The sequence below is a fragment of the Plesiomonas sp. PI-19 genome (assembly GCF_021368255.1).
Taxonomy (GTDB): domain Bacteria; phylum Pseudomonadota; class Gammaproteobacteria; order Enterobacterales; family CAMTGL01; genus Plesiomonas; species Plesiomonas shigelloides.
Genome location: NZ_JAJNMQ010000001.1, coordinates 495,344 through 610,686, shown reverse-complemented (window position 1 = coordinate 610,686; position 115,343 = coordinate 495,344). Strand labels below are relative to the sequence as shown.

At 53.2% G+C, this 115,343-nt stretch carries 105 protein-coding genes, 9 tRNA genes, 1 pseudogene and 1 other annotated feature (2 of these 116 running past the window's edge); of the genes and pseudogenes, 41 read left to right on the top strand and 74 right to left on the bottom strand.

Features of this window, described 5'->3' with window-relative positions:
- The 13 genes from leuS to lipA form a co-directional block, all read left to right on the top strand.
- Positions 1-341 carry the 3' portion of a leucine--tRNA ligase gene (gene leuS, locus LQ901_RS02800; protein ID WP_233671956.1) on the top strand. 2,245 nt of this gene lie to the left of the window's left edge, so 341 of the gene's 2,586 nt are visible here — the last part of the coding sequence; its start codon lies off the left edge, out of view; it ends in the stop codon at positions 339-341.
- Between the two features lie 15 nt (positions 342-356).
- Positions 357-923: an LPS assembly lipoprotein LptE gene (lptE, locus tag LQ901_RS02795; RefSeq protein ID WP_152145458.1), complete on the top strand. Its 567-nt coding sequence runs from the start codon at positions 357-359 to the stop codon at positions 921-923.
- A 10-nt stretch (positions 924-933) separates the two neighbouring features.
- Positions 934-1,971 (top strand): DNA polymerase III subunit delta, encoded by a 1,038-nt coding sequence (gene holA / locus LQ901_RS02790; protein WP_233671955.1) that lies wholly within the window; start codon positions 934-936, stop codon positions 1,969-1,971.
- Positions 1,968-2,645: a nicotinate-nucleotide adenylyltransferase gene (gene nadD / locus LQ901_RS02785; RefSeq protein WP_233671954.1), complete on the top strand. Its 678-nt coding sequence runs from the start codon at positions 1,968-1,970 to the stop codon at positions 2,643-2,645. Before holA ends, nadD begins: the two co-directional genes overlap by 4 nt.
- A 75-nt stretch (positions 2,646-2,720) precedes the next feature.
- Complete coding sequence (gene rsfS / locus LQ901_RS02780; RefSeq protein WP_010864269.1) at positions 2,721-3,038, top strand: ribosome silencing factor; 318 nt, start codon at positions 2,721-2,723, stop codon at positions 3,036-3,038.
- 3 nt (positions 3,039-3,041) lie between these two features.
- On the top strand, positions 3,042-3,512 hold the full coding sequence (rlmH, locus tag LQ901_RS02775; protein WP_010864270.1) for a 23S rRNA (pseudouridine(1915)-N(3))-methyltransferase RlmH: 471 nt from the start codon (positions 3,042-3,044) through the stop codon (positions 3,510-3,512).
- 41 nt (positions 3,513-3,553) lie between these two features.
- The gene (mrdA, locus tag LQ901_RS02770; RefSeq protein ID WP_233671953.1) at positions 3,554-5,455 is read left to right on the top strand and encodes a peptidoglycan DD-transpeptidase MrdA; all 1,902 of its coding nucleotides are present in this window, start codon (positions 3,554-3,556) and stop codon (positions 5,453-5,455) included.
- Positions 5,448-6,566 carry a peptidoglycan glycosyltransferase MrdB gene (gene mrdB / locus LQ901_RS02765; protein ID WP_010864272.1) on the top strand — a complete coding sequence of 373 codons (1,119 nt, stop codon included), beginning with the start codon at positions 5,448-5,450 and terminating at the stop codon, positions 6,564-6,566. The genes mrdA and mrdB overlap by 8 nt, the downstream gene beginning before the upstream one ends.
- A gap of 8 nt (positions 6,567-6,574) precedes the next feature.
- Positions 6,575-7,351, top strand: a complete 777-nt coding sequence (locus LQ901_RS02760; protein WP_233671952.1) for an SPOR domain-containing protein — start codon at positions 6,575-6,577, stop codon at positions 7,349-7,351.
- A gap of 84 nt (positions 7,352-7,435) precedes the next feature.
- Positions 7,436-8,614: a serine hydrolase gene (locus tag LQ901_RS02755; RefSeq protein ID WP_010864274.1), complete on the top strand. Its 1,179-nt coding sequence runs from the start codon at positions 7,436-7,438 to the stop codon at positions 8,612-8,614.
- A 290-nt stretch (positions 8,615-8,904) separates the two neighbouring features.
- Positions 8,905-9,171, top strand: a complete 267-nt coding sequence (gene ybeD, locus LQ901_RS02750; RefSeq protein WP_010864275.1) for a DUF493 family protein YbeD — start codon at positions 8,905-8,907, stop codon at positions 9,169-9,171.
- Between the two features lie 55 nt (positions 9,172-9,226).
- Positions 9,227-9,898, top strand: a complete 672-nt coding sequence (lipB, locus tag LQ901_RS02745; RefSeq protein ID WP_010864276.1) for a lipoyl(octanoyl) transferase LipB — start codon at positions 9,227-9,229, stop codon at positions 9,896-9,898.
- Positions 9,891-10,856, top strand: a complete 966-nt coding sequence (lipA, locus tag LQ901_RS02740; protein ID WP_010864277.1) for a lipoyl synthase — start codon at positions 9,891-9,893, stop codon at positions 10,854-10,856. Before lipB ends, lipA begins: the two co-directional genes overlap by 8 nt.
- Positions 10,857-11,053: 197 nt before the next feature.
- On the opposite strand, the gene LQ901_RS02735 is transcribed toward lipA, so the two are convergent.
- The 8 genes from LQ901_RS02735 to gpt form a co-directional block, all read right to left on the bottom strand.
- Positions 11,054-12,463, bottom strand: a complete 1,410-nt coding sequence (locus LQ901_RS02735; protein ID WP_152109421.1) for an efflux transporter outer membrane subunit — start codon at positions 12,461-12,463, stop codon at positions 11,054-11,056.
- Positions 12,460-15,684, bottom strand: coding sequence for an efflux RND transporter permease subunit (locus tag LQ901_RS02730; protein ID WP_233671951.1), 3,225 nt, complete (start codon positions 15,682-15,684; stop codon positions 12,460-12,462). Before LQ901_RS02730 ends, LQ901_RS02735 begins: the two co-directional genes overlap by 4 nt.
- A gap of 15 nt (positions 15,685-15,699) precedes the next feature.
- Positions 15,700-16,992 carry an efflux RND transporter periplasmic adaptor subunit gene (locus LQ901_RS02725; RefSeq protein ID WP_233671950.1) on the bottom strand — a complete coding sequence of 431 codons (1,293 nt, stop codon included), beginning with the start codon at positions 16,990-16,992 and terminating at the stop codon, positions 15,700-15,702.
- 166 nt (positions 16,993-17,158) lie between these two features.
- Complete coding sequence (locus LQ901_RS02720) at positions 17,159-18,424, bottom strand: glutamate-5-semialdehyde dehydrogenase (protein ID WP_064978073.1); 1,266 nt, start codon at positions 18,422-18,424, stop codon at positions 17,159-17,161.
- Between the two features lie 10 nt (positions 18,425-18,434).
- The gene (gene proB / locus LQ901_RS02715; protein WP_039045525.1) at positions 18,435-19,538 is read right to left on the bottom strand and encodes a glutamate 5-kinase; all 1,104 of its coding nucleotides are present in this window, start codon (positions 19,536-19,538) and stop codon (positions 18,435-18,437) included.
- Between the two features lie 119 nt (positions 19,539-19,657).
- On the bottom strand, positions 19,658-20,062 hold the full coding sequence (gene crl, locus LQ901_RS02710; RefSeq protein WP_010864283.1) for a sigma factor-binding protein Crl: 405 nt from the start codon (positions 20,060-20,062) through the stop codon (positions 19,658-19,660).
- 61 nt (positions 20,063-20,123) lie between these two features.
- Entirely contained in the window at positions 20,124-21,368 is a 1,245-nt protein-coding gene (frsA, locus tag LQ901_RS02705) for an esterase FrsA (RefSeq protein ID WP_233671949.1), read from the bottom strand.
- Positions 21,369-21,462: 94 nt separating this feature from the next.
- On the bottom strand, positions 21,463-21,924 hold the full coding sequence (gene gpt / locus LQ901_RS02700) for a xanthine phosphoribosyltransferase (RefSeq protein ID WP_039045523.1): 462 nt from the start codon (positions 21,922-21,924) through the stop codon (positions 21,463-21,465).
- 1,118 nt (positions 21,925-23,042) lie between these two features.
- Between gpt and LQ901_RS02695 the strand changes: the two genes are divergently transcribed.
- Positions 23,043-24,503: an aminoacyl-histidine dipeptidase gene (locus LQ901_RS02695; protein ID WP_152136401.1), complete on the top strand. Its 1,461-nt coding sequence runs from the start codon at positions 23,043-23,045 to the stop codon at positions 24,501-24,503.
- A 111-nt stretch (positions 24,504-24,614) separates the two neighbouring features.
- Here LQ901_RS02695 and dinB read toward each other — a convergent pair whose 3' ends face one another.
- From dinB to bolA, 10 genes are all read right to left on the bottom strand, one after another.
- Positions 24,615-25,670, bottom strand: a complete 1,056-nt coding sequence (gene dinB / locus LQ901_RS02690) for a DNA polymerase IV (RefSeq protein WP_010864287.1) — start codon at positions 25,668-25,670, stop codon at positions 24,615-24,617.
- A 177-nt stretch (positions 25,671-25,847) separates the two neighbouring features.
- Positions 25,848-26,069, bottom strand: coding sequence for a (Na+)-NQR maturation NqrM (nqrM, locus tag LQ901_RS02685; protein ID WP_010864288.1), 222 nt, complete (start codon positions 26,067-26,069; stop codon positions 25,848-25,850).
- A gap of 9 nt (positions 26,070-26,078) precedes the next feature.
- The gene (locus LQ901_RS02680) at positions 26,079-27,113 is read right to left on the bottom strand and encodes an FAD:protein FMN transferase (RefSeq protein WP_010864289.1); all 1,035 of its coding nucleotides are present in this window, start codon (positions 27,111-27,113) and stop codon (positions 26,079-26,081) included.
- A gap of 8 nt (positions 27,114-27,121) precedes the next feature.
- Positions 27,122-28,345, bottom strand: coding sequence for an NADH:ubiquinone reductase (Na(+)-transporting) subunit F (gene nqrF, locus LQ901_RS02675; RefSeq protein ID WP_010864290.1), 1,224 nt, complete (start codon positions 28,343-28,345; stop codon positions 27,122-27,124).
- A 22-nt stretch (positions 28,346-28,367) separates the two neighbouring features.
- Positions 28,368-28,964 carry an NADH:ubiquinone reductase (Na(+)-transporting) subunit E gene (gene nqrE / locus LQ901_RS02670; RefSeq protein ID WP_010864291.1) on the bottom strand — a complete coding sequence of 199 codons (597 nt, stop codon included), beginning with the start codon at positions 28,962-28,964 and terminating at the stop codon, positions 28,368-28,370.
- Between the two features lie 6 nt (positions 28,965-28,970).
- Positions 28,971-29,600 carry an NADH:ubiquinone reductase (Na(+)-transporting) subunit D gene (locus tag LQ901_RS02665; protein WP_010864292.1) on the bottom strand — a complete coding sequence of 210 codons (630 nt, stop codon included), beginning with the start codon at positions 29,598-29,600 and terminating at the stop codon, positions 28,971-28,973.
- Positions 29,593-30,372: a Na(+)-translocating NADH-quinone reductase subunit C gene (locus LQ901_RS02660; protein WP_010864293.1), complete on the bottom strand. Its 780-nt coding sequence runs from the start codon at positions 30,370-30,372 to the stop codon at positions 29,593-29,595. The genes LQ901_RS02665 and LQ901_RS02660 overlap by 8 nt, the downstream gene beginning before the upstream one ends.
- A complete protein-coding gene (locus LQ901_RS02655) occupies positions 30,365-31,609 on the bottom strand; it encodes an NADH:ubiquinone reductase (Na(+)-transporting) subunit B (RefSeq protein ID WP_010864294.1) in 1,245 nt (414 codons plus the stop codon). Before LQ901_RS02655 ends, LQ901_RS02660 begins: the two co-directional genes overlap by 8 nt.
- A gap of 5 nt (positions 31,610-31,614) precedes the next feature.
- Positions 31,615-32,958 carry a Na(+)-translocating NADH-quinone reductase subunit A gene (locus LQ901_RS02650; protein WP_010864295.1) on the bottom strand — a complete coding sequence of 448 codons (1,344 nt, stop codon included), beginning with the start codon at positions 32,956-32,958 and terminating at the stop codon, positions 31,615-31,617.
- Positions 32,959-33,464: 506 nt separating this feature from the next.
- Entirely contained in the window at positions 33,465-33,776 is a 312-nt protein-coding gene (gene bolA, locus LQ901_RS02645) for a transcriptional regulator BolA (RefSeq protein ID WP_010864296.1), read from the bottom strand.
- Between the two features lie 232 nt (positions 33,777-34,008).
- Between bolA and LQ901_RS02640 the strand changes: the two genes are divergently transcribed.
- The 7 genes from LQ901_RS02640 to LQ901_RS02610 all read left to right on the top strand — a co-directional run bounded on the left by LQ901_RS02640 (position 34,009) and on the right by LQ901_RS02610 (position 39,680).
- Complete coding sequence (locus tag LQ901_RS02640) at positions 34,009-34,950, top strand: sodium-dependent bicarbonate transport family permease (RefSeq protein WP_039045518.1); 942 nt, start codon at positions 34,009-34,011, stop codon at positions 34,948-34,950.
- Positions 34,951-35,088: 138 nt separating this feature from the next.
- A complete protein-coding gene (locus LQ901_RS02635) occupies positions 35,089-35,391 on the top strand; it encodes a transcriptional regulator (protein WP_152136403.1) in 303 nt (100 codons plus the stop codon).
- 266 nt (positions 35,392-35,657) lie between these two features.
- Positions 35,658-36,233 (top strand): YajG family lipoprotein, encoded by a 576-nt coding sequence (locus LQ901_RS02630; RefSeq protein ID WP_010864299.1) that lies wholly within the window; start codon positions 35,658-35,660, stop codon positions 36,231-36,233.
- Between the two features lie 9 nt (positions 36,234-36,242).
- Complete coding sequence (locus LQ901_RS02625) at positions 36,243-36,809, top strand: peptidylprolyl isomerase (protein ID WP_218572301.1); 567 nt, start codon at positions 36,243-36,245, stop codon at positions 36,807-36,809.
- Between the two features lie 114 nt (positions 36,810-36,923).
- Positions 36,924-37,256, top strand: a complete 333-nt coding sequence (locus LQ901_RS02620; RefSeq protein ID WP_010864301.1) for a hypothetical protein — start codon at positions 36,924-36,926, stop codon at positions 37,254-37,256.
- Positions 37,257-37,428: 172 nt separating this feature from the next.
- Positions 37,429-38,799 (top strand): MFS transporter, encoded by a 1,371-nt coding sequence (locus tag LQ901_RS02615; protein WP_152136405.1) that lies wholly within the window; start codon positions 37,429-37,431, stop codon positions 38,797-38,799.
- 149 nt (positions 38,800-38,948) lie between these two features.
- Complete coding sequence (locus tag LQ901_RS02610) at positions 38,949-39,680, top strand: outer membrane protein OmpK (protein WP_039045514.1); 732 nt, start codon at positions 38,949-38,951, stop codon at positions 39,678-39,680.
- 143 nt (positions 39,681-39,823) lie between these two features.
- Here LQ901_RS02610 and LQ901_RS02605 read toward each other — a convergent pair whose 3' ends face one another.
- Positions 39,824-40,315, bottom strand: a complete 492-nt coding sequence (locus LQ901_RS02605) for a YajQ family cyclic di-GMP-binding protein (RefSeq protein WP_010864304.1) — start codon at positions 40,313-40,315, stop codon at positions 39,824-39,826.
- 70 nt (positions 40,316-40,385) lie between these two features.
- Here LQ901_RS02605 and panE point away from each other — a divergent pair, with 70 nt between their 5' ends.
- Together panE and yajL are read left to right on the top strand one after the other, a co-directional pair.
- Positions 40,386-41,309: a 2-dehydropantoate 2-reductase gene (gene panE / locus LQ901_RS02600; RefSeq protein WP_230405839.1), complete on the top strand. Its 924-nt coding sequence runs from the start codon at positions 40,386-40,388 to the stop codon at positions 41,307-41,309.
- Positions 41,296-41,901, top strand: a complete 606-nt coding sequence (yajL, locus tag LQ901_RS02595; protein ID WP_010864306.1) for a protein deglycase YajL — start codon at positions 41,296-41,298, stop codon at positions 41,899-41,901. Before panE ends, yajL begins: the two co-directional genes overlap by 14 nt.
- A gap of 127 nt (positions 41,902-42,028) precedes the next feature.
- Here the strand turns inward: yajL and thiI are convergent, their stop codons facing one another.
- From thiI to pomA, 3 genes are all read right to left on the bottom strand, one after another.
- Positions 42,029-43,483: a tRNA uracil 4-sulfurtransferase ThiI gene (gene thiI / locus LQ901_RS02590; RefSeq protein ID WP_233671948.1), complete on the bottom strand. Its 1,455-nt coding sequence runs from the start codon at positions 43,481-43,483 to the stop codon at positions 42,029-42,031.
- Between the two features lie 165 nt (positions 43,484-43,648).
- A complete protein-coding gene (locus tag LQ901_RS02585; protein WP_152136406.1) occupies positions 43,649-44,683 on the bottom strand; it encodes a MotB family protein in 1,035 nt (344 codons plus the stop codon).
- On the bottom strand, positions 44,683-45,447 hold the full coding sequence (pomA, locus tag LQ901_RS02580) for a flagellar motor protein PomA (protein WP_010864309.1): 765 nt from the start codon (positions 45,445-45,447) through the stop codon (positions 44,683-44,685). Before pomA ends, LQ901_RS02585 begins: the two co-directional genes overlap by 1 nt.
- Before the next feature lie 263 nt (positions 45,448-45,710).
- Between pomA and xseB the strand changes: the two genes are divergently transcribed.
- From xseB to dxs, 3 genes are read left to right on the top strand one after another with little or no spacing between them, the layout of a single operon-like run.
- A complete protein-coding gene (gene xseB, locus LQ901_RS02575) occupies positions 45,711-45,956 on the top strand; it encodes an exodeoxyribonuclease VII small subunit (protein ID WP_233671947.1) in 246 nt (81 codons plus the stop codon).
- The gene (gene ispA / locus LQ901_RS02570; RefSeq protein ID WP_152136927.1) at positions 45,953-46,846 is read left to right on the top strand and encodes a (2E,6E)-farnesyl diphosphate synthase; all 894 of its coding nucleotides are present in this window, start codon (positions 45,953-45,955) and stop codon (positions 46,844-46,846) included. The genes xseB and ispA overlap by 4 nt, the downstream gene beginning before the upstream one ends.
- Before the next feature lie 27 nt (positions 46,847-46,873).
- Positions 46,874-48,778: a 1-deoxy-D-xylulose-5-phosphate synthase gene (gene dxs, locus LQ901_RS02565; RefSeq protein WP_010864312.1), complete on the top strand. Its 1,905-nt coding sequence runs from the start codon at positions 46,874-46,876 to the stop codon at positions 48,776-48,778.
- Between the two features lie 133 nt (positions 48,779-48,911).
- Here dxs and pgpA read toward each other — a convergent pair whose 3' ends face one another.
- From pgpA to clpB, 9 genes are all read right to left on the bottom strand, one after another.
- On the bottom strand, positions 48,912-49,397 hold the full coding sequence (pgpA, locus tag LQ901_RS02560; RefSeq protein WP_370586010.1) for a phosphatidylglycerophosphatase A: 486 nt from the start codon (positions 49,395-49,397) through the stop codon (positions 48,912-48,914).
- The gene (gene thiL, locus LQ901_RS02555; RefSeq protein ID WP_064978082.1) at positions 49,397-50,371 is read right to left on the bottom strand and encodes a thiamine-phosphate kinase; all 975 of its coding nucleotides are present in this window, start codon (positions 50,369-50,371) and stop codon (positions 49,397-49,399) included. Before thiL ends, pgpA begins: the two co-directional genes overlap by 1 nt.
- A 56-nt stretch (positions 50,372-50,427) precedes the next feature.
- Complete coding sequence (gene nusB, locus LQ901_RS02550) at positions 50,428-50,838, bottom strand: transcription antitermination factor NusB (RefSeq protein WP_010864315.1); 411 nt, start codon at positions 50,836-50,838, stop codon at positions 50,428-50,430.
- 32 nt (positions 50,839-50,870) lie between these two features.
- On the bottom strand, positions 50,871-51,335 hold the full coding sequence (gene ribE, locus LQ901_RS02545) for a 6,7-dimethyl-8-ribityllumazine synthase (protein ID WP_010864316.1): 465 nt from the start codon (positions 51,333-51,335) through the stop codon (positions 50,871-50,873).
- 137 nt (positions 51,336-51,472) lie between these two features.
- Complete coding sequence (locus LQ901_RS02540) at positions 51,473-52,141, bottom strand: riboflavin synthase (RefSeq protein WP_010864317.1); 669 nt, start codon at positions 52,139-52,141, stop codon at positions 51,473-51,475.
- An 88-nt stretch (positions 52,142-52,229) separates the two neighbouring features.
- Positions 52,230-53,339 (bottom strand): bifunctional diaminohydroxyphosphoribosylaminopyrimidine deaminase/5-amino-6-(5-phosphoribosylamino)uracil reductase RibD, encoded by a 1,110-nt coding sequence (gene ribD, locus LQ901_RS02535; protein ID WP_039045511.1) that lies wholly within the window; start codon positions 53,337-53,339, stop codon positions 52,230-52,232.
- A 254-nt stretch (positions 53,340-53,593) separates the two neighbouring features.
- Complete coding sequence (gene proP / locus LQ901_RS02530; RefSeq protein WP_010864319.1) at positions 53,594-55,090, bottom strand: glycine betaine/L-proline transporter ProP; 1,497 nt, start codon at positions 55,088-55,090, stop codon at positions 53,594-53,596.
- Positions 55,091-55,808: 718 nt separating this feature from the next.
- Positions 55,809-56,258 (bottom strand): transcriptional regulator NrdR, encoded by a 450-nt coding sequence (gene nrdR, locus LQ901_RS02525; protein WP_010864320.1) that lies wholly within the window; start codon positions 56,256-56,258, stop codon positions 55,809-55,811.
- A gap of 207 nt (positions 56,259-56,465) precedes the next feature.
- Positions 56,466-59,039, bottom strand: coding sequence for an ATP-dependent chaperone ClpB (gene clpB, locus LQ901_RS02520; protein WP_010864321.1), 2,574 nt, complete (start codon positions 59,037-59,039; stop codon positions 56,466-56,468).
- A gap of 369 nt (positions 59,040-59,408) precedes the next feature.
- On the opposite strand from clpB, the gene LQ901_RS02515 reads away from it, so the two are divergent.
- The gene (locus LQ901_RS02515; RefSeq protein ID WP_010864322.1) at positions 59,409-59,771 is read left to right on the top strand and encodes a hypothetical protein; all 363 of its coding nucleotides are present in this window, start codon (positions 59,409-59,411) and stop codon (positions 59,769-59,771) included.
- A gap of 332 nt (positions 59,772-60,103) precedes the next feature.
- Here LQ901_RS02515 and yfiH read toward each other — a convergent pair whose 3' ends face one another.
- Both yfiH and rluD read right to left on the bottom strand, forming a co-directional pair.
- Positions 60,104-60,835 (bottom strand): purine nucleoside phosphorylase YfiH, encoded by a 732-nt coding sequence (gene yfiH / locus LQ901_RS02510; RefSeq protein ID WP_047706661.1) that lies wholly within the window; start codon positions 60,833-60,835, stop codon positions 60,104-60,106.
- A complete protein-coding gene (rluD, locus tag LQ901_RS02505; RefSeq protein ID WP_064978084.1) occupies positions 60,835-61,812 on the bottom strand; it encodes a 23S rRNA pseudouridine(1911/1915/1917) synthase RluD in 978 nt (325 codons plus the stop codon). The genes yfiH and rluD overlap by 1 nt, the downstream gene beginning before the upstream one ends.
- Positions 61,813-61,957: 145 nt before the next feature.
- Between rluD and bamD the strand changes: the two genes are divergently transcribed.
- The 4 genes and pseudogenes from bamD (at position 61,958) to LQ901_RS02485 (ending at position 66,100) form a co-directional block, all read left to right on the top strand.
- The gene (gene bamD / locus LQ901_RS02500; RefSeq protein ID WP_010864325.1) at positions 61,958-62,695 is read left to right on the top strand and encodes an outer membrane protein assembly factor BamD; all 738 of its coding nucleotides are present in this window, start codon (positions 61,958-61,960) and stop codon (positions 62,693-62,695) included.
- A gap of 585 nt (positions 62,696-63,280) precedes the next feature.
- Positions 63,281-63,664 (top strand): ribosome-associated translation inhibitor RaiA, encoded by a 384-nt coding sequence (gene raiA / locus LQ901_RS02495; RefSeq protein ID WP_233671946.1) that lies wholly within the window; start codon positions 63,281-63,283, stop codon positions 63,662-63,664.
- Between the two features lie 237 nt (positions 63,665-63,901).
- Positions 63,902-64,036, top strand: a sequence feature (Phe leader region).
- A gap of 30 nt (positions 64,037-64,066) precedes the next feature.
- Positions 64,067-65,206 (top strand): annotated as a pseudogene (pheA, locus tag LQ901_RS02490) (bifunctional chorismate mutase/prephenate dehydratase); the annotation flags it as partial.
- Between the two features lie 45 nt (positions 65,207-65,251).
- Complete coding sequence (locus tag LQ901_RS02485; protein ID WP_255698510.1) at positions 65,252-66,100, top strand: hypothetical protein; 849 nt, start codon at positions 65,252-65,254, stop codon at positions 66,098-66,100.
- Between the two features lie 129 nt (positions 66,101-66,229).
- Here the strand turns inward: LQ901_RS02485 and tyrA are convergent, their stop codons facing one another.
- Positions 66,230-67,360 carry a bifunctional chorismate mutase/prephenate dehydrogenase gene (tyrA, locus tag LQ901_RS02480; RefSeq protein WP_039045506.1) on the bottom strand — a complete coding sequence of 377 codons (1,131 nt, stop codon included), beginning with the start codon at positions 67,358-67,360 and terminating at the stop codon, positions 66,230-66,232.
- Positions 67,361-67,381: 21 nt separating this feature from the next.
- The gene (locus LQ901_RS02475) at positions 67,382-68,458 is read right to left on the bottom strand and encodes a 3-deoxy-7-phosphoheptulonate synthase (RefSeq protein WP_010864329.1); all 1,077 of its coding nucleotides are present in this window, start codon (positions 68,456-68,458) and stop codon (positions 67,382-67,384) included.
- A 247-nt stretch (positions 68,459-68,705) separates the two neighbouring features.
- On the opposite strand from LQ901_RS02475, the gene LQ901_RS02470 reads away from it, so the two are divergent.
- The 6 genes from LQ901_RS02470 to LQ901_RS02445 all read left to right on the top strand — a co-directional run bounded on the left by LQ901_RS02470 (position 68,706) and on the right by LQ901_RS02445 (position 75,819).
- Positions 68,706-70,418, top strand: a complete 1,713-nt coding sequence (locus LQ901_RS02470; RefSeq protein WP_064978086.1) for a sensor histidine kinase — start codon at positions 68,706-68,708, stop codon at positions 70,416-70,418.
- Positions 70,406-71,122: a two-component system response regulator BtsR gene (btsR, locus tag LQ901_RS02465; RefSeq protein ID WP_152105398.1), complete on the top strand. Its 717-nt coding sequence runs from the start codon at positions 70,406-70,408 to the stop codon at positions 71,120-71,122. The genes LQ901_RS02470 and btsR overlap by 13 nt, the downstream gene beginning before the upstream one ends.
- 346 nt (positions 71,123-71,468) lie before the next feature.
- Positions 71,469-72,899 carry a carbon starvation protein A gene (locus LQ901_RS02460; protein WP_039045502.1) on the top strand — a complete coding sequence of 477 codons (1,431 nt, stop codon included), beginning with the start codon at positions 71,469-71,471 and terminating at the stop codon, positions 72,897-72,899.
- Positions 72,900-73,466: 567 nt separating this feature from the next.
- Positions 73,467-74,813 (top strand): anaerobic C4-dicarboxylate transporter, encoded by a 1,347-nt coding sequence (locus tag LQ901_RS02455; RefSeq protein WP_010864333.1) that lies wholly within the window; start codon positions 73,467-73,469, stop codon positions 74,811-74,813.
- A 92-nt stretch (positions 74,814-74,905) separates the two neighbouring features.
- Positions 74,906-75,295, top strand: a complete 390-nt coding sequence (locus LQ901_RS02450; RefSeq protein WP_010864334.1) for a DUF2799 domain-containing protein — start codon at positions 74,906-74,908, stop codon at positions 75,293-75,295.
- Between the two features lie 74 nt (positions 75,296-75,369).
- Positions 75,370-75,819: an N-acetyltransferase gene (locus tag LQ901_RS02445; protein WP_039045500.1), complete on the top strand. Its 450-nt coding sequence runs from the start codon at positions 75,370-75,372 to the stop codon at positions 75,817-75,819.
- Positions 75,820-75,967: 148 nt separating this feature from the next.
- On the opposite strand, the gene LQ901_RS02440 is transcribed toward LQ901_RS02445, so the two are convergent.
- The 6 genes from LQ901_RS02440 to ffh all read right to left on the bottom strand — a co-directional run bounded on the left by LQ901_RS02440 (position 75,968) and on the right by ffh (position 80,247).
- Positions 75,968-76,342, bottom strand: a complete 375-nt coding sequence (locus tag LQ901_RS02440; protein WP_139800043.1) for a hypothetical protein — start codon at positions 76,340-76,342, stop codon at positions 75,968-75,970.
- Between the two features lie 385 nt (positions 76,343-76,727).
- Entirely contained in the window at positions 76,728-77,075 is a 348-nt protein-coding gene (rplS, locus tag LQ901_RS02435; RefSeq protein ID WP_010864337.1) for a 50S ribosomal protein L19, read from the bottom strand.
- 33 nt (positions 77,076-77,108) lie between these two features.
- Positions 77,109-77,861, bottom strand: a complete 753-nt coding sequence (gene trmD / locus LQ901_RS02430; RefSeq protein WP_010864338.1) for a tRNA (guanosine(37)-N1)-methyltransferase TrmD — start codon at positions 77,859-77,861, stop codon at positions 77,109-77,111.
- Between the two features lie 64 nt (positions 77,862-77,925).
- Positions 77,926-78,456 carry a ribosome maturation factor RimM gene (gene rimM / locus LQ901_RS02425; protein WP_010864339.1) on the bottom strand — a complete coding sequence of 177 codons (531 nt, stop codon included), beginning with the start codon at positions 78,454-78,456 and terminating at the stop codon, positions 77,926-77,928.
- Positions 78,457-78,474: 18 nt separating this feature from the next.
- Complete coding sequence (gene rpsP, locus LQ901_RS02420) at positions 78,475-78,723, bottom strand: 30S ribosomal protein S16 (protein WP_010864340.1); 249 nt, start codon at positions 78,721-78,723, stop codon at positions 78,475-78,477.
- Between the two features lie 162 nt (positions 78,724-78,885).
- Complete coding sequence (gene ffh, locus LQ901_RS02415) at positions 78,886-80,247, bottom strand: signal recognition particle protein (protein ID WP_010864341.1); 1,362 nt, start codon at positions 80,245-80,247, stop codon at positions 78,886-78,888.
- 161 nt (positions 80,248-80,408) lie between these two features.
- Here ffh and LQ901_RS02410 point away from each other — a divergent pair, with 161 nt between their 5' ends.
- Positions 80,409-81,200 carry an inner membrane protein YpjD gene (locus tag LQ901_RS02410; protein WP_010864342.1) on the top strand — a complete coding sequence of 264 codons (792 nt, stop codon included), beginning with the start codon at positions 80,409-80,411 and terminating at the stop codon, positions 81,198-81,200.
- A gap of 184 nt (positions 81,201-81,384) precedes the next feature.
- Positions 81,385-82,677, top strand: a complete 1,293-nt coding sequence (locus tag LQ901_RS02405) for a CNNM domain-containing protein (RefSeq protein ID WP_010864343.1) — start codon at positions 81,385-81,387, stop codon at positions 82,675-82,677.
- Between the two features lie 117 nt (positions 82,678-82,794).
- Here LQ901_RS02405 and luxS read toward each other — a convergent pair whose 3' ends face one another.
- The 19 genes from luxS to pncC all read right to left on the bottom strand — a co-directional run bounded on the left by luxS (position 82,795) and on the right by pncC (position 94,501).
- A complete protein-coding gene (luxS, locus tag LQ901_RS02400; RefSeq protein WP_064978089.1) occupies positions 82,795-83,298 on the bottom strand; it encodes an S-ribosylhomocysteine lyase in 504 nt (167 codons plus the stop codon).
- A 236-nt stretch (positions 83,299-83,534) separates the two neighbouring features.
- The gene (gene gshA / locus LQ901_RS02395) at positions 83,535-85,091 is read right to left on the bottom strand and encodes a glutamate--cysteine ligase (RefSeq protein WP_064978090.1); all 1,557 of its coding nucleotides are present in this window, start codon (positions 85,089-85,091) and stop codon (positions 83,535-83,537) included.
- Between the two features lie 92 nt (positions 85,092-85,183).
- Positions 85,184-85,627, bottom strand: a complete 444-nt coding sequence (locus tag LQ901_RS02390; RefSeq protein WP_064978091.1) for a YqaA family protein — start codon at positions 85,625-85,627, stop codon at positions 85,184-85,186.
- Positions 85,627-86,199, bottom strand: a complete 573-nt coding sequence (gene yqaB, locus LQ901_RS02385; RefSeq protein ID WP_064978092.1) for a fructose-1-phosphate/6-phosphogluconate phosphatase — start codon at positions 86,197-86,199, stop codon at positions 85,627-85,629. The genes LQ901_RS02390 and yqaB overlap by 1 nt, the downstream gene beginning before the upstream one ends.
- Positions 86,175-87,188, bottom strand: a complete 1,014-nt coding sequence (locus tag LQ901_RS02380; RefSeq protein ID WP_064978093.1) for an NADP-dependent oxidoreductase — start codon at positions 87,186-87,188, stop codon at positions 86,175-86,177. Before LQ901_RS02380 ends, yqaB begins: the two co-directional genes overlap by 25 nt.
- A gap of 380 nt (positions 87,189-87,568) precedes the next feature.
- Positions 87,569-87,645, bottom strand: a tRNA-Arg gene (locus LQ901_RS02375).
- A gap of 75 nt (positions 87,646-87,720) precedes the next feature.
- A tRNA-Arg gene (locus LQ901_RS02370) sits at positions 87,721-87,797 on the bottom strand.
- Between the two features lie 83 nt (positions 87,798-87,880).
- Positions 87,881-87,957 (bottom strand) — tRNA-Arg (locus LQ901_RS02365).
- 79 nt (positions 87,958-88,036) lie between these two features.
- A tRNA-Arg gene (locus LQ901_RS02360) sits at positions 88,037-88,113 on the bottom strand.
- 71 nt (positions 88,114-88,184) lie between these two features.
- Positions 88,185-88,261 (bottom strand) — tRNA-Arg (locus tag LQ901_RS02355).
- Positions 88,262-88,280: 19 nt separating this feature from the next.
- Positions 88,281-88,370 (bottom strand) — tRNA-Ser (locus LQ901_RS02350).
- 43 nt (positions 88,371-88,413) lie between these two features.
- Positions 88,414-88,490, bottom strand: a tRNA-Arg gene (locus LQ901_RS02345).
- A gap of 36 nt (positions 88,491-88,526) precedes the next feature.
- A tRNA-Arg gene (locus tag LQ901_RS02340) sits at positions 88,527-88,603 on the bottom strand.
- Positions 88,604-88,617: 14 nt separating this feature from the next.
- Positions 88,618-88,707, bottom strand: a tRNA-Ser gene (locus LQ901_RS02335).
- A gap of 302 nt (positions 88,708-89,009) precedes the next feature.
- A complete protein-coding gene (csrA, locus tag LQ901_RS02330) occupies positions 89,010-89,195 on the bottom strand; it encodes a carbon storage regulator CsrA (RefSeq protein WP_010864349.1) in 186 nt (61 codons plus the stop codon).
- Between the two features lie 268 nt (positions 89,196-89,463).
- Positions 89,464-92,091 carry an alanine--tRNA ligase gene (gene alaS / locus LQ901_RS02325; protein WP_152136413.1) on the bottom strand — a complete coding sequence of 876 codons (2,628 nt, stop codon included), beginning with the start codon at positions 92,089-92,091 and terminating at the stop codon, positions 89,464-89,466.
- Between the two features lie 227 nt (positions 92,092-92,318).
- Positions 92,319-92,861, bottom strand: coding sequence for a regulatory protein RecX (locus LQ901_RS02320; RefSeq protein WP_370586127.1), 543 nt, complete (start codon positions 92,859-92,861; stop codon positions 92,319-92,321).
- Between the two features lie 8 nt (positions 92,862-92,869).
- The gene (gene recA, locus LQ901_RS02315; protein ID WP_039045158.1) at positions 92,870-93,934 is read right to left on the bottom strand and encodes a recombinase RecA; all 1,065 of its coding nucleotides are present in this window, start codon (positions 93,932-93,934) and stop codon (positions 92,870-92,872) included.
- Positions 93,935-94,012: 78 nt separating this feature from the next.
- The gene (gene pncC, locus LQ901_RS02310) at positions 94,013-94,501 is read right to left on the bottom strand and encodes a nicotinamide-nucleotide amidase (protein WP_039045159.1); all 489 of its coding nucleotides are present in this window, start codon (positions 94,499-94,501) and stop codon (positions 94,013-94,015) included.
- 303 nt (positions 94,502-94,804) lie between these two features.
- Between pncC and mutS the strand changes: the two genes are divergently transcribed.
- Positions 94,805-97,378 carry a DNA mismatch repair protein MutS gene (gene mutS / locus LQ901_RS02305; protein WP_152136415.1) on the top strand — a complete coding sequence of 858 codons (2,574 nt, stop codon included), beginning with the start codon at positions 94,805-94,807 and terminating at the stop codon, positions 97,376-97,378.
- A 258-nt stretch (positions 97,379-97,636) separates the two neighbouring features.
- On the opposite strand, the gene rpoS is transcribed toward mutS, so the two are convergent.
- From rpoS to rlmD, 14 genes are all read right to left on the bottom strand, one after another.
- Complete coding sequence (gene rpoS, locus LQ901_RS02300; RefSeq protein ID WP_010864355.1) at positions 97,637-98,620, bottom strand: RNA polymerase sigma factor RpoS; 984 nt, start codon at positions 98,618-98,620, stop codon at positions 97,637-97,639.
- 54 nt (positions 98,621-98,674) lie between these two features.
- Positions 98,675-99,610 (bottom strand): murein hydrolase activator NlpD, encoded by a 936-nt coding sequence (nlpD, locus tag LQ901_RS02295; protein ID WP_010864356.1) that lies wholly within the window; start codon positions 99,608-99,610, stop codon positions 98,675-98,677.
- 15 nt (positions 99,611-99,625) lie between these two features.
- A complete protein-coding gene (locus LQ901_RS02290) occupies positions 99,626-100,201 on the bottom strand; it encodes a YqaA family protein (protein ID WP_010864357.1) in 576 nt (191 codons plus the stop codon).
- Positions 100,198-100,827, bottom strand: a complete 630-nt coding sequence (locus LQ901_RS02285) for a protein-L-isoaspartate(D-aspartate) O-methyltransferase (RefSeq protein WP_047709004.1) — start codon at positions 100,825-100,827, stop codon at positions 100,198-100,200. The genes LQ901_RS02290 and LQ901_RS02285 overlap by 4 nt, the downstream gene beginning before the upstream one ends.
- A 2-nt stretch (positions 100,828-100,829) precedes the next feature.
- Positions 100,830-101,579, bottom strand: a complete 750-nt coding sequence (surE, locus tag LQ901_RS02280; RefSeq protein ID WP_152136416.1) for a 5'/3'-nucleotidase SurE — start codon at positions 101,577-101,579, stop codon at positions 100,830-100,832.
- The gene (gene truD, locus LQ901_RS02275; RefSeq protein ID WP_225624430.1) at positions 101,560-102,606 is read right to left on the bottom strand and encodes a tRNA pseudouridine(13) synthase TruD; all 1,047 of its coding nucleotides are present in this window, start codon (positions 102,604-102,606) and stop codon (positions 101,560-101,562) included. The genes surE and truD overlap by 20 nt, the downstream gene beginning before the upstream one ends.
- Positions 102,599-103,081 (bottom strand): 2-C-methyl-D-erythritol 2,4-cyclodiphosphate synthase, encoded by a 483-nt coding sequence (gene ispF / locus LQ901_RS02270; protein WP_010864361.1) that lies wholly within the window; start codon positions 103,079-103,081, stop codon positions 102,599-102,601. The genes truD and ispF overlap by 8 nt, the downstream gene beginning before the upstream one ends.
- A gap of 78 nt (positions 103,082-103,159) precedes the next feature.
- Positions 103,160-103,900, bottom strand: coding sequence for a 2-C-methyl-D-erythritol 4-phosphate cytidylyltransferase (ispD, locus tag LQ901_RS02265; protein ID WP_010864362.1), 741 nt, complete (start codon positions 103,898-103,900; stop codon positions 103,160-103,162).
- Positions 103,897-104,190, bottom strand: a complete 294-nt coding sequence (gene ftsB / locus LQ901_RS02260) for a cell division protein FtsB (RefSeq protein WP_010864363.1) — start codon at positions 104,188-104,190, stop codon at positions 103,897-103,899. The genes ispD and ftsB overlap by 4 nt, the downstream gene beginning before the upstream one ends.
- A gap of 360 nt (positions 104,191-104,550) precedes the next feature.
- The gene (gene eno / locus LQ901_RS02255) at positions 104,551-105,852 is read right to left on the bottom strand and encodes a phosphopyruvate hydratase (RefSeq protein WP_010864364.1); all 1,302 of its coding nucleotides are present in this window, start codon (positions 105,850-105,852) and stop codon (positions 104,551-104,553) included.
- A gap of 95 nt (positions 105,853-105,947) precedes the next feature.
- Positions 105,948-107,585 (bottom strand): glutamine hydrolyzing CTP synthase, encoded by a 1,638-nt coding sequence (gene pyrG, locus LQ901_RS02250; RefSeq protein WP_010864365.1) that lies wholly within the window; start codon positions 107,583-107,585, stop codon positions 105,948-105,950.
- 164 nt (positions 107,586-107,749) lie between these two features.
- The gene (gene mazG / locus LQ901_RS02245; RefSeq protein ID WP_152128156.1) at positions 107,750-108,649 is read right to left on the bottom strand and encodes a nucleoside triphosphate pyrophosphohydrolase; all 900 of its coding nucleotides are present in this window, start codon (positions 108,647-108,649) and stop codon (positions 107,750-107,752) included.
- A 186-nt stretch (positions 108,650-108,835) separates the two neighbouring features.
- A complete protein-coding gene (relA, locus tag LQ901_RS02240; RefSeq protein WP_010864367.1) occupies positions 108,836-111,067 on the bottom strand; it encodes a GTP diphosphokinase in 2,232 nt (743 codons plus the stop codon).
- Between the two features lie 116 nt (positions 111,068-111,183).
- A complete protein-coding gene (rlmD, locus tag LQ901_RS02235; RefSeq protein WP_233671945.1) occupies positions 111,184-112,554 on the bottom strand; it encodes a 23S rRNA (uracil(1939)-C(5))-methyltransferase RlmD in 1,371 nt (456 codons plus the stop codon).
- 64 nt (positions 112,555-112,618) lie between these two features.
- Between rlmD and barA the strand changes: the two genes are divergently transcribed.
- On the top strand, positions 112,619-115,343 hold the 5' portion of the coding sequence (barA, locus tag LQ901_RS02230; protein ID WP_233671944.1) for a two-component sensor histidine kinase BarA. It continues 113 nt past the right edge of the window; the window shows 2,725 of its 2,838 coding nt (coding positions 1-2,725); it begins with the start codon at positions 112,619-112,621; the stop codon falls past the right edge of the window.

The window sequence follows — 115,343 nt, the reverse complement described above, 5'->3', positions numbered from 1 at the left end:
CACTGCTGCAAGAAGCGCTGATGGCGGTGGTACGTATGCTGTACCCAATCACACCGCACATCTGCTTTGCTCTGTGGCAAGAGCTGGGCGGCGAAGGTGATATCGACGTTGCTCCATGGCCAGTGGCTGACGAAGCGGCAATGGTCGAAGACAGCAAGCTGGTCGTGGTACAGGTGAACGGTAAGCTGCGCGGTAAAGTGACTGTTGCGGCCGATGCCACCGAAGAGCAAGTGAAGGAAGTAGCCTTTGCTGATGCCAACATCGCCAAACACATGGAAGGCGTGAGCATCCGTAAGGTGATCTACGTACCTGGCAAACTGCTGAACGTGGTTGTCGGCTAACACAGGAGCATTTACGTGCTGAAAGCATCGCTACTCAAGCCGTTAATGACAATCCTGACCGTGGTGGCATTAGCCGCCACGGCGGGCTGCGGTTTCCATCTGCGTGGGACAACTCAAATCCCACAACCGCTACAGAAAATGAGCCTGCAAAGCTATGACCCGTACGGCCCGCTAACCCGCGCGGTACGCGAGCAGATGCAGCTCAATGACATCACCATCGTCAGTGATACCACGCCAGGTGTACACCAGTTACCGACGCTGCGTATCAACAGCTCCGGCCAAGGCGATGCGGTCGTGTCAGTTTTCCGTAACGGTATTGCCGCCGAGAAAAACATTACTCTGAACGTGAATGCCAGCGTATTGATCCCAGGTCAGGATCTCTATCCGCTGTCTGTTCAGGTAACCCGTTCTTTCTTCGATAACCCAAATACTGCACTCGCCAAAGCAGCTGAAGAAGATTTGCTGCGCGACGAGATGTATGAGGAAGCGGCCCGCCGCCTGATGCTGAAATTGCTGACTATTCAGGCCCGTACCCCAGCGGCTACGGACACCCTGCCGGCCAACTCTGCGCCGGCACAATAATCTGAACCTGATGAATAAAATTTATCCGGAACAACTTGGCGCGCAACTGCAACACGGGCTGCGCGCCTGTTACCTGCTCCTTGGTAACGAACCGCTGCTGTTGCAAGAAAGTCTCGATACCCTACGCCAGCACGCCCGTCAACACGGCTTCGAAGAGCGCCACAGTTTTACCCTTGATAATAGAACCGATTGGGATGCTATTTTTGACTGCGCCCAAGCCATGAGTCTGTTTTCCGCTCGGCAAATTATCGAGCTCACCTTGCCGGAAAGCGGCCCCGGCGCGCATAACAGCGAACCCTTGGTTACGCTGGCCGGCATGTTACATCCCGATATTTTGCTACTGATCCAAGGCGGCAAGCCAACCCGCGCGCAAGAAAACAGTAAATGGTTTAAAGCGCTGTCGCAGCAAAACGCTACCTTGGTCAGCTGCCAGACGCCGGAGTTAGCCCAGCTTCCGCGTTGGGTTAGCCAGCGTGCTCGTTCGCTGAAACTGCAACTCGATGAACCGGCGCTCAATTTGCTGTGCCATTGCTACGAAGGCAATCTGCTGGCGCTGGGTCAGGCTCTTGAGCGCCTGCGCCTGCTGTTTCCCGATGGCAAATTATCACTGCCGCGCGTCGAGTCTGCCGTTAACCAGTCCGCGCACTTTACCCCTTATCACTGGCTGGATGCGCTCCTCGAAGGCAAGACCAAACGCGCCCTGCGCATTTTGGAGCAGCTGAAAAACGAAGATGTCGAACCTGTGATCTTGTTGCGTACTCTGCAACGGGAATTACAGCTCGTGCTGCAATTTCACCAGCAGATGCAATGCGGTATACCGCTGCGCACTCTGTTCGATCAGCATAAAGTGTGGCAAAACCGTCGTCCGTTACTGACTCATGCAGTCCAGCGCCTGACCTTGCCACAGCTCACGGTCCTGTTCACGCAACTTGCCGCGCTTGAACGCAGCGTCAAACAAGATTACAGCAGCAATCCGTGGCCAGCACTGCAAACCCTCAGCTGTGGTGTGTGTGGCCATGTGTTGGATCTGGGGTCACCATCGACATGACTGAGCATGCGTTATCCCCAGCAGCCACGCTGCCAATCATCGGTCTATATGGCGGCACCTTTGATCCGCTGCATCGCGGTCATTTAGAGCCAGTACAAGCCTTAGCCCGCACCTTGCAACTGAGCCAAGTGCGGCTGATACCCAACAATGTGCCGCCACACCGGGCACAACCGGTCGCATCTGCCGCCCAGCGCGCCGAGATGGTGCGTCTCGCCTGCGCAGCTAACCCGCTGTTTGTGCCGGATTTACGCGAACTGCAACGCAGCACACCGTCCTACACCATCGAAACGCTGGAAGAAGTGCGCCGTGAGATAGGCCCGCACCAACCGTTGGCCTTTATCATCGGTCAAGATTCCCTGCTCACGTTGCCCAGCTGGTTTCGCTGGCAGGAGCTGACGGACTACGCGCACTTACTGGTATGCGCGCGCCCCGGTTATGCGCGGATGCCGGATGATGCGGCATTTCAGCGCTGGCTACAGCCGCGCTTGACCACGGATTGCAACGTGCTGCACCACCAACCGGCCGGCACGGTATTTTTGGCCGAAACACCGGAATATCCTATTTCAGCCACCGCCATCCGCCAGCGTTTGCAAAACGGACAACCGTGTGATGACTGGCTTACCTGCGAAGTGGCCACCTACATCACACAGCATGGCCTGTACTCATCACGCTAGTCGCATGCTATACTCCGCCGCCTATTTTCGGCTAACTGCATATCACCGGAACTGATTTCCGGTCAGGGGGAACCTTTGCAAGGCAAGACACTCCAAGACTTTGTTATTGATAAAATTGACGATCTGAAAGGCCAAGATATCCTGCCTTTAGATGTACGCGGCAAGTCCAGCATCACCGATTACATGGTGATCGCTACCGGTACATCAAGCCGTCATGTCTCTTCCATTGCTGACTATGTGGCTAAAGAAGCCCGTCTGGCAGGTGCGGATATGATGGGGATCGAAGGTACACAAACCGGTGAATGGGTGATCGTGGATCTGGGTGATGTGATTGTGCACATCATGCAAGAAGAGAGCCGCGCCCTGTACCAACTGGAAAAACTCTGGAGCTAAGCGGTGAAACTGCAACTGGTCGCGGTCGGCACCAAAATGCCGGCCTGGGTTGAAACGGGCTTTCAAGAATATGTGCGCCGTTTCCCCAAAGACATGCCGTTTGAACTGCTGGAAATTCCAGCCGGAAAGCGCGGCAAAAATGCCGATATCAAGCGCATTCTGGAAAAAGAAGGCGAACAAACACTGGCGGCCATCCCAAAAGGCAACCGGATTGTAACGCTGGATATTCCGGGCAAACCGTGGACGACCGAGCAATTGGCCGAACAGCTGGAGCGCTGGAAGCAAGATGGCCGCGATGTCAGCTTTTTGATTGGCGGACCGGAAGGTCTGGCGCCGTCGTGTAAAGCGGCTGCGGACCAAAGTTGGTCTTTATCTCCCCTGACCTTACCACATCCGCTGGTACGGGTCGTGGTGGCAGAAAGTTTATACCGGGCGTGGAGCATCACAGCTAACCACCCTTATCACCGGGAATAATTACGCTGTTTACAGCATTATCATTGGGATTGTTATAGCGGATGAAGCAGGATCGTACGCATTTTCGGGATCACTCGTCGGAAAGCGCGTTATTTTTTCGCCGGGCCATTGTCGCCTTTATCGGCATTCTGCTGTTAAGCGGTGTTCTGGTTGCCAATCTGTACCACCTTCAGGTGCAGAACTACGAAGACTACCAGACCCGCTCCAATGATAACCGGATCAAACTGCTGCCGATCCCGCCGAGTCGGGGTCTGATTTATGACCGCAACGGCATCTTGCTGGCGGAAAACCGCACCGTCTTCCAATTAGAGATGGTGCCGGAGAAAGTCGACAGCGTCGATAAGACGCTGGCTGCTTTGCGTCCCATTGTTGGCCTGACCGACGAAGATATCGCCAACTTCCGTAAAGAGCGCAAGCGCTCACGCCGTTTTAGCTCTATCCCAATTAAAACGCCGCTCAATGAAGAGCAGGTGGCCCGTTTTGCCATCAACCAATACCTCTTCCCCGGCGTGGAAGTGAAAGGCTACCTGAAGCGTTACTACCCGTATGGGGAGGCGCTGACGCACGTCATCGGCTATGTAGCCAAAATTAACGATAAAGACGTCGTGCGACTGGATAAAGAAGGTCGACTGGCCAACTACGCCGGTACCCACGATATCGGTAAGCTCGGCATCGAGAAATACTACGAAAATATCCTGCACGGCCAAGTGGGCTCAGAAGAAGTTGAGGTCAACAACCGCGGCAAGGTGATCCGCAAACTGCGTGAACAACCGGCTACTGCCGGTCAAAACATTACGCTGAGCTTAGATCTGGAGCTGCAGCAATATATCGAACGTATTCTGGGTAAACGCCGCGGAGCGGTCGTGGTGATGGATCCTCGCGATGGCAGCATTCTTGCGATGGTCTCCAGCCCAAGTTATGACCCGAACCTGTTCGTCAACGGTATTCCGAGCAAGACCTATAGCGCCCTGCTCAACGATCCAGATCGCCCGCTGATTAACCGGACCACCCAAGGCACCTATCCTCCGGCCTCCACCGTCAAACCATTGATTACTGTGGCGGCGCTGGAATCTGGCGCGATCACCACCAAAACCACGCTGTTTGACCCTGGTTGGTGGAAACTGCCGGGTTCCGAAAAACGCTACCGCGACTGGAAAAAGTGGGGCCACGGTCAGCTGAATATCACCAAAGCCATTGAAGAATCGGCAGATACCTTCTTCTATCAGGTTGCCTACGACATGGGCATCGATCGCCTGTCTGAGTGGATGAAAAAATTCGGCTTCGGCCAGTATACCGGCGTGGATATCTCGGAAGAGCGCTCGGGCGTCATGCCATCACGGGAATGGAAAATGGCCCGTTATCGTAAGCCGTGGTATCAGGGCGATACCATTCCGGTGGGGATCGGCCAAGGTTACTGGACCGCAACCCCATTGCAGCTAGCTAAAGCCATGACCATCTTGATCAACGATGGCGAAGTGAAACCGCCACACCTGTTAAAGAGCATTCAGGGTAACGGCATCACCATGAACTATCCGGAAGAAAATCTGCCCTCGATTGGCGTGAAAGACTCCGGCTACTGGGAAATCGCCAAAGACGGTATGTACGGCGTGAATAACCGACCAAACGGTACAGCCCGTCGCTCATTTGCTGGCACGCCGTACAAGTCCGCCGGTAAGTCGGGTACTGCGCAGGTATTTAGTCTGGCACCAAACCAGACTTACGATGCGAAGAAGCTGGCCAATTACCTGCACGACCATGCTTGGTTCACCGGTTTTGCACCGTATGACAACCCACAAGTCGTCGTCTCCATTTTGCTGGAGAACGCCGGTGGCGGCTCCACCAACGGTGCACCAATCGCACGTAAGATTTTCGACCATATTTTGCTGGGTAAGAACGATACCGATCTGCCGGCTGCGACACAGGATCATACTCCGAATGACTGATACCAATCCCAATCGCCCTCGTTCATTCTGGGATCGCATTCATATCGATCTCCCGCTGCTGACAGGGTTGTTACTGCTGCTGATGATGGGCGCGTTTGTGATGTACAGCGCCAGCGGTCAGGACATCGACATGATGGAGCGTAAAATCGCGCAGGTCAGCTTAGGTCTGCTGGCGATGTTCGGCATGGCGCAAATTCCACCGCGCGTGTATGAAAGCTGGGCACCGTACCTGTATATCGTCGGGGTGATTTTGCTGGTGCTGGTTGACCTGTTCGGTGCGATCTCCAAAGGGGCGCAGCGCTGGCTGGACTTAGGCTTCATCCGCTTTCAGCCTTCCGAGCTAATCAAACTGTCGGTACCGCTGATGGTGGCGCGTTTTATCAGCCGCGAGCCATTACCGCCCTCGTCACGTAACACGGTGATTGCGCTGATCCTGATCTTTGTCCCAACTTTACTGGTTGCAGCGCAACCGGACTTGGGGACCTCGGTGCTGGTTGCCAGCTCGGGTCTGTTCATCGTGTTCTTATCCGGCATCAGCTGGTACTTCATTTTGGGCGCGGTATTGTTGATCGCCGCCTTCGTGCCGGTGCTGTGGTTCTTCCTGATGCACGATTATCAGCGCACGCGGGTACTGACTCTGCTTAACCCAGAAAGTGATCCGCTGGGCGCCGGTTACCACATTATCCAATCCAAAATTGCCATCGGCTCAGGTGGCGTGTTCGGTAAAGGTTGGCTGCACGGTACCCAGTCCCAGCTGGAGTTTTTGCCAGAGCGCCACACGGACTTTATTTTCGCGGTGATCGCCGAAGAGCTGGGGATGATCGGCTTCTTAGTGTTGCTGGCCTTGTACCTGTTTGTTATCGCCCGTGGCCTAGTGATCGCGTCACGTGCGCAGACCGCCTTTGGCCGTCTGCTAGCTGGGGGGATCACCCTGATCTTCTTTGTGTATGTATTTGTGAATATTGGTATGGTCAGTGGTATCCTTCCGGTGGTGGGCGTACCGCTGCCACTGATCAGTCATGGTGGTACTTCCATCATTGCTCTGATGGCCGGTTTTGGTATCGTGATGTCTATCCATACCCACCGTAAAATGTTATCTAAAAACGTATGAGGGACTTCATGCGCAATTTACGCGTTTCCGCAATTGTCTTCAGTTTGCTGCTGGCAGGATGTGCCGCCCAGCAGCCAGCGCCACATCAGGATGCGGCCAATCAGCCACAAGATCAGGGTGAAGAGACACAATCTTTTGCTCTGGATATGTCGCCACAAATGGAGACGCTGGGTAGCGCCGTACCGGTTAATCACGAAGCCAGTGAGCCTGAGTATGCACAACCTGCAGCGCGCAGCGCAGAGAGCGGCGCAGACAACTCTTACGCTACAAGCAGCGATTCGGATAACAGTTATGCCAGCAGTGCCGCGCAGCCAACCCTGAGCCAGCCAGGCTCGATTGAAGATGCGCCGGCGAAGCAGCAAGCCTTGCCGATGTACAGCAACACCGATCAAAACGGTGTCACCACCATGGTCAGTACCGAAGGCAACAACACGCGCATTCACTTTGCCGCCCCTGCCGGTGAGCCCGAAGTGATCCCCGAGCCTGCCGCGGCAGCGCCGGTCGCCTCCCGCACCGCGACAACACACACTTACACACCTGCCGCCAGCAGCTCTGATGGCTACATGGTGCAAGTGGTCGCTATCAGTAATGCGGAGCGGGCCAAACAATTGCTTACTCAGCTTAAACAAAGTCACCAAGTCAGCGGTAAAATCGAACCGGCTGGTGCGTTTTACCGAGTTCAGCTAGGACCGCTGAGCTCACGTGCACAAGCTGAGGAACTCCGAGACAGTCTGAAGGTCGAAAACTATCAGCAAGCGTTTGTTTTAGCGGGCGCCGGACGCTGATAAAACCCGCCCTGTCAGTGAGGGTAGCGGATACCTTGTTCATTTAACTTTTTGTTTCACCATGGAAGAAGTCACACACAGACCATGAAATTAACTACATTTACCCAATCTATTCGGGCTCTGCTGCTCGGTACTCTATCGGTTTCCGCATGCTATGCGCAGGCAGATACCACCATTCCTGCAGCGCCTGAAATCGCGGCGAAGTCTTATATCCTGATTGATTACAACTCAGGAAAAGTACTGGCTGAGCGCGATGCCGATATGAAGGTTTTGCCGGCCAGTCTGACCAAGATGATGACCAGCTACGTTATCGGCCGCGAAATCAAAGCCGGTAAAATCTCGCCGGACGACATGGTCACCGTGAGCAAAAACGCATGGAGCAAAAACTACCCGGACTCCTCCAAGATGTTTATCGAGGTGGGTAAGCAGGTCAAAGTGGCTGACCTGAACCGCGGTATCATCATTCAATCCGGTAACGATGCGTGTGTGGCAATGGCTGAACACGTTGCCGGTAGCGAAGATTCCTTCGCCGACATGATGAACAACTATGCCAAGCAGCTGGGCATGACCAACTCCCACTTCATGAACCCACACGGTTTGGATAACCCAGATCAGTACAGTACCGCACGCGATTTGGCGACACTGGGCGCCGCGCTGATCCGTGATGTGCCGGATGAGTACGCCGTGTATAAGGAAAAATCCTTTACCTATAACGGGATCACCCAGCCAAACCGTAACTCCCTGCTGTGGGACAAGAGCATGAATGTGGACGGGATCAAAACCGGTCACACCGCCGCAGCCGGTTATAACTTGGTGACTTCCGCGACAGAAGGCCAGATGCGTCTGGTTGCCGCAGTCATTGGTGCTTCCAGTTCACAACAGCGCGCGGCAGAAAGTAAAAAACTGCTGACATGGGGCTTCCGTTTCTTTGAAACCATCGAGCCTCTGAAAGCCGATCGCGAATTTACCAAAGAGCGCGTTTGGTTCGGTGACAAGTCAGAAGTTAGCCTCGGCGTGCTGAAAAATGTTTACCTGACCGTACCACGTGGTCGCGTTAACGATCTGAAAGCGCACTTTGTGCTGGATAAAGAGCTGAAAGCACCACTTAAGCGTGGCGAAGCGGTCGGTAAAATCTACTTCCAGCTGGATGGCAAAGATATTGATACTCAGCCGCTGGTGGTATTAAATAACGTCGAAGAAGGCGGGATCTTTAGCCGTCTGATGGATTACTTCACTTTACTGTTCCACCGTTGGTTTGGCTAATTTCGCCCCCATATAGTAAACAGTAACGCGTAACAACGTTATCTCAAGGATGATCCCGGCCTCTTGCCGGGATCGTTTTTTGTTGCGGCCAATAGCGTACAACGCAAGAAGGTCAGCATACAAAGATATGCTGACAAGGCTGCAGATTCGTGCGGATAATACACACCGCCTTAGCGCGATGCGAATAACACGCATCCCATCCGGTGCTCGTATTCCTGTTAGAGAGTAGGGATACCCTTTAATTTTATCTGGCAACGGAGGCACTCACTCCCCTGATAGGAGACATGATTATGCAAAAGACCAAACTGAATGAACTGCTGGAATTCCCGTGCTCTTTCACTTACAAAGTCATGGGTCTGGCACAGCCAGAATTGGTAGACAAAGTACTGAACGTTGTGCAAAAGCATGCGCCGGGCGATTACACCCCAAGCGTTAAGCCAAGCAGCAAAGGTAACTACCACTCCGTATCTGTGACGATCACCGCAACCCATATCGATCAGGTCGAAACCCTGTACGAAGAGCTGGGTGCCATCGATATCGTACGTATGGTGCTGTAATCAGGCTTTCGCTTGTCCGGCAACACCGTATAATGCACCTGATAATCACAACTTTATGGTGATGCTTTTGCAACATCAAACTTTGATTGTACGCCGTCTGGGCATGCAGGATTACGCATCGGTCTGGCAAGCGATGCATGACTTCACTGATCAGCGCAGCGAAAATTGCGCTGATGAAGTGTGGCTGGTCGAACATCCACCGGTCTTCACCCAAGGCCAAGCAGGCAAGGCTGAGCACTTACTGGCCTGTGGTGATATTCCGGTGATCCAGTCTGATCGCGGGGGTCAGGTCACCTACCATGGTCCGGGTCAAATCGTTATGTATGTGTTGGTGGATCTGCGCCGTCGCCGTCTCGGTGTTCGCGAGTTGGTCAGCCATATCGAAAACACCGTCATCAATACACTGGCCCACTTCTCCCTGACCGCCGCAGCGCGTGCCGATGCTCCCGGCGTCTATATTGATAATAAAAAAATCTGCTCTCTGGGTCTGCGGATCCGGCGGGGCTGCTCGTTCCACGGACTGGCCCTCAATATTAATATGGATTTGTCTCCCTTCACCCGAATCAACCCTTGCGGATACGCCGGCATGGAGATGACTCAGACAAAAGATCTGGGCGGTCCTGAAACGGTGGCAGAGGTCGAGCCGGTTCTGGTGCAGGAATTTATCAAATTACTCGGTTACTCCGGTGCTGAGTATTCTAGTTGGAAACCACTGACCAATGAGTAAACCTATTCAGATTGAACGGGGCGTGAAATACCGCGATGCCGATAAAATGGCATTGATTCCGGTGAAAAACGTTGCCGCTGAACAGAGTGAGCGCCTGCGTAAGCCCGAGTGGATGAAAATCAAGCTGCCCGCTGATTCCACCCGGATCCAAGAAATCAAATCTGCCATGCGCCACAACGGTCTGCACTCGGTGTGTGAAGAAGCTTCTTGCCCGAATCTGGCTGAATGCTTTAACCACGGCACCGCGACCTTCATGATCCTCGGCGCTATCTGTACCCGTCGCTGCCCGTTCTGCGATGTGGCACATGGCCGTCCACTGCCGGTTGATCCGGAAGAAGCCGCCAAACTTGGCCGTACTATCCGTGATATGAAGCTGAAGTATGTGGTGATCACCTCGGTCGATCGCGATGACCTACGCGACGGCGGTGCGCAGCACTTTGCGGATTGCATCAGCAGTATCCGCGCCGAAAGCCCAAATATCCGCATCGAAACGCTGGTCCCCGACTTCCGTGGTCGAATGGACAAGGCACTGGATATTTTCGCGCAAACGCCACCGGATGTGTTCAACCACAATCTGGAAAACGTGCCGCGCTTGTACCGTCAAATTCGTCCGGGCGCAGACTATCAGTGGTCGCTGACCTTGCTGCAAAAATTCAAAGAACTGCATCCAGATGTGCCGACTAAGTCAGGCCTGATGATGGGGCTCGGTGAAACTAACGAAGAGATTTTGCAAGTGATGCAAGATCTGCGCGATCACGGTGTAACGATGCTGACGCTGGGCCAATATCTGCAGCCAAGCCGTCATCACCTGCCGGTACAGCGTTATGTCAGCCCAGCTGAATTTGATGACTTCAAACAAAAAGCGCTGGAAATGGGCTTTACCCATGCCGCGTGTGGTCCGTTTGTCCGCTCTTCTTATCATGCGGATCTGCAGGCCAAAGGCGAAGAAGTTAAATAAAAGCAACGCTGGTATATTGGCGCTGATAGAACGACATCGTTGTAACGGCGCTGTTATCAAGCTGCTGTTATAGCGGTGCTGCTACAAACTGCGCTATGACACACTGAACATGACACACTGAACAAACCGAAGGCCACGGAGCAGTTTTGCCACGTGGCCTTTGTTCACTCTCGCATCGTTATTAGCCTGCTGCGGATTTAACGGGTTTTCCCCTTCACCGTCATGCTGTCTGCCTGTGTTACCCAGCCACCGCCCATCGCCGCATACACATTCACGATCGACTGAATCGCCTGCCCTTGCACCTGAACTTGGTTCAATTCCGTGGTAAACAGTGTTTGCTCAGCATCCAGTACTTCCAAATAAGGCGTATTCCCGCTGTCATAGCTCAAACGCGCGAGGCGTGCATAGCTACGCAGCGAATCCACCTGTTGCTGTAACGTGTCTTGCTGCTCTTTGATTTTCACCACCGCCGATAGCGCATTGTTGGCATCGGCAAAGGCATTTTGAATCGCCTTTTGATACTCTGCTAACAACTGCTGTTGCTGCGCACTGGCTTGCTGTATCTGGCCCTCAATACTGCCTGCGGTAAAGATGGGGCCAGCCAACTCTGCGCCCAAGCTCCACAGCGCCGCGGGGCCGGTCAGCAAATCAGTCAACGCCAAGCTCAAGCTGCCCAACGCACCGGTCAACGAAATGGTCGGGAAATAAGCCAGACGCGCTGCGGCTAAATTTGCCTGCGCGGCCACCAAATTTTGCTCCGCCACGCGAATATCTGGGCGCTGCTGCAACAACGTAGACGGTAAGTCCGCCGGAATGGCTGGTAAACTCAAGCCATCCAAGGTCTGCCCACGAGGGATCGCCTGCGGATTAACCCCCAGCAATACCGACAGCGCATTTTCCTGCTGGGCTATGCTGTCTTGCAGCCGTGGCACTTCACTTTGCGCTTGGTAATACTGCGACTCCGCTTGGTTCAGCTGCAACTGTGAAATCACGCCCGCCTTGAACTGCAAACGAAAGATCTGCAGCGACTCCTGCTGCGCAGCCGCCGTGCTACGAGCAATATGTAATTGCTGATCTAAACTCAACAGTTGAATGTAGTTGTTCGCGACCTGCGTCACCAACGTCAGCAATACCGCTTGGCGCTGCTCTTCGGCACTCAACATCTGAGCCTTGCTCGCTTCTGTCGCTGCACGCAGCTGGCCAAATAAATCCAGCTGCCAACTGGCGGTCAGGCCGACTTGATAGGTCGAGGTGTAATCACCTAACCGCCGCTGCCGACTGGCGCCCGCACCATAACCGAGTTGCGGATAGAGATCAGAGCGCGTCTCTCTAAGCTTGCCGGCTGCCTCTTCAATACGCTGGGTGGCAATCACCAGATCCAAGTTCTGCTGCAAAGCGGTTTGAATCAAACGGGTCAGTACCGGATCATTAAATTGCTCCCACCAGCGCATTTGCACTTGTTTACTGGCTTGTGAATACGGCACACGCCACTCAGCGGGAGTGCTGACCTTCGGCTTTTCATACGTAAACGGAGTGATACAGCCACTGAGCAACCACGGTATTCCGGCAACTGTGAGTGTGACTGCATGGCGAATGCTGCGTCTCATGATTGCCCCTCCTGATTGCTCTGGCCGCCTTTTGTCTCTTTATCGGCATGCTGTTGCACATGGGGTGATGACTCGGCTGTCGGCGTAACCTCACCCTCGCCACTCGGAGGCGGCGATTTTTTCCCGCGCTCGGCCAAGCGCTCAAAAATGACGTAGAACATCGGGACATAAAACAGCGCCAAGGTGGTCGCGCCGATCATGCCGCCGACAATACCGGTCCCGATGGAGTGACGTGAGTTAGCCCCTGCGCCACTGGCCAGCATCAGCGGCAAGGTACCCAGAATAAAGGCCAATGATGTCATCACAATCGGGCGCAAACGCAGCTCACCGGCTTCAATCGCAGACTCAATCAAGCCTTTGCCTTTATGTCGCAGCTCCACCGCAAACTCGATGATCAGCACGGCGTTTTTAGCCGCCAGACCAATCAGCACCAGTAGCCCGATTTGGAAGTACACGTCATTTTCAAGGCCGCGAGCCATGGTGAAAATCAGCGAACCAATCAAGCCAAACGGTACCGCGGTCAATACCGCGCACGGCAAGCTCCACGACTCAAACTGCGCCGCCAAAATCAGGAACACAATCACCAAGCCCAACGCAAAGGCAACGGTGGAAGTACTACCCGCCTGTTTCTCTTCGAAGGCTTGCCCTGACCAAGCAAAGCTATAGCCTTGCGGTAAAGTCTCCTTGGCGATTTGCTCCATCAAGGCTATCGCATCACCAGAGCTATAACCGGGAGCCGCTGAGCCGTTGATTTGCGCTGCCGGAAAGCTGTTAAAGTGCGGTACTAAATCGGGACCGGCGGCATATTTGGTTTCCATCACCGCCGACAGCGGCACCATATTGCCGACATTGTTACGGGTATAGAACTGCATCAACCACGATGGATTATCGCGGAAACGATCCTCGGCCTGCAGCACAACGTTCCACACGCGGCTTTGGTCAAAGTACTGACTAACCGTGGACGACGCGAGGAAGGTCTGCAACGTACCGTAGGCCTCTTGCACCGGCACCCCAAGCAGCATGGCTTTATCACGATCAATATCCGCCTGCAATTGGGTACTGGCGGCGTTAAAGGTCGACGACAACCCTGTCAACTCAGGGCGCTGACGCGCCTTGGCCAAAAACTGATTGGTCACTTGCTGCAACTGCGCCAAAGAGCCATTGCCAATATCTTGGATCCAGAACTGGAAGCCACCGGTAGCGCCCAAGCCGGGAATCGCCGGTGGGGAGATCGGCAGAATAAAGGCGCCTTCGATACCACGCGCTTTCTTAGCGATATCTTGCAGCACCGCATCCGCCGATTGCGAAGGCTCGGTACGCTCTTCAAACGGTTTCAGGGTAACGAAGAACGTCGCGGTATTGGTTTTAAATGAACTGTCGAGCAGGTTATAGCCGGTAATCGCCGAGCGCGTATCCACTTCAGGGTTAGAGGCGAAAATCGCATCTAACTGTTCACTGATCTCTTTGGTGCGCCGGATACTGGCAGCATCCGGTAAAATCGCCCCTGCCAGCACATAGCCCTGATCTTCTTGTGGCACGAAGCTGGATGGCAAGGCGCGAAACATCATGACGATGGCGCCCATCATCACCCCCATCAGCACCAGCGCCAAGGTGGTACGCTCAATGGTCAAGCGCACCCCACGGCCATAGCGTGTGGTGAGTGAGGCAAACAGCCGGTTAAACCAACCGAAAAAGCCACTCTGCGCCATCTGCCCCGGCTTGAGGAACAAGCCACACAGCGCTGGCGTTAACGTCAGCGCTACAAACCCCGACAGCACAACCGAGATCACAATGGTCACCGCAAACTGCTTATACAGCTGGCCGGTGGTGCCGGTTAAGAAGGCTGCCGGAATAAATACCGATGACAGCACCAACACCACCGAAATCAATGCGGTGGAGATTTCATTCATTGCCGCCAGTGAAGCGTCTTTCGCCGATAAGTGCTGCTCGTGCATCAAACGCTCAACGTTTTCCACCACCACGATGGCGTCATCTACCACCAGCCCGATAGCCAAGATCATACCGAACAAGGTCAACAGGTTGATGGTAAATCCAAGTGCCAACATGCCCACGAACGTGCCGATTAACGCGACGAATACCGCAGCAATCGCAATCAAAGTCGCCCGTACGCTTTGCAAGAACAGATAGACCACCGCAATAACCAGCACAATCGCTTCTACCAGTGTGTGCAGCACATCTTCGATGGAAATCCGCACGAAATCGGTGGTGTCCAACGTGATCTTGTAATCCATTCCTTCAGGGAAAGTCGGCTTTAAGCGCTCTAAGGTATCCGCCACATTTTTGGACACTTCGAGCGCATTGGCGCCGGGAGCCAGATAGACCGCCAAGAACGTCGCCGGGACTTTATTCAGCGCTGTATCCACCAAATATTGCTTCAGCCCCAACTGCGCCTTGGCGACATCTTGTAATCGCACCAACGCCGCGCCGTTATTTTGCGCCCGTAAGATAATGCTTTCATACTCAGAAGGCTCAACATACGGGTTTTGTGTCACCACCGGATAGGTCAACTGAGTGCCCGGCGGGTTGGGCGCTTGCCCTATCTGACCGGCACTGAACAATTTGTTTTGATTAGCGACCGCTTGCTGCACATCATCGGTTGTCACCCCTAAATTGGCCATCTTTTCAGGGTTTAACCAGATGCGCATGGCCTGATCTGCCGACCCCATGACTGACGCTTGCCCCGCACCAGGGATACGTTTAATCGCATCCAGCACATAAACGTTCGCGTAATTAGCAATGTAATCGGCGTTATAGCGGTTATCCGGCGAATAGACCCCCACCAGCATCAAGATACTGGACGAGCGTTTTTGCACCTGTACGCCATTTTGCTGTACCGCTTGCGGCAGTTGAGGTAGTGCCAGACTGACGCGGTTTTGCACCTGTACCTGTGCAATATCCGGATCGGTATCTAGCGAGAAATAGACGCTGATGTTCATCTGCCCGTTCGACGAGGAGCTGGACGTCATGTACAGCATGTTATCCACGCCGTTGATTTGCGCCTCGATAGGGCCAGCCACCGACTGGGATAACGTCTGCGCATCCGCGCCCGGATACACCGCCGTGACCTGCACCTGCACTGGCGTCATCGACGGGTATTGCTCCACCGGCAGATTCATGGCCGAAATTACACCCGCCAAAACAATCACCAGCGACAACACCGTGGCAAAAATCGGTCGTTCAATAAATACACGGGAAAACATGATCCTGCCCCCTGATTATTGCGCCTGTGCTGGCTTCTGATCGGGTTTCGGTGCAGGCACCGACTCTGGTTTCGACGTTCCCGCTGATGCGGCGTCAGCCGCTTTCAAGGCCGTCGCACTCACCTCGGTAGCAACCACTGGCGTATCAGGACGCAGCATCATGCCGCCTTCTACCACCACCTGCTCGCCCGGTTGTAAACCTTGTTCGATTAACCAGTCATGCCCCACGTAGCTACCGACCGTAACCGCCCGATATTCAGCTTTATTGTCTTTGTTCACCACCCAGACAAAGTGTCCATTGGCGCCCTGCATCACCGCCGACTGCGGCACTAAAATCGCATTTGGCCGTACCGCGCCTTTCACGGTCACGCGAACAAACTGCCCTGGGCGTAATTTGCCATCGGCATTCTCGAAGCTCGCCCGCACCAAAAAAGTGCCGGTTTTCGAGTCATATTCGGCATTAGCAAAAGTGATGCGGCCGTTTTCTGGATACACCGAGTTATCCGACAGCGTCAGTTGCACATCAAACTTGCTATCGCCCGGATAGCGTAGCAGCCCTTGGCGCATCATTTCATCGCGCTTTAACGATTGGGCTTCCGAGATACTGAAATTGACCCACATAGGAGACAACGCCGCCACATAGGTCAATTTGTCGCTAGCGGTGACATAGGTGCCTTCATCAATCAAGGCTTCACCGCTGATCCCGGTTAATGGCGATTTGATGGTGGCATAGCCCAAATTTAACTGCGCCTGCACCACTTGCGCTTTGGCCATTTCGACTTGCGCTTGCGCGGATTTTTCCTGCCCTATCGCCTGATCCAGATCCTTTTGGCTTGCCGCATTTTGCGCGGCAAGTGGCTTAATACGCCGTAAGTTTTGCTGAGCGACAAGCAAATTGGCTTTTTGCTGCGACAAGGCGGCCTGCGCGGCTTGTAACTGCGCTTGGAATGGTTTGGCATCCACTAAAAACAAGGTCTGCCCCTGCTTTACCATGGCGCCATCTTGATACACCTGCTTATCCAGAAAACCATTTACACGCGACACAATGTTGACCTGTTGCGAGCTCTTGGTCAGGCCGACAAAGGAGAAATCCTCTGGCACTTCTTGGCCTTGTAAGCGTAAGGTTTTGACCGGTATGGCCGCAGGCGAGGCGCCACTTTCGGCTGCGGTCTTATCACCATCGCAGCCTGTGAGCCACAGCAAGGAGAAGCACAGCGTCAGCAACGCAGCAAAGCGGCGAGACGCACCAGCGTGGGGCAAAGAAGAAACATGCGGAAGCTGAGCATTCCTGAATAAGAAAAGGCACATAATCGTGTTCCTTGCTGCATTTCTGGTTATGACATACAGATGCCTTTAATCAGCATAGAAGAGCGCCGTTTTTTTGCGGTCAAAAATGTCAGTTTGGCGAAAATAAAAACGCCGCCCGGCATAACCGGACGGCGTCAATAATAAGCTTGCTAATTAAAACAAGGGGTTATTTTCTGGTTAGATTATCCCCGTAGCCAATCCACTTATAGGTGGTCAGGGCTTCTAAACCCATCGGCCCACGCGCATGCAGTTTTTGTGTACTGACCGCCACTTCGGCGCCTAAACCAAATTGGCCACCGTCAGTAAAACGGGTGCTAGCGTTAACATATACCGCCGCGGCATCTACTTCTAAGGTAAAGCGATCTGCGTGCGCCAGCGTCTGAGTCAGAATGCTTTCACTATGGCCGCTACCGTGGTGGTTGATATGACTAATCGCTTCATCCAGATCCCCCACAATTTTGACGTTCAAGTCCAGCGACAACCACTCATCCACATAATCCTCAGCCTGCACCGGGATCACCTGCGCACGTGTACCGGCCGCCTGCAGCAACGCCAAACTTTCTGGGCAAGCATGTAAAGTCACACCCAAACTGTGCAAATAATTGGCCAATTCCGGCAAAAAATCTGCCGCAATATGGCGATGCACCAACAGGGTTTCCAAGGCGTTACACACGCTCGGACGTTGCACTTTGGCGTTTTCAATCACACTCACGGCGCCAATCAAATCGGCACTGGCATCCACAAACATATGACACACGCCAATACCGCCGGTAATCACGGGGATGGTGGCTTGTTCACGGCACAAGGCCTGCAACCCTGAACCACCGCGTGGGATAATCATGTCGACATACTTATCCAGTGTCAGCAATTCGGTCACCAACGCCCGATCCGGATCGTCAATCGACTGCACCGCAGCTGCCGGTAAATTGCATTCTGCCAACGCATGCTGAATAACAGCTACCATCGCCTGATTGGTATGCACAGTTTCCTTACCACCGCGTAAAATCACCGCATTCCCGGTTTTCAGGCATAAACTCGCCACATCAATGGTCACATTCGGGCGCGCCTCATAAATGGTGCCTATCACCCCAAGCGGAACGCGGCGGCGCACCAGATCCAGCCCATTATCCAAACGACTACCGTCTATCACTTCGCCGACCGGATCATGCAAGCGACTAACCTGACGCACATCGCTGGCAATTCCTTGTAGACGTTCAGGCGTCAGACACAGGCGGTCGAGCATCGCACTGCTCAAACCGGCCGCTTCGGCGGCAAACAAATCACGGGCATTCGCCGCCAGAATTTCAGCTTCCCGCGCCATCAGCTCATCGGCAATCAGATGTAAGGCCTGATTCTTTTGGGCTGAACTTAAGATAGCTAAACGGTATGACGCCTGTTTGGCGGCATACCCCATATCCGTTAAACGATTCATTGTCTTACCCTTAAATCAGAATCAGATCATCGCGGTGGATCACCACCCGTCCGTATTCGTAGCCCAAAATGTCGGCAATTTCTTGCGACTGGTGTCCGGCAATCAAACTGAGCGCATCACTGTTGTAACGGCTCATGCCACGGGCAATCTCTTTACCATTCGGTGCCCGCACGCGCAGCACTTCACCGCGCGAGAAGGTACCGCTTACGCTGACCACGCCACTTGGCAATAAAGAGCTGCCACGCTGTAAAATGGCTTGCGCCGCGCCATCATCTACCTGCAGTTCACCCGCCGGTGGTGGCCCGAAAATCCAGCGTTTACGGTTTTCTAATGGCGTGGTTTGTGGATGAAAACGGGTGCCCACGGAATGATTGGCAACCACATCGGCAATCACATGCGCTCGGCTCCCCGCTGCAATCACCACTTCGATACCGGCGCGATTGGCCACATCGGCCGCTTGTAGCTTGGTGCTCATGCCGCCAGTACCTAAACCGGATACGCTGTCACCGGCCAGTGCACGCAAAGTATCATCCACGGCGTGGACTTCGCGAATGAGCTCGGCCTCAGGGTGTTTGCGAGGGTCTGCGGTAAATAAGCCTGCTTGGTCAGTGAGCAAAATCAGTTTGTCGGCTTCGGCCAAAATCGCCGCCAACGCAGACAAATTATCGTTATCGCCCACTTTGATTTCAGTGGTGGCTACGGCATCGTTTTCGTTGATGACCGGCACAATATTCTGATCGAGTAAGGCACGCAGCATATCACGGGCGTTCAGAAAACGCTCGCGATCCTCCAAGTCAGCACGGGTCAGTAACATCTGCCCGATGTTGAGGCCGTAAATTGAGAACAGCTGCTCCCAAAGCTGGATCAGGCATGTTTGCCCCACCGCGGCCAGCAGTTGTTTCGACGCCATCGTGGGAGGGAGATCGGGGTAGCCCAAGTGTTCACGACCGGCAGCAATAGCACCGGACGTTACGATCACCATACGGTGGCCGGCTTGCTGCATCTGTGCACACTGTCGGACGAGCTCCACCATGTGTGCGCGGTTCAACTTCCGTGAACCGCCTGTCAGCACACTGGTACCCAATTTCACAACGATGGTTTGACAACTGCTCATGGGATAATGCCTGAATCCTGCTTTGGCTGAAAAAAAGTGAATCTTTGTTGTAGCAGCTTGCAGCGGCGCTGCCAACTGACTGCGCAAAAATTTTCACGATTCAGCACGCCGTTGCAGGTTCAGGCCGCCGTATTGAGATCTATGCCACATACGCCGGGCGCAGGCTGCAGTTCAATCTCCAAACTGTGTAGTAATTGGCGTAATCGCGGATAGAACACCCGTAGGGTATTGTGAACTTCATCAGCAATGGTTTTATCCGGTAACGGTTTTTCCAACCAATCACCGTTCTTATCGTAAAAACCAAAGCGATACTGATAGGTTAGCGCCTGACGATCCGCATCAGCCTGTAACTCCAGCCACCAGCCCCAAAACTCTCGTTTTTCGGTGGGTAGACGTGGATTGGCGCAAACGGCCAGACAATCGAAGAAAAACTGCTGCTCCAGACACTGGCTTTCACGCAGGTAAGGGCCAAGAGCAGTCAGTTTTCTGATCAGCTTAGAGCGGGGTTGCCCGAGAACCAGCATATGCACCTCCTTGGTGATTTGCCTATTCTTGCAGCAAATACCGGAGAGCTGGCAAGCTGTTTTATATTAGTTTTTGTTCTATCCAATCAGCAATCTGTTCCATAGCCCGTTGGAAGCCGGTTGGCAGAGGGCTGGACGGAATTTTTAAGCGTCGTCCTTCTACCGAAGACATCGCGATAAAGCGGTTTTCTTCTTCTGGGCAGAACGGATCGCCCTCAATTCCCGCCGCCAATACCGGCACCTGACAACGACGCCCCAATAGCCCTTGGTTTTTCAGCGAGTAACTTTGCAGTTCGGCGCGCAATAACCCTTCCTCCGAGGCATCGATGCCCAAGCGGCTCGCCAGCATATCCACATACATCTGCGGCACTTGGTCAAACTGACGTGGGCTACACAGCAGATGGTGCACCACGGCGCCCAGACAAGCGACGCCACGCAAACGCTGCGGCTCTAAAAACGCCAGTCGGAGCGCGGCATTGGCACCAAACCGGATCCCTAAAATCACCACTTTATGATGATCGACCCACGGCTCTTGCTCCAGATGGTGCAGCAATACCTGATGCAAACAGCTGGTGTCTTGGGTTAGTGTCCAGCGTGAAGAGGCGCCGACCGATGGCATATCCATGGTCACCATGGCAATACCACGCGGGGCCAGATATTCGCGGAACAAGCGATACGAGTCGCTATGCAGGCTATCAAGACCACCACACAGCATCACGACCGGATAAGGGCCTTCATCGCCCGGCAGGTGCAAATACGCCTGCAGCGGATGTCCTTCATGGCGCAATGACAGTTCGCGTACCTTGTAACCCAAGCAATGCGCAGCTTCTTTGTAAGCGCGGTTAGCCAGCACTTCGACTTGCTCGGCCAAATGGTCACCGCGCAGATGCGGATAACTGGCCACGCTGTAATGCAATGCAGCCTGTAGCCAATGTTCACCGGCCTGCGACTGATCGCCGGCATCCAGCGCTTTTTGCTGCCACTGCATGGCCTGATTGGCCCATTCGTAAATCCAGTTACCGCTGCGATAGCCAATCACGGTATCAAGCAAATGAGGCTGAGTGCGCTCTGCATCGCTGACCGCAATGCGCGCCAGTGTGGCTTCTAAATCAATAGGATTGATACCGCGCCAAATCCATTGCGGACGGTTCAAGACCCGATACCAGCTAGGCTCAGTTCGACCATCTAAAGAAGAGTTAATTTGTGGGTTGGCAATACGCGGTTGGCGACGGGCAATCGTCGAGGTTTCCTGCTGATTAACCTGCGGCTTAAACAGACTTTGCGAGCGGTTGATAGGTTCACTCATTGACGTACAACACTCCTGTCATCCGATGATGTTGTCGAGTTTACGCCACAGCATAAGAAAACGCCCCGCAAGATGCGAGGCGTTTAGTCAATATTTAGTCACGTCCGGCAACTGGCGGGACGAAAGTGATACCCATATCCCACGGCTGTTCAATCCAAGTCTCTTGTGGAATATCAATCACATAGTCATCAACCAGTGGGCGACCGGCCGGCTTAGCGAACATTGTCACAAAGTGCGCTTTCGGATACATCTCGCGCAGCACCTTAGCGGTACCACCGGTATCCACCAGATCGTCAACCAGCAGGAAGCCTTCGCCATCCCCTTCAGCACGCTTAAGCACCGTCAGGGCGCGCTGATGATCGTGGTCATAGCTAGAGATACACACGGTATCTACATGACGAATGCCCAGTTCACGAGCCAGCAAGGCTGCCGGTACCAGACCACCGCGGCTAACCGCGATAATGCCTTTCCACTGCTCGGCTGGCAGCAAACGGTGAGCCAATTTACGGGCGTGGATCTGCAGCATGTCCCAGCTGACGATATATTTTTCTGTCATGGCGATAACCCCGATCGCAACCCGTACTCAGCGGCATTGCGTTTCAATTTTGTTGGACGTAACACGTTATCAAGAATAAAAACGATTTCAGTAGAATGCCAGATAACCCGACAGCCTAGTGAAATCGGTCTTGGTATGCATGCAGTGGCAAACGTTTGCCAATTTACCTAAAAAAGAGCTAAAAACTGTTGGGGCGCGATTATAGAGACAACACCAGACAAAAACCAGTGATTCAGGCAGAGAATCTGCGATATATGCAATCTTTTGAAGGATTGTGCGGCCAACTGCTGCTTTTTACAGCACTGGTAAATTGCAGGCAAAAAAAACCACCTTCGCTGGAAGGTGGTAAAAATACCTAGGAATCAGGTGTGGGCCATCATAATTCACTGATAGACCAATAGGGATGAACAAAATCGTTCAATGTTGCCATCATTACCGGGCAGTGAAACCGGTAATCAGAAAATTCGGTAGCCGAACTCGCGTGGATAAACAAACTGTTGTCCGGTATAGACACCACGACGGTTCCAGAACAAATCGCAATAAATACCTTGCATAAATCACCTCATTAACAAGTGTTACTAAAGACCAATGCGGCGCCTTTAACTTGTTCTCAGTTCCTTGGAGGCGTGAGACACGGGCTTAATCCTTAAGCTTTCTAAAGTTGCGTTGCATGTTGTTGTGTTGCTTTTCTCAACGCTCAAAATAATACCACTTCGGAATTTAATTACAAGAAAAAGTGATATGTATCACGCAAAAACCTTTCAGCACTTAAACACTCCATCATTCTTGATCTAAAAATTACAGACAGAGCGCAACAATTCAGCGTTTGCAACTCATTGTCTTATCATTGGAATGGCATGTGCCGCGTGGGTCACCTCTTTTACGGCCTGTCATGTGGGTAAAATCTATCGCAGAAAACGGCAGATCATTTTTTGCTTCTGCAATGGCAGTGGTATGCTGTGACTCATAAACCTGCATTTGCCAAATAACACGCTGTTTTATTTGACAACGTAGTTATAAATAGCGCAGGGTTGATTCCACTATTACTGACAATACGGGGCCACACAGCAGTATCCCTTCATTGCTGTTTTGTCAGGCACCCGAAAGGAGTTCACGCCGTGTCTCAATTGGGCCATCTGTCACCACAACCTTTGTGGCAATTTTTCGAAAAGATCTGCTCTATTCCACACCCATCGCATCACGAAGAAGCGCTGGCAAACTACATTGTGGAGTGGGCGCGTAGCCAAAATCTGCACGTTGAGCGTGATCAGGTCGGCAACATTCTGATCCGTAAGCCAGCAACGCCAGGCATGGAAAACCGTAAACCGGTGGTGCTGCAAGCGCATTTGGACATGGTGCCGCAAAAGAACAACGACACTGAGCATGACTTCACCCGTGATCCGATCCGTCCTTATATTGATGGTGAGTGGGTAAAAGCCCAAGGCACTACACTGGGCGCGGACAACGGTATCGGTATGGCTTCTGCGCTGGCGGTGGTCGCATCGTCTGATCTGGAGCACGGCCCACTGGAAGTGCTGCTGACTATCGATGAAGAAAGCGGAATGACCGGTGCATTTGGTCTGCAACCAAACTGGCTGCAAGGCGAAATCCTGATCAACACCGACTCGGAAGAAGAAGGTGAGATTTACATGGGTTGCGCCGGTGGTATCGATGCCACTTTGACCCTGCCAGTGAGCCGCGAAGCGACACCTCCGGGCATGCACGCCTTCACCCTGACCGTAAAAGGTCTGAAAGGCGGCCACTCCGGCGGTGATATCCACCTGTATCTGGGCAACGCTAACAAGATACTGGGCCGTTTCCTGTTCGGTCACGCTGAAGAGCTGGGTCTGCGTCTGTCTGACATTCACGGTGGTACCCTGCGTAACGCAATTCCTCGTGAAGGTGCTGCGACCTTTGTGCTGCCACAAGCCAACGTAGAGCGTCTGCAAGCACTGGTAAGCAAATTCACTGAAATTCAGAAAAACGAGCTGGGCGCGATCGAGCCAAACCTGACTATCCTGCTGGATAACGCCGCGCAATCGGCTCAAGTTTTCGCCCACGATGCACAGCAACGTCTGCTGGCGCTGCTGCACAGCTGCCCGAACGGCGTGATGCGTATGAGCGATGCCGTGCCAGGCGTGGTGGAAACCTCGTTGAACGTCGGTGTCGTTACCACCTCTGACAGCGAAGTGAAAATTGTCTGCCTGATCCGTTCTCTGATCGACAGCGGCCGTTGTGGCGTGCAAAACATGCTCAAAGCGCTGGCTCAGCTGGCAGGCGCAAACGCTGAGTTCACCGGCGGCTACCCAGGCTGGAAACCAGACAGCAGCTCACCAATCATGCAAGTGGTGCGTGAAACCTACCAAGACATGTTCGGCAAAACCCCGAACATCATGGTGATCCACGCCGGTCTGGAATGTGGCCTGTTTAAAGAGCCATACCCACAAATGGATATGGTGTCTGTCGGCCCAACCATTCGTGGCCCACACTCACCAGATGAGCGCGTACACATTGCTAGCGTCGATAAATACTGGCAATTACTGACCATGCTGCTGAAAAACATTCCTGCGCGTGGTTAATCACCGGTAAGGCTATCTGGCCGATTATCCATGACAAAAGGGTTGTCCATAGGACAACCCTTTTTTATGCCGCTAATTTATTTCGCGAAGTACGTGATGCGCAGTCTACCGCTAGCTCCACGGCAAAGCCAATTGCCGAATCAATTGTGGGTCAAGCAAGGTTACATGTAAGCCCACTAATCGCACCCCACGCCCTTCGCAGCGCTGCCAAACCGACTCGGCCAGTTGCAACAAATCATCGAGGCACAACACCGGATAGACATGCTCTTGGGTGGTTAGCTGAAAATCGGAAAACTTAAGCTTCACCCCTTGCCGCGCAATTGCCAAAGACGGACTCACCCGCTGCAAGCGACGCTCTAATTCGGGATACAACTCCGTCACCAACCGGCGGCACTCGTCGAGCGAGTTAATATCTTCGGCTAAGGTGCGCTCTACCCCAACCGATTTGCGCTGTCGATCAGGGTTAACTTCCCGCTCATCAATCCCCTGACTGCGTTGCCACAGCATATGTCCTTGCTTGCCAAACTTGTCGGCTAACGTTTTCAGCTCCACACGATGAACATCGGCGCAGGTATACAGCCCCATATCAGCCAGTTTTTGCGCTGATACTTTGCCAATACCGGGGATTTTATTGAGCGGCAATGCGGCGACAAAATCCGGCATTTGCTCTGGGCGAATAACATACAGCCCATCGGGCTTATTCATGTCGGAGGCGATTTTGGCCAGAAACTTTACCGGCGCAACACCCGCGGAAGCTGTGAGTTGTAACTCTTCGCGGATAGCACGCCGGATATCCTCGGCAATCCAGGTCGCCGAGCCGTGGAATAAGCTGCACTCGGTGACATCTAAATAGGCTTCATCCAATGACAGAGGTTCAATACGCGGGGTATAGCGGCGGAAAATGGCATGTAGCTGTTGTGAAACCCGTTTGTACACATCCATCCGCCCAGGTAATAGCGTCAGATGCGGACACAGCTTAAAGGCTTGCGCGGTAGGCATGGCACTGTGCACACCAAAACGGCGCGCCACATAATTACAGGTGCTGATCACCCCGCGCCGCTCACTTCGCCCGCCGATAGCCAACGGTACATGGCGCAATTTGGGGTTGTCGCGCATTTCGACTGCTGCATAAAAGCAGTCCATATCAATATGAATAATCTTCCGCATACCCGCCTCGCATCACTGTATAAATATACATGCAGTGATAGCTGAATGACAATCCAGCAGGCAGAAAAAAGCCCCTGTCGTGACAGGGGCCAATATCAGTACCATCGAGCATCACTCCCGCGTTTACGCGCAGTTCACACAACGCGGGTGAGAGCAGGCAAATAGTGCGAGCAAGCATCAGATGATGCGATTTTCCTGCAGCTTGGCCAAACGGGCCTCTTCCGCCATTTTAGCTTTACGCTTATCGCACGGCTCAGGGCAGTTACAGACCTTTTCCAGACCTAAGCTGGCAATTCCGCCACAGCTGCCATGAATGCTTTTCTTCTGCACAATATAGCCAATTGCCATACCGGCAATGACCAACACAAATACCGCAAACGTAGCAATAAATACGGTCATCGAAGCTCCTTACGGTTGCTTTTGCAGATAGGGTTTAAACGCCTCGGTGGCCACTTCTTTGAAGCCATCGGCAGTTTTGATGATCATAAAGGCCGCAATGTTGTGAGCGTTAGCCACTTTGAGCGCTTCTTCCTCGCCCAAGACATTCAGACCGGTCGACAGACCATCAGCTTCCATACACGTTGGTGCCAGCACGGTGATAGACACCATCTTGTGCTGAATCGGCTCGCCAGTGCGCGGGTCAATGGTGTGCGAATAACGCTTCCCATCTTGCTCAAAGTAATTGCGGTAATCACCAGAGGTAGCAATCGCCATATTTCCCGGCGCGATAATTTCCTGCGCGGTTTGGTCTACACCCGCAACCGGCTTTTCAATGGCGATACGCCACGGGTTACCCTGTGCGTTATGACCGTGCAGACGCACTTCGCCGCCAATCTCCACCATGTAGTTTTGGATCCCAAGCGACGCTAAATACTCGGCCACCTGATCGACACCAAACCCTTTGGCAATCGATGACAAATCGACATACAGCTCAGGGATCGCTTTCACCAGCGCATCACCCTGTACCGACAAATGACGAATACCGACGCGCGCTTTGCGCTCCGCCAGCGCTTCAGGCGTTGGCACTTTGTCTGGGCGACCTTCTGGACCAAAGCCCCACAGGTTCACCAGCGGCCCCACGGTCACATCCAGTGCTCCGTGCGTCACTTGATTGATGCGCAAAGCTTCACGCACCACTTTGGCAGTATCGGCAGACACGGCAAATGGCGTGTTAACGGCGGTACTGCTGTTAAAGCGGCTCAGCTCGGATTTCGGTCGATAGGTCGACATCTGGTCATTGACCAGTTCGAGACGCTTATCGATTTCGGTTTTCACCTGCTCCGGCGCTGGCAAATTATCTTGGTTAATGTACTTGATGGAGTAATAGGTCCCCATCGTTTGGCCTTGCAGGGCAATCTGTTCGTTTGACGAACTGTCATTACACCCACTTAGAAAAAAGGCCAGCCCGACCAGGGCTAGCCATTGCTTAGTTTTTACAAACATGCGGGATATCAACCACCAAAGTCATCCAGCAGAATGTTTTCATCTTCAACGCCCAGATCTTTGAGCATCTTAATGACCGCGGCGTTCATCATTGGAGGACCACACATGTAGAATTCGCAGTCTTCCGGCGCCTCGTGATCACGCAGATAGTTCTCGTAAATCACGTTGTGGATGAAGCCGGTGTAACCGGTCCAGTTGTCTTCCGGTAACGGATCAGACAACGCCACATTCCACGTAAAGTTCGGGTTCTCAGCTGCCAGCATATCGAAATCTTCTACATAGAACATTTCGCGCTTAGAACGAGCACCATACCAGAAGCTCATCTTACGCTTGGAGTGCAGACGCTTCAACTGGTCGAAAATGTGGGAACGCATTGGCGCCATACCCGCACCACCACCGATGAACACCATTTCGTTGTCGGTGTCTTTGGCGAAGAACTCACCAAATGGACCAGAAATGGTCACCTTGTCACCCTTCTTCAGAGACCAGATGAAAGAAGACATCTGACCTGGAGGAGCATCTGGGTTGCTTGGTGGCGGCGTAGCGATACGCACGTTCAGCATAATGATGCTCTTCTCTTCCGGATAGCTCGCCATGGAGTATGCACGGATGATTGGCTCATTAACCACTGACTCATAACGGAACAGGTTGTACTTGTCCCAATCTTCACGATATTCCTCAGGAACATCGAAGTCAGAGTATTTAATGTGGTGCGCTGGCGCTTCGATCTGGATATAACCACCGGCACGGAATGGCACTTCTTCGCCTTCCGGAATTGCCAGTACCAGTTCTTTAATGAAGGTGGCAACGTTATCGTTAGAGATAACTTCACATTCCCACTTCTTCACGCCGAAGATCTCTTCTGGCAGCTCGATCTTCATGTTTTCTTTCACGTTCACCTGGCAAGCCAGACGGCAACCTTCTGCCGCTTCGCGCTTGGTGATGTGAGACAGTTCGGTCGGCAGTACATCACCGCCGCCTTCCAGCACTTTGGCATGGCACTGACCACAAGAGCCACCGCCACCACAGGCTGAAGAAACGAAAATCCCGTTGGCTGCCAAAGCACCCAGCAGCTTACCGCCAGCCTGAGTCGTGATGGTCAGGTTAGGATCGCCGTTGATTTCAATCGTAATGTCACCGGAACTTACCAGCTTGGATTTGGCAAACAGAATTACCAAAACCAATGCCAGCAGGATCAGGGTGAACATTACTACGCCAAGAATAATTTCCATTGAATGTTCCTATACGCCCTGATTACAACTGGATACCGGAGAAGGACATGAAGCCCAGCGCCATCAGACCTACAGTGATAAAGGTAATACCCAGACCACGCAGACCTTTCGGTACGTCGGAATACTTCATCTTCTCACGCAGACCGGCCAGAGCCACAATCGCCAGCATCCAACCGATACCGGAGCCGATACCGTATACGATGGATTCGCTGAAGTTGTAGTCACGCTGCACCATGAAAGATACGCCGCCGAAGATCGCACAGTTTACGGTGATCAGCGGCAGGAAGATGCCCAGCGCGTTGTACAGTGGTGGGAAGAACTTATCCAGCACCATTTCCAGGATCTGTACCAGAGCTGCGATTACACCGATAAAGGTGATGAAGCTCAGGAAGCTCAGATCAACGCCAGCAACCAGTGCGCCATCTTTCAGGATCAGGTTGAACACCAGGTTGTTAACTGGAACAGCAATACCCAGAACGACGGTTACTGCGATACCCAGACCAAACGAGGTCGCCACTTTCTTGGACACTGCCAGGAAAGTACACATCCCCAGGAAGAAGCCCAGCGCCATATTTTCAATGAAAATAGAGCGGACAAACAGACTGATATAATGTTCCATCTGCCGTTAATCCTTCTCGTTTTGTTCAGGCTTGTAAGTACGGATAGCCCAAATCAGACCACCAATGATAAAGAATGCGCTTGGTGCCAGCAGGAACAGACCGTTGCTCTGATACCAGCCACCATCCTGTACCAGAGGCAGAATGGACACGCCGAACAGTTTGCCGGAACCGATCAGTTCACGCAGGAACGCAACGGCCAGCAGGATCGCACCGTAGCCCAGACCGTTACCGATACCGTCCAAGAAGCTCTCTTTTGGAGGCGACTTCATTGCATAGGCTTCCGCACGGCCCATTACGATACAGTTGGTGATGATCAGACCCACGAATACCGACAGCTGCTTGGAGATCTCATAGGCATACGCCTTCAGCACCTGGTCTACCACGATTACCAGCGAGGCGATGATCGCCATCTGCACGATAATACGTACACTGTTCGGAATATGGTTACGAATCAGTGAGATAAACAAGTTGGAGAACGCGGTTACCACAGTTACCGCCAGCGTCATTACAAACGCGGTTTCCATCTTGGTGGTCACGGCCAGTGCCGAACAGATACCCAGAATCTGCAGTGCAATCGGGTTGTTATCCAGTACCGGGCCGACCAACAGTTTTTTCATTTCTTTACGATCAACCATTGTTCAACTCTCCAGCACGCACCTTGGCCAGGAATGGACCAAAGCCATTCTCGCTCAGCCAGTAGTCAAAGGTGTTCTGTACGCCGTTACCGGTCAGAGTTGCACCTGACAGACCATCGATCGCATACGGATCGTTTGGCAGTGCGGTTCCTTTCACGATATGAATTGCCGGCTTACCGTCGACATCAAACAGCTTCTTGCCAACCCACAGCTTACGCCAGTTCGGGTTTTCAATTTCGCCGCCCAGACCCGGGGTTTCACCCTGATCGTAGTAAGTGATGCCTTTTACGGTGTTGCCATCAATGTCTACCGCCAGGAAGGCGTACATCATGGACCACAGACCGGTACCGTGTACTGGCAGGATCACTTGCGTTACCTTGCCTTCGGTATCACGTACCAGATACACCGCCGACACTTTCGCGCGACGCTTGATCTTCGCTACGTCCTGATCAGCAGGGATGCTGATGCTCAGCGCTGGGTCTTTATCCGCAGCACGCTGGTCGTAGTGAGCGGCATCACCTTCAACGAAGTTGCCGGTCGCCAGATCCACCAGACGTGGTTCGATGAACTTGCTGAATGTCTCTTTAACATTGACATTCGGCTGCAATAAGCCCGCAACAGACAGAATGTTACGCTGCTTATCCAGCTGCTTTTGTTCAATCTGGGTAGACTTCAGACCCACCGCAGCACCGGCTACGATGATGGAGCACACCAGACTGAGGGAAATTACCACCAGCAGCGTTTTGGCGATGCTATCGTTACTCTTAGCCATTACGCGCATTCCTCCGCTTGATGTTTGCCTGTACCACCAGATAGTCGAAAATCGGGGCAAACAGGTTAGCAAACAGAATTGCCAGCATCATACCTTCCGGATACGCCGGGTTAACCACACGAACCAGTACTGCCATCACGCCGATCAGCGCACCGTACCACCACTTACCTTTATTGGTAAAAGAGGCTGATACTGGGTCAGTCGCCATGAACGCCATACCGAACGCAAAACCACCCAGCACCAAATGCCAGTACCAAGGCATGGCAAACATCGGGTTAGTTGCAGAGCCGATCAGGTTAAACAGCGTAGAGGTCACCACCATACCGATCATGACACCGGCAATGATGCGCCAAGAGGCAACACGGATGTACACCAGGAATGCCGCACCCAGCAGGATCATCAGGGTAGACACTTCACCGATGGAGCCTGGAATGTTACCCAGGAATGCGTCGAACCACGTGATTGCTTGACCGGTTGCATTGTGCACCAGACCTGCTTGACCTTGAGTTGCCCACTGGGACAGCGCGGTCGCACCAGAGAAACCGTCAGCAGCGGTCCATACCAGATCGCCGGAGATTTGTGCTGGGTAAGCAAAGAACAGGAATGCACGACCAGCCAGAGCAGGGTTCAGGAAGTTACGGCCAGTACCACCAAAGATCTCTTTAGCGACAACAACACCGAAACTGATACCCAGCGCGGCTTGCCACAATGGCAGAGTCGGCGGAACAATCAGGGCAAACAGAATAGAGGTTACGAAGAAACCTTCGTTAACTTCATGGCCGCGCACGATAGCAAACAGCACTTCCCATGTCGCACCTACCGCAAATACCACGGCAAAGATTGGCAGGAAGTAGGTTGCACCCAGCAGCATTTTACTGCCCCAGCCAGCGTCAGCCGCGGTCATCGAACCACCCAGCGCTTCAACCAGAGAGTAGTGCCAGTCACCGGCAACGATCTGAGCCAGTTGCTCAGCACCGTACATGTGGTTCAGGGCAATAATGGCCTGTGCACCGGTATTGTACAGACCCCAAAACAGGGCTGGGAATACGGCGATCCACACCATGATCATCATACGCTTAAGGTCTATCCCGTCACGAACGTGGGCAGACGTACGGGTAACAGTACCCGGCGTATAGAAAATGGTAGCCACGGCTTCGTATACGGCATAGAACTTCTCGTACTTGCCGCCTGGCTCGAAATGATGTTCGAGCTTTTCAAGAGCGTGTTTCAAACCCATCTCGATTAACCTTCTTTCTCAATCTTGGTCAGGACATCACGCAAGATTGGGGCATACTCATACTTGCCTGGGCACACAAAGGTACACAGCGCCAAGTCTTCTTCATCCAGTTCCAGACAACCTAATGTCTGCGCACCGTCAGTATCACCCACAATCAGATCACGCAGCAGCAGCGTTGGCAGAATATCCAGCGGCATAACACGCTCATAGCTGCCGATAGGCACCATGGCACGCTCACTGCCCTGAGTTGCGGTAGTAAATTTGAACAGATGCTTCTTAAACAGGTGCGCCAGTGTGGTGCGAGTCAGAGAGTATTTGTTTACGCCCGGCACCAGCCAGCCCATAAACTCTTTCTCACGACCTTCCAGCAGCACAGAAATCTGGTTGTGGAAACGACCCAGGAATGCATGGCTGTCAGCAGCGATAGTCCCGTTCAGTACAGAACCGGAAATCACACGGTTTTCACCGTCTTTCAGCTCACCGGCTACCAGCTGCTCGGTGCTGGCACCCAGACGGGTACGGATCAGACGCGGATTGTTCACCTGTGGGCCACCCAGCGCGATCACGCGATCGGTGTACAGCTCACCGGTAGTAAACAGTTTACCGACCGCAATCACGTCCTGATAACCAATATGCCAAACGATCTTGTTCAGGCTAACTGGCTCCAAGAAATGGATGTGCGTGCCCGCCAGACCTGCAGGATGCGGACCGGCAAACTCGGTGATCACCACTTGTGCATCGGTGGTGAATGGGATCTTCGCGCCCGGCGCTTTACACAGGTGCACTTTGCCGTCAGTCAGACGAGTCAGTACATTCAGACCCTGTACGAAAGCATCAGCCTGCTCGTTGATCACCACTTCCGGATTCGCTGCCAATGGATTGGTATCCATCGCCGTAACGAAAATGGCCACTGGCTCACTGTCTACGGCTGGCGCTTTACTGAACGGACGGGTACGGAACGCAGTCCACAGGCCGGACTCGATAAGATTGTCTTTAACTTGCTGACGATCCAGCGTCGTTAATTCGTCTGCACTGTATTGCTTGAAGGTAATTTGTTCGTCACCTTCAACGGCAATCACAACAGATTGCAACACACGCTTGGCACCTCGGTTGATTGCTACAACCTTTCCACTGGCAGGTGCAGTGAATTTCACGCCTGGGTTCTTTTTGTCTTCAAACAGAACCTGGCCTTTTTTCACCACATCCCCTTCATGCACATGCATGGTAGGGCGCATACCAATGTACTCTTCGCCTAGCGTAGCGACTTGGTTGATGGTCGGACCATCATGGATTACTTGCGTCGGCACACCCGCAATAGGGAGATCCAGACCCTTTGTAATTGTAATCATATTCACTTGCACTACTTTATCGGGAAGGAAAGAAAGATTTGTCCGAGCAAGAAACGACATCCTGACGCCTTTACCCGAGCCTGTGGAGAATGTGATTTATCGAACCTGTAGGCAAAAATCGTCCTGTCATTTCGCCGCCGGCTCACCGCCATTCCCGCTGTTAAACTCTTAAAACTTTCGCTACAGCCGTAACAGATGTAAACCCATTACAAGATGCATATTTTAGCATTTTTGTCTTCTTTGATGCCATTCTCAAAGCGGTTCTCTCTGACACAAAGCACACAAAATTGAGGTAAAAACGCAGGCTTAAACGAGCCAATATTCAATAATGTGATCAGTGCCTCACACTCAGAAAAACGTGACGGTTGATTTATTATCACACAAAAAATAAAAACAGAAACATTTGGCAACACCAACTGCACCACATGTCATTAACACAAATAAAAAAACCGGGTCACCCCGGTTTTGTGGTTAATTATCTGTTTACATCAGGGTTACTGTGCTACTTAGCGCTTATTGCCACCCAGACACTGCGGTGAATCAGGGAAATCGCCCTGAATCGCGGCCCACTCTTCCGGCGTGTAAGTATGCAGCGCCAATGCATGAATATGATGCGCAAGTTCCTCAGCTAACGCGGCGTTTACCGCGCGATGGCGCGCTAACAGGCGCTGCCCACAAAACGCATCACTCACCAGTACGACTTTGAAATGACTTTCCGAACCAGCCGGTACATTGTGGCGATGGCTTTCATTAATGACGTCCAGATGCAACGGCGCAAAGGCGGCCTGCAACTTAGCGATGATCTGTTCTTGTATCATAGACTTCCCTCTATTGATGACCGTGCACGTGCCGCTTCTTTATTATCCGATATGCTGCGAGATGCTTATTGACCAAGGTTATTTCTGCTCCATGGCCAACCGCGGCAATACGCTAAAGCGGCATGCTAATACCTTATTGTTTTTAAGCGTTTTTTTTGTTGAACCATTGTAGTAGATTCGTTCTATTGCGCCAAATTATCTCCCTTCTGGTATCAAAGGAGTCAGCACACCGATGGATCCGGTTGTTTTATTCTTCCTGCTCGGGCTGCTGGCCGGTTTAGCCCGCTCAGACTTGAAATTGCCCCCGTCTTTATACGATACGCTGTCCGTATTTTTGCTGCTGGCGATCGGCATTAAAGGTGGGCTAGAGCTGGCCAAGCAACCCCTGTTGCAGGTGTTACCGCAAACCTTGTGGGTACTGCTGATGGGCGTGGTGATCCCGCTGCTGGTTTATCCTTTACTGCGTTTCGCGGCCCTCCCCCGCCCTGATGCGGCCAGCTTGGCGGCGCACTATGGTTCGGTCTCGGTGGTGACTTTCGCCGTTGGAGTGGCGTTTTTAAGCCGCCATCAGATTGCCTATGAATCACAAACCACGCTGTTCTTGGTGTTGCTGGAAATGCCTGCGCTGGTGATTGGGGTGATCTTGGCACGCCGCGGCAGCCGCGATGACGAAAAACCGCGAGGTCATGGCTGGGGGAAATTGCTGCATGAGGTGCTATTAGGCAAAAGTATCGTACTGTTGCTCGGCGGGATGCTCATCGGTGTGCTCGCGGGCCCCGAGGGGATCAAGCCACTGGACAAACTCTATCTCGACTTGTTCAAGCCGGTGCTGACGTTGTTCTTATTAGAGATGGGTCTGGTGGTGGCGGGCAAATTCAGTTCACTGCGCCAACATGGTCTCACACTACTCTTAATGGGATTGGGGCTACCGGTACTGCTGAGCTGGGTGGGGATTGGCTTTGCCCTGCTGATGGGATTATCTGTCGGCGGCATGACCTTAATGGCTCTGCTCGCCGCTTCAGCTAGCTATATCGCCGCCCCTGCCGCCATGCGGATGGCGATCCCGCAGGCTAATCCGGCCATTTCACTGGGCGCGGCCTTGGGGATCACGTTTCCGTTTAACGTACTGCTGGGCGTTCCGCTGTATTACCAATTTGCCCAGTGGGCGGCGTAGGCCCGCACGGTAGTATCTTAGATGAGCAATCTGTACCTGATGGCATAAGCCTGATGAAAGGCATCGGATGGAATAATGCAATCAGCGCTAGCCCATACGCTGCCCCATATAAGCTACGCCCATATAAAAGGAGTACACATGCAGTTTCATACCCGCACCTTACTGACCATCGTGACCGAGGCCATCTTGGAAAACGATCTGGTCGATCTGTTTAACCGCCGCCAGATCCGCGGGTGGACCATTGTGGCGGCGCGCGGTAAAGGCGATCACGGTGAAAAACGCGGCAGCTTTGATGCCAACGAGAACATTCAGCTTGAATTGATCACCACCACCGCTACCGCAGAAGCACTAGCCACGGAGATCATGCAAGAGTTCGGGCAAGATTACGCCTTGGTGCAGTGGCTATCTGAGGTACGCGTGTTACGCGCCGACAAGTTCTAACGTGCCTTGTGCACGTGCTATATCTTCCGATTTTTTACGCCCTTTACATTGCGCAAATGGCGGCGCGCCTCGCCCATCAGATGACACGCGTTTCATGGTAAGAGTGAAACTGGCCGCAGACCGTCATGCGACTTGCGGCTGGAGCGGAAAATATTGCCGTTTTGCTCTTTTACCCCGATCGCGGGTTGTTTATTATGCTGCCTCTTAAAGCATCAACGTCTCGACACGTTTATATAAAGTTTTTAGGCTAAAGGATTGTGCGCACAATGAAAAAATTTCTCCTGCCATTACTGGCCGTCCTGTCTCTGGCCGGCTGTGTCAGCCAACCTAGCAATACCGTTGCCGTCAATCCACCGATTGCGTTGCCACACCAAGACCCAACCCTGATGGGTGCTACGATTGCCATCAGCAGCTCGGATCAACGTCCACAGCCTTACGTGGCGATGGTACGCCGTGGCGAAGGTAAACCTGAGCCGCTGTACGCGTCCCGCGACCTGCGTTTTCTGATGCAAGAAGTGCTGGAAAAGCAAATGCAAAAACGCGGCTACATGCTGGGTACCACCGGTCAAGCCACGCTGGAAATTATCCCTATTGAAATCTATGCCGATGTGACTGAAGGCAACCTGCGTCACAACATCACCACTAAAGCCAAAATTCGCGTAATCACGCGTACGCCAAAAGGTGAGATGGTGAAAGAGTACCGCGCAACCTATAACGTTCAAGGGCCGTTAGGGGCGAAGAACGAAGACATCAGCAAAGCGCTGAACGAAGTACTGAAATCTGTGATCAGCGATATGGCGCAGGATGACAGTATCAATACCTATATCCGTCAGAACAGCTGATAGGAGCCAATGATGCGTCGTTTAATGTCTATTGCTGCCACCTTGCTCGTGTGCTGGAGCAGCGCGCTGTTCGCCGCGCCTGCAGCGCCAGCGGTAACTCTGCAAACCTCACAAGGTGAGATTGCAATTGAGCTCGATCCACAAGCCGCGCCGCAAACTGTCGCCAATTTCCTGCGCTATGTGGATGACGGCAGTTATGTCGGCACACAGTTTCATCGCGTGATCCCAGGCTTTGTGGTGCAAGGCGGCGGACTGGATGCCGATCTGCGCCCACGCCCTGAGTATGCGCCAGTGAAAAATGAGTCGGCCAATGGCTTATCCAACCGTTATGGCAGTATCGCCATGGCGCGCACCTCCGATCCAGATTCAGCCACCCGCCAGTTCTATATCAACATCAGCAACAACACCATGCTGGATAACACCCCTGGCCGTCCGGGTTATGCGGTGTTTGGCAAAGTGATCCGCGGGATGGATGTGGTCGAGAAAATGGCTGCCGTTCCAACGCGCAATGCCGGTGGGATGGCCGATGTGCCGGTCACGCCGATTGTGATTGAAAAAGTCAGCGTGACGCGCTAAACCTGTCAGCAGAAGGCCAGTATTGAGGCTGTCCTTCTGCTGTATTTTTTTCTGTCGCGCGACAACACAACAGATATAGCAAAGATAAATATAACAAAGATAAAGGAGCGAACCATGCCTGCCTCTGCCGCCGAATTTGTCGCCCTGTATCAAGACGCTCTGGCCGAACACCTGCGCCTGATTTTACATGGCACGCCGCAGCCAGAGACATTGCAATTGCTGCGCGATGAGATCCTGCACCACTGGTGGGGACGCGAGCTTACCGACGACACCCCGTTATCCCCCACCGAACATGCCTTCTGGTATACCTTAGCGTTACTCGAATCGACCCCACTGCATGAGCTACGCGGCAATCGTTTTTTACGCCAGCGCCTACATACCTGCCAAGCCTTACTCAACCAGCATCCGACCAGTACCGGTGTTTTTATTCGTGGTACGCGCCCGTAAATCACAGCGCTGCTGACTCAACCCCATGCCGCGCAATCCAGCCCCATTTAACCGCTAGAGGGCTTGGTTTATCGCTACTCTCCGTATGGTTTGCCCTATCTGACGGATGCATCCGCCGCCCCTACCTGATAGCATCGTGGCTGTTTTGAATTTCACACGGAGTAACAGGCGCATGCGAGCCTCTCCTTCAAGTCTGCGAAGCACCCTTCGCAGTTACGCTGACATCCGGCTGTGGTGGATTTTTCTGCTGGGATGCGCCAGTGGTTTTCCCTGGGTGCTGATCGGCTCCAGTATGAGCGGCTGGCTGAAAGATGCCGGTATCTCCCGCGCCACCATCGGTTTTTTTGGTTCGATTTTTATCGTCTACGCCATCCACTTTATCTGGGCACCCTTGATTGACCGAGTGCGCCTGCCGTGGCTGCATGCCCGCTTGGGTCAACGCCGTAGCTGGATTGTGTTGATGCAGATTTTCATCCTGCTGGCGACGGTGGCGATTGGCTTTACCAATCCGGCCGATTCACTGCTGTGGACAACATTGCTGGCCTTTACCATTGCGGTGGCCTCTTCCACGCAAGATATCGCCATTGATGGCTACCGGATTGATATTCTGTCGCAAGACAAAGAGATGCTGCCGCAAGGCTCGGCAATGGCGGTGATCGGTTGGTGGACTGGCTATTCACTACCCGGTTATCTGGCATTTCACTTTGCCGATCAATACGGCTGGCAACATGTATTTTTAGGCATGGGCGCCATCAGCGCCTGCTGGCTGCTGGGGGTTTTAGTGATCCGTGAACCCCAAACTGGGCGCGATGAATTACAAGCCGAAGCCGAAGCCCATTACTCGCGCTATTTGCATAACAGTAAGCTAGTCACTTGGCTGGCGGTCACCGTGGTTGAGCCATTTGCCGAGTTCTTCCGCCGTAACGGCGCGTCATTGGCGCTCTCTATCTTAAGCTTTGTTTTCTTGTTCAAGATTGGTGAAGCCTTTTTAGGCCGCATGTCGATCACCTTTTATAAAGAGATCGGCTTTAGCAACCAGCAAATTGCCGAGTATTCCAAGCTGATTGGCTGGTTTGCCACCGTGGTGTTTACCCTGATGGGTAGCATGCTGAACGTGCGGTTCGGGATTGTGCGCGGACTGCTGATTGGCGGAATTGCCATGGCCGGCAGTAACCTGATGTTTGCATGGATTGCCAGCGTCGGGCCGAATGAGCATCTGTTTGCCGCCACCATTATCGTGGATAACTTTACCACCGCTTTTTCCTCGGTAGCGTTTGTCTCGTTCCTAAGCTGGCTCAGTGGACGCGCCTTCTCGGCCACCCAATATGCCTTGCTGTCATCACTGGGGAATCTGGGGCGCACCACGCTCTCGTCGTTTAGCGGACAAATGGTGGACATGTTACACGGCAACTGGACGTTATTTTTCATCTGCACCTCACTGATGGTGGTGCCGGGATTAGTCCTGCTGTTGTATGTAGGCAAACGATTTTCCGCCCTCACCACCGACCACGGCGTGCCAATGAGTGATTCAAGTCACAAATAACTAAATCGATTGCGCAATATGCTGTAAAATCTGCGAGAGCTCTCACTATGGCACTTCCCCTGAACGGGAAGTGCTTTTATTATGTGCGCCCTGTTGCACCGAGATGTAACACTATATTTCATTACCCGTTGTCGTTTTCTGAGGTATTCATGTACAAACGTCTTGCCTGTTTATCTGCACTTGCTGCCCTGACCGCTACCTCTGTTCAGGCCGAGCCTATCTACAGTTTTGCTAACGTAAGTGCGAACTACCTCGACTGGAGCAGCCGCACCACCAGCGAAACTGGTAAAAAAGACTTCCCATATCTGGAGCTGGAAGGCGGTGCCGGTTACAACTGGGGTGAAGTGTACGGCTTCTTCGATCTGGAAAACCCAACTCGTGAGTGGGATCGTGATGATGGCCGTAGCATGCGTATCGCAGCTAAAGGCACCGTGCGTTACTACCTGGGCGACTCAGGCTTTAACCTGTACGGCCACTACTACAACACCACCATGAAAGGCTTCTACGAAAATAACCTGATCTACGGTATCGGTTATAACTTCAACGTAGGTCCTGTATGGGCAAAACCATTCCTGGCAGCTAACTACACCAACAACAAATTCTTCGAAGGTAGCAACGGCTACATGTTCGGTTGGGTTCTGGGTTATGACTTCCAAGTGGCTGGCCAGAAGTTCAGCTTCACCAACTGGAACGAATATGAATTTGCCCGTGACGAAGCATACGGCAATGGCGGTAAAGATGGTCTGAACGGCGCAGCCGCTGTTTGGTGGCATCCAACCCCAAGCATCACTACCGGTATCCAGTACCGCTATGCGGACAAGAAACTGGGTAGCGAAGCCTATCAGAACGCGATGGTGTACTCCATCAAGTACAACTTCTGATAACGCTGACGGGTTACAACAAAAAACGGACACCAAGGTGTCCGTTTTTTTATGCGCGTTTTATGTGCCCGCGTTATCGGCGCTCCGTGGATACTGAACACCGCAGCGCGCCGAGAGATGATTATGCGGGCAAAAAAGCGAGATTAGTCGCGGAAGTTATTGAACTGGAATGGCTGACCCAGATCAGCGCCACGTACCAGTGCCATCACCGCTTGCAGATCGTCACGTGACTTACCGGTCACACGAACTTGCTCGCCTTGAATCTGCGCTTGAACCTTCAGCTTGGAGTCTTTAATCAGCTTCACCAGCTTCTTGGCCATGTCAGTTTCGATACCCTGCTTGAGCTTCACTTCTTTACTGAAGGTTTTACCGCTATGCTCACAGCTATCTGGCTCTTCCAGCGCGCCATTTTGGATCTCACGCTTAACCAGCGCACTGCGCAGGATGTCCATCAGCTGCTCAATCTGGAAATCTGACTCGGTCGCAACTTTGATGGTCTGATTTTTTTCGTTCATCTCGATGCTGGCAGTTACGTTACGAAAATCATAACGGCTTTCCAGTGCCTTGTTGGCATTGTTTACCGCGTTACGAACTTCCTGCATATCAATTTCAGAGACAATATCAAAAGAAGGCATGACGACTCTCTCTTCTGTCAACTCAACAATGGCGGGCATAATAGCAGAAAGTCAGGAACGACGGGAAAAGATGATGAAAATTACCGTACTGGGATGTGGTGCCGTCGGCCAGCTATGGCTAGGCTACTTGCAGGCTAAGGGGCATACCGTGCAAGGCTGGCAACGCATCGCCGAGGCAGCGCCGGTGCGCTTTACTCTGCAGCCGCCAAGCAAGCCAGACAGCGCCTCAAGCCAAGAACGCCAGTATCAGGTGCCATGCAATGACCCGCACCATCTGGCCAGCAGTGATTGCTTACTGGTGACGCTCAAAGCTGGCGCCGTTGCGCCAGCACTGTTACCGTTGCTCGACAAGCTCTCAGCAAGCTGCGCGATCGTCTTGCTGCATAACGGCATGGGCAGCTTAAGCGAACCACAACTGGCGCAAATTCAGCAACCGCTGCTACAAGGGATCACCAGCCATGGTGCGCTGCGCTATGCGACCCACAGCGTACGCCATACCGGCTACGGCGAAACCCATCTCGGTGCGCTCAATGCCGCCGGACAAACTCGGCTTGACGCTATTACCGATGCGCTCAATGCGGCGCTCCCGCCCGTCACCGCACATACCGATATCCGGCCACGGCTGTGGCACAAACTGGCGGTGAACTGTGCAATCAATCCACTGACTGCGCTGCAGCAATGTCGAAATGGCGCACTGCTGTCACAGCAAGCCGAGCTGCAGGCCTTATGCGGCGAAACGGCGGCGGTGATGAATGCCGAGGGTATCGCGGTCAGTGCTGAACAACTGCTGGCTGGAGTCAATCAGGTGATTCAGGCGACAGCAGAGAACTTTTCCTCGATGCATCAGGATATTACTCTGCAAAGAGCGAGCGAAATTGACTATATTACTGGATACTTAATTCGTCGGGCGCAAGCACATGGTCTTGCTGTCCCGCATCATCAGGCCCTGTATGCGGCCATCAAACAATTGGAGTCTGCCCATGCCAAACGCTGAACACCGCGCCACGGCACTGGTCTGTATCGCCCCTGGCTCGGAAGAGCTGGAAGCGGTGACCGTCCTCAACCTGCTGGCGCGAGCCGGCATCCGTACTACCTTAGCTAGCGTCGATGGTGATGGCGCACTGCCCGTCACCTGCTCACGAGGAACAACGTTGCTGGCCGATGCTGCGTTAATCGATGTGGCCGATCAGCCGTTCGATATGATTGTCTTACCGGGCGGTCTTGGCGGTGCGGAGTACTTTGCCCGCAGCGAATTGCTGACCGAAAAAGTGCGTCAGATGCATTTGGAAGGCCGTTGGGTGGCCGCTATCTGCGCCACACCCGTGCTGTTTTTACAGGCGCGCGGCCTGTTTGCTGACAGCAACATGACCTGCTATCCCAGCCTGTTGACCGACATCCCCGAAGAGCACCGCATCAATAAGCGCGTGACAGTCGATCCGAGGTTTAATCTGATCACCAGCCAAGGCCCCGCGACCTCGATTGATTTTGCCTTGAAAATCATCGATACCCTGTGCGGTAAAGAAACCGCGGCGCAAGTGGCGGACGAGCTGGTACTGCCGCCGGGCATTTACAATTACGCTGACTAAACCGTCAACCTCGGCATAAGGCCACAAAGCTAAAAAGCTAAAAAGCTAAAAAGCTAAATCCTCGCCATAAAAAAACCACCTAGCGATGCTTATCGTAGGTGGTTTTTTTCACTCGCTTACAAGCTAATTACGGGCGATACACTTTCACGTTCGTGAAGCCTTTCTCGCGCAGATACAGTGCCTGCAGCTTGCTCATCACGCCACGTTCGCAGAACAGCAGATAAGTCTTAGACTGATCCAGCGTATCAAATTGGGTCGACAGCTTGTAGAACGGCATGCAGGTGACGGTCACGCCTTCCAGTACCAGCGGCTTTTCCTCTTCCTCTTCAGGCGAGCGGATATCCAAGATCACTTCGTAAGCACCGAACTCCGCCACGGTTTCCACTTCTGGAATTTGCTCTTTGGCTTGCTCAGCGATATCGCGGATATCCATGTACTGCGCGTTTTCGATCACGTCATCCAAAATGGCGAAGTTGAATTTGCTCTCTTCTTCTTCAATCTTAGATTTCACCGCTTTCACGGTTGGGCTCTTGGAGATCACACCGCAGAACTCAGGCATGGTCTTAGCAAAATCTTCAGTACCGATTTGACGCGCCAGACGGATGATGTGCTCTTTGTCATGGGAGATCAAAGGACGCAAGATCAGGGTGTCAGTCACGTTATCAATCAGACGCAAGTTGGTCAGAGTCTGGCTCGAAACCTGACCCAGCGCTTCACCAGTCACCAGCGCCTGAATGCCGAATTTCTCCGCCACCGCGGATGCGGCGCGCATCATCATACGCTTTAAGATCACGCCCATCTGGCCGTCTTCAACTTTTTCCAAGATCTCACCGACTACCGGCTCAAAGTTGATGGCACAGAAGCGGACTTTGTGCGAAGAGCCAAAACGGTTCCAGATATAATGGGATACTTGCTTCACACCAATCTCGTGCGCCGAGCCACCCAGATTGAAGAAGCAGTAGTGCACGCGGCAACCACGACGGATCAACATATAGCTCGATACACCGGAGTCAAAACCACCAGAAACCAGTGACAGCACATCTTCCTGCGTACCGATTGGGTAGCCGCCCAAACCTTCATGGCGCGCTTTCACCAAACGCAGACGGTCATCTTCCACTTCCAGACGCACGGTCACTTGTGGATTGGTCAGGTTTACTGACGCGGTTTCGATATGCTGGTTCAGACCGCCGCCCACATAACGCTCAACGTCTTGTGAGTTGAAGCTCTGCTTACCACGGCGCTTAGCACGCACACAGAACGTTTTGCCTTCCAGCAGTTCACGGTTGGCCGCCAGTGTCTTTTCGAAAATATCGTGCAGATCGGTATACACGCACTCTTCGACTTCCAGAATATGGTGGATCCCTGGGGTCTGCGTCAGACCGTCCAACAGACGGGCACGGTTCTCCGCGCTGTCATTTTTGGAGCGGACTTCAATGTGATCCCAATGACGTACCACAGCCAGCGTTTCATCGTACTTTTTCAGTACGTTACGGATGTTGCCGGTCAAGATCTTGGCAAAGCGCAGTCGTACTGAATCGCTTTTGATCATGATTTCCGGGAAAAGCTTGACGATAAATTTCATATTCTTTCAGTAACACGTGGAGGTTAAGAGGAGTGCGCGAAGGCGCGGATTATACACAATAGCGTAGATGCTGTCTCACTGTTGAGCCATTCTGCGCGCAAGCGATAAAGAAAAACAGCCGTCTCGGCAAAGCGAATACGGCTGTTTTACTGAAAAGTAACTCACTCAGAATGACAGCTCACTGGCCGGCGTAGCATCAGCGGCTGGCGCGCTATCTGTTACCGCTGTACCTGTTGCCGTGGTACCTGTTGACGTGGTGGGCTGCGCAGCGGGCTGACTCACCGGTACCGTCGCTGCCGGTGACAGCGACGTCCTAGACGGAATATCTAATCCGCCAGATTCGGTCGGTTTACCCTGCAACACCAAAATCTCCACGCGGCGGTTTTGCCGACGGTGCTCTTCGCTATCATTAGGGAAACGCGGCTCGCTATCGGCCACCCCGATCACTTCCAAACGCACTGGATTGAAATGCTCGTTTTTCTCCATCTCGATAGCAATCGAGGCCGCACGCTGAGCAGACAAATCCCACGCCGAGCGGAACAAGGTGGTATCCACATTGCGATCATCGGTATGCCCGATAATGCGAATTTGCCCCGGTACACTGTTCAGCAGCGCCGTAATATCCGCCACGACCGGACGGAATTTAGGCTGCAAAAAGGCTGAACCAGCGGCAAACGCCACGCCTTCATTCATACGGATCAACAGCTGCTGGCCTAACATCTCCAGCTCGACCCCGCCGGTGAGGTTTTCACGCTCCATCATTAGCTTCAAGCGCTGATAGACCTCATCCATCGCTTTGGAGGCGGCTTTATTCTCTTCATGCGCCTGCTGCTGTTTTTCCACCTGCACTTTGGCCCCTGAGCGATCAGAATCGCCCGGCTGGAAATACAGCGTTGGTAAAGTCACATCCGCCGTTTGCTGCTGGATCACTTCCACCGGCGTCGGATCAGGACGCCCAGGGCGGTATTCCTGCGCCACCACGCTGGTGCCCTTCGGAATATCTTTCAAATCTAACCGATTTTGTACCCCGAAAGCGCTACGCACTGAACCCGCGATCTGCTTGTATTTCTCCACATCCATCTCAGAAAACGACAACAGAAGGACGAAAAAGCATAACAGCAGCGTCATCAGATCGGCGAAGGTGGTCATGTAAGCCGGCGCACCTCCAGTGCGACGGGGAATTTTACGCGGCTCGTCCATCAGGCAGCCTCGTTCATCAATTCACGCTTGGACTCATGCAGATAGTTCTTCAGTAACGACTCAATCACCCGTGGATTGAGGCCATCTTGGATAGCCAGCACGCCATCGATAATCAGACGGCGATTGAGCGCCTCTTCATCACGGCGCAGCGCCAGCTTATCGGCAATCGGGTTGGCAATCATGTTGGCAATCAACGCCCCGTACAAGGTGGTGATCAAGGCCACCGCCATCGCCGGTCCAATCGATTTCGGATCTGACATGTTCGCCAGCATCGCCACCAGACCAATCAGGGTACCGATCATCCCCATCGCCGGTGCCACATCGGCAAAGGCACGGAAAATCTGCTCGCCGCGCTCATGGCGCTCCAGCGTCAGATTCAGATCTTTTGATAGCGTCATGCGCACGGTGGCTTGCTCGTGCCCATCCACCAGCATGTCGACGGCTTTGCGCATAAACGGGTGGTCAATTTCCACCTCTTCCAGCGCCAAGAAGCCGCCCTTGCGCGCCGCATCCGCCAGCGCCACCAGCTGCATGATCAAATCATCCGCGCGGGTTGAGCGATAGAAAAAAGCTTTGGTGGCAATTTTGGCCGCGCCCCAGAACTGGCTGAGGGTAAATTTCATCATTACGACAAAAATACTGCCCCCCACCACAATCAGGACGGAAGGAATGTCCACATACACCAGTCCGTTGCCACCCATGATCATGGCATAGATGATAAATGCGAATGAAACAATCAGACCGATAAGTGTTGCCAAATCCACAACTGATTCCTCTTACAAATAAAACGCCGGCAGACAGCAAAAAACGCGCCGCAAACCCCTTTTGTTCTGGGTTTTATGCGAAAAGGGACAATAAAAATGCGTATTTGCGTCCCCATAGCACTGTGTCGGCAGCAAGTGCAAAACATTGACAGCAAAATCAAAAAAAAGCGCTCTATATCGCACACTTCATTTTGCGCCGATTTGACCGGACGGCACGGCTGGGGTAACTTTTGCGGCATTGATTTCCCAAGTTTTTACCTGCTATGGCCAGAGCTGTGAAAAAAACCACCGATTTTGCCTCCACGCTCACTGAATTGGAGCAAATCGTGACCCGTCTGGAAACGGGAGATTTACCGCTGGAAGAGGCGCTGACCGCCTTTGAACGTGGTATTGTATTGGCACGGGAAGGTCAGCAGCGGCTGGCTCAGGCAGAGCAACGGGTGCAAATCCTGCTCAGCGACAACCCGAACGCCGAATTAACCCCTTATCCAACCGATAGCCAGTCATGAGCACACTGTTTGCACAACTCTCTTCCCGGTATCGGGAGCGCATCGATCAGGTTCTGAGCCACTCGCTGTCCGCCTTGCCTTTGCAAGAGCAAGAGATGGTGCAGGCCATGCATTACGGTGCTTTGCTGGGCGGGAAACGCCTGCGTCCTTTTTTGGTGTACGCCACCGGTCAGCTGTTTGCGGTGCCGTTAGACGCGCTCGATGCGCCCGCGGCGGCGGTCGAGTGTATCCACGCCTATTCGCTGATCCATGACGATCTGCCAGCGATGGACGATGACAATCTGCGCCGTGGCCAGCCTACCTGCCACATTCGCTTTGGCGAAGCGCAGGCGATTTTGGCCGGTGATGCGCTGCAAACACTGGCGTTTACTATACTGACCGATGAGCGCGAGCCGGTGAGTGCGGCAATCCAACTAGCACAGGTACGCGAACTGGCACAGGCCAGCGGCGTGGCTGGGATGTGCGGTGGCCAAGCGCTGGATTTGGCCGCCGAAGGCAAATCCTGTTCGCTGGCGCAATTGGAACAAATCCATGCCCACAAGACCGGTGCATTGATCCGCTGTGCCGTGCGTTTAGGCGCGTTGGCGGCAGGCCCTGCCGGTCTTGCTGCATTGCCGGCGCTAGATCGCTATGCCAACGCTATCGGTCTGGCATTTCAGGTGCAAGATGACATTCTGGATGTGATCGGCGATACCGCCGTGATCGGAAAACAGCAAGGATCAGACATTACACTGGGCAAAAGTACCTATCCTGCCCTGCTGGGTATTGAAGGAGCCAAAGCCAAAGCGCGGGAATTATACCAAGAAGCTTTAGGCGCATTGCAGACTCTGCCGTACAATACTGAAGCACTGGAAGCTCTGGCCAGTTACATCATTGAGCGCGACAAATAAAACCCTAACGCGCAACGCGAGTTTGTGATGAATCTTGATATCGCTAAATACCCTATGCTGGCACTGACCAATACGCCAGAAGAATTACGTCTGTTGCCGAAAGACAGCCTGCCACAGCTGTGCGCGGAGCTGCGTGAATATCTGCTTAACTCTGTCAGCCGCACCAGTGGTCATCTGGCGTCTGGCCTCGGCACGGTCGAACTGACCGTGGCGCTGCATTATGTCTACAACACCCCGTTTGATCACTTGATCTGGGATGTGGGCCATCAAGCCTATCCGCACAAAATTCTGACCGGCCGCCGTGATCGCATGCCGACCATTCGCCAAAAAGGCGGTCTGCACCCGTTCCCGTGGCGCGAAGAGAGTGAGTTTGATGTGCTGTCAGTCGGCCACTCCTCCACCTCGATCAGTGCAGGTCTCGGTTTGGCTATTGCCGCCGAATACGAAGGCAAAGGGCGTAAAGTGGTATCCGTAATTGGTGATGGTGCCATGACCGCAGGTATGGCGTTCGAAGCCATGAACCATGCAGGGGATCTCCATCCTGACATGCTGGTCATTTTAAATGACAATGAGATGTCAATTTCGGAAAACGTCGGCGCCCTGAATAACCATCTGGCGCGCGTGTTGTCTGGCTCGCTGTATTCCAGCATCCGTGAAGGTGGCAAAAAAGTGCTGTCTGGCCTGCCGCCAATCAAAGAGCTGCTCAAGCGTACCGAAGAGCACATCAAAGGGATGGTGGTACCGGGCACGCTGTTTGAAGAGTTGGGCTTTAACTACATCGGCCCTATTGATGGTCATAACATCGATGAATTGGTGCATACGCTGAAAAATATGCGCGGTCTGAAAGGCCCGCAGCTGCTGCACGTGATGACCAAAAAAGGCAAAGGCTATGCGCCAGCGGAAAAAGATCCGATTGGCTATCATGGCGTGCCTAAATTCGATCCGGCCCAAGACAGCCTGCCGAAAAGCAGCGGCGGTCTGCCAAGCTACTCCGCCATCTTTGGCGATTGGCTGTGCGAAATCGCGGCCAAAGATCAGAAACTGATCGGAATTACCCCCGCGATGCGCGAAGGCTCCGGCATGGTGCGCTTTTCTAAAGAGTACCCAAAACAGTATTTCGATGTGGCGATTGCTGAACAGCACTCCGCCACCTTTGCCGCCGGCTTAGCCATCGGTGGCTATAAGCCGGTGGTTGCGATTTATTCCAGCTTCTTGCAACGCGCCTACGATCAGGTGATCCACGATGTGGCGATCCAAAATCTGCCGGTGATGTTTGCTATCGACCGCGGCGGCATTGTCGGCGCGGATGGTCAGACGCACCAAGGCGCGTTTGATCTGTCATTCCTGCGCTGCATCCCAAATCTGGTGGTGATGACGCCAAGTGATGAGAACGAGTGTCGGCAGATGCTGTACACCGGTTATCAGCACTCTGGTCCATCGGCGGTGCGTTATCCACGTGGCACCGGCACTGGCGCGATCTTAGAGCCTCTGGCGGCCTTAGAGTTGGGTAAAGGGGTATTGCTGCGGGAAATGAGCGCCTCTGCCGATATCAATCAGCCGCATATCGCATTCTTGAACTTCGGTACACTGTTACCGCAAGTGATGGAAGCGGCGCAAGAGCTCAATGCCAGCGTTGCCGACATGCGTTTTGTTAAACCGCTGGATACCGCGCTGGTCTTGCAATTGGCCGCCGAGCACGATGTGCTGGTGACGGTTGAAGAGAACGCCATCATGGGCGGTGCGGGTAGCGCGGTGAATGAAGCCTTGATGGCGGCGGGCGTGTGTAAGCCGGTGTTGAACCTCGGTCTGCCGGACTTTTTCATTCCGCAAGGCTCTCAAGATGAAATTCGCCATGACTTAGGTCTGGATGCGCAAGGTTTTGTGCGTCAGGTTCGTGAGTATTTAGCGCAGCGCGCTACTCTGCAAAAATAAATTTCGGCCTTTCGCTCATTAAAAAAACGGCGCTTATCGCGCCGTTTTTTATTGTCATCAACATTAGCCGTGGTGTCGCCGCCGTGCATACCCTAGTCGGCTATTAGGCCTGCCTAAGTTACACCAACCTAAGTTACGCCCACCACTGTGCACCCAGCCATAAAAAGGCCGCGGCGATGATCCCAGCAATCACATCATCAATCATGATGCCAAAGCCGCCATCCACTTTGCGATCAAACCAGCGGATAGGCCATGGTTTTACCATGTCAAAAAAGCGGAACAGCACAAAGCCGGTCAGCACCCACTGCCACGTCATTGCCGGCAAGGCCAGCATGGTGATAAACAGACCGACAAACTCATCCCAGACAATCGCGCCGCTGTCATGCACCTGCATGTCACGGGAAGTTTTATCGCACAGGTACACCCCAACGATAAAGCTCAGCACGATGGCCAGCAAATACCACGGCAAGCTCAGGTGCGCTAACAACCACCACACCGGTACCGCAGCCAGTGTTCCCATGGTGCCGGGTACTACCGGCGATAAGCCACTGCCAAACCCCAGCGCCAAAAAATGCACTGGATTGCGTAGCGACACTTTATCCAACCCTTCGCGCATCATCAGCCTCCGAAATGGTCAAAACCGTGCAGATCGAGCGCTTGCACTTCGCCATCACGGATAAACTCCAGACGACCATCTTGCGCCGTGATCTGACCGATACAGCTATAGCTTACGCCGAGATTCGCCAGCGCTGTATCCAAACGCAGGCGATTGACTTCCGGCACCGTAAAGCACAGCTCATAATCTTCACCGCCCGCCAGCGCCCACGCTTGTGCTTGCTCAAGGTCAGTGACGCTACGTAACGCCGGTGAGTACGGCAGTTTATCCAGCTCGACCCGCGCGCCGCAGTGGCTGCGTTTTAAGATATGGCGCAAATCCGACGCCAAACCATCGGATAAATCCAGACAGGAAGAGGCAATACCCGCCAATGCTTGGCCGACTAAAATGCGTGGGCTGGGGCGTAAATGCCGCTGCAACAGATAGGTGCGAGCCTCAGGATCGCTCACCTGCAAGCGCTGTTGCAAAATCGCCAATCCTGCGGCGCTGTCGCCCGGCGTGCCGGTGACATAAATCCAATCGCCCGGATGCGCGCCACTGCGGGTCAACGCCTTGCCATACGGCACCTGACCGAATACGGTCAGCGTCAGGCTGAGTGGGCCTTTGGTGGTATCGCCACCCACCAGCTGCACACTGTAGTAATCGGCCAGCTCAAACATACTACGGCTGAACTCAGCCAGCCACGGCTCTTGCACCTCGGGTAAGGTGATCGCCAATGACAGCCACGCTGGGGTCGCCCCCATCGCCGCCAAATCACTCAGATTCACCGCCAGTGCTTTATAGCCCAGATCCGCCGGATCAATATCCGCTAGGAAATGGATGCCACACACCAACGTATCGGTACTGACAGCCAATTGCTGGTTTTCTGCCAGTGTCATCAGCGCACAATCATCGCCGATGCTGAGCTGCACGTCTTTACGCGAAGCTCTGTCACGCGTGAAATAACGCGCAATCAGGTCAAATTCACCACAAGACATAAATCAATCATCAATCAGCGGGATAAAAAAAGCCGGCAATGCCGGCTTTTTTTGAATTACTTACGAACCTGCGGGGCTAGTTTGTCCAGCACACCGTTCACAAACTTGTGACTGTCTTCTGCACCGAACATCTTGGCCAGTTCAATCGACTCGTTGATCACCACTTTGTACGGTACGTCTTGACGCTTGGTCATTTCATACACGGACAGGCGCAGGATAGCGCGCTCAATAGGATCCAGCTCATCAATCGCACGGGAAAGGTGTGGAGCCATTACACGATCCAACTCTTCGTGATGCAGGGCCACGCCGACCAGAAGATCGCGGAAATAGGCAATATCCGTGCCTTTCATATCCTGATCCGTCAGGAACTGTAACTCTACATCGGCGACGTCGTTCTTGGAGATCTGCCAGGAATAGATGGCTTGCACGGCACACTGGCGTGCACGACGACGTTCAGCTGGTTTCATGGCGGGTTTCACACTTTCCCCCTTCAGGACTCTCAAATTGCATTCAATACGTTAACCATTTCCAGCGCAGTCAGAGCAGCTTCTGCACCCTTGTTACCGGCTTTAGTACCGGCACGATCAATGGCTTGTTCAATGGTTTCAGTCGTCAGCACGCCGAAGGCAACCGGAATATCCGATTCCATCATGACCTGAGCCAGACCTTTGCTGCACTCACCGGCCACATATTCAAAGTGTGCCGTGCCGCCACGGATCACGGTGCCCAGAGCGATAATCGCATCATAGTTACCGGTTTTAGCCAGACGACGGGCAATCAGCGGTAACTCGTATGCACCCGGTGCACGTACCAACGTGATATTGTCATCAGCAACCTGACCGATGCGCTTCAGTGCATCCAGAGCACCATCCAGCAGGCTTTCGTTAATGAAGCTGTTAAAACGTGCAACAACTACGGCAACACGTGCTTGCGGGGCGGCTACAGAGCCTTCAATTACCTTCATGATCCTTCCTGTTGCTCATTCCGGCTGACGATAAGGCGCCGGATTCTATCACAGTATTATCAAGTGTGCAGAGCTTGCTCGGTCACTCTCGACAGATTCGTTTTATTTTATCTGTAAAAACGGGGCAATGCTGCGCTTCAGCGCAGAAAACCACTGCGGGCCAGTAAATCCATACTCACCCCACCGCTGTTAGCCGCTGACGACTCCGCCGCACGCTCACCGAGCAGCAGACGCTCTAAATAACGGGCAAGTAAGTCCACTTCAAGATTAATCTTACTGCCGGTTTGCCAGTTCAGCGTGGTAGTTTCCTGTTGGGTGTGTGGCACCAAGGTTATCTTGAAATCGGCGCCGTCTACCGCATTGATGGTCAAGCTGATGCCATCTAGCGTTACCGAGCCTTTTTCCGACAGATAACGCGCCAGCTCTGCCGGTGCGCGCAGCCAAAACTCAATGGCGCGCCCTAAATCTTGCCGACGCAGCACCTGCGCCACGCCATCGACATGGCCGCTGACCAGATGTCCACCCAAACGGGTATTGAGAGTCAGGGCTTTTTCCAGATTCAGCGCTTGGCCAGCACGGTAATCGGCAAACGCACTGCGCTGCAAGGTCTCCAGCGATAAGTCCGCCTGATAGCCTTGCGCCGTGAGCGCGACCACAGTCAGGCACACACCATTGGTGGCGATACTGTCGCCTAAGCGCACATCACTCAGATCCAGTTTGCCACTGTTGACCGTTACCCGCACATCGGCCCCTTGCGGGGTCAGCGCGGCAAGGGTTCCCACCGCTTCAACAATTCCTGTAAACATAGGAGGTTATCCGTATGATCCGCCGTGGCGCACGCTTGCCCGCACACCGCGACAGGTAAAATCCAGTGCTGGCATATTATCGCGCAACTCAGTATTGCGGTAGCATTATCAGCCGTAAATCCTCACCGACTTGCTGCACATCGGCAAAGCGAAATTGCGGTGCCTGCGCCAGTGATTCTAATCCCGGCAATGCGATCAGACCGCGCGCACTGTCACCGAGCAATTTCGGCGCCAAATACAACACCAGCTCATCCACTAAGCCCGCCGCAAACAGTGCACCCGCCAGTTGCGCGCCGCCTTCAACCCACACCTGATTGATCTGCATCCGGCCCAGTTGCATCATCAAGGTCACCAGGTCGACTTTCCCTTCACGGTTCGCCGGCACAGTCAACTGGCGCACCGTTTCCGGCCAATCTTGAGTATCGGCGCTCAACCGCGCCAAGCACACCTCACCATCGACCTGCACCAAGCGATGCTCAGGACGCACCTGATTGCGGCTATCCACCACCACCCGTAATGGCTGGCGCAGGGCCGCGCTCGGATAAGCGGCCTGAATATCCGCCGGCAAATCGGCATGCCGCACATTGAGTGACGGATCGTCAGCCAGCACGGTGCCACTGCCGGTCAGGATAGCGCCGGCTTGAGCGCGAAACACCTGCACATCACGACGCGCCGCAGGGCCGGTGATCCACTGACTCTCGCCCGAGGCCATCGCGGTACGGCCATCGGCGGATGCCGCCAGCTTAAGCTGAATATACGGAAAGCCGGTACGCATGCGCTTGAAAAAACCCTTGTTCAGCGCTTCGGCCTCGGTTTGCAGTACCCCGTGCTCCACGGCAATGCCAGCTTGCTGCAACCGATACAACCCGCGCCCCGCCACGGCGGGATTGGGATCTTGCATCGCGGCCACCACGCGGCTCACGCCAGCGGCAATCAGTGCATCGGCACAAGGTGGTGTGCGGCCATGATGACTGCACGGCTCCAGCGTCACATAGGCGGTAGCACCACGTGCCTTGTCACCGGCCATACGCAGCGCATGCACCTCGGCATGCGGCTCGCCCGCACGCTGGTGATAGCCTTCACCGACAATCTCACCGTCACGCACAATCACACAGCCCACATTCGGATTCGGTGCCGTCGTAAAACGGCCATGGCGCGCCAGCTCCAGCGCCCGCGCCATATACTGCACATCATTCATTGCTTCAACTTCCCTTGCGGTCTGAGCTTATCAACCCAAACTCTTTCTGGTGCGACAGCGTATCAAACTGCCACTAACTGCTTGCAGTTTGGCACCATCAGCGCAGAAATCCAATCCTTGGCATCACGCGTCACCGCGTTCAGCACTTCCAATTTCGTCCGCCGCAGTGAGCGACAGAAAAAAAACCGGCGCAAGGCCGGTTTTTGCATGCGTGTTATCTTTCATCGCAAGAACTCGATCAATTGATAACAGGCTCAATTGATATCAGGATGCTGCGCAATCAAGCGTTGGCGCTGCGCACCGAGGGTCGCAATCTGCACATTGAGCGCCTCAATTTTCTGCTCGATAGTGTCGTATTGCTCTTGCAGCAACTCGCGCGCCTCGGCTTTATCCGACGCCGCCGGTGTCGCGCCTTTTAAGGGCAAATTGGCCGTTTCTTTCATCAAAATACCGGTGATCAAACCCACCACCGCAATGGCCATCAAGTAATACGCCGGCATATACAAATTCTGTGTCACTTCCACCAGCCAGGCACTCAAGGTGGGTGTCAGACCGGCAATCAGCACCGAAATATTGAACGCAATCGCCAGTGCACTATAGCGAATTTTAGTCGGAAACATCGCCGGTAAGGACGACGCCATCACCCCGGTAAAGGCGTTCAATAGCACCGCTAACACCAATAAACCGGCAAAAATCAGCACCAGTGAGCCGCTGGTGATCAACATAAAACAAGGCACCGCCAACAGCAGCAAACCAATGCTGCCGCCAATCACAAACGGGCGTCGACCAAAGCGGTCACTCAGTAGTCCAATCACCGGCTGTACAAACAGCATCCCCAGCATCACCACAATGATAATCAAGATCCCGTGATCTTCAGGGTAATGCAGGTTATGCGACAGATAACTTGGCATGTAGGTCAGCAGCATGTAGTAAGTGACATTGGTGGCAATCACCAGCCCCACACAGCTGAGCAAACTGCGCCAATGGCCACGAGCAATCTCCGCAAATGACACCGGCTGCGGCGCGTCGGCAGCACTGTGTTGTTGCAAATTTTCACTGTGCTTTTGAAACGCAGGCGTTTCTTCTAATGCATGGCGCAAATACAGGCCAATAACCCCGAGCGGTAATGCTAGGAAAAACGGCAGTCGCCAGCCCCACGCCATAAAGCGCTGCTCGCCCAATACCGAAGAGAGCACCACCACAACACCAGCGCCCAGCACAAAGCCAGCAATCGAGCCAAAATCCAGCCAACTGCCCATAAAGCCGCGTTTTTTATCTGGCGAATATTCCGCCACAAAAATGGCCGCACCGGAGTACTCTCCGCCGACCGAAAAACCCTGCGCCAGCTTAGCCAGCAGCAATAAAATCGGCGCCCAAATACCGATACTGTCATACGACGGAATCAGCCCAATACAAAAGGTGCTGATCGCCATGATAATGATGGTGATGGCCAAAATTTTCTGTCGACCATATTTATCGCCCAGCGCACCAAAGAAGATCCCGCCCAGCGGGCGTACCAGAAACGGTACTGAAAATGTCGCCAGCGCGGCAATCACCTGCACCCCAGGTGTCGCGCCGGGAAAAAAGATCTGCCCAAGGGCATACGCCACAAACCCATACACCCCGAAATCGAACCACTCCATGGCATTACCCAGAGCGGCTGCAGTAATGGCTTTTTTCAGTTTAGCGTCATCAATAATAGTAATATCTTGAATTTGTAGTGGTTTTACCTTCTTCCCTCTTAATCGCATTAAGATCCTACCTCTTTTTTGTACCGTAAAACGTACAGCAAATTTATTCGTAACGGATACGCATGCAGCTAGCAGCCATCGAGTTGCCATAGATAAACGGCAGCCCTTAACCGGCCAAACGGTCAGACACCTCCCACGCGGAGGAACAAAACATCACAGGCTTTTTGCGAATGCAGCAGTACTGCGGGTACCGGCATTACCAGAAATACCGGATCTGGCGAACACGCCAAAAGAAACCGGAATGGCATTGCAGAGCACACACCCCATTCGGAGTTATGGCGTTACGAGCGATGAACCTGTTTCGAGCCATTGCGGTCACGAAAGGCCGTATCCGCTCTTATTCAGAGGGGGTGGATACCGCCGAATCTCAGGTCCAAGTGCTGTATAGAATACTGTATGATGATTGATTTTTCAAATTAACGCATGATTTCGTCAGACATTACGCCCTGTGTCATGCGTAAACAACCTGTTCACATAAAAAGACAACGCATTGTTTTTAAATTGGTTTTATGCGAAATAGCCACTGTAAAGAACGGTTATCTAGACTAGGTTCATCTAATCAAAATTGCATAATTAATGCATAAAAATAAAGGCGTTCGAGGGGACAAAAAGACAAGAGACAAGAGACAAGAGACAAGAGACAAGAGAGTATGCCGCTCCTCGGCAATCCAGCAAATGGGCGCAAGGGAGATAATCTCCCCCTTGCGCCACGTAACACTCAATCCTGCAAGCGTGCGATTTCCTCGCCAAATTCACGGATATCTTCAAAACTGCGATACACCGAGGCAAAGCGGATATAAGCCACTTTATCCAACTGTTTGAGCGCATCCATCACTAGATTGCCCACCAGCTTGGCCGGTACTTCCCGCTCACCGGTTGCCCGCAAACGGCTTTTAATATGGCTGATCGCCTTTTCCACATCATCGGCACTCACCGGACGCTTTTCCAACGCCCGCAACATGCCATTACGCAGCTTGTCTTCGTTAAACGGCTCGCGGATATCATTGCTCTTGATCACCCGCGGCATCACCAATTCGGCAACTTCGAAGGTCGTAAAACGCTCATTGCATTCCAGACACTGACGGCGACGGCGAACCTGTGTTCCATCCGCCACCAGACGTGAGTCGATCACCTTGGTGTCCACGGCGGAACAAAAAGGACAGTGCATACAGCCTCCCGTACGGCAATAATCAGATTCGTACACCGTAGTGTACTCTGAGGGCGCTATACGGCGCAAAAAATCCGTTATTCTCGACGCCAGAAAGGTCAAACATAGCGATTTATGCTGCGTAATCCGCCAACGGCATGCTAACCGACATAAAAAAACAGGTGACCGAAGTCACCTGTTTTCTGTACGTTTCGCAACGGATTGCTGTTACTGACGAGCAACAATCTTGCCGTCTTCCATCTCCAGCTCGACCGGTTTGCCCGGTAACAGAGCGCCAGACAGAATTTGCTGTGCCAGTGGGTTTTCCACTTCCTGTTGCAGAGCACGTTTGAGCGGACGCGCACCGAAAATCGGGTCGTAGCCGGCTTTAGAGATGTGCTCCAGCGCCGCTTCGCTCATGTGCACCTGATAACCACGCTCTTCCAAGCGTTTGTACAGGCGTTGCAACTGGATGGCCGCAATCGACTTGATCTGATCGCTACCCAGTGGATGGAACACCACGGTTTCGTCGATCCGGTTGATAAATTCCGGACGGAAGTGACGGCTCACTACGCTCATCACCAACTCTTTCATTTCACCGTAATCCAGCGTACCAAACTGCTCCTGAATCAAATCAGAGCCCAAGTTAGAGGTCATGATCACCACGGTATTACGGAAATCAACCGTACGCCCTTGACCATCAGTCAGACGACCATCATCCAGCACTTGCAGCAAGATGTTGAACACATCCGGATGCGCTTTCTCCACTTCATCCAGCAGGATGACAGAGTATGGACGACGACGTACCGCTTCAGTCAGGTAACCGCCCTCTTCATAGCCCACATAACCTGGAGGCGCCCCGACCAGACGAGACACCGCATGTTTTTCCATGAATTCAGACATATCCAGACGCACCATGGCATCATCGCTGTCGAACATGAAGTTAGCCAGTGCCTTACACAGCTCGGTTTTACCCACCCCGGTTGGGCCTAAGAACAAGAACGAACCAATCGGACGATTTGGGTCAGCCAAACCGGCACGGCTACGACGGATTGCATTCGATACCGCTTCCACCGCTTCGTTTTGACCAATCACGCGTTTATGCAGCTCTTGCTCCATACGCAATAACTTATCGCGCTCACCTTCCAGCATCCGCGCAACCGGAATACCGGTGGCTTTCGACAGCACTTCGGCAATCTCAGTATCGGTCACCTTGTTACGCAGCAATTGCAGATCGTGCGTATCGGTCTGACTGGCGTTTTCCAGCTCTTTTTCCAAGGCTGGAATTTTACCGTACTGCAGCTCAGACATCCGGGCCAAATCACCAGCACGACGTGCTTGCTCCAGATGAGTACGCGCTTGCTCTAACTCGGCTTTAATGTGCTGAGTACCGGACAGCGCCGCTTTTTCTGCCTTCCAGACTTCGTCCAGCTCGGCGTATTCGCGCTCTTTGGCTTCCAGCTCTTCGTTCAGCATGGTCAGACGCTTACGGCTTGCTTCGTCCGACTCTTTTTGCAGCGCTTGCTGCTCAAGTTTCAGCTGAATAATCCGGCGGTCTAAGCGATCCAGTGGCTCAGGTTTCGAGTCAATCTGCATCCGGATGCTAGACGCCGCTTCGTCAATCAGGTCAATCGCTTTATCTGGCAACTGACGGTCGGCAATGTAACGGTGCGACAAGGTTGCCGCCGCCACAATCGCTGGGTCGGTGATCTGCACGTGGTGGTGCAGCTCATACCGCTCTTTCAGACCACGCAAAATGGCGATGGTATCTTCAACACTTGGCGGCGCCACATACACTTTCTGGAAACGACGCTCTAATGCTGGGTCTTTCTCAATGTATTGGCGATATTCATCCAGCGTGGTGGCACCCACACAGTGCAAATCACCGCGCGCCAGTGCCGGTTTGAGCATGTTGCCCGCATCCATCGCGCCATCGCCTTTACCGGCGCCGACCATGGTATGCAGCTCATCGATAAACAGAATGACGCTGCCTTCTTCTTTAGCCAGCTCATTCAGCACGCCTTTCAGACGCTCTTCAAACTCACCGCGATATTTAGCACCGGCAATCAGCGCGCCCATATCCAGTGACAACACCCGCTTGTGCCGCAAGCCTTCGGGCACTTCACCGTTAATAATCCGCTGCGCCAAGCCTTCGACAATGGCGGTTTTACCCACCCCAGGCTCACCAATCAATACCGGGTTATTTTTGGTCCGACGCTGCAAGACTTGGATGGTACGGCGGATCTCTTCGTCACGGCCAATCACCGGATCCAATTTGCCTTGCTCAGCACGCTCGGTCAGATCGATGGTGAATTTCTTCAATGCCTGACGCGATTCTTCGGCGTTAGCATCATTCACATTTTCACCACCGCGCATCTGATCGACCGCCGCATTCAGTTTATTTAAGGTCGCACCTTGTTTGCGCAGCAACTCACCGAGTTTGCCGCGCTCTTCTGCTGCTGCCAGAACGAACAGCTCAGAAGAGATAAATTTGTCATTGCGCTTTTGCGCAATTTTGTCACACAGGTTCAGCAGACGCACGGTATCTTGAGACAGTTGGACATCGCCCCCGATCCCTTCGACTTTCGGAATTCGATCCAGCTCCTGATTTAGCTCGGCGCGCACAGCAGCCACATCAATACCGGCACTCGTCAGCAGCGGTCGAACAGTACCCCCTTCCTGATTCAATAATGCCAGCATTAAATGAACCGGTTCGATGTACTGATGATCGCGTCCGAGCGCCAGCGATTGCGCTTCCGACAGCGCAACCTGAAATTTACTTGTAAGACGATCCAGACGCATAACACCTCCAGTCAGGTTGTTGTATGCAAATACTTACTCTCATAACAAGAGATAAGGACTGTTCGGCTCTTTTCAAGTATCACACCTAAAATGTTTTACTCGCCTTATACAATCAGTCTCATTAAATTTCACTCCGCACTGTACTGCCTGTCATGGTTTTTTCTATTACACCCTGCCGCAATTTGTAAAAAAAACAGTGATTCTCCTTCTGGGAGTTTCTGTTACATCTTGTTGTTTTTATTCAACGTTTAAGCATAGAGCTTTCGTGGCTGAAGGCGTAAAAGAGGTGATGTACTTAATCTATTTTGTTGCCTCCCCGTCACCGTACGGCTAGATCGCCCAGATCGCGGGGTTACTAAGGAGATTCATATGTCAGAACATAAATCAGGCTGCTGCCACAGCGAACCAGCGGCGCATCAAGGCCACGGTAAAGAGCCACATACTCGCGAACTGACAACTCAGCATACCGCCGAGCACGTGCATGAAAGTATGCGGGCGCGCTACGGTGAGCCTGCCGGTGAACATGTGCACGACAAAGATCACCACCCAGAGCGCGAACATGAAGAGAGCCATCCACATACTCAGCATGGTGGCGATCCGGAAGGACACAAACACCCCGTTAAACACCGTGAAGGCGCATCCCACAGCGATGAGCGTCACCACCATGTGAAACATCACGACCATAAAATGCCATCTCGTGAGCACCACAAACACGCGCACGATAAAGAATAGCCGCAGTACGGATTTTTTCTGTGCCGAAATGCGGGTATTAATCCATTGCGGTGACATGGTTTTTGTTAACCATGTTCTTGCTAAAGAAACTTTGATTAAACACCTCTTTGGTTAAACACAGCGTTGGCTAAAGATAGCTTCTGTTACATAAGTGCCGATCTCTCCGTTTCGGCCAATAAAAAAGGCACGCCGCAGCGTGCCTTTTTCTTGTTTGAGCTTCCCTTATCTTCCCTTATCTTCCCTAGGGATTTTTCACCAAGGGCGTTTCCCTCAGTGCGTTCCTCACAGGAAGCCTTCACCCAAGAAAATCGAGGGAAACGAGAAACAAGCGATTACTCTTCAATCCAGATCAAGCTGGCCTGACGACCGGTTTCTGACTCCCGACGGAACGAGAAGAAACGCTCAGGATCGCTATAGGTACAATAATCACCACCATAAATCGCGCCAACTCCCGCCGCCAGCAAGCGCTGACGCGCCAGCAGGTACAGGTTGGCTAAGTAGCGATCGCCATGCGGCTGAAACGCCATAGCGGCTGCGGGATTGAACTGGATAAAGCGCTCACGCACCTCTTCGCCCACTTCAAAAACCTGTGGGCCAATCGCGGGGCCCATCCACGCCATCAAGCGCGCTGGCGCGACGCCAAAACGGGCCACGGTTTTTTCCAGTACCCCGTCACACAGGCCGCGCCAACCGGCATGGGCTGCCGCGACTTGGCTGCCATCGGTGCTGCAAAACAGCACCGGCAAGCAATCGGCGGTCATCACGGTACAGACTTGACCGGCAGTGGCGGTAAACGCCGCATCGGCTTGTTTACTTTCACCGTCAGCCAGCGGCAGGGTCAGCACACGTGTACCGTGAACCTGATCCATCCAGACCGGCTCATGCGGCAAGCGCGCAGCGTTACGCAGCAACGCACGGTTCTGATCGACAGCGCTCAGTGAATCGCCCACATGCGAACCTAAATTCAGGCTGGCATACGGACCTTCACTCATCCCCCCGTCACGGGTGGTACTCAGCGCACGCACCTTGGCGGGCGCTGGCCAGTCCGGCTCAATCCAGTTCATCAGTCATCCATCTCGTCTTTGTGCGCCAGCGTATCGGCACGCAGCGCTTCCACCAGCTCTACCATATCCTGTGGAATCGGCGCATGCCACTCCATTTGCTCACCGGTGATCGGGTGCACCAGACGCAGCATAGTGGCGTGCAGAGCCTGACGGTCAAAGCGACGCAGTACCTGCATAAACTCTTCCGACGCGCCCTTTGGCGGACGTGGACGGCCACCGTACAACGGGTCGCCAATCAGTGGATGGCTGATATACGCCATGTGGACACGGATCTGGTGCGTACGCCCCGACTCCAGACGCAGACGCAAACGGGTATGGGCGCGGAAACGCTCCATGATCCGATAGTGCGTAACCGCCGGTTTACCCATTGGGTGCACCGCCATGTGAGTACGCTTACTTGGATGGCGCGCAATCGGCTCATCCACGGTACCGCCTTTGGTCATGATGCCAATGGCAATCGCCTCGTATTCACGAGTGATTTCACGGCGCTGCAGCGCTTCCACCAAGTGGGTTTGCGCCGGAACGGTTTTCGCCACCACCATCAAACCGGTAGTGTCTTTATCCAGACGGTGCACGATCCCGGCTCGCGGCACATCGCTAATCGATGGGCAGTAGTGCAGCAAGGCGTTCAAAATAGTGCCGTCCGCATTACCGGCGCCCGGATGGACCACCAGATCGCGCGGCTTATTAATCACCAGAATATGTTCATCTTCATAAACGATATCCAGTGCGATATCCTGAGCTACCCAGCGTTCCTGCTCTTCGATAACGGTCATGACCGCGATCTGCTCACCGCCGAGGACCTTTTCCCGCGGGCGATCGACGACAGTGCCATCGACCCGTACGCAGCCATCCTGAATCCAGGTTTTGATGCGCGAGCGGGAGTAATCTGGGAACAACTCAGCCAGAGCTTGGTCTAAGCGTTGCCCGAGTTGCTCGTAAGCCACTGTCGCAGTAAGTTCAATTTGTTGTGCCATGTCGCAACTTCTTTATTAACGTTGAGTGTATTAACGTTGGGTTTTAACGGCATGCCGTTTAGAATAGCCGGCAATTGTACATTTTCTTTGCTGGGATCTTAACCAAAAGACTCCCGCAAGCCACTTGAGGATGATCGAGAACGTCATGAAGCGTATTACAGCCCTGATGGTATCAGCTGCTCTTGCCGTCACGTTAGCAGGATGCTCCAACACCAAGGAAACCGTACCGGATGTGCCGCCGTCCGAACTCTATGCCAACGCACAGGCAAAACTGCAAGACGGTAACTTCCGCGAGGCCATCACCCAACTGGAAGCGCTGGACAACCGCTATCCGTTCGGTCCGTATTCCCAGCAGGTACAGCTTGATCTCATCTACGCTTATTATAAGTCAGCCGATCTGGCCTTGGCGATGGCTTCCATCGACCGTTTCCTGCGTCTGAACCCAACTTCGCCTCAGGCGGACTACGTGCTGTATATGCGCGGTCTGACTGATATGGCCTATGATAACAACCTGTTGCACGGCATTTTCGGTATCGATCGCTCTGATCGTAGCCCCGATCACGCCCGTCAGGCGTACCGTGACTTCACCATGCTGATCCAGCGTTATCCTGATAGCCAGTATGCCGCTGATGCCCATGCCCGTCTGGTATTCTTGAAAAACCGTCTGGCCAAGCATGAGCTGTCCGTGGCCGAGTACTATACCAAACGTGGCGCGTATGTCGCGGTGATTAATCGGGTTGAGCAGATGCTGCGTGATTATCCAGACACCCAAGCCGCCCGTGAAGCCCTGCCGCTGATGGAAAATGCCTATCAGCAACTGGGCCTGACCGCTGAAGCGGCCAAAGTGGCGAAGCTGATTGCTGCCAACCCCGTAAGCGCCTAATTCACGCACGAACGTCAGTGTAGTGTAGGTCTCAGTACCGAATTAGCCCCGCACTGACAACGGCGCATTGAAATAAAGAATACCAACGCGTCCCTTGGGGCGCGTTTTTTATTGTCTTTATTTATCCCACCAAATACGTTTTCTGATCGGTTTTTTTATCGTCACCGCAGTGTTTTGCTCGCGCCAACGCCAGCAAACATAGGTAATTAGCCTCTACCAGCAACAGCTCGAGACAACTTTTGCCGCTCAACGACCAGCGAAGGGTGATGTAAAAGGGAAGAGAACCAGCAAAACAACAGAAGGGAATCTTGGTAGGGAATGGCCACTTGTTTAACATTTACTCAAGATGCTGTTTTTAAAACGAAAAAAGACAAAAGCCATCCCGTTTCTTGCGCTTTAACTCTCTCATCCTGCCCCAGTACTCTCGGAACAGCAAGCCCACCGTATCAATTTTACTTAACCAACTCACACTTTGTTTAACAGAATGTTCATTAGCAAAATAATGTGATCTATATCACACTTTATTTATCCATCTTAAGTATTCTGAAGCTAAGCCCAATGGCGGGATAGACAAGAGGTAAGCCTATGAAAGTTAACATTACTAGCAAACAAATGGACATCACTCCGGCTATCCGCGATCATGTCGAAGACCGTCTGACCAAACTGGAAAAATGGCAAACTCCGCTGATTAAACCACACGTGATCTTGGGGAAAACGCCAAAAGGTGAATTTGTCGCCGAAGCCAATATCGGCATTGCCAATGGTCAGCTGGTTGCCAGCGCCGAACACCATGATATGTATGCAGCCATTAATGAGATGCTGCTGAAACTGGAACGTCAGTTGAACAAGCTGCAACACAAAGGCGAATCGCGCCGTTCAATGCAGAGCGTGAAAGAAGCAAACCGTCTGCAGGAAGAAGAACTGGCTGAAAAAATTGCTGAAGAGGACGATGCTGAAACCACGCTATAACCAATAACATGACAAACGACATTGTCGATAAATGATTCAGTCATAGTGGTTATCTGGTCAAATTTCAGGAGAGCGCACCCGTAAGGGTGCGTTTTTCGTTATCTGGCTCGCAGCCTACCGCGCCCACTTTCCCGCCCGCGCTCGCGGCACCGATAAATCCGTTGACAAGCACACGCCCTTCTGGCTACTTTAAAACCACTTCACACGTTCCATTGCCTGTTTCTTATCGCCAGTGAGATTTTTTATGCCTTTGTTTTTCATGGTTTTCTTTTTCAGCTTTTTTAGCCGCCCACACTAGGAGGCCGCTTCGTTACGCGCAAAAGAAAACCAAGACGAACAAAGCAGCCTCCCACCTCGGGGGGCTTTTTTTTACCCGTTTCACGCACAGCAAGGATGTACACCATGAGTCAGGACTTAACCCAAATCCGCCAGCACATCAGCCAGTTGGACCGCTCGCTGCTCAAACTGCTGGCCGAGCGCCGCCAACTGGCCCTGGATGTGGCCCGCAGCAAGGAAAAGAGCCTGACTGCGCTGCGCGATACCGAACGCGAGCAAATTTTACTCAGCGCACTGATCCAGCAAGCCCATGAGCTACAGTTAGACCCGCATTATGTCACCCAGATTTACCACACCATCATTGAAGATTCGGTGTTAACCCAGCAAGCCTACCTGCAACAACAGCTCAACCCTGCGCAAACCCAACAGCATAAAATCGCCTTTCTCGGCATGCGCGGCTCTTACTCCCATCTGGCGGCGCGTAAATACGCCGCGCGCCACACAGGCCGTTTGGTGGAGATCAGTTGCCGCACCTTTGATGAAATTCTCAAACAAGTTGAACAAGGCCAAGCCGATTACGGGGTGCTGCCGATTGAGAACACCAGCTCCGGCTCGATTAATGACGTGTACGATCTGCTGCAGCACACCCAGCTGTCGATTGTTGGTGAGCTGACCCACCCGATTGAGCATTGTTTATTGGTCGCGCAAGAGACCAGTGCCGATCAAATTCACACCGTCTATAGCCACCCGCAACCGCTGCAACAATGCAGTCAGTTCTTGGCAACGCTGGGTCAGGTGCAACTGGAGTTCTGTGAAAGCTCTTCGCACGCGATGCAAAAAGTGGCGCAATTGCAATCGCCGCACGTGGCGGCAATCAGCAATGCCGAAGGCGGTGAGTTATACGGCCTGCACGCTCTGCAAGGCAATATCGCCAATCAGCAGGAAAACATCAGCCGCTTTATTGTGGTCGCCCGCGAGCCGGTGGAGGTGGCGGCACAAGTGAGCGCCAAGACCACCTTAATCATGTCCACCGCCCAGCATGCGGGCTCACTGGTGGAGGCGCTGCTGATTTTGCGCGATCACGGCATCAACATGAGTAAGCTTGAGTCACGCCCGATCAACGGTCGCCCGTGGGAAGAGATGTTTTATCTGGATGTGGAAGGCAATCTTAGCGAAGCGCGTATGCAATCGGCGCTGCGCCTGTTAAGCCGCCAGACCCGCTATGTCAAAGTGCTGGGCTGCTACCCATCAGAAACCGTGATCCCAACCGAGGTACCGCCAGAAGCGCATATTCCACACTCACGCGAAGCGATGCATCTGAGCGCGCAGCCTATCTTAGGACATGGTATTGAGCGCGGCGTGCGCGCCACTGCCACCGAGGATACGCACGATCTCGACGCTGCGCCGTGCCGTAATGTCCGCATTGGCGCTGTCACTCTCGGTGGTCAACAGCCGTTTCGGGTATTTGCCGGCCCGATGCATGGCGCAAGCCGTGAGGCGCTGCTGCAAAGCGCTGCCACCGTTAAACAATTTGGCGGCGCCCTGTTCAGCTTACCGTTGACCTTGGCCGAAGAGGCACAGGCAAACAGTGGCGCGCAACAAGCTCTGACCGATTTGCTGCGCGATATTAGCCGTCGCTATCAGTTACCGTTGCTGCTGCCAGTGACCACCACCACGCACCTGACCACGCTGGCGGCTAAAGCCGATTTACTGTACATCCCGCCTCAGGCAATGCACAACACCGCGCTGCTACACGCTGCCGGAAAAACGCCATGTCCGGTGATGCTCAGTCGCGCGCCAGACATGGATAACGCCGCCTTGCTCGCGGCGGCCAATACCGTGCGCAGCCAAGGCAATCAGCAAGTGATTTTTTGTGAAACGGGGAGCCAGCGCACCACAGAAAGTGCACCGTGTTGGGATCTGGTCACCACCGCGCAGCTATGCCAACAGGCAGACATGCCGGTCATAGTAGCACCGAGCGTATTTGCCAGCGATGCCCGCTTATTACCCGCCTTGGTACAAGCCGCGCGCAGTGCTGGCGCGCACGGCGTACTGCTGCCGCTGGCGTTGCCGGGAGATGCGTCAATCACCGCTGAAACCGACTCAACTGCCGCTCTGGATGCTCTGGCCTTCGGGGAACTGATGCAAACGCTGCGCTAACATGCCATCAACGGCAATAAAAAAGCGGCGCACTGCGCCGCTTTTTTATCTTGTGCTCTCGTGGTTATCGCATGATTAGCAAATATGCTGAGTTCAACCGACTATTCTGGCTAGCCGATTTTTGGACTATTAAGCACGATGCACCAACGAGTCATTGGCTTGGCGCAGCAAAACGCGGCTTTCGGCCTGAAACTGCTCGGCATACTCACCAAACCATTGTGCTACCTCGGCAAAACGCTGCATGAAGGCCGATTTGTCGTGGTGCTCCAGCAAGCTAATCGCCTCACCAAAGCGTTGATGGAAACGCCGGATCATCGCCAGATTCTGCGGCTGAGCCAGAATAATGTCAGCGTACAGCTGCGGATCTTGGGCAAACAATCGCCCAACCATCGCCAATTCCAAACGGTAAATCGGCGATGACAGCGCCAACAACTGCTCTAGGTCAGCATTTTCCTGCGCCAGATGCGAGCCATAGGCAAAAGTCGCAAAGTGGCGTAATGCCTGAATCAGCGTCATGGCTTGGTCATGCTGCGCCGCTGGCAAACGGTGTACCCGCGCGCCCCAGATTTTGATCTGCTCCAATAGCCACGCATAAGCTTCTGGCTCGCGGCCATCACAGGCCACCACCACTTGCTTGGCCAGACTCGACACATCCGGGCCAAACATCGGGTGCAAACCCACCACCGGCCCACGGTGAATTTCCAGCATCGCTTGCAGCGGTTGCTGTTTCACCGAGGTCAAATCCGCCAAGATGCAATCTTCCGGCAACTGACGCAGCCGACCAATCACCTCTTCGGTCAAACAGATCGGCACGCTCACCACCACCATGCCCGCATCCGCCAACAAATGGTCGGCGTCAGCCCAATCCTCTTTTTCCAGCACTCGAACCTGATAGCCAGACAACGTAAATAACTGGCAGAACAGCTGACCTAGTTGCCCACGGCCACCTATCACCACAATCGGTCGCAGCGCAGGATGCACGGTCTTAAAACCGCTGTCATTTTCGCTGGAGTAAGACTCGCGCATCACGCGGCGCAGAATATCTTCAATCAGATCCGGCGGCACGCCCAAGCGCTGCGCTTCCGCACGCCGCGCGGTCAGCATGCTGGCTTCGCGCTCCGGAACATAAATTGGCAGGCCACAGCGACTTTTCACTTCGCCCACCTGTTTTACCAGCTCCAAACGCCGGGCTAACAAGCCCAGCATCTCCTGATCTACAGCATCGATTTGATCGCGCAGTTGTGCCAGTTCTGCCACCATGGTGTTTCCTCTTGTTGGGCTTTATGCCGCCGCCTGACGCGCATTCAGGTGCGGCGCTAACTCTTTGTGAATCCGGCACAATACTTGTTCCGTTTCCTCCCAGTTGATGCAGGCATCGGTAACCGACACGCCATAGCGCATCTGCTCACGCGGCTGCTCTGCCGACTGGTTTCCCTCATGCAGGTTACTTTCCAGCATCACCCCGATAATGGAGCGGTTACCAGCCTGAATTTGGCTGACCACCGCATCCAATACCTGACCTTGACGACGGAAATCTTTTTCGGAATTGCCGTGGCTACAGTCTACCATCAGCGCACCGGTCAGTCCTGCCTTTGCCATTTGAGCCTGACATTCCGCCACATCAGCCGCCGAATAGTTCGGGCGATGGCCGCCGCGCAAGATCACGTGACCATCAGGGTTGCCTTGGGTTTGCAACAGCGCCACCTGTCCGGCCTGATTAATGCCCATGAAACGGTGCGACATGGCGGCCGCTTTCATGGCGTTAATCGCGGTGCTCAGGCTGCCATCAGTGCCGTTTTTAAACCCCACCGGCATGGATAAGCCCGAGGCCATCTCGCGGTGCGTTTGCGATTCGGTGGTGCGCGCACCGATCGCCGACCAGCTAAACAGATCGCCGATGTATTGCGGGCTGATCGGATCGAGTGCTTCAGTCGCCAGTGGGATCTCCATCTCCGCCAAATTGATCAGCAGCGAGCGGGCAATATGCAGACCGGCTTCCACATCAAAAGAGCCGTCCATATACGGGTCGTTAATAAGCCCTTTCCAACCAACTGTGGTGCGCGGCTTTTCAAAATAGACACGCATGACAATATACAACTGGTCACTCAGCTGGTTGGAAAGCACTTTCAGACGACGAGCATAATCGATAGCCGCTTCAGGGTCGTGAATCGAGCATGGGCCGCACACCACCAGCAAACGAGGATCGCGGCGGTGAATAATATCGGCAATGGTACGACGCGAGGCCGCAATCTGATTCAACGCACGTTCACTGATTGGCAATTTGGCCTTCAGTTCATCGGGGGTCACCATCACCTGTTCGGCGCTGATGTGGACATTATTTAACGCATCTTTGTGCATGACGGCTTCATCCTTTGGTTTAACGTTTTGGGTTCATGGTCACTGCGCCCAGCCCCTGCCGGTCAGTGGTTCTCAGTGACAACCTGTGGGTATTTGCAACAGAGCAGCAGGAGGTTGTTCAATCCTGCGTCAGCTCACAATATCAACTGGCGTAAACTTTTCAAGCCATTTTCGTAAAGAAAACATTACCCACTGTAAAGTAAATAATCCGGTAGAATAGACGACCGGATAATCGGCAGGATTGGGCATGGAAATTAATCATATCGAGTTGGTCTCATTGCTGTTGCAGCAGATGTGCGTTTATCTGGTGATCGCTTACCTATTAAGTCGCACCCCGCTGTTCACGCCACTGATGCAGGTTTCTGTCCGCCTGCCACACAAGATCATCTGTTATGTGATGTTTTCCGGCTTTTGTATTCTGGGCACCTATTTTGGTTTGCAAATTCAAGATGCGATTGCCAATACCCGCGCTATCGGCGCGGTACTCGGCGGCTTGCTTGGCGGGCCGGTGGTGGGATTAGCCGTTGGCCTGACGGGCGGTTTACATCGCTACAGCTTGGGCGGTTTTACCGATCTGGCCTGCGCCATCTCCACCACTTTAGAAGGATTACTGGGCGGACTGGCACATCGCTATCTGGTGCGCCGTGGCCACGGCGATTTGCTGTTTAACACCCTAGTGGTCTTCGCCATCACCTTGCTGGCCGAAATTGTGCAGATGGCGGTGATTTTACTAGTGGCCAAACCTTACGCCGATGCCGAACGCTTGGTGCAACACATTGCTCTGCCGATGGTGATTGCCAACTCCACCGGCGCGGCCATGTTTATGCGCATCATCCTCGATCGCAAAGCCATGTTTGAAAAATACTCCATCGCCTTTTCTGCCAAGGCGCTACGCATTGCCGAGCGCACCGTGGGCGTACTGCTGCAAGGGCTTAACCAACACACCAGCCAACAAATTGCCCAGACCATTTACGAAGAAATTGATGTGGGCGCGGTGGCGATTACCGACCGCGAAGTCCTGCTCGGCTTTATCGGCATTGGCGACGATCATCATCGCCCCGGCACTCCGATCACCTCACCACACACCATGCAGGCGATTGCCGACAATGTGGTGGTGTACGCTGACGGTAACGAGCACCCCTATCGCTGCTCGATTGCCGCCGACTGTCGCTTAGGCTCATCGCTGGTGATCCCGCTGCGCGGTGAAGATGAACAGGTGATCGGCACTATCAAACTGTATGAGCCGAAACGAAAGCTGTTCTCCTCCATCAACCGCACATTGGGGGAAGGGATTGCCCGTCTATTGTCGAATCAGTTACTGGCAGGGCGTTTGCAGCAGCAAAAACAGATGCTGGCACAAACCGAAATCAAGTTGCTGCATGCGCAGGTGAACCCGCATTTTCTGTTTAATGCGTTGAACACCATTGCCGCCGTGATCCGGCGCAACCCGCAGCAAGCGCGGGACTTGGTACAATACCTGTCGACGTTTTTCCGTAAAAACCTCAAACGCGTCAGCGGCGATGTCAGCCTGCATGACGAAATTGAGCATGTCACGGCCTACCTGCAAATTGAGCTGGCGCGTTTTGCCGATCGCCTGCAGGTAGAAATGGATATTCCGAGCGCGTTGCATCACTGCCGCGTTCCGGCGTTTATCCTGCAGCCGATTGTGGAAAATGCCATCAAGCACGGTACCGCACACTCATTGGAAACCGGCCACATACGGATCAGTGCGCGCCAAACGGAGCGTGGCCTGTTTTTGGCGGTAGAGGATAATGCCGGGCTGTTTTGCGCCGATAAGCGCAGTGATGGCCTCGGCATGAGCTTGGTGGATAAGCGCATTAAAGCGCGCTATGGCGAGGCTTACGGCGTCAGCACCGACTGCGAGCCGGAGCGTCGCACCTGCGTCACCTTACATTTACCCCGCGCCGAAGAAACTGAGGAATGCGTATGCTCAGCGTAATGATTGTCGACGACGAGCCACTCGCGCGCGCCGAATTGCGCGAGCTGCTGGCAGAACAAGCTCAACTGCACATCGTGGCCGAATGCGCCAATGCGGTCGAAGCGATGAGCGCCATCAACCAACATCAGCCCGATATTGTGTTTCTGGATATCCAGATGCCGCGGATCAGCGGGCTGGAAATGGTCAGCATGCTGGATAAAAACCGCATGCCGCACATCGTGTTTGTCACCGCCTTCGATGACTACGCCTTGCAGGCCTTTGAAGAGCAAGCCTTCGATTACTTGCTCAAGCCCATTGATCCGGCGCGGCTACAAAAAACCTTGCAGCGCCTGTATCAAGCCAGCGCGCCGCAGCCGCTCGTCTTACCTGAACCGACACCGCCTCTGCGCCAAATTCCCTGTCAGGGCCACCAGCGCATCTTCTTTTTACATCTGGAAGAGGTGGAGTTCGCACATACCGATCTGAGCGGAGTACAAGTGGTGGCGCACCAACAAAGCGGCTATACCCCACTGTCACTCAAGGTATTGGAAGAAAAAACCCCACTGCTGCGCTGCCATCGCCAATATCTGGTCAATCCTGAGCAAATCTGCGAGCTGCAATTTACCGATGCGACGCAGGTCGATATTGTGACCCGTAGTGGACATAAAGTGCCGGTCAGTCGCCGTTATTTACGCGCAGTAAAAGATTATCTGAATATTCCGTAACTGTTTCTCTGTGATAAAACTCACATTCGCGGCATGTTATTTTAATGCCGCTACGTTTTTTCTGATATTACGTTCAGTCTAAACATCAAATGCAATCAATATAAAAATGTGAACCATCTCATAATTATATTTATTCGCTCACCTTGATGTTTAAAACACTATTTCACAATCGCCCACTGCTTATCCCACGCCAAAACCACTTAACGAATATAATTACCGCTTAATCGCCAATATAACCTCTCAGCGTAAAAGCCGACCTATTCAACTCGATATTGCGTAGAGTATAGCTACCTCTTTGTACATTCCCCTTCAGTACATTCACCATAACAAAAAGAGTGAGTCAGGTATGATCTGGTTTCTGTTGTGCGTCGGCATTTTGATCGCCGGTTATTTTATTTACGGTGCCATAATCGAGAAGATCTTTAATCCCCGTCCAGAGCGTCAAACGCCTGCACTGGCGATGCAAGATGGTGTCGATTATGTCCCTATGTCCAACGCCAAAGTGTGGTTGGTTCAGCTGCTAAATATTGCCGGCGTTGGCCCTATCTTTGGCCCGATTCTAGGCGCGCTGTATGGCCCGGTCGCCATGTTGTGGATTGTGTTTGGCTGCATCTTCGCCGGTGCGGTGCATGATTACTTCTCTGGGATGCTGAGCGTTCGCGCCAACGGCGCATCGGTACCAACGGTGGTGGGTAACCATCTGGGTACTGTTGCCAAGCACTTCATGAATGCGTTTTCCATCATCTTGCTGCTGCTGGTCGGCGTGGTGTTTGTACTGAGTCCTGCCAGCCTGCTTGGAGATTTGACCAGTTGGAGCGTGCCAATGTGGATTGCCATCATTTTTGGCTACTACATTCTGGCCACGGTCGTGCCGGTGGATAAGATCATTGGCCGTCTATACCCTATTTTCGGCGCCCTGCTGCTGTTTATGTCGGCCGGTCTGCTGATTGGCCTGATGGTCAGCGACAAGCCGTTCTACAGCGCGGGAATGGACGTGTTCACCAACATGCATCCAACCGAGCTGCCATTGTGGCCACTGCTGTTCATCACTATCGCCTGTGGCGCGGTATCCGGCTTCCACGCTACCCAATCACCACTGATGGCGCGCTGCATGCAAAATGAAAAGCATGGCCGCTTTATTTTCTACGGTGCGATGATCGGTGAGGGTGTGATTGCCCTGATCTGGTGTACGCTGGGTCTGAGCTTCTACGAAAGCAGCGACGCCTTAAATGCCACGCTGGCCAGCGGTGGTCCAGCCAAAGTGGTACACGAAGTGTCTACCTCGCTGCTCGGGATGGTTGGTGGTGCACTGGCTGTGCTGGGTGTGGTGATCCTGCCGATTACCTCCGGTGATACCGCATTCCGCTCTGCACGTCTGATCATTGCTGACTTCCTGAAGATGCCACAAAAAGCCATCAGTAAGCGGATGCTGATTGCTCTGCCGATGTTCGTGCTGGGTTACATGATCACCAAAACCGATTTCGATGTGATTTGGCGTTACTTCGGTTGGGCAAACCAGACCACCGCAATGATGATGCTGTGGACCGCCGCCGCTTACTTGCTGCGTCACGGTAAATTCCACTGGGTCGCCACGGTTCCGGCCATGTTCATGACCGCCGTATGCTTTACCTATCTGGCCAATGCCAAGATCGGATTTAACCTGCCGATGGATATCTCGACCGTGATTGGTCTGGGCGCGACCGTGGCAGTAACGGTGCTGTTCTTCTTGAAGATCCGTCGCTGCGACAAAGCGATTGTGGCCGAGCAAAACAGCTAATCCGCTCTATCAGTAACATTACAGATAAAAACATCGCCCCACAACAGCCGCCCTTGCGGCTGTTGTCATTTTAACGAAGGGATTCGATAGAAATAGCGAAAAAACATAACACACTGACTATTATTTGCGCACGCCAACAATTATTCCACTCTTATTATCTACGCTTTATTAGCAAGGTAATAACAGTCATATTACGACAAGTATTCACGATAACGTTTAGACTCTCTTTTATTACCGGCTCTTGCTATGAGTTTCTTACTATTAGCTAATAGCCCGATTTATTCCGCCCTATCGTTAACGATTTTCAGCACACCTTATTTATCGCCATTTCACTCACCCTCGGTAAAGCATATCTATTTCCCTGACAAAAGGCGCAATAGGTGTCACGAATGGGAATTTTATTTACTCAGATCAATAAAACGGCAGATTATTTAATGCGCATTCTGGTTCGGTGATCATTTCCTCAGATTTGTCCGATGAAATAGACGATGATATCCCCGTGCAGATATTTTCTTTTTGTGTACCTATTAATTCACTCTAGTTAATTACTCAACAGGGATTGGTTTTATGATTGCTTTGCAGTTTATAGTCGTACTGCTGTGCTTATTAGTTGGTACCCGCTTTGGCGGTATGGGACTGGGCTTAATCAGTGGTATTGGCCTGTTTATTTTATCCTTCGTCTTCGGCCTGATGCCGGGCGAGCCGCCAGTGAGCGTTATGCTGACCATTTTGGCGGTTATTGGCTGTGCTTCCGTACTGCAAACCGCCGGCGGCCTGAACGTATTGATGCAATACGCCGAGCGCCTGCTGCGCCGTCATCCACAATACATCACCATTTTGGCTCCGCTCACCACTTGGACACTGACTTTCCTGTGCGGTACCGGCCACGTGGTGTACACCATGTTCCCTATCATCTCTGACATCGCGCTGAAAAAGAATATCCGTCCAGAGCGTCCAATGGCGGTAGCATCCGTCGCCTCACAGATGGCGATTTGCGCCTCTCCTGTGTCGGTAGCCGTGGTTTCTCTGCTCTCAATTCTGGCCGCCAAGCAAGGCATTGGTGAGCCTATCGGCATGCTGACCCTGCTGGCTATCTCCGTACCGGCCTCTTTGTGTGGTGTGATGGTCGCCGCACTGTGGAGCCTGCGCCGCGGTAAGGATCTGGATAAAGACCCTGAATTCCAAGCCAAACTGCAAGATCCCAAGCAGCGTGAATTTATCTATGGCAGCACCGAAACCCTGCTGAACCAAACATTCCCGAAAGAAGCCTACTGGGCGACCGGTATTTTCTTCGCCGCCATTGCCGTAGTAGTGTTACTGGGGGCGTTTGATGGCCTGCGTCCTGAGTTTGTGCTGGAAAACGGCAAAACCAAGATGCTATCAATGAACTTGGCGATCCAGATGATGATGCTGATTGCCGGTGCCATCATGCTGATGGTGTGTAAAGTCAAACCGGGTGAAATTGCCAACGGCGCAGTATTCAAAGCCGGTATGGTCGCGATTTTCTCGGTGTTCGGGGTTGCTTGGATGAGTGACACCTTCTTCCAAGCGCACATGGTGCAATTGAAAGACGTGCTGGCTGATGTCGTGGTTGCCCATCCGTGGACCTACGCACTGGTGCTGTTCCTCGTATCCAAACTGGTAAACAGCCAAGCCGCTGCGCTGACCGCCATCGCCCCTATGGGTCTGGCGCTGGGTGTGGACCCGAAAATGATCGTAGCCTTCTTCCCGGCCTGTTACGGTTACTTCGTGCTGCCAACCTACCCAAGTGATCTGGCTTGCATCGGCTTTGACCGCTCCGGTACAACCCGCATCGGGAAATTCATTATCAATCACAGCTTTATTATTCCGGGACTGATTGGCGTAATTACCGCCTGTACAGTAGGCTTCTTACTAGTAGAGACCTTTTTATAACCGAGTGTGGTTTAGCGTTACATAATGTTAAAAGCCGGTCTCCTGACCGGTTTTTTTTTGCTATGTTGCCACAGCATATTGAGGAGCAAAGTATGCGACATCTGGTCTGGCTTGGCTTACTGATTCTTACGCTGACGGGTTGTACCAACCGCTATATGGCCGAACAATGCCGAGCGGGCAATGCCGAGCTCATCGGACAACGCGATGCCCTATCCGGTCGGGCCGCACGTACCGCGCAAGATCTTGAAACGCTGTGCCAAAGACACACCGCTCCAATCAGTTTCACTGAATACCAAAAAGGGTTTAATCAAGCACTCACCGGCATCTGCCGCAATGATGAACTGTTCCGCTGGGGCGCGCGTGGTCTTGCCTATCCGCAAGGATGTAACTCCTTGCCTGGCGCACAAGAGTATCAGCAAGCATGGCAGCGCGGCTGGGACTGGTGGGTTTCACAGATTGATTGGCAACCTTTTTGGGGCTAGCCCAATTCACTGTAAGCTTCACAATGAGCTTAACAACGGGCTTCACCACACGCTTTACCACGGAGCACAGCAACATGAAAATTTATCAGGCAGCCGTACAAGATGCCGCGAAAGTAGCGCCATTATATGTACAATATCGTGAATTCTATCAAGTCGACCCAATGCCTGAACAAGCTCTGGCATTCATGCAAGCCCGTCTGCAATTTAATCAATCCGTGATCTTTTATGCCGTCAATGATGCTGGCGAAGCGGTCGGCTTTGCCCAACTGTATCCTGCATTTTGCTCACTGCAGATGAAACCAGTGTGGTGGCTGTACGACCTGTTCGTAACCCCATCCGCACGTCGTCAAGGGGTTGGCGAAGCCTTACTGGCGCGCTGCAAAGCGCTGGGTGAAGAAACTGATGCCGGTTATATTATGCTGCAAACCGCGCATGACAACACCCGCGCCCAAAGCCTGTATGAAAAAGAAGGCTATATCCGCGATAACGAGTTCTACAGCTATAACCTGTGGTTGCAACACTGATTATCAGCATCCACACCTTGCCTAGCGCTTCAGTACACAAGCTAAAACGCTAGGCAAGAACACCGCATGCAACAAAAAAGGCTTTGGACCACAGAGCGCACATACCTCGCCTTGGTCACAAAGCCTTTTTTATCACCTAACGTGATGTTTAATACACTTGCTGCCGCTCACAGCCTTTCGGAATTTGGGCGCTAAAAGATTCCACCTTAGACAGGCGGTATACACCGTCATAATCCTCAGCAAACTCGCCCTGCGGCACATCTTCCGTCACTTGCAACACCACATAAATGGGCTGGTAAGGCTGATGCTTTTTCTTCATCACCTCCGCCGCCAACTGACGCAATGGCTGCAAACTGGCCTCATCCCCGTTTAACCAAAACACGCTCGGGTCATTGCATGGCTGGAAAGTTTCCACCCCTTCCCCCCACACATACATTCCCTGTACGGTGATCGGCTCTTCTGCCGCGTAGCTGCATGATGCGGACAACGCCAACGTCACCGCAGCCAGAATTCGTTTCATCATCTCCTGCACACCTCAATACTCACCCTGACTCACCCTGCGGGCTTGTCTATATTGATTGAGACAACAGAAATTGAAAAGGTTCAGCGCAAAAAATTTACGGTTCAAGCCAATAAAGCAGCACAAGACAGAAGACAGAAGACAGAAGACAGAAGACAGAAGACAGAAGACAGAAGACAGAAGACAGAAGACAGAAGACAGAAGACAGAAGACAGAAACGGTAAGCCCCGCTCACTCCCAGCGCAATTCGCTATCGCTTCCTACCGGCAGCCAAGGGAGATAGAGAAAAAAACGGCTTAACCCCAAATCACAGGGATAAAAAAAGCGGTCAGCTTTCGCCAACCGCTATAAATAGTATGCACTATTTTGAGAACGTATCGCGCAGCGATTAGTTCAGACGCTCTTTAATACGAGCAGACTTACCAGAACGCTCACGCAGGTAGTACAGTTTCGCTTTACGCACAGCACCACGACGCTTAACAGCAACGCTGTCGATCAGTGGAGAGTGAGTCTGGAACACACGCTCAACACCTTCGCCGTTGGAGATTTTACGTACGGTGAATGCAGAGTGCAGACCGCGGTTACGCTTAGCGATTACCACGCCCTCGAATGCCTGCAGACGCTTTTTGTCACCTTCAACAACCCAAACCTGTACCACAACGGTGTCACCAGGACGGAACGCCGGTACGTTTTGTTTCAGTTGTTCTTGTTCCAGTTGCTTAATGATATTGCTCATAATTCTCTCTTAACCCTAGAATTAACTGAATCTTTAGTTCTGCTCACTGCCCTGATGTTCCTCTTGGAACTCAGTCAGGAGCACCGCTTGCTCGTCAGTCAGAGCTAGGCTTTCTAGAAGCTCAGGTCTTCTCAGCCAAGTACGGCCCAGCGACTGTTTTAATCGCCAGCGACGAATTTCTGCATGATTCCCCGATAATAAAACCGGCGGCACTTGCATCCCATCTAATACCTCGGGCCGGGTATAGTGCGGACAGTCCAGTAACCCGTTCGCAAAGGAATCTTCCTCTGCGGACGCTTGATGGCCCAGAACACCCGGAACAAACCGCGCGACTGCATCCAACAGCGTCATGGCAGGTAACTCACCGCCACTGAGAACGTAATCGCCGATTGACCATTCTTCGTCAACTTCGGTTTGGATCACGCGCTCATCTATGCCTTCGTAGCGACCACAAACCAGAATCAACTTCTCGTTCGTTGCCAGCTCACTCACACCAGACTGATCCAGTGTGCGTCCCTGAGGCGACAGATAGATTACCTTCGCCCCATCACCTGCAGCCGCTTTCGCTGCATGAATCGCATCCCGTAAGGGTTGCACCATCATCAACATGCCCGGCCCGCCCCCGAAAGGTCTGTCATCGACAGTGCGATGCCGGTCGTGCGTAAAATCGCGAGGATTCCAGCACTCAATGCTGAGCAGGCCATTTTTTACCGCTCGGCCGGTTACCCCGAAATCGGTCACTGTACGGAACATCTCAGGGAACAAGCTTACTATTCCTATCCACATAGGTTTCGGCCTATCCACATAGATTTAGTGCCAATTCTCGTCAGACAGATTGCTCTGCCCCGGGTCAGAAACCAGGATCCCAATCTACTTCGATAGTTCGAGTAGCGAGATCGACTTTTTTGATAACCTGCCCATCGAGGAACGGAATTAACCGCTCCTTGATTCCAAAAGCATCTTTCAGGTTTGCCTTCACCACCAGAACATCGTTAGAGCCGGTTTCCATCATGTCAGTGACTTTACCAAACTCATAACCACTGGTGTTTACCACCTTGCAACCCATCAGGTCACGCCAGTAATAATCACCTTCTTCCAGCTTAGGTAGCTGTGAAGCATCCACGGCAATTTCTGCATTAGTCATTGCGTGGGCTGTTTCACGATCATCAACGCCTTTCAGCTTGATGATCAGGTCATTGTTGTGGTGACGCCAGCTTTCCAGCTCCACCTCACGCCATTGACCCCCTGTTTTCAAGAACCAAGGTTGGTACTCGAAAATACTTTCCGAATCCTCGGTGGAGGAGTACACCCTGAGCCAACCACGGATACCGTATGTAGAACCCAGTTTCCCAAGCACCACAGGCTCAAGCAGCTTACTCATTGAAACCACCCAGACGGATTACGCAGCTTTCTGCGCGTCTTTCAGCAGCTTAGCAACACGGTCGCTTACAGTAGCGCCCAGGCCAAGCCAATGGTTGATGCGATCCAGGTCCAGACGAACCTTCTCAGCCGCACCAGCAGCGATTGGGTTGAAGAAACCCACGCTCTCGATGAAACGGCCATCACGCGCACTACGGCTGTCGGTTACGACTACTTGATAAAACGGACGCTTTTTAGCGCCGCCACGTGCCAAACGAATAGTTACCATAACGTCCTCTTATATTAACAAAAACACCCAGAGACCGTATTGAGGGTCGGACTCCGGGGTCTGCGAAAAAGCTGTCGAATTTTACTCGTTTCAGGGTAAAAAGCAACCTGCCTTAACGGATTTACACACGCGGCACCTGTCAAGGCACCGCTACGGTAAGGATTAACGGCCAAACATGCCCGGTGGCATCATACCTTTCATGCCGCGCATCATTTTCGCCATGCCGCCTTTGCGCATTTTTTTCATCATGCGCTGCATTTCAGTAAATTGCTTGAGCAGACGGTTCACATCTTGCACCTGCACACCAGCACCCATAGCGATACGGCGCTTACGGCCACCTTTAATCAGCTCAGGGTTACGGCGCTCAGCACGGGTCATGGAGTTGATCATCGCTTCCATTTTCACGGTGACCTTGTCATCCATCTGCGCTTTGATGTTATCCGGCAACTGACCGGCACCCGGCAGTTTTTCCAACATGCTCATCATGCCGCCCATATTGCGCATCTGTTGCAGCTGATCGCGGAAGTCTTCCAGGTCGAAGTTATCGCCTTTCTTGAACTTCTCGGCCATTTTCTCGGCCTGTTCACGGTCAACGTTACGCTCCAGATCTTCAATCAGCGACAGCACATCGCCCATGCCCAGAATTCGTGACGCGACGCGATCCGGGAAGAACGGCTCCAGCGCATCGGTTTTCTCGCCCACACCGAGGAATTTAATCGGCTTGCCGGTGATATGACGGATAGACAGCGCCGCACCACCACGGGCATCACCATCGACCTTGGTCAAAATCACACCGGTCAATGGCAACGCTTCGTTAAATGCCTTGGCGGTGTTGGCCGCATCCTGACCGGTCATGGCATCGACCACGAACAGGGTTTCGATTGGGTTGATGGCCGCATGCAGCTGCTGGATCTCATCCATCATCTCGCCATCAACGTGCAAACGACCGGCGGTATCCACCAACAGCACATCATAGAATTTCAGTTTGGCGTGCTGCAGCGCTTTGTTAACGATCGCTAGCGGCTTTTCTTGCGGATCCGATGGGAAGAAATCGATCTCAACGCTTTCCGCCAAGGTTTCCAGCTGTTTGATCGCCGCCGGGCGATACACGTCCGCGGACACCACCAGCACTTTTTTCTTCTTACGCTCACGCAGGAATTTACCCAGCTTGGCCACACTGGTGGTTTTACCGGCCCCCTGCAGACCCGCCATCAGCACCACAGCTGGCGGTTGCGCCGCCAGATTCAGGTCACTGTTGGCTTCGCCCATCGCCAATTCGAGTTCGTTACGTACAATTTTCACGAACTCCTGACCCGGCGTCAGGCTCTTGTTGACCTCTTGGCCAACGGCACGCTCTTTAACGCGATTGATAAAATCACGTACCACGGGCAAAGCGACATCCGCTTCCAGTAACGCCATGCGTACTTCACGCAGGGTGTCTTTAATATTTTCATCAGTCAGTCGGCCACGGCCGCTGATATTGCGCAGAGTGCGCGACAGTCGATCAGAAAGATTCTCAAACATCGTAGTCAGTGTCCGCTTGCACAGGGTCTGTGTGGCTTAATAATTGAAGGGATTATACCTGATTATTCTGCTTATGTGGCAGTCACAAGGTTGGAGCATTGCCGAAGGGACGGTATACTAGCTTTTCTTCTATCAGGTTATGCAACCACTGACACCGACTTATGCCAATTTTCGCGACACTCGCCTTACTGGGTTATGCCGCCTGTCTGGGGCTGATTATTCCGAGTTTGCTGCGTAAAAACGGACCGAATCCACGGGCCGTGTTTGCCTGTGCCGGTTTCGCACTGCTGTTTCATGGGATCACCCTGCAAGAGCTCATTTTTGGTGCGGTCAGCGGACAAAACCTCAGCCTGATGAATGTGGCGTCGCTGGTTGGCTTGATCATCACCTTATTGATGACCTTGTCGCTCCTGCGTTATCGGGTCTGGTTTTTGATGCCGGTGGTGTATAGTTTTGCCGCCATCAATCTGGCCGCAGCCAGTTTCCTGCCCGGCGCCTTTATTACGCATCTTGAGCATAACGCCGGTATTTTGCTGCACATCACCTTGGCTCTGTTTGCCTATGCCACCTTGATGATTGCCACCTTGTATGCCCTGCAACTGGCGTGGTTGGATTACCGCCTCAAGCAAAAACGGTTACCGCTTAGCCCGATTTTCCCGCCATTGATGACCATCGAGCGCCAGCTGTTTCAGATCACCTTAATTGGTGAGATCCTGCTGACCTTAACACTGATCAGTGGCTGGTTTTTCCTGCAAGACATGTTCGCGCAAGGCAAATCGCACAAAGCCATTTTGTCGATGTTGGCATGGGTGGTCTATGGCGTGCTGCTGTGGGGACACTTTCGCCAAGGCTGGCGCGGACGCCGTATGGTCTACTTCAGTCTGATCGGCGCGTTCTTACTGACTCTGGCCTATTTTGGCAGCCGCTTTATGCAGGAAGTGATCCTGCGCTGATTATCGGACACAACCCGCTTGATTCTACGCTATGTAGCTCATATTTATTGAAACCGTGTTTACGCAGACCGCGTCGCTATTGCTACACTGTCTAGCCTGAATGCCCCTTTAGCATTTCTAAGACGCTGTCTTTGTTGGATATTGTCTTTACTGAAATACTGTTACTGACGAAAGGAACCATTACTTGGACGACATACATACCGGCACACTGTTTATTGTGCTGATTTTAATGTTGTTAATTTCTGCCTATTTTTCCGGCTCCGAAACCAGCATGATGTCGCTGAACCGCTACCGGTTGCGGCATATGTCCAAAGAAGGACACCGCGGCGCGAAGCGTGCCGAACACTTGCTGCAGCGCCCTGATCGCCTGCTCAGCCTTATCCTGATTGGCAACAACTTGGTTAACATCCTCGCTTCGGCCATTGCCACGATTATTGGTATGCGCCTGTATGGCGATGCCGGGGTGGCGATTGCCACCGGTGTGCTGACTCTGGTGGTGTTGATCGTATCCGAAGTGATGCCTAAAACCATCGCTGCGCTGTATCCGGAAAAAATTGCTTTCCCAAGCACCCTGCTGCTGAATGTGCTGATGAAGCTGATGCTGCCGGTGGTGCTGTTTACCAACCTGATCACCTCCGGTTTGATGCGCCTGTTTGGCTTGCGCTCCGATGTGAAAAACTCGCAAGCGGTCAGCAAAGAAGAGCTGCGCACGATTGTGCATGAAGGCTCGCGCATTACCCGCCGCAACCAAGATATGCTGCTGTCTATCTTCGATCTGGAGCAAATCACAGTGGAAGATATCATGGTGCCGCGCAGTGAAGTGGTCGGTATCGATATCAACGAAGATTGGAAGAGTATTGTCCGTCAGCTCAACCACTCGCAACATGCCCGTTTGGTGCTGTACCGCGACAATTTGGATGATGCCATCGGTATGCTGCGCGTGCGTGAAGCCTACCGCTTGATGATGGAAAAGAACGAGTTCAACAAAGAGACGCTGCTGCGCGCCACCGATGAGATTTATTTCGTTCCGGAAGGCACGCCGCTGAACGTGCAGCTTCTCAAGTTCCAGCGCAATAAACAGCGTTTTGGTCTGGTGGTCGATGAATACGGCGATATTCAAGGCTTGATCACGCTGGAAGATATTCTTGAAGAGATTGTGGGTGAATTTACCACCTCAATGTCGCCAACTCTGGCCGAAGAAGTAACTCCGCAAAGTGACGGCACCATTTATGTGGAAGGTACCGCCAATATTCGCGATCTGAACAAGGCCTTTAACTGGCAACTGCCGACCAATGGCCCACGAACCGTCAACGGTTTGCTGCTCGAATACTTGGAAGATATTCCTGATGTCGGCACCAGCGTGCACATGTATGGTCATCAGATCGATATTCTGGAAGTCAGCGACAACATGGTCAAACTGGTACGGGTACATCCGAAAAATAACGGTGACGATGCCACGCCAGAAAATGATGGCTGAGTCTGGCTAACCGCGCACGCAAAAAAAACCGCCGCAGCGATTCGCTAGTGGCGGTTTTTTTATGCTGAGCTCCGATTATGCCAACCGTTGCCCCCAATCTCTTACCCAATGATTGCGTTAGCCCAACAGCGATGGATCCAGTGCCAGCTCGTCATTGCGATTCACGCCCACACCGCGGCTAAGTACATTACGCGCAATCTGCTGCGCTTCGCTCAGCGAGTGCATGGCACAGGTACCACACTGAAAGCGGTTCAGCTCTGGGATATCATCCTGCGAGGCCACTTGCTCCACATCTTGCATCGCGGCAAGCCAAGCATCTGCCACCCGCTGTGCATCCGGCGCACCAATCAGGCTCATATAAAAGCCGGTACGGCAGCCCATCGGCGAAATATCGATAATTTCAACTCCGTTGCCGTTTAAGTGATCGCGCATAAATCCAGCGAACAGGTGCTCCAGCGTGTGGATCCCTTTTTCGCTCAAGATCTCCTGATTCGGAACGCAAAAGCGCAGATCAAACACGGTAATGGTATCGCCATGCGGTGTTTGCATGGTCTTGGCAACGCGCACGGCCGGTGCAGCCATACGGGTATGATCGACGGTAAAACTATCAAGTAATGGCATGCGGCTGTTTTCCTTACTGATTTTATCTTCTGTGAAAAAAACAAAAAAATTTTGTCAAACAGGGGAAACCTTTTATCCGGCATCCGGTCTTAATTACTGTAAGACGCGCTATTTTGTTGTCATCACATCCCTGAAATTACACACGCAGAGATGTATTTCGGCCACCCCACCTTGGAGTGGCCTTTTTTATGGGCGCCGCGGTTAAAATCCTGCGACTGAACCCGCGATCGGAGCGCTCAAAAGTGTTGCTGCTGCAAATACGCATCAAAACTCAGCGTATCAGCGGCTTCAATCTCAGCTTGTTTACGCTGCGAATGTTCACGCTCTTGCACAAACTCCGCTTCGCTCACCATTTCGGTTGGCTCGGACGCTAATTGACGATGATAACGACTCGCCAGCCCCAGACCTAAGCCGCTCATGCCTTGCTGCAACATGTCATCCAACACCCGCGCCGACAAGGTCAATGATGGATCGGCAAACGCCGGCTCGAGCTTATCGCACAGCGCCTGATAAGTATTGCCCTGCTCCGCATCCAGTACGCTGGCCACTTTACGCAAGTCGGCAAACAGTTTCTGGCCCACTTCCGACAGCGGCTCACGGCTAGTCTCACACCCGATCCCGATGGTCTGCCCCGGCTTACGCCCTTCGAGGATCACGCGGTTCCAGTTTTTACGACAACACAGCAACTCACCTTCGCTCATCTCTGGCGCATCGGCCAGCGCACACCAGATCAAGAACAGATCCAAGAAGCGCACCTGCTCGGCATCAATCCCAATTGGTGAGTAAGGGTTGTTATCCAGCGCGCGCACTTCAATGTATTGAATGCCACCACGCAGCAGCGCATCCGACGGCGACTCACCCGGTAAGGTGACACGCTTAGGCCGAATCGGCGCATAGAACTCATTTTCAATCTGCAGCACATTGCTGTTGAGCTGACGATACTGACCATCTACCTTCACGCCCAGCTCAGCATACTGCTTGGAAGGCTGATGAATGGCCTTTTTCAGCGCATCCACATAAGTGTGCAGATGATTGAAGGTAATGCCTAATTTACTCTGCTCTTTATTGGTGTAACCCAAATCACTCATGCGCAGCGAAGTTGCATACGGCAGGTACATCAACCCTTTGCCGTTAGATTCAAACGGCAGCACATCTTCACGGCCAGCGATAAACGAACGGCACAGCGCAGGTGAAGCACCAAACAGATACGGGATCACCCAGCCAAAACGATAGTAATTACGGATCAGGCGGAAATAACCATCCGAGACACTTTCCTGATAGGTGGCCGGATCTTGACCAGCAAACCGCAATTGCCAGAACGTATCCGGCAACGAAAAGTTATAGTGCACCCCGGAGATCACCTGCATCAAGGCGCCATAACGGTTTTTCAGCCCTTCGCGATACAGCGTTTTAAACTTACCGATGTTAGAGCTGCCGTACTGCGCCAAAACGATATCGTCTTCATTGCCAATAAAGCACGGCATGCTCAACGGCCAAAACAGCTCGTTCTCCACCTGACGGGCAGTATAACGGTGAATATCACGTAAAAATGTCAGCAGACGGTCTACATCACGCTCCACTGGGGTGATGAATTCCAGCAGACTTTCGGCAAAATCCGTGGTGATCCAGCTATGGGTCAGCGCAGAGCCTAACGCCGAGGCGTGTGGCGTGGCCGCCAAATGGCCATCTGGCGTAATACGCAGGGTTTCGCGCTCAATACCGCGTCCCAAACCTTTAACACTGTGCGGATTAGCCGCCAGCCATGATAATGCAGCTGATACGTCAGGAATCAAAATAGACCTTCCTTTACCTGAACTCGTAATCTGTTAAGGATACTGGTTAAATAGGTAAATTTCTACGTTATAACAATCGGTTACTCTTTATCCTATCCGAATAAAATACCGCTCGCCCCGTTGAAAATAAGTATGATTACCAGATAACGCAGTGTTTTTCCTAACAAAATAAACAGTGTGGATGACGCCCACGGCAAACGAAACCAACCGGCAAGCAAACATAAAATATCGCCGATCAACGGCAACCAACTAAACCACAATGACCACACGCCATAACGCTCAATCCAGCGCGTGGCGGTATCTAATCCACGTTGCGGTTTTAAGATCGCCAGACCTCGCCCCATCCACACGCTGCACAGGCTACCCAGCGTATTACCCACGACGGCGGCGGCTAACAATTGCCACTGTGGCCACTGTGCTTGGTGCAGCAACCAGACCAACACCACTTCCGAATTACCCGGTAAGATAGTGGCGCTGAGGAAACTGCTGGCCAGCAGCCCCCACAGGCCATAGCTTTCCCATGCCGCACTAAGCATCAGTACAGGGTTCGCACGTCAACCACATCCATACCGGCGCGGCGCGCCGCTTGCAGACCGAACTCTGCATCTTCAAAAACCACGCAATGCTGTGGCGCGATGCCTAATTTCTCGGCGCACAGTAAAAAGGTATCTGGCGCCGGTTTATGCGCCTGCACATCATTAGCTCCCACCAGAGCCGCAAAATAATCGCGCAGCCCCATATGACGCAACAACGCTTCGGCGACCGCCGTTTCACTGCCGGTTCCCACCGCCATCGGACGACGCCCATGATACGCTTTCACCACATCCTCAATCAGGGGTAACGGACGACACAAATCAAACAGCAGCAACTCCACCGCATCGGCTTTTTGCTTAGCGATCAGCCGCGGATCCAGATCAGCGCCGTGACGGGTTAAGATCGAGCTGGCGATCTGCCACGTTGGCGCGCCGCTTTGCGAGGCCATAAAGTCCGGCTCATACGGCAAACCGTAACGGCCCAACACCTCCTCCCATGCCTGGCGGTGTGCCGGCAAAGATTCAATGATGGTACCGTCCATATCAAAAATCAGGCCTTGGTAGCGGTCGTACATGGTTCCTCCAATGAAAAAATCAATTTGCCACAGGTGCGACCTCGTTCAAGCTCGCGGTGTGCCTCGGCACCGTCCTGCAGCGGATATTCCTTGCTAAGCATGATGTGCAGTTCGCCTTGCGCAATGAGCGCCAGCAATGCCTGTAAATCGTGCACATTAGGCTGCGCCAATAAGCCAACCGCCGTTGAAATGCCTCGCTCTGCGGCCGCTTGGCAGACTCGCTCAGCGCTGATGGTCGGTAGTGTCAGAACGCGACCGGAGGGTTTCACCCATGTCAAAGCGCGGATGCCGGCATCGCCGCCCACCAAATCGAACAGGACATCCACCTGCCGTGGCAAAATATCGGCAGCAGTAGGCAACGGTTGCTGATAATCAATGATCTCGTGCGCCCCTAACTGCTGGGCTAACGCACTTTTTTGTGCCGAACACAGCGCAACGACTTGCGCTCCGGCGCGGCGTAACAGCTGCACCAACACATGACCTACCCCACCGACAGGCGCCGATACCAGCACCCGCTCTCCGGGTTGTACCGCCATTTTGCGTACCATCTGCCAAGCAGTGATCCCGGCCACCGGTAAGGCTCCGGCTTGCGCCAAACTGACGTTATCTGGAACCCGTGCCAGCAATGTATCCGGTACCGCCAAATAACGGCTATACCCGCCGCCACCTTGCACATAACCGGCCACCCGATCGCCGCACTGCCATGCACTATCGCTGCTCGCGTGCACAACGGTTCCCGCCACATCAAAACCGGGTACCCAAGGCAAATCATCTTTGTGCGCCTGTGCCGCCCAGCCTAAACCTGCGCGAGTTTTGGCATCAATCGGGTTAATTCCCGCCGCAGCCACTTGCACCACCACCTGCTGCGCACCGGCCTGCGGCATCGGCAAGGTTTGCACCTGCAAGACCTCTGGCGCGCCAAAGGCGGTGATCGCCAGCCCAATATTCTCGCCACACGTAAATTCTGCAGCCTGTTGTGATGATGCCATCTGTCACTCCTTCGCTGAATATCTGCTGATCCGTTGCCCAATTGCGGCCATTGCATGGGAGTTGGTCTGCCTGAGCCGCGCCTTACCACCAGAGCCAATAGGCTTTCACGCCATACAACGCAGGCAGTAGGGTAAAAACGCAGTTACTCTAGCCTAATCCCTGGTTAGATGCAGCTTTCATGCAACAAAACTGCCACTGCGGTTTAGCCTAAAATCGGTTAATCGCGAACGTAACAAGACAAAAAAAATAAGCGTAGGTAGGGAAATAAGATGAATTCAGAGGGAAAGAGTAAGCGAACGAAGCCAACAACGCAGCAACTTCAAGTCAGAAGGGTATAAACGCAAAAAGCCCCGTCAATGACGGGGCTTTCTACTTTAGATGGTGCATCCGAGAGGATTCGAACCTCTGACCGCTCGGTTCGTAGCCGAGTACTCTATCCAGCTGAGCTACGGATGCAAATCTGGTTGGCTGTAACAGCCGTGATACCGATTTATGTCGGCTTAATGCCGTTCATCACTATCACTTTTTGTATGGTGCATCCGAGAGGATTCGAACCTCTGACCGCCCGGTTCGTAGCCGGGTACTCTATCCAGCTGAGCTACGGATGCAAGAGTAACACTTGTGTATCTTATTTATCCAAACTGGCACTAGCAAAAACTAGCGCTTTTAGTATAGCTGCTGCAGGTTGGAATGGTGCATCCGAGAGGATTCGAACCTCTGACCGCTCGGTTCGTAGCCGAGTACTCTATCCAGCTGAGCTACGGATGCCCTGCATGTGCTTTACGTTTTACTTTCGTACTGTTCAGTTGCTTATTCACAACTGCTTGCGTCATACCTTGATGAAATATGGTGCATCCGAGAGGATTCGAACCTCTGACCGCCCGGTTCGTAGCCGGGTACTCTATCCAGCTGAGCTACGGATGCATAGAGTATTTCATCAACAACATGAAGCAAGGTGCGTGGATTGCTCCACACTGCCATCACAAAACAAAAGATGGTGCATCCGAGAGGATTCGAACCTCTGACCGCTCGGTTCGTAGCCGAGTACTCTATCCAGCTGAGCTACGGATGCATCGTGCTTTCGTAAATGATGGCGGTGAGAGAGGGATTCGAACCCTCGATAGAGTTTCCCCTATACACCCTTAGCAGGGGTGCGCCTTCAGCCTCTCGGCCATCTCACCGAAACTTATAACCCGCCGACCTTGGCGAATCATTGATATTAAATGGTGCATCCGAGAGGATTCGAACCTCTGACCGCTCGGTTCGTAGCCGAGTACTCTATCCAGCTGAGCTACGGATGCACAACTTATTTCCCTGTGACCGCATACATTTTGAAATGGTGCATCCGAGAGGATTCGAACCTCTGACCGCCCGGTTCGTAGCCGGGTACTCTATCCAGCTGAGCTACGGATGCATTGCAAATCAAAATGGCGGTGAGAGAGGGATTCGAACCCTCGATAGAGTTTCCCCTATACACCCTTAGCAGGGGTGCGCCTTCAGCCTCTCGGCCATCTCACCGGCGTTGCGTGGCGCACATATTACTTTCCCAGCCTTATAAGTCAAACGTTTTTTCCGAAGTATCCTGTAAAATCATATCGTTTGCACACTTAACAGGCAATCTGCTGATTTTTCAGGTCATCTGCCGTTTTTATCAACACAGCAGACCGTTGACTCGCTTTATTGTGCGTGCGTCATCACAACGGCATTAATAATGCCAGCAAGTCAGGGTTGGGTTTTGTGAGCTTTATCGGAAAATCGGCGTCCCACAGAAAAAGTGCGAGACGCGCTGGGAAGGTTCAGTACTAACCGGAAGGAAAAGGTTAGTAGTTAGGCTGTTGAGATTTTTCAGCCTGGATGCGTTGGTAAATTTCTTCACGGTGAACAGAGACTTCTTTCGGCGCGTTCACACCGATACGGACTTGGTTTCCTTTTACACCCAGTACAGTAACGGTAACCTCGTCACCAATCATCAGGGTTTCACCAACTCGGCGAGTCAGAATTAGCATTCGTTGCTCCTTGAACTAATAGCTTATTGTCAGAATTGTACTGACATTATCCAACATAAGTCACAAAAACGTAAGCCGATTAGCTAAAGTTCTTGCCTACTCAATTAATAAAACAGTGTTCCCTACTGCCCAACCCTGCCTCATAAAGTGCAATTAGTTGCAATTTTTATTGTGGCATCAGTACAGACAGAAGCAAGCGACACACTGCACAAAAAACAAAACGTACTAACCTCAAAATGAGGTCAGTACGTTTTTTTCAGCTTAACGGTTACAGACGTTCAGCAACCCATGCCTGAACACTGTCTAATGCTGCAGGCAATGCTGCTGCATCAGAGCCACCGGCCTGTGCCATATCTGGACGGCCGCCGCCCTTACCGCCAACTTGTGCCGCCAGCATGCTGACCAGCTCACCAGCCTTCACCTGACCCACCAAGTCTTTGGTTACACCGGCAATCAGGCTGACTTTGTCATCCTGTGCCAGTCCCAGTACCACGATACCGGAACCCAACTGGTTTTTCAGGTCATCGACCATCGTACGTAATGCTTTTGCATCGCCGTTCTTGAGCAGGCTGACCAACAGCTTCTTACCCTTGACCTCGATAGCATTATGCACCAGATCCGCGCTTTCCTGAGCGGCCAGCTTGTCTTTCAATTGTTGCAATTCTTTTTCCAGCTGCTTGCTGCGATCCAGCAAGCCACGGACTTTCTCCGCCACGCTGAATGCGTCGGATTTCACCAGACCGGCCGCTTCATCCAGCTGGTCTTGCTGACGCTCGGTAAAGGCCATCGCCCGCTCACCGGTAACCGCTTCAATACGGCGCACGCCTGCAGCTACACCACCTTCTGAGGTGATGCGGAACAAGCCGATATCACCGGTACGCGCAGCGTGAGTACCACCACACAGCTCGACCGAGAAATCGCCCATGGTCAGTACGCGCACTTTCTCGTCATACTTCTCACCAAACAGCGCCATCGCACCTTTAGCTTTGGCTTCGTCCAGATCCAGAACATCGGTCTGTACGCTGTGGTTGCGACGAATTTCCGCATTCACCAAACGCTCAACTTCACGCAGCTCTTTGGCCTTCATGGCTTCCAGATGCGAGAAGTCAAAACGCAGGGCATCCGCGCTCACTTGTGAACCTTTTTGTGCCACGTGCTCGCCCAGCACTTTACGCAGGGCAGCGTGCAACAGGTGAGTCGCTGAGTGGTTCAGACGAATGCTCTGACGACGCGCTGCATCCACTTCAGCTTGCAGCGTATCACCGACCGTTACACTCCCTGACATCAGCTTACCGACGTGACCAAAAGCCTGACCGTATTTCTGGGTATCCGTCACCATGAACTCAACGCCATCGGCCAACAGCAGACCGCTGTCACCCACCTGACCACCGGACTCGGCGTAGAATGGAGTTTCGTTCAGGACGATGATCGCCTCTTCACCGGCATGCAGTTGCTCAACGCTCTGACCTTCACGGAACAGTGCCACAACCTGACCTTGATGGGCGGTAGTGGTGTAGCCGTGGAATTCGGTCTGACCGTCAACACGGATCATGCTGTTGTAATCGGCACCAAAGTTGTTAGCTGCCTGCGCACGCTCACGCTGGGCTTTCATTTCTTTTTCAAAACCGGCTTCATCAACGGTGATGTTGCGCTCACGGCATACGTCAGCGGTCAAATCCAGAGGGAAGCCGTAGGTGTCGTACAGTTTGAACGCGGTTTCGCCATCCAGTACGTCGCCTTGCAGTTCAGCCAGCGCGCCATCCAGCAATGCCAGACCACGCTCCAGCGTACGCGCAAACTGCTCTTCTTCCAGACGCAGCACTTTTTCTACCAGTGCTTGCTGCTGTTGCAGTTCATCGGCAGCGCTGCCCATCACGGCAATCAGCGTACCCACCAGCTTGTAGAAGAACGTGTCTTTGGCACCCAGCATGTGACCATGACGTACGGCACGACGAATGATACGACGCAGCACATAGCCACGGCCTTCATTCGATGGCATTACACCGTCAGATACCAAGAACGCACAAGAACGGATGTGGTCAGCAATCACGCGCAGTGATTTGCTTTCCAGATCGGTCGCGCCGGTCACTTCGGCCGCTTTAGCGATCAACGCTTTGAAGACGTCGATTTCGTAGTTGGAGTTCACATGCTGCATAACCGCAGTGATACGCTCCAGACCCATACCGGTATCTACCGATGGCTTTGGCAGTGGCAGCAGAGTGCCGTCAGCTTGACGGTTGAACTGCATGAACACGTTGTTCCAAATCTCGATATAGCGGTCGCCATCTTCTTCTGGGCTTCCTGGAGGACCGCCCCAGATGTGATCGCCGTGGTCATAGAAAATCTCGGTGCACGGACCGCATGGGCCGGTATCACCCATCTGCCAGAAGTTATCGGACGCGTACGGTGCACCTTTGTTGTCACCGATACGAACGATGCGCTCTTCTGGAATGCCAATTTCTTTGGCCCAGATGTCATACGCTTCATCATCAGAGGCGTACACCGTTACCCACAGCTTCTCTTTCGGCAGTGCCAGCCACTGTGACGACGTCAGGAACTCCCACGCATAGCGAATCGCATCGTGCTTGAAGTAATCGCCGAAGCTGAAGTTACCCAGCATTTCGAAGAAGGTGTGGTGACGTGCGGTATAACCTACGTTTTCTAGGTCATTGTGCTTACCGCCTGCACGCACACAACGCTGAGAGGTGGTCGCGCGGGTATAAGGGCGCTTGTCCAGACCAAGGAACACATCCTTGAACTGGTTCATACCGGCATTGGTAAACAGTAACGTCGGGTCATTGCCCGGTACGAGTGAGCTGCTGGACACCACTTGATGCCCTTTGCTCTGGAAAAAGTCGAGATACGCCTGGCGGATCTCGGCAGTGCTCTTGCTCATGCAGCTAAGTCCTGAGTCAGATCAAATTGCTGAGGAATCGTCCCTGTTGTACAGCGGGGGCGATCAAAGTGTGGATAAGATAAATTTTCTCACAAGTGATGTAAATTCAGATAGCACTTTCGGCGGCAGAAAATGCTGATTCCACCCGCTTTAGTGCAGTGAAATGCAAAGATGAGGAGAAAATGAGGACAAGCGTTGGTAAGCGAGAGGGATGTTGTCGCTGACGCTTACCACAGAGATTGAATATCTTCTTGGTAAAAACCGCGGTACAGCATAAATCGGATCACTTTGCTGCGTGGTAATCGCTCGGTCGGCAGCGGCGAACCAAAACGTCGCTCGGCTACCCGTGCCGCCAGCGCACTCCAATCGATATCAGAATCAAACAGAGCTTGGGTGATGGCCTCACTGGGCACTCCGCGTTGGCGTAGCTCTTGTTCGATACGCCGTGGCCCATAGCCTTTTTGGCTACGACTGCGCAAAAACATGCCCGCATAACGCTGGTCATCCAACCATTTTTGCTGCACACAGTGCGCGATCACCAACTCTAGTTCAGTGGCAAAGGCCTCGGGAGTAGCCGGCCATTCACTGCGACTAAATTGCAGCGCCGGTTTGGCCGCCGAGCGCTTGGCGCCACGCCGTGCGTGGGTAAACGCCCCCTCGTCATCGGTGGAGGTTGCGGCAGAAACAAATTGCGCCGCTAATTTGCGGCGCAATTCCTGCTCACTGTGTTCACGCTGCGCCAACAGACGCAGCGCGTGATTCAGTAGCATGGCATTCATCAGAATGCTTCGTCCTCATCTGGACCAAACTCGTCATCGCCATCGTTGTTCGCTTGCGCTTCCGCAGAAGTCGCCGCCGCACTTAACAGCATTTCACGCAGTTTTTTATCCAGCTCAGCCGCAATTTCTGGATGCTCTTGCAGGTACTTCATCGAGTTGGCCTTGCCCTGACCCACTTTCTCGCCCTGATAGCTGTACCACGCACCGGATTTTTCCACCAGCTTGTGCTTCACGCCCAGATCGATCAGCTCGCCCTCTTTCGAGATCCCGCCACCATAAATAATCTGGAAATCGGCCTGACGGAACGGTGGCGATACTTTGTTTTTCACCACTTTCACGCGAGTTTCGTTACCGACCACTTCATCGCCTTCTTTGATAGCGCCAACACGGCGAATATCCAGACGAACAGAGGCGTAGAACTTCAGTGCGTTACCGCCGGTGGTGGTTTCTGGGTTACCGAACATCACACCGATCTTCATGCGGATCTGGTTGATGAAGACCACTAAGCAGTTGGCGCTCTTGATGTTACCGGTCAGCTTACGCAGCGCCTGTGACATCAAACGAGCTTGCAGACCAACGTGAGAGTCGCCCATCTCGCCTTCAATTTCGGCTTTTGGTGTCAGTGCGGCCACGGAGTCAACGATGATCACATCGACCGCACCAGAACGAACCAGTGCATCACAGATTTCCAGTGCTTGTTCACCGGTATCTGGCTGAGAGATCAGCAGATCATCAACCTGCACCCCCAGTTTGGCGGCGTAAACCGGATCCAGCGCATGCTCAGCATCGATAAAAGCACAGGTTTTACCGCACTTTTGCGCTTGAGCGATAACAGACAGAGTAAGGGTGGTTTTACCGGACGATTCCGGACCAAAGATTTCAACAATACGGCCGGTCGGCAGACCGCCAATACCCAGCGCAATATCCAGACCCAAAGAGCCGGTAGAAATTGCTTCGATATCTAACGTCTTGGTATCACCCAGACGCATGATAGAGCCTTTACCGAATTGCTTTTCAATCTGTCCTAACGCTGCGGCCAAGGCTTTCTGTTTGTTCTCGTCCATTACTCTTATCCCCACGAAATCAGTCACGCGTTGTATGCCGAACAGTATACTGTATAGTCATACAGTATCAAGCCCTGTTTAAAAGAGAAACTCATTTAACAGGGTTTGCAATGCAAAATGCACCGCCTGCTCACGAACGGCGTGCCGATCGCCAGAGAAAAGTTGATGGCAGGCTAAGGTGCGCCCGCTACGGCTGGCAAAGGCAAACCACACGGTACCGACCGGTTTACTCTCACTGCCGCCACCGGGGCCTGCAATCCCGCTCACCGCAATTGCCACGTCAGCCTCTGACGCCAGCAGCGCGCCATGTACCATCTCGCACACCGTTGGTTCACTGACCGCGCCATAGGTATCCAGCGTCTGCCAAGAGACTCCTAACATCTGATGCTTGGCCTGATTGGTATAAGTGACAAAACCGCGCTCTACATACTGCGAGCTGCCCGCAATATCCGTAAGCGCGGCCATGATCCCGCCTCCGGTGCACGATTCGGCGGCGGCAATTTTCCAGCCCAATTGGGTTAAACGGGCACCCACCGCTTCGCTCAGTGATAACAAACTCTGATACATACCTTTCCCCAGATTTTTTCACCCTGTATTGCCAGTGTAACCCAAGCGCTTAGGCTCGGGGGCGATGCGGCGCAGTTATCCATAATGTATACATGGCCATACCGCTTAAGCGCGCTCAGGTTATATGCCCAGTCTATATAATAAGGACATAATAAGGTTTGCCAGCGCCTTTGCCCCTCATATAAGCTTGCCTGCAGAACAAGGCACCTTGCCGACCTATCCGTATTTTAAATCGCGCACTGAAGCCATGTTGCCTGCGGCGCGCGGTTTTGTTCACCTGATGACGTTAAAAAGATAACTCTTATGAGCGACAGCCTGAACCTTGATGCCCACACCCCCATGATGCAGCAGTATCTGCGCCTCAAAGCGCAGCACCCCGATATTTTGCTGTTTTATCGCATGGGTGACTTTTACGAACTGTTTTATGACGATGCCCGCTTGGCGTCGCAATTGTTGGATATCTCGCTGACCAAGCGTGGTCAATCGGCGGGTGAACCGATCCCGATGGCTGGCGTGCCACACCATTCGATTGAAGGCTATCTGGCCAAGCTGATCCAGCTCGGCGAATCGGCGGCTATCTGTGAGCAGATTGGCGATCCGGCCACCAGCAAAGGTCCGGTCGAGCGTAAAGTGGTGCGAATTGTCACTCCCGGCACCGTCAGTGACGAAGCACTGCTGCAAGAGCGGCAGGATAACCTGCTGGCGGCAATCTGCGCCCACGGTGATAAATTCGGCTATGCCACGCTGGATATCAGCTCCGGCCGTTTCCTGCTGTCAGAGCCCGATAGCACCGATGCGATGCTAGCCGAGCTGCAACGCACCAATCCGGCTGAACTGCTGTATGCCGAAGATTTCCCTCACACCGCATTGATTGAAAACCGTAAAGGCCTACGTCGTCGTCCGCTATGGGAGTTTGAAATTGATACCGCGCGCCAACAGCTCAATTTGCAATTTGGCACGCGCGATCTGACCGGCTTTGGTGTAGAACAGGCCGATGCCGGCCTGCGCGCCGCCGGTTGTCTGCTACAGTATGTTAAAGACACCCAGCGCACCGCCCTGCCACATATTCGTGGCGTGATCATGGAGCGCCAACAAGATGGGATCATCATGGATGCGGCGACCCGCCGTAACTTGGAGATCACCTTAAATCTGAGCGGCGGCACCGATTGCACGCTGGCTTCGGTACTGGATCAAACCGTGACCGCGATGGGTAGCCGGATGCTCAAACGTTGGCTGCATCAACCGATTCGTAATCGGCAGATCTTAAGCCACCGTCAAGAAGCCATTCGCACGCTACAACACGAGATGTTGGTGAGCGAGCTGCAACCGCTGCTGCGCCAAATCGGCGATCTGGAGCGCATTTTGGCTCGTTTGGCGCTGCGTAGCGCTCGTCCACGCGATTTAGCGCGAATGCGCAATGCCTTCCAGCAGCTGCCGCACATCAATCAACTGCTGCAAGCGCTGACCTGTGCGCCACTGCAAAATTTAAATCAGCAAATCGGTGATTTTGCTGAGCTGTGTGCGCTGCTTGAGCGCGCCGTGATTGAAAACCCGCCAGTATTGATCCGTGATGGCGGTGTGCTGGCGCCAGGCTATAACGCTGAGCTGGATGAATGGCGTGCGCTGGCCGATGGCGCAACCACCTATCTGGAGCAGTTGGAAATCCGTGAGCGCGAGCGCCTTGGTCTGGATACCCTGAAAGTGGGTTTCAACGCGGTACACGGTTACTACATTCAAGTCAGCCGTGGCCAAAGTGAGCATGTGCCTGCGCACTATATCCGCCGTCAAACGCTGAAAAATGCCGAGCGTTACATCATTCCAGAGCTCAAAGAGTACGAAGACAAGGTTTTGACCGCCAAGGGCAAAGCGCTAGCCTTGGAAAAGAGCCTGTACGAAGAGCTGTTTGATTTGCTGCTGCCACATCTACCGGCGTTGCAGCAAAGTGCCGCCGCGCTGGCCGAGCTGGATGTGCTAGCAAACCTCGCCGAACGCGCTGATTCGCTGGATTATCACTGCCCACAATTAAGTGAGCAACCGGGGATCGCCATCGAAAATGGTCGCCATCCGGTGGTCGAGCAAATGCTGCGTGAGCCGTTTATCGCCAACCCGTTACAGCTCAATCATCAGCGTCGCATGTTGATCATTACCGGTCCGAACATGGGCGGTAAGAGCACCTATATGCGTCAAACCGCGCTAATCGTGTTACTGGCGCATATCGGCAGTTTCGTGCCCGCAGAAAGCGCCGTGATTGGGCCGGTCGATCGGATCTTTACCCGAGTCGGTGCCGCCGATGATTTGGCCTCCGGCCGTTCGACTTTCATGGTGGAGATGACCGAAACTGCAAATATTTTGCACAATGCGACCCAGCACAGCTTGGTATTGATGGATGAAATTGGCCGAGGCACCTCTACTTATGATGGCCTGTCGCTGGCTTGGGCCTGCGCCGAAGCGCTGGCCCAGCGCATTCAAGCCATGACCCTGTTTGCCACCCACTACTTTGAGTTAACTGCGCTGCCAGAACGGCTGGAAGGCGTGGCCAACGTGCATTTGGATGCGGTTGAACACGGCGAAACCATCGCCTTTATGCATGCGGTGCAAGAAGGGGCGGCAAGCAAAAGTTATGGTCTGGCGGTCGCAGCGCTAGCCGGGGTGCCACGCGATGTGATCCGCCGCGCACGGCAAAAGCTGCATGAACTGGAAAGCCAACCACAGCCAGAAAGCGCCGCCAATGCATCGGTTGGAAGCTCTGCCGCCGCAGCGCCTCAGCTCTCTTTGCTGCCGCATCCAGTGATTGACGAGTTAGAAGCGTTAAATCCAGATAATCTGAGTGCGCGCCAAGCCTTGGATCTGCTGTATCGTCTCAAAGCGATGCTGTAATACCGCGCGTAACGCGGCCATGATCTTTCAGTGCGAAGACACCCATAGAAAATGATGGCTTCAATAACTGGGAATTGATAACTGGGAATTGGCGATAAGGGGCTGAGATAGGCATTGTTTAGCGTAATAACCTAACGACGCCTCTCTAGCAGAGCTGAATTGTCGGCACAAAAAAATCCCCGCTCTTGAGCGGGGATTTTTATATTCTGGCGTGTGCTTCACAAACGACTCACGACACTATTCACATCATTCGCGAGACTACTCACGAAATAGCGCATGGATACTCAACCCTTGCTGGGTCAGGATCTCACGCAACCGCCGCAGACCTTCAACCTGAATCTGGCGCACCCGCTCACGGGTCAAACCAATTTCACTGCCCACATCCTCCAGCGTTGCCGCCTCATAACCCAACAGACCAAAACGACGCGCTAACACCTCGCGCTGCTTTGGATTGAGCTCATACAGCCACTTGATGATGCTGTGGTGCATGTCGTTATCTTGGGTAGTTTCTTCTGGCCCTTGATCTTTTTCATCGGCCAGAATATCCAACAGCGCTTTTTCCGAGTCACCGGCAATCGGTGTATCTACTGAGGTGATGCGCTCATTCAGGCGCAACATGCGGCTAACATCACTGACTGGGCAGGAGAGCAGCGCAGCAATATCTTCTGCGGTCGGCTCGTGCTCTAGCTTGTGCGCTAACTCACGCGCGGTACGCAGATAGACGTTCAACTCTTTGACGACATGAATTGGCAGACGGATAGTACGGGTCTGATTCATAATCGCCCGTTCGATAGTTTGCCTGATCCACCATGTGGCATAGGTTGAGAAACGGAAGCCACGCTCGGGATCAAACTTCTCCACCGCCCGAATCAATCCGAGGTTACCCTCTTCGATCAGGTCGAGCAGTGCCAAGCCCCGATTGCCATAGCGACGGGCGATCTTGACCACCAAACGCAGATTACTTTCTATCATACGCTTACGGGCTGCCAGATCGCCGCGCAGAGCACGCCGGGCGAAATAGACTTCTTCGGCTGCCGTCAGCAGCGGCGCGAAGCCAATTTCTCCGAGGTAGAGCTGGGTTGCATCCAGAACACGTTGCGCATCAATATGAGGAAACTGTTCATCGGCCTCGACATCCTCATCAACGGCCTCTTCGAACGCTTCGGACTCCAGCTCTTCCAGGCTGGCTTCTTCAAACTCAAATTCATGCAGTTCTTCTGCTGCAGTATTGGTGTGGCTCATACTTCATTCCCTCATGATAGAGAAATACGAAGCAGTACAACCCGCTCTGCCCGCTTAACGCTTAGGAAGGTATCCTAACGGGTTTACAGATTTGCCTTTATAGCGGATCTCAAAGTGCAGTCGAACTGAACTGGTACCCGAGCTACCCATTGTCGCAATCTGTTCACCGGCTTTGACTTCCTGCCGCTCCTTCACGAGTAATGTATCGTTGTGGGCGTAGGCGCTCAGATAATCATCGTTGTGTTTGATGATAATAAGATTACCGTATCCACGTAACGCATTACCGGCATACACCACTTTACCTGGCGCGGTGGCATAAATTGGTTGACCACGACGCCCGGCAATATCAATCCCTTTGTTACCCCCTTCAGCCGAGGAGTAAGAGTCAATCACGGTGCCCTGTACCGGCCAGCGCCAGCTGCTTACTGCAGCATTGCCAACACTGCTGCTTGCGCTACTGGTGGCACTTGCCGGTGGTGGTGTCTGCGGCTTACGTGAGACAACGGTCTCAGTAATCTGCAGTTCCCCCTGCTTGCGATTAACATTTTGTTTACCCTCTGAGCCAGAGTAATTCTTAACCGCAACCGGTTCAATAGGACTTTGTGATGAGACGATACTGGTCGGAGGAGTTGCATAGCTACCACTGCCACCTTCCGACAAGCGGATCACTTGTCCTGGATAGATGGTATACGGGGGCGCGATGTTATTGGCCGAGGCCAGTTCGCGAAAATCACGACCGGAAATATAAGCAATGTAGAACAGTGTCTCACCGTCTTTCACCTGATAGGTGGTACCGGTATAGCTGCCTTTTTGGATCCGGCGATAATCCGGCGTACCGCTATGTGATGAGCTGTAATTCCCATCATCAGACGTCGCCGAAGAGACCGGCGCCGGGCCGGTTTCGGATGTTGTACATCCCCCGAGCGCTAATAATAAGCAAGAGCAAATACCCGCCTTGGACAGGGTTTTGTTTAGGCTTCCTGAAATCATCCTTTCACCTAAAATTCAGCGATATATCAAATACACGAGCACTGCCAGCGCCACAGTACCCCAACCTAGAATTTCTATATATTTACGCAGTTGGGCTTCCATTCGTTTGCCGCCCCACGCCATTAACAGCGCAACTAATAAAAAGCGAGCAGCACGGGAAACCAGCGCAGCAGCGACAAAAGGCCAGAAGGCCATTTTTAATAAGCCGGCAGTTATAGTAAATACTTTATAAGGGATGGGAGAAAAACCGGCAATAAAAACGACCAGTACGCCCCACTCTCTAAACCACTGCATGGCTTTATCCAGATTAGCCTGATATCCCATATGCGCAATCAGGGGCTGGATCACATCAAACAGATAATATCCCAGAGCATAGCCGACAATACCGCCTAATACCGAGGTAATTGCCGTTAATAATGCATAACGCACCGCGCGCTGCGGGGCAGATAATGACATCGGCGCCAGCATAATATCGGGTGGAATAGGGAAAAAGATGGCCTCGATAAAGCTCAATCCGCCCAGCCACCATTCAGCTTTCGGATGGCGGGACCACAGCATGACTTTATCATAAACCGCGCCAAACAATTTCAAGCCAATTCTCCTTGTATTAACGGTACAAAACGCACCTGTTCAATATGTTCCCGTTGGAACTGATTATGTACCCGTCGGATCCGCTGTAACTCTTGGTGATGCGAGCCAACAGGCACCACCAAGCGCCCGCCCTCCGCCAACTGACCCAATAAGGCCTGTGGAATTTCGGTCGCGGCTGCGGTCACGATAATGGCGTCAAAAGGTGCCCGTGCCGACCACCCTTCCCAGCCATCACCATGACGGGTAGAAATATTATGTAAATCAAGCTGTTTAAAACGTCGCTTGGCTTGCCATTGCAGCGTTTTAATCCGTTCCACCGAACACACGCGCTCCACCAGATGTGCCAGAACGGCGGTCTGATAGCCTGAGCCGGTACCGATTTCCAATACCCGCGACTGGGGCGTGAGCTCCAGCAGTTCGGTCATTCTCGCCACCATATAGGGCTGCGAGATAGTTTGTCCGGCGCCGATGGGCAGCGCCGTGTTGTCATAAGCTTTGTGAGCCAGTGCTTCATCAATGAAACGGTGCCGGGGAACACAGGCCAGTGCGTGTAACACTTGTTCATCCCTGATTCCCTGTTCTTTCAGTCTGATGAGTAGCCGAGATAATTCGACTGACTTTATCATCCTTACCACTCTCCGCTGTTTTCCATCCACTCCGTCAGCGTGTCCAGACTCTGGTGCGCCGTTAAATCCACATGCAGTGGGGTCACGGAGACGTAATTGTTCTCCACGGCGTGAAAATCGGTTCCCTCACCCGCATCTTTGGCTGCCGGTACGGGGCCTATCCAATAAATATCATTGCCGCGCGGATCTTTTTCACAAATCACTTTACCGGCTGGATGACGATGACCACAGCGAGTAATTTTCACGCCACAGATTTGATCCAATGGCACATCTGGCACATTGATATTCAAGATCCGATTGGTGCGCAAAGGGCGGCGCTGCAAGGCACGCAAGAAACGGGCGGTGATCACCGCCGCAGTTTCATAGTGGGTAGTGCCATTGAGCGATACCGCCAGTGCCGGATAGCCCATATGCCGCCCTTCGGTGGCGGCGGCAACGGTACCGGAATAGATCACATCATCGCCCAGATTGGGACCGGCATTAATGCCTGACACCACGACATCTGGCAGCGGCGCCATCAGGCCATTCACCGCCAGATGCACGCAATCGGTCGGGGTGCCGCGCACGCTAAAATCGCCATTGGCCAGCTTTTGAATACGCAGGGGCATTTCCAGCGTCAATGAGTTGGAGGCGCCGCTGCGGTTACGATCTGGCGCGACTACCGTCACCTCAGCAAATTTGCGCAGCTCGGCCGCCATCGCTTGGATACCGGGGGCGGTAACGCCGTCATCGTTACTCAGCAGAATCCGCATGCCCGTCTCCTTCCTCGTCGACTATTGCAATTTCACGCACCACGCTAGTTGCGTAGCTGCCCGCTGGCAGGAAAAATTGCAATTGCAGGCCCTCATCCAGCCAGCTCCAACGCAGCTCTTGCGGTACCACCAGCAGCGCACGGCGCGCCGGCTCTAAACGCTCACGCTTAAGCAGAGCCAGCAGATCATCTTGTCCTTCCAGTTGCGCTTGCTCTAATGCCAGCGCCGGACCTTGAGAGCCGAGCTCACCATCGCCAACCATCGGCGCGGTAATATTCACATCACGCTCTTGCAAACGCTGCTGCGATGCTGCCAGCTCTTCAGGCGTCACCACGAACCAGCTGTTGCGACCCGCCAGTTGCAGGGCATCGCCTTCCAGCACTTGCTGCTGCAAACCTTGCTCAATACGGGCACTGACGATGCGGTTAAACAGTTCACTGCGCGCCGCAGACAGGCAGAAGCTGCGCTTGTTGCGGTCTTTAATCTTCACTTCACCACGCGCCCAGCGTAAAGCCAGTTGCAGGTTGTTGCCATCACGGCCAAAACGCTGTTCGCCAAAATAGTTGGGTACCCCAGACTCGGCAATGGCTTGCAGACGCTGCTCTAGGGCGGCATCCGGCGTCAAATCACGCAGCAGCAATGTAAAGTGATTACCGCGCAGAGCGCCGGTGCGCACCTTACGGTTGTGGCGAACCACTTGCACCACTTCACAGCCTTCCAGCGCAAATTGACTAAAATCTGGCGTCACTTTGCCTGGAATATGCAGACCAAACCACTGTTCCGTAACCGCATTGCGGTCTTTCAATCCCGCATACGCCACGTTACGCGCAGGAATACCGGCAAATTGAGCCAGCTTTTCTGCCACAAACTTGGTGTTGCAGCCGGTTTTGCGCACATACACCATGACGTGCTCGCCTTCACCGGCAAACTCGTAACCTAAATCTTCAACAACCTTGAAATCTTCCGGTTGGGCTTTCAGACGGGCACGCAGCGCCGGTTTTCCCAGCAGATAGCAACACTCACTCACAATGACTCTCCAGCAGTAATGCAACGGCCTCACAGGCAATCCCTTCACCACGGCCAGTAAACCCGAGTTTTTCGGTGGTGGTTGCTTTAACATTTACGCACTCCAGTGCGCATTCTAAATCGGTAGCAATATTTTCCCGCATCGCGCTAATGTGCGGAGCCATTTTTGGCGCTTGGGCAATGATGGTGACATCCACGTTACCAATGCGGTAACCGCGCGCTTTGATCTGACGGAAGGCTTCACGCAGCAAACCACGACTGTCGGCACCTTTATAGGCCGGATCGGTGTCTGGGAACAGGTGGCCGATATCACCGAGCGCAGCAGCGCCCAGCAGAGCGTCGGTCAGCGCATGCAGCGCCACATCGCCATCCGAGTGCGCCAGCAAACCCTGAGCATAAGGAATAGTCACGCCACCAATTACGATCGGGCCTTCGCCGCCAAATCGGTGTACATCAAAACCATGTCCAATACGCATATTTCGCTCTCCTCACGCGTTGTGTTCCGTCGTACAGAAAACCGTCATACAAAAAACGGTTAGACAAAAAAGATGGGATCAGCTCGGCTGGGCATCTGCCCCTGATAACCGCTGGGACAGGAAAAAGTCGGCCAACGCCAGATCTTCTGGCTGAGTAACCTTAAGATTATCGGCCCGTCCAGTGACCAATTGAGGGTGATAGCCGCAATACTCCAGCGCAGACGCCTCATCGGTGATCTCCGCCCCGTCTTGCAATGCCTGTTGCAGGCTCGCGCGCAGCAGTCCCAGTGGGAACATTTGCGGCGTTAAGGCGTGCCATAACTGACGACGTTCGACAGTCTGTTCAATCAAGCCATCGGCATTACTGCGCTTCATGGTGTCGCGCACCGGAGCTGCCAATAAGCCGCCAATGGTATCTGGCTGCAAGGTCAAATCCAACAGTCGGTTTAAATCGGTCTGGGTCAGACAAGGGCGCGCGGCATCATGCACCAACACCCATTGTTCGGCAGGCAAGCTCAGCGCTTGTAAGGCAGCCAACACAGAATCGGCGCGATTCTCGCCTCCGGTCACCACGCTAACGCGCGGCTCCTTGGCCAGTGGCAAATCGGCAAACCAGCGGTCTTGCGGATGCAGCGCCAGTACCACATTACGGATGCGCGGGTTTTGTAGCAGCACAGCCACGGTGTGCTCCAGCAAGGTTTTGCCGTGCAACATCAGATACTGCTTTGGTACGGCGGCTTGCATACGCGAGCCAATGCCGGCTGCGGGAATGACAGCAACAAAAGAGGCCTGCGCCTCACTCTCGGGATGGGTCATCATTGTGTATTTGTCGGTTTATCCGCCGGCAACAGGCGGTAGAAGGTTTCTCCCGGTTTCACCATACCAAGTTCATCACGGGCACGCTCTTCAATCGCTTCCAGACCACTGGAAAGATCATCGATTTCAGCAAACAACTGTTCGTTGCGGCTTTTTAATTTGGCGTTGCTTGCTTCTTGTGTCGCGACTTCTTGCTGGATACGGGTATAAGTATGGATACCATTTTTACCCAGCCACAGGCTGTACTGTAACCAGCCCAATATCACGAGTAAAAGTATGCTCAGTTTACTCATCTTATCCCCCCAGAAAAACCCGGCTATCATCCCATATCTGCTGGTTTTCTACCACTGCCATAACAGTCTGGCTCTTGAGGGGAAAACTGTAAAATAATCACGACGCTGCCGGTTTACGTTGTCAGCGTTTTACGGCGCTCATTTTATGCCCACTGATGCTTAACTTGGTGAGGTGACACGGCATCCATAACGGCTATTTTTTAATCCTACGATTTAATACTGCTTGTTAATAGCCGCGTGGTAACACTGACCTTTATGCCGGCAAACGGGCAAAAAAAAGCCGCCCAATGGGCGGCTTTTCTGCATCAGACTTTACGGCACCAAACAATGCCGTAAAGGGGTTTCAAGCTAAAGCGGCAATTACGCCTGGCCTTTCACTTCTTTCAGACCGTTGTATGGTGCTTTTTCGCCCAGCGCTTCTTCGATACGGATCAGCTGGTTGTACTTAGCAACACGGTCAGAACGGCTCATAGAACCGGTCTTGATTTGGCCAGCCGCAGTACCTACAGCCAGGTCAGCGATGGTCGCATCTTCAGTTTCACCAGAGCGGTGAGAGATAACTGCAGTGTAGCCAGCGTCTTTCGCCATCTTGATAGCAGCCAGAGTTTCGGTCAGAGAACCGATCTGGTTGAACTTGATCAGGATGGAGTTAGCGATACCGTTGTCGATACCACGCTTCAGGATCTTGGTGTTAGTTACGAACAGGTCGTCACCAACCAGTTGGATCTTGTCGCCCAGGATCTTGGTCTGATAAGCAAAACCTTCCCAGTCAGACTCGTCCAGACCGTCTTCGATAGAAACGATTGGGAACTTGGTGGTCAGCTCAGCCAGGTAGTCAGAGAAAGCGTTCGCGCTGAACACTTTGCCTTCGCCTTTCAGGTTGTACTCTTTCTTCTCTGCGTCGTAGAACTCAGAAGCTGCGCAGTCCATCGCCAGAGTAACGTCTTTACCCAGAACATAACCAGCAGCAGCAACAGCTTCTGCGATCACTTCCAGTGCTTCAGCGTTTGACTTCAGGTTTGGCGCGAAACCACCTTCATCACCTACTGCAGTGTTGTAGCCTTTAGACTTCAGTACTTTAGCCAGGTTGTGGAACACTTCAGAACCCATACGTACGGCTTCTTTCAGAGTCTTCGCGCCAACTGGCTGGATCATGAACTCTTGGATATCAACGTTGTTATCAGCGTGCTCACCACCGTTGATGATGTTCATCATTGGCAGAGGCATAGAGTACACGCCTGGAGTGCCGTTCAGTTCAGCGATGTGCGCGAACAGTGGCATACCTTTAGCAGCAGCCGCTGCTTTGGCGTTCGCCAGAGATACCGCCAGAATAGCGTTCGCACCAAAGTTAGACTTGTTCTCAGTACCGTCCAGATCGATCATGATCTGATCGATTTCAGCTTGCTGCTTAGCATCTTTGCCCAGCAGAGCTTCAGCGATTGGACCATTAACAGCACCAACAGCTTTCAGAACGCCTTTGCCCATGAAACGTGACTTGTCACCGTCACGCAGTTCCAGTGCTTCACGGGAACCGGTAGATGCACCAGACGGCGCAGCAGCCATACCTACAAAGCCGCCTTCCAGGTGTACTTCGGCTTCAACGGTAGGGTTACCACGGGAGTCGATGATTTCACGAGCCAGTACTTTAACGATCTTGGACATAACTTTTCTTCCTATTAAAAGTGAGCCTGAACTTTAAGCTGAAACACCAAAGTGTGCCGCATCAACAGCGGATACCGCACACTCCATGATTTTCGTTACTTAATCTGGCGCGCCTGATAATCCCCTGCGGCTTTCACAAAGCCTTCGAACAGTGGGTGGCCATCACGCGGCGTTGAAGTAAACTCTGGGTGGAATTGGCAAGCCACAAACCATGGATGGTTAGGCACTTCAACAATCTCAACCAGTTGTTTGTCCGCTGAACGACCTGTTACACGCATACCGGCTTTCTCAATCTGCGGCAGCAGATAGTTGTTGACCTCGTAGCGGTGACGGTGACGTTCATGAATTGTCGGCTGACCATACAGTTTACGAGCGGTGCTGCCTTCTTCCAGGTGGCACAGCTGTGCACCCAGACGCATGGTACCGCCCAGATCAGACGCTTCAGTACGAACTTCAACGTTGCCTTCTTCATCTTTCCACTCAGTGATCAGCGCAACAACAGGGAATTTGCTGTTGGCATCAAACTCGGTGGAGTTGGCACCTGTCATACCGGCTACGTTGCGCGCGTATTCGATCATCGCAACTTGCATGCCCAGACAGATCCCCAGATACGGAATATTGTTTTCACGTGCGTAGCGGGCCGCCATAATCTTGCCTTCTACGCCACGGTTGCCGAAGCCACCCGGAACCAGGATTGCATCCAGGCCTTTCAGCAGGTCAGTACCTTTGCTTTCCACATCCTGCGAATCGATATAGCGGATGTGAACAGTCAGACGGTTTTTCAGGCCGCCGTGCTTGAGCGCTTCGTTCACGGACTTATACGCATCCGGCAGCTCAATGTACTTACCGACCATACCGATGGTCACTTCACCGGTCGGATTGGCTTCTTCGTAAATCACCTGTTCCCATTCAGACAAGTCAGCTTCCGGACAGTTCACACCGAAACGCTTACAAATGTACTGATCCAGGCCCTGTGATTTCAGCAGAGCAGGGATTTTATAGATGGAATCCACATCTTTCAGTGAGATAACCGCCTTTTCTGGCACATTACAGAACAAAGCGATCTTCGCACGTTCGTTGGCCGGAATAACACGGTCAGAACGGCAAATCAGGATATCTGGCTGAATACCGATAGACAGCAGCTCTTTTACAGAGTGCTGGGTCGGTTTGGTTTTCACTTCACCGGCAGCGGCCATGTATGGCACTAAAGTCAGGTGCATGAACAGCGTGTGCTCACGGCCTACTTCAACCGCCAGCTGACGGATAGCTTCCAAGAATGGCAGGGATTCGATATCGCCCACGGTACCGCCGATTTCAACGATAACGACGTCGTGGCCTTCGGCACCGGCGATAACACGCTCTTTGATCGCATTAGTAATATGCGGAATAACCTGAATGGTCGCCCCTAAGTAATCACCACGGCGCTCTTTGCGCAGCACGTCGGCGTATACGCGACCGGTAGTGAAGTTGTTGCGGCGGGTCATCTTAGTGCGAATAAAACGCTCATAGTGGCCCAAATCAAGGTCTGTTTCCGCACCGTCTTCCGTTACGAATACTTCACCGTGCTGGATTGGGCTCATGGTGCCCGGATCCACGTTGATGTAAGGGTCCAGTTTCATGATGGTGACATTGAGGCCACGCGCTTCGAGAATCGCGGCCAGTGATGCTGCTGCAATGCCTTTACCTAGCGAGGATACAACCCCACCGGTCACAAAAATATAATTTGTTGTCATGCTGAACCTGAGAGTTAGGTTTATGGGAGAAAAGGAAGAACAAAGACGGGATAATAGTATACCAGAGCTCCCCCCCGACCACAAACGGGAAGCGAGCCGGTTATCCCGACGCCATGTTGTTCTTTACTTCTCTCGGCAACGCACTGCCAGTATCTACTGCTCGCTTAAGAGGGCTCGCGGCGCTTGATCTCTTGCCACAATGCTTCCATCTCTTCCAGCGACGTTTCACTCATCAACGCCCCTCTCGCCGCAACAGCCTGTTCAATTTGACGGAACCGCCGTTCAAATTTGTCACACGCCTGTTGCAGTGCCAACTCAGGACGATGCCCAAGGTGACGACTGAGGTTTACGGTAGCGAAAAGCAGATCTCCGATTTCTTCCGCTAATTTTACCTCATTTTTTGTCACCTGACACGCTTCAGCTAGCACTTCATCGATCTCTTCGTGCACTTTTTCGACAACTGGGCCCAAAGTATCCCAATCAAAGCCCACTGTTGCACAACGTTTCTGCATTTTATAGGCGCGCATCAAAGCCGGTTGCGCTTTCGGAATGTCATCCAACACTGAGGTTTGCGCTTTGGCCGCACGCTCTTGCTGCTTGATAGTCTCCCAACGCTCGCTGACCGTCTCCGGCGCAATTGCCTCAGTGGTGAGCGCATCTGCCGGCACCACCGCTTCACTATCACGATTATCTTGAGCTTGGTTAGCTTGATCTTGGTTATCCTGATCTTGGTGATCTTGGTGATCTTGGCCCGCAAACACGTGCGGATGACGCCGCTCTAATTTGTCACTGATGGCAGCGCAGATATCGTGAAAATCAAACAAACCTTGCTCGCTGGCCATCTGGGCATAAAACACCACTTGATACAGCAAATCGCCTAGCTCGCTTTTCAGCTCGGTGTAATCTTCGCGCGCGATAGCGTCGATCACTTCGTAGGTCTCTTCCAGGGTATAAGGCGCGATGCTGGCGAAGGTCTGCTGCTTGTCCCACGGACAACCGGCTTGCGGATCGCGCAGACGCTGCATGATGGAAAGTAAACGGGATAAGGAGTCCGAAGAAGACATGCGATGTTCTACCTGTAGTTAAAAAGCGCTGTAGTGAAAAAGCTCACTGGTTAAAAAACGAAATTGATGGATAAACCGATAGATAAAAAACGGGCGCTAAACAGCGCCCGTAGTCATGAGTGTCATGTTGCGTCATGCCGCGCATTGAATTGGCGTGCTGACCAACACCGGAGCACCTAAGCAGACTCAGCCACGCAAGCGACGGGCTTCAATCACATCCGACAGCTGCCCGATACGAGTCAAAATCCGGCCCAGCGCCTGCAGGTTATACAGCTCCACTTCCATATCGATGGTCGCCAGCTGCTTTTTAGTATCGCTACGGCTGGCCACGCCCAACACATTGACCTTTTCGTTGGCCAAGATGGTGGTTATATCGCGCAGTAACCCACTACGATCATTGGCCAGCACCCGCAAACTTAAGGTATAGCCGGAGGAGTAGCACTCGCCCCACACCGCTTCCACAACCCGCTCCGGCGCGTGATTGAGCAGCTCATGCAGCTGTTCACAATCCGCGCGGTGGATAGAGATACCGCGCCCTTGGGTGATGAAACCGACAATCTCATCGCCTGGAATGGGCTGGCAGCAGCGGGCGATGTAGTGCATCAGGTTACCCACCCCCTCAACCACAATCCGCCCCGGCTTGTGCTCGGTGGCTTTGTTGGCTGCCGCATGTTGCGCCTTGGCGGCAATGGTGCGCAGCGCTTCTTTATCGGCCGTTTCGGCATCGGGCTTCATCAGCCGATTTTGCAGGAAGTTGACCAACTGGTTCAGACGCAGATCGCCACCACCAATCCCGGCCAGCACCTCTTCCATGGTCTTGACGTTAAAGCGCTCCAGCACCAGCTTTTCGACATCTTTCACGCCCAAGCCCATGCGCGACAATTCACCTTCCAGCATCTCTTTACCGGCAGCGATGTTTTTATCGCGATCGAGCTTTTTAAAGTAGGCATGAATTTTCGCCCGGCCACGGCTGCTGTTCACAAAGCCGAGGTTCGGGTTCAGCCAGTCACGGCTCGGGTTCGGATTTTTCTGGGTGATGATTTCAATCTGATCGCCCATCTGCAGCTTGTAGGTGAAAGGAACAATCCGGCCACCTATCTTGGCCCCGATACAACGGTGCCCGACATCGCTGTGAATGTGGTAGGCAAAATCAAGCGGCGTCGAGCCGGCCGGTAAGTCCACCACATCGCCTTTTGGCGTAAACACATACACCCGGTCATCGAACACTTGGCTGCGCAGCTCATCAAGCATTTCGCCCGAATCGGAGATCTCTTCTTGCCAAGCCAGCAACTTACGCAACCAAGCAATACGCTCTTCGTAGCCGGAGCGCACGTTGCCGCCGCCTTCTTTATATTTCCAGTGCGCCGCCACCCCGAGCTCCGCATCTTCGTGCATCTGACGGGTACGGATCTGAATCTCGATGGTTTTGCCTTGCGGCCCTAACACCACGGTATGAATTGACTGATAACCGTTTGGCTTCGGGTTGGCCACGTAATCGTCAAATTCACTCGGCAGATGTTTAAAGTGGGTATGCACCACCCCGAGCGCTGCGTAGCAGTCTTGCAAACGTTCGGTGATGATCCGAATCGCCCGCACATCAAACAGCTCATCAAATTCCAGCATCTTTTTCTGCATCTTGCGCCAGATGCTGTAGATGTGTTTCGGGCGGCCATACACTTCGGCCTGTACGCCAGACTCTTTGATATAGCGGCGCAGCGTATCAACAAAGGTATCGATGTACTGTTCACGATCGATACGACGCTCGTGCAGCAATTTCGCAATACGCTTGTATTCGGCAGGATGCAAATAGCGGAAGCAATAATCTTCCAGCTCCCACTTGAGCTGACCAATCCCTAAGCGGTTGGCCAGTGGCGCGTAAATGTTGGTACACTCTTTAGCCACCAACACCCGCTGTTCTTCATCGGCGTCTTTGACTTCCCGCAGGTGCGCGATGCGCTCGGCGAGCTTAATCACCACGCAGCGGAAATCCTCTACCATCGCCAGCAGCATACGGCGGACGTTGTCCACCTGCTCGGACGAAGTAGAGCCGTTTTGTGTTGCATTCAGCTGGCGGATAGCATCCATTTCCATCACACCGCTGATCAGGTTCATGATCGATTTACCGCACTCTTCCTCGACGCGCTCCGGCGTCAGTACCCCATCGGAGACTAACGGGAAAATCAAGGCGGCACGCAGGCTGTCGATATCCATGCTGAGGGTGGCCAAAATCTCCACCATCTCCAGACCGCGGGATAACAACACGCCAGCATGCTCAGGATCGGCAATCTGAGCCTCACAATAACGCCAAGTTTCGGATACACGGGTTCCGGCCTCTGGGCTTAACCCAAGGCTGTTAATCCATTTTTCGAGCGCAAACACCCCGTCTTTATTTAGGTGCGCACCACGAACTGCAACCATAATTCATCCCTATCGCTTGGCTTTCATCGTTATATTTACCGGACGGCCCCTCTTCGCGAAGCCGTCCGTGCTTTGCATACTGTTTTTAACAGAAAAAAACCGGCCTCGACTACTGATTATTGCGCAAAAGTATTCTTAACGGATGCAGGAGGGCGTTTTTTTCCCGTTCGCACAAACAGCGCCATCGACTCCAGATGTGCCGTATGCGGGAACATATCCAGCATTCCCAGTTGTACCAGCTGATAACCAGCTTCAATCAATACATTACTGTCGCGCGCCAGTGTCGCCGGGTTACAGGACACATAGACAATCCGCTCCGGTTGTAAGTTCACTATATGTGGCATCACCGCCAACGCGCCGGCGCGCGCCGGATCCAGCAACACCTTATTGAAGCCTTCTTGCGCCCACGATTGCTGGGTCAACGGCTCATCCAAATTGCAGGCATAAAACCGTACGTTAGCCAGCGCGTTGTCGGCGGCGTTACGGCGCGATTGCTCAACCATCGCCTCAACCCCTTCCACGCCGACCACGTCTGCTGCCAGTTTTGCCGCTGGCAGGGTGAAGTTACCCATGCCGCAAAACAGATCCAGCAGGCGGTCTTGCGCGTCCAATTCTAACCACGCCAGGGCTTGTGCCACCATTTGCTGATTCACATTCGGATTAACCTGAATGAAATCACGCGGCGAAAAATGCAAATTCAGGCCATCAATACGGTACAGCGGCCATTGCCCGTACCAGCAAGTGAGCTGTTCACTGTCTGGCGCCGAGAACAAGTTCAGTTGGCGAACTTGCGCCAAGGCCAGCAGCGCTTGTTTGTCACTCTCCGGCAGCGCTTGCGTATGGCGCACCACCAGTAAGATGCCGTTATCCGCGGCCACCAATTCGATATGGCCAATCGCACGTACCGCCTGCAAGTTGCTTAAGCATTCACGTAGCGCAGGCAACAGTGCCGAAAGCTCAGGCTGCAACACCGGACAGGTATGAATATCGACGATGTTATCTGAGCCGGCCTGCCGAAAACCCAGCTGCAACTGACGCGTTTTTTTATCCACCCGTACACTTAAACGGGCGCGGCGACGATAGCCATACTGTGGCCCTTCAATCACACCGCCATTGACGCGCAGCTCGGCAAGCCCTGTTTCACGGCTCATCATGCGCTGCAGCGCTTGCTGCTTACTGGCCACCTGCAACGCATAATCGACATGCTGCATTTGGCAGCCGCCACACTGGCGGTAATGCGGACACGGCGGAGTCTGGCGCTGGGCGCTCGGTTGCAAGATTTTCTGGCAATGCGCCTTGGCGTACTGCCGTTTATCTTCATAAATCCGGGCGATCACGCGCTCCCCCGGCAGTGCACCACTGACAAACAGGGTCTTCCCCTGCCAACGGGCCACTCCCTGCCCCTGATAATCCAGTGAGAGGATCTCGGTTTCTGCGCTTTGGGTCGCAGAAGGACGTTTTTTTGCCGGAGTATAAAATTGCGCCATGAATGTCTAGCCGGAATCAGGTAAATTATGCGGTTAAATAGTATTTTCCCACAGATAGCGACCGATGACCAATTACGGCCTGCGTGCTCGGGTAATTACAATGACACTGGCGCCAACCCTGATCATCGGGTTGCTGCTCAGTGCCTTCTTTGTGGTGAACCGCTACCGCGATCTTGAACAGCAACTGATTGATGAAGGCACCGCCATCATCGAACCTTTATCCGTGTCCACGGAATATGCGATGACCTTTCGCAACCGAGAATCAGTCAAACAACTGATCAATCTGTTGCATCGTCGTCACTCGAATATTGTCCGCTCGATTGCGGTGTTCGATGCGGATAACCGCCTGTTCGTCACCTCGAACTTCCATCGCAACTTCTCGGTTTTGCAGTTGGAGGATGCCAGCCATATTCCGCTACAAGTGATGTTAAGTCGCCAAGATCAGATGCTGATTATCCGCACGCCGATTTTCGCCGATGCAACGCTATCTGATGCCGCGACCAGCGATCCGGACAAAACCCGACCACTTGGTTACATCGCAGTCGAGCTTGATGTCCGGCCGATGGAGCTACAGCAATACCAAGAAATTGGTGCGGCCTTGGGCATGTTGGTGTTCTGCTTGATTATCGCCGGCGTGTTCGCCTATCGCCTGATGCGCGTGGTCACCGTGCCAATTACCCACATGGTGCATACGGTGGATCAAATTCGCCGTGGCCAGCTCGATAGCCGCGTGGAAGGCAAGATGCTGGGCGAGTTGGATATGCTGAAAAATGGGATTAACTCGATGGCCGTCTCCTTGACAGCCTATCACGAGGAGATGCAGCAGAGTATCGATCAGGCCACTTCGGATTTGCGCGAAACTTTGGAGCAGATGGAGATCCAGAACGTAGAGCTGGATCTGGCCAAAAAACGGGCGCAGGAAGCGGCGCGGATTAAGTCTGAATTCTTGGCCAACATGTCGCACGAACTGCGCACCCCACTCAATGGCGTGATTGGCTTTACCCGCCAGATGCTCAAAACGCGGCTCAGTCCAAGTCAGACGGACTACCTGCAAACCATCGAGCGTTCGGCGAATAACCTGCTGACTATCATCAATGACATCCTCGATTTCTCCAAACTGGAAGCCGGTAAGCTGGTGCTGGAGCAAATTCCGTTTGGAGTGCGCGACACCATCGATGAAGTGATGCTGCTACTGGCCCCGAATGCCCATGAAAAAGGCATTGAGCTCACCCTAACCTTAAGCCAAGAAGTGCCGGAATACGTGGTCGGTGACCCGCTGCGCATCCAGCAAATTCTGACCAACCTGATTGGTAACGCCATCAAGTTTACCGAGCACGGCAATATTGATGTGCAAATCGAGCAACGCAGCCGCACGCCGGGAAGCGTCGAGCTCTTATTGCAGGTGAAAGATACCGGTATCGGGATCTCCGAGCGCCAGCAAGCGCAGCTGTTCCAAGCCTTCCGCCAAGCCGATGCCAGCATCTCACGCCGCTATGGCGGGACCGGTTTAGGTTTGGTGATCACACAAAAACTGGTCAAAGAGATGGGCGGTGAAATTGGCTTCCAAAGCCGCCTGCACAAAGGCTCGAGCTTCTGGTTTACCGTGCCGCTGGCGCTGACCGAAAGCGCCCACCATGACGCGCCGAAACTGCAATCATTGCAAGGTCAGCACATTTTGCTGATTGAGCCAAACGAGAATGCGGCCCAAGCGGTGATGAGCATGTTCGAGCACCAACCGGTGCATATTGAGCATGCCGATTCGTTAGCCAGTGCTCCGCCAGAGAAAGTGGAGATCGTGCTATTGTGCTTTGCCGCCACGCTGACCCACGACACCGCCAGCATGGTGCAACAAATTCGCGTCGCGCGGCGCTATGCTGGACGCGTTGTCATCGGCTTGCCGAGCAAAGATCTGAACATTGCCGATGAGCTGGTTCAAGCCGGAGCGGAAGCTTGCCTAACCAAACCGCTGGCGCGCACCCGTCTGTTCCATACGCTGCAAGATGGCTGTTTGGTCGCCCTGCCTGACCAGGTGCTGACGCCGAAACTGCCGCTGCGCGTGATGGCAGTCGATGATAATCCGGCTAACCTCAAGCTGATCGGCACCTTGCTCGGCGAGATGGTCGAGCAAACAATATTGTGCAGCAGTGGCCAAGAAGCGCTGCAACAAGCCGGTCAACATGCCTTCGACATTATTCTGATGGATATTCAGATGCCGGAGATGGATGGCATTCGCACTAGCGAGTTGATCCGCCAGCTGCCAAACAATGCCGATACGCCGATTGTGGCGGTCACCGCCCATGCCATGAGCGGTGAGCGTGAACGCCTGCTCGCCGCGGGCATGGATGACTACCTGACTAAGCCGATAGATGAAAGTATGCTGCAACGCATCATGGCGCTGCATACCGGCCAAGGGTTGCGTCAGGCCACGCTCACCAGCTCACAGCCACTGACCGAACCAAACCTGAGCACGCCACTCGCGCTGCAGGAGCCTAGCACTGTGACACCGGCATCGCTTGTCGCCCCTGCGGTAGCAGTCACGCCTGTAGTGCCAAGCGGCACGGAAGATGTCTCACTAAGCTGGCCACTGGCGCTACAGCAAGCTGGCGGCAAAGATGATTTGGCCCGTGAGCTGCTGCAAATGCTGCTCGATTTTCTCACTGAGATCGAACAGCAAGTGAATGCGGTGCTCAATGACCAGCCGGTAACCGATATCACCGCAAGCATCCACACCCTGCACGGCAGTTGCAGCTACAGTGGCGTTCCTCGTTTGAAAAAGCTGTGTCGCGAGT

What these genes read in the sequence shown, in the direction of transcription:
- raiA (WP_233671946.1), top strand. Translation starts at nt 63,281, where the DNA reads ATGAAAGTTAACATTACTAGCAAACAAATGGACATCACTCCGGCTATC.
- nusB (WP_010864315.1), bottom strand. Translation starts at nt 50,838, where the DNA reads ATGAAACCAGCTGAACGTCGTCGTGCACGCCAGTGTGCCGTGCAAGCC.
- LQ901_RS02735 (WP_152109421.1), bottom strand. Translation starts at nt 12,463, where the DNA reads ATGAGACGCAGCATTCGCCATGCAGTCACACTCACAGTTGCCGGAATA.
- eno (WP_010864364.1), bottom strand. Translation starts at nt 105,852, where the DNA reads ATGTCCAAGATCGTTAAAGTACTGGCTCGTGAAATCATCGACTCCCGT.
- ribE (WP_010864316.1), bottom strand. Translation starts at nt 51,335, where the DNA reads ATGAAGGTAATTGAAGGCTCTGTAGCCGCCCCGCAAGCACGTGTTGCC.
- LQ901_RS02515 (WP_010864322.1), top strand. Translation starts at nt 59,409, where the DNA reads ATGTCAGAACATAAATCAGGCTGCTGCCACAGCGAACCAGCGGCGCAT.
- ribD (WP_039045511.1), bottom strand. Translation starts at nt 53,339, where the DNA reads ATGAATGATGTGCAGTATATGGCGCGGGCGCTGGAGCTGGCGCGCCAT.
- yfiH (WP_047706661.1), bottom strand. Translation starts at nt 60,835, where the DNA reads ATGAACTGGATTGAGCCGGACTGGCCAGCGCCCGCCAAGGTGCGTGCG.
- csrA (WP_010864349.1), bottom strand. Translation starts at nt 89,195, where the DNA reads ATGCTAATTCTGACTCGCCGAGTTGGTGAAACCCTGATGATTGGTGAC.
- LQ901_RS02625 (WP_218572301.1), top strand. Translation starts at nt 36,243, where the DNA reads ATGATGCGTCGTTTAATGTCTATTGCTGCCACCTTGCTCGTGTGCTGG.
- LQ901_RS02485 (WP_255698510.1), top strand. Translation starts at nt 65,252, where the DNA reads ATGCATCTGAGCGCGCAGCCTATCTTAGGACATGGTATTGAGCGCGGC.
- LQ901_RS02760 (WP_233671952.1), top strand. Translation starts at nt 6,575, where the DNA reads ATGCGCAATTTACGCGTTTCCGCAATTGTCTTCAGTTTGCTGCTGGCA.
- pgpA (WP_370586010.1), bottom strand. Translation starts at nt 49,397, where the DNA reads ATGATGCGCGAAGGGTTGGATAAAGTGTCGCTACGCAATCCAGTGCAT.
- ispA (WP_152136927.1), top strand. Translation starts at nt 45,953, where the DNA reads ATGAGCACACTGTTTGCACAACTCTCTTCCCGGTATCGGGAGCGCATC.
- proB (WP_039045525.1), bottom strand. Translation starts at nt 19,538, where the DNA reads ATGAGCAGTTGTCAAACCATCGTTGTGAAATTGGGTACCAGTGTGCTG.
- mazG (WP_152128156.1), bottom strand. Translation starts at nt 108,649, where the DNA reads ATGTCTTCTTCGGACTCCTTATCCCGTTTACTTTCCATCATGCAGCGT.
- LQ901_RS02455 (WP_010864333.1), top strand. Translation starts at nt 73,467, where the DNA reads ATGATTGCTTTGCAGTTTATAGTCGTACTGCTGTGCTTATTAGTTGGT.
- dinB (WP_010864287.1), bottom strand. Translation starts at nt 25,670, where the DNA reads ATGCGGAAGATTATTCATATTGATATGGACTGCTTTTATGCAGCAGTC.
- rlmD (WP_233671945.1), bottom strand. Translation starts at nt 112,554, where the DNA reads ATGGCGCAATTTTATACTCCGGCAAAAAAACGTCCTTCTGCGACCCAA.
- frsA (WP_233671949.1), bottom strand. Translation starts at nt 21,368, where the DNA reads ATGAGTGAACCTATCAACCGCTCGCAAAGTCTGTTTAAGCCGCAGGTT.
- nqrF (WP_010864290.1), bottom strand. Translation starts at nt 28,345, where the DNA reads ATGGAAATTATTCTTGGCGTAGTAATGTTCACCCTGATCCTGCTGGCA.
- relA (WP_010864367.1), bottom strand. Translation starts at nt 111,067, where the DNA reads ATGGTTGCAGTTCGTGGTGCGCACCTAAATAAAGACGGGGTGTTTGCG.
- LQ901_RS02660 (WP_010864293.1), bottom strand. Translation starts at nt 30,372, where the DNA reads ATGGCTAAGAGTAACGATAGCATCGCCAAAACGCTGCTGGTGGTAATT.
- luxS (WP_064978089.1), bottom strand. Translation starts at nt 83,298, where the DNA reads ATGCCATTACTTGATAGTTTTACCGTCGATCATACCCGTATGGCTGCA.
- LQ901_RS02390 (WP_064978091.1), bottom strand. Translation starts at nt 85,627, where the DNA reads ATGCTTAGTGCGGCATGGGAAAGCTATGGCCTGTGGGGGCTGCTGGCC.
- mrdA (WP_233671953.1), top strand. Translation starts at nt 3,554, where the DNA reads ATGAAGCAGGATCGTACGCATTTTCGGGATCACTCGTCGGAAAGCGCG.
- LQ901_RS02380 (WP_064978093.1), bottom strand. Translation starts at nt 87,188, where the DNA reads ATGGCATCATCACAACAGGCTGCAGAATTTACGTGTGGCGAGAATATT.
- LQ901_RS02285 (WP_047709004.1), bottom strand. Translation starts at nt 100,827, where the DNA reads ATGATAAAGTCAGTCGAATTATCTCGGCTACTCATCAGACTGAAAGAA.
- LQ901_RS02475 (WP_010864329.1), bottom strand. Translation starts at nt 68,458, where the DNA reads ATGCACAAAGATGCGTTAAATAATGTCCACATCAGCGCCGAACAGGTG.
- nlpD (WP_010864356.1), bottom strand. Translation starts at nt 99,610, where the DNA reads ATGATTTCAGGAAGCCTAAACAAAACCCTGTCCAAGGCGGGTATTTGC.
- recA (WP_039045158.1), bottom strand. Translation starts at nt 93,934, where the DNA reads ATGGACGAGAACAAACAGAAAGCCTTGGCCGCAGCGTTAGGACAGATT.
- mrdB (WP_010864272.1), top strand. Translation starts at nt 5,448, where the DNA reads ATGACTGATACCAATCCCAATCGCCCTCGTTCATTCTGGGATCGCATT.
- rplS (WP_010864337.1), bottom strand. Translation starts at nt 77,075, where the DNA reads ATGAGCAATATCATTAAGCAACTGGAACAAGAACAACTGAAACAAAAC.
- LQ901_RS02460 (WP_039045502.1), top strand. Translation starts at nt 71,469, where the DNA reads ATGATCTGGTTTCTGTTGTGCGTCGGCATTTTGATCGCCGGTTATTTT.
- bamD (WP_010864325.1), top strand. Translation starts at nt 61,958, where the DNA reads ATGAAGCGTATTACAGCCCTGATGGTATCAGCTGCTCTTGCCGTCACG.
- pncC (WP_039045159.1), bottom strand. Translation starts at nt 94,501, where the DNA reads ATGTATCAGAGTTTGTTATCACTGAGCGAAGCGGTGGGTGCCCGTTTA.
- rpoS (WP_010864355.1), bottom strand. Translation starts at nt 98,620, where the DNA reads ATGAGCCACACCAATACTGCAGCAGAAGAACTGCATGAATTTGAGTTT.
- LQ901_RS02620 (WP_010864301.1), top strand. Translation starts at nt 36,924, where the DNA reads ATGCCTGCCTCTGCCGCCGAATTTGTCGCCCTGTATCAAGACGCTCTG.
- LQ901_RS02655 (WP_010864294.1), bottom strand. Translation starts at nt 31,609, where the DNA reads ATGGGTTTGAAACACGCTCTTGAAAAGCTCGAACATCATTTCGAGCCA.
- panE (WP_230405839.1), top strand. Translation starts at nt 40,386, where the DNA reads ATGATGAAAATTACCGTACTGGGATGTGGTGCCGTCGGCCAGCTATGG.
- ftsB (WP_010864363.1), bottom strand. Translation starts at nt 104,190, where the DNA reads ATGAGTAAACTGAGCATACTTTTACTCGTGATATTGGGCTGGTTACAG.
- rimM (WP_010864339.1), bottom strand. Translation starts at nt 78,456, where the DNA reads ATGAGTAAGCTGCTTGAGCCTGTGGTGCTTGGGAAACTGGGTTCTACA.
- LQ901_RS02440 (WP_139800043.1), bottom strand. Translation starts at nt 76,342, where the DNA reads ATGATGAAACGAATTCTGGCTGCGGTGACGTTGGCGTTGTCCGCATCA.
- rluD (WP_064978084.1), bottom strand. Translation starts at nt 61,812, where the DNA reads ATGGCACAACAAATTGAACTTACTGCGACAGTGGCTTACGAGCAACTC.
- rpsP (WP_010864340.1), bottom strand. Translation starts at nt 78,723, where the DNA reads ATGGTAACTATTCGTTTGGCACGTGGCGGCGCTAAAAAGCGTCCGTTT.
- surE (WP_152136416.1), bottom strand. Translation starts at nt 101,579, where the DNA reads ATGCGGATTCTGCTGAGTAACGATGACGGCGTTACCGCCCCCGGTATC.
- LQ901_RS02730 (WP_233671951.1), bottom strand. Translation starts at nt 15,684, where the DNA reads ATGTTTTCCCGTGTATTTATTGAACGACCGATTTTTGCCACGGTGTTG.
- LQ901_RS02640 (WP_039045518.1), top strand. Translation starts at nt 34,009, where the DNA reads ATGGATCCGGTTGTTTTATTCTTCCTGCTCGGGCTGCTGGCCGGTTTA.
- btsR (WP_152105398.1), top strand. Translation starts at nt 70,406, where the DNA reads ATGCTCAGCGTAATGATTGTCGACGACGAGCCACTCGCGCGCGCCGAA.
- LQ901_RS02470 (WP_064978086.1), top strand. Translation starts at nt 68,706, where the DNA reads ATGGAAATTAATCATATCGAGTTGGTCTCATTGCTGTTGCAGCAGATG.
- clpB (WP_010864321.1), bottom strand. Translation starts at nt 59,039, where the DNA reads ATGCGTCTGGATCGTCTTACAAGTAAATTTCAGGTTGCGCTGTCGGAA.
- ispF (WP_010864361.1), bottom strand. Translation starts at nt 103,081, where the DNA reads ATGCGTATTGGACATGGTTTTGATGTACACCGATTTGGCGGCGAAGGC.
- lipA (WP_010864277.1), top strand. Translation starts at nt 9,891, where the DNA reads ATGAGTAAACCTATTCAGATTGAACGGGGCGTGAAATACCGCGATGCC.
- ybeD (WP_010864275.1), top strand. Translation starts at nt 8,905, where the DNA reads ATGCAAAAGACCAAACTGAATGAACTGCTGGAATTCCCGTGCTCTTTC.
- nqrE (WP_010864291.1), bottom strand. Translation starts at nt 28,964, where the DNA reads ATGGAACATTATATCAGTCTGTTTGTCCGCTCTATTTTCATTGAAAAT.
- lipB (WP_010864276.1), top strand. Translation starts at nt 9,227, where the DNA reads ATGGTGATGCTTTTGCAACATCAAACTTTGATTGTACGCCGTCTGGGC.
- yajL (WP_010864306.1), top strand. Translation starts at nt 41,296, where the DNA reads ATGCCAAACGCTGAACACCGCGCCACGGCACTGGTCTGTATCGCCCCT.
- mutS (WP_152136415.1), top strand. Translation starts at nt 94,805, where the DNA reads ATGAGCGACAGCCTGAACCTTGATGCCCACACCCCCATGATGCAGCAG.
- tyrA (WP_039045506.1), bottom strand. Translation starts at nt 67,360, where the DNA reads ATGGTGGCAGAACTGGCACAACTGCGCGATCAAATCGATGCTGTAGAT.
- LQ901_RS02605 (WP_010864304.1), bottom strand. Translation starts at nt 40,315, where the DNA reads ATGCCTTCTTTTGATATTGTCTCTGAAATTGATATGCAGGAAGTTCGT.
- nadD (WP_233671954.1), top strand. Translation starts at nt 1,968, where the DNA reads ATGACTGAGCATGCGTTATCCCCAGCAGCCACGCTGCCAATCATCGGT.
- proP (WP_010864319.1), bottom strand. Translation starts at nt 55,090, where the DNA reads ATGCGATTAAGAGGGAAGAAGGTAAAACCACTACAAATTCAAGATATT.
- LQ901_RS02635 (WP_152136403.1), top strand. Translation starts at nt 35,089, where the DNA reads ATGCAGTTTCATACCCGCACCTTACTGACCATCGTGACCGAGGCCATC.
- nqrM (WP_010864288.1), bottom strand. Translation starts at nt 26,069, where the DNA reads ATGACCGTATTTATTGCTACGTTTGCGGTATTTGTGTTGGTCATTGCC.
- crl (WP_010864283.1), bottom strand. Translation starts at nt 20,062, where the DNA reads ATGCTGGTTCTCGGGCAACCCCGCTCTAAGCTGATCAGAAAACTGACT.
- ispD (WP_010864362.1), bottom strand. Translation starts at nt 103,900, where the DNA reads ATGATGACCCATCCCGAGAGTGAGGCGCAGGCCTCTTTTGTTGCTGTC.
- LQ901_RS02725 (WP_233671950.1), bottom strand. Translation starts at nt 16,992, where the DNA reads ATGTGCCTTTTCTTATTCAGGAATGCTCAGCTTCCGCATGTTTCTTCT.
- gpt (WP_039045523.1), bottom strand. Translation starts at nt 21,924, where the DNA reads ATGACAGAAAAATATATCGTCAGCTGGGACATGCTGCAGATCCACGCC.
- pyrG (WP_010864365.1), bottom strand. Translation starts at nt 107,585, where the DNA reads ATGACAACAAATTATATTTTTGTGACCGGTGGGGTTGTATCCTCGCTA.
- alaS (WP_152136413.1), bottom strand. Translation starts at nt 92,091, where the DNA reads ATGAGCAAGAGCACTGCCGAGATCCGCCAGGCGTATCTCGACTTTTTC.
- LQ901_RS02450 (WP_010864334.1), top strand. Translation starts at nt 74,906, where the DNA reads ATGCGACATCTGGTCTGGCTTGGCTTACTGATTCTTACGCTGACGGGT.
- LQ901_RS02540 (WP_010864317.1), bottom strand. Translation starts at nt 52,141, where the DNA reads ATGTTTACAGGAATTGTTGAAGCGGTGGGAACCCTTGCCGCGCTGACC.
- LQ901_RS02445 (WP_039045500.1), top strand. Translation starts at nt 75,370, where the DNA reads ATGAAAATTTATCAGGCAGCCGTACAAGATGCCGCGAAAGTAGCGCCA.
- trmD (WP_010864338.1), bottom strand. Translation starts at nt 77,861, where the DNA reads ATGTGGATAGGAATAGTAAGCTTGTTCCCTGAGATGTTCCGTACAGTG.
- xseB (WP_233671947.1), top strand. Translation starts at nt 45,711, where the DNA reads ATGGCCAGAGCTGTGAAAAAAACCACCGATTTTGCCTCCACGCTCACT.
- LQ901_RS02615 (WP_152136405.1), top strand. Translation starts at nt 37,429, where the DNA reads ATGCGAGCCTCTCCTTCAAGTCTGCGAAGCACCCTTCGCAGTTACGCT.
- LQ901_RS02610 (WP_039045514.1), top strand. Translation starts at nt 38,949, where the DNA reads ATGTACAAACGTCTTGCCTGTTTATCTGCACTTGCTGCCCTGACCGCT.
- holA (WP_233671955.1), top strand. Translation starts at nt 934, where the DNA reads ATGAATAAAATTTATCCGGAACAACTTGGCGCGCAACTGCAACACGGG.
- thiL (WP_064978082.1), bottom strand. Translation starts at nt 50,371, where the DNA reads ATGTCTTGTGGTGAATTTGACCTGATTGCGCGTTATTTCACGCGTGAC.
- LQ901_RS02680 (WP_010864289.1), bottom strand. Translation starts at nt 27,113, where the DNA reads ATGTTTGTAAAAACTAAGCAATGGCTAGCCCTGGTCGGGCTGGCCTTT.
- LQ901_RS02410 (WP_010864342.1), top strand. Translation starts at nt 80,409, where the DNA reads ATGCCAATTTTCGCGACACTCGCCTTACTGGGTTATGCCGCCTGTCTG.
- thiI (WP_233671948.1), bottom strand. Translation starts at nt 43,483, where the DNA reads ATGAAATTTATCGTCAAGCTTTTCCCGGAAATCATGATCAAAAGCGAT.
- LQ901_RS02585 (WP_152136406.1), bottom strand. Translation starts at nt 44,683, where the DNA reads ATGGACGAGCCGCGTAAAATTCCCCGTCGCACTGGAGGTGCGCCGGCT.
- dxs (WP_010864312.1), top strand. Translation starts at nt 46,874, where the DNA reads ATGAATCTTGATATCGCTAAATACCCTATGCTGGCACTGACCAATACG.
- LQ901_RS02320 (WP_370586127.1), bottom strand. Translation starts at nt 92,861, where the DNA reads ATGCTACTGAATCACGCGCTGCGTCTGTTGGCGCAGCGTGAACACAGT.
- nrdR (WP_010864320.1), bottom strand. Translation starts at nt 56,258, where the DNA reads ATGCACTGTCCTTTTTGTTCCGCCGTGGACACCAAGGTGATCGACTCA.
- ffh (WP_010864341.1), bottom strand. Translation starts at nt 80,247, where the DNA reads ATGTTTGAGAATCTTTCTGATCGACTGTCGCGCACTCTGCGCAATATC.
- LQ901_RS02665 (WP_010864292.1), bottom strand. Translation starts at nt 29,600, where the DNA reads ATGGTTGATCGTAAAGAAATGAAAAAACTGTTGGTCGGCCCGGTACTG.
- yqaB (WP_064978092.1), bottom strand. Translation starts at nt 86,199, where the DNA reads ATGTACGACCGCTACCAAGGCCTGATTTTTGATATGGACGGTACCATC.
- LQ901_RS02630 (WP_010864299.1), top strand. Translation starts at nt 35,658, where the DNA reads ATGAAAAAATTTCTCCTGCCATTACTGGCCGTCCTGTCTCTGGCCGGC.
- LQ901_RS02755 (WP_010864274.1), top strand. Translation starts at nt 7,436, where the DNA reads ATGAAATTAACTACATTTACCCAATCTATTCGGGCTCTGCTGCTCGGT.
- LQ901_RS02720 (WP_064978073.1), bottom strand. Translation starts at nt 18,424, where the DNA reads ATGAATCGTTTAACGGATATGGGGTATGCCGCCAAACAGGCGTCATAC.
- LQ901_RS02650 (WP_010864295.1), bottom strand. Translation starts at nt 32,958, where the DNA reads ATGATTACAATTACAAAGGGTCTGGATCTCCCTATTGCGGGTGTGCCG.
- bolA (WP_010864296.1), bottom strand. Translation starts at nt 33,776, where the DNA reads ATGATACAAGAACAGATCATCGCTAAGTTGCAGGCCGCCTTTGCGCCG.